105 protein-coding genes, 2 tRNA genes, 1 other RNA gene and 2 pseudogenes (1 of these 110 cut by a window edge) are annotated in these 112945 nt (G+C 70.7%); 51 read left to right on the top strand and 59 right to left on the bottom strand.

Annotated elements, in window-relative coordinates:
* The 3 genes from murJ to DPM19_RS13315 all read right to left on the bottom strand — a co-directional run.
* Positions 1–1388 carry the 5' portion of a murein biosynthesis integral membrane protein MurJ gene (gene murJ, locus DPM19_RS13305; RefSeq protein ID WP_233510120.1) on the bottom strand. 394 nt of this gene lie to the left of the window's left edge, so only the first 1388 of its 1782 coding nucleotides appear in the window; the start codon lies at positions 1386–1388; its stop codon lies beyond the left edge, outside the window.
* Positions 1389–1406: 18 nt separating this feature from the next.
* Positions 1407–3503: a DUF6049 family protein gene (locus tag DPM19_RS13310; RefSeq protein WP_146778851.1), complete on the bottom strand. Its 2097-nt coding sequence runs from the start codon at positions 3501–3503 to the stop codon at positions 1407–1409.
* Positions 3504–3611: 108 nt separating this feature from the next.
* Complete coding sequence (locus DPM19_RS13315; protein WP_111866935.1) at positions 3612–4127, bottom strand: aminoacyl-tRNA deacylase; 516 nt, start codon at positions 4125–4127, stop codon at positions 3612–3614.
* Positions 4128–4370: 243 nt separating this feature from the next.
* Here DPM19_RS13315 and DPM19_RS13320 point away from each other — a divergent pair, with 243 nt between their 5' ends.
* Positions 4371–5819, top strand: coding sequence for a CCA tRNA nucleotidyltransferase (locus DPM19_RS13320; RefSeq protein ID WP_111866937.1), 1449 nt, complete (start codon positions 4371–4373; stop codon positions 5817–5819).
* A gap of 578 nt (positions 5820–6397) precedes the next feature.
* Here the strand turns inward: DPM19_RS13320 and DPM19_RS13325 are convergent.
* Positions 6398–7129 carry an SDR family oxidoreductase gene (locus tag DPM19_RS13325; protein WP_111866940.1) on the bottom strand — a complete coding sequence of 244 codons (732 nt, stop codon included), beginning with the start codon at positions 7127–7129 and terminating at the stop codon, positions 6398–6400.
* Positions 7130–7287: 158 nt separating this feature from the next.
* On the opposite strand from DPM19_RS13325, the gene DPM19_RS13330 reads away from it, so the two are divergent.
* The gene (locus DPM19_RS13330) at positions 7288–7764 is read left to right on the top strand and encodes an RrF2 family transcriptional regulator (RefSeq protein WP_111867485.1); all 477 of its coding nucleotides are present in this window, start codon (positions 7288–7290) and stop codon (positions 7762–7764) included.
* Positions 7765–8047: 283 nt separating this feature from the next.
* On the opposite strand, the gene DPM19_RS13335 is transcribed toward DPM19_RS13330, so the two are convergent.
* Positions 8048–8674 carry a TetR/AcrR family transcriptional regulator gene (locus tag DPM19_RS13335; RefSeq protein WP_111866942.1) on the bottom strand — a complete coding sequence of 209 codons (627 nt, stop codon included), beginning with the start codon at positions 8672–8674 and terminating at the stop codon, positions 8048–8050.
* A 126-nt stretch (positions 8675–8800) separates the two neighbouring features.
* Positions 8801–9418, bottom strand: a complete 618-nt coding sequence (locus DPM19_RS13340) for a class I SAM-dependent methyltransferase (RefSeq protein WP_325050233.1) — start codon at positions 9416–9418, stop codon at positions 8801–8803.
* Positions 9419–9811: 393 nt separating this feature from the next.
* On the opposite strand from DPM19_RS13340, the gene DPM19_RS13345 reads away from it, so the two are divergent.
* Positions 9812–11101 carry an adenosylmethionine--8-amino-7-oxononanoate transaminase gene (locus tag DPM19_RS13345; protein ID WP_111866945.1) on the top strand — a complete coding sequence of 430 codons (1290 nt, stop codon included), beginning with the start codon at positions 9812–9814 and terminating at the stop codon, positions 11099–11101.
* 570 nt (positions 11102–11671) lie between these two features.
* On the opposite strand, the gene DPM19_RS13350 is transcribed toward DPM19_RS13345, so the two are convergent.
* On the bottom strand, positions 11672–11911 hold the full coding sequence (locus tag DPM19_RS13350; RefSeq protein ID WP_111866948.1) for a hypothetical protein: 240 nt from the start codon (positions 11909–11911) through the stop codon (positions 11672–11674).
* Positions 11912–12920: 1009 nt separating this feature from the next.
* Here DPM19_RS13350 and DPM19_RS13355 point away from each other — a divergent pair.
* The 4 genes from DPM19_RS13355 (at position 12921) to DPM19_RS13370 (ending at position 16746) form a co-directional block, all read left to right on the top strand.
* The gene (locus DPM19_RS13355; RefSeq protein ID WP_146778852.1) at positions 12921–14249 is read left to right on the top strand and encodes a hypothetical protein; all 1329 of its coding nucleotides are present in this window, start codon (positions 12921–12923) and stop codon (positions 14247–14249) included.
* A 61-nt stretch (positions 14250–14310) separates the two neighbouring features.
* Positions 14311–14493, top strand: a complete 183-nt coding sequence (locus tag DPM19_RS13360; protein ID WP_111866954.1) for a hypothetical protein — start codon at positions 14311–14313, stop codon at positions 14491–14493.
* Complete coding sequence (locus DPM19_RS13365) at positions 14490–15602, top strand: methyltransferase domain-containing protein (protein WP_233510121.1); 1113 nt, start codon at positions 14490–14492, stop codon at positions 15600–15602. The genes DPM19_RS13360 and DPM19_RS13365 overlap by 4 nt, the downstream gene beginning before the upstream one ends.
* A gap of 10 nt (positions 15603–15612) precedes the next feature.
* Positions 15613–16746, top strand: coding sequence for a methyltransferase domain-containing protein (locus DPM19_RS13370; protein ID WP_233510122.1), 1134 nt, complete (start codon positions 15613–15615; stop codon positions 16744–16746).
* A 64-nt stretch (positions 16747–16810) separates the two neighbouring features.
* Here the strand turns inward: DPM19_RS13370 and DPM19_RS13375 are convergent, their stop codons facing one another.
* Entirely contained in the window at positions 16811–17611 is an 801-nt protein-coding gene (locus DPM19_RS13375) for an SDR family NAD(P)-dependent oxidoreductase (RefSeq protein WP_111866959.1), read from the bottom strand.
* A gap of 92 nt (positions 17612–17703) precedes the next feature.
* Between DPM19_RS13375 and DPM19_RS13380 the strand changes: the two genes are divergently transcribed.
* A complete protein-coding gene (locus tag DPM19_RS13380; protein WP_111866961.1) occupies positions 17704–18363 on the top strand; it encodes a TetR family transcriptional regulator in 660 nt (219 codons plus the stop codon).
* Between the two features lie 341 nt (positions 18364–18704).
* Here DPM19_RS13380 and DPM19_RS13385 read toward each other — a convergent pair whose 3' ends face one another.
* The 6 genes from DPM19_RS13385 to DPM19_RS13410 all read right to left on the bottom strand — a co-directional run bounded on the left by DPM19_RS13385 (position 18705) and on the right by DPM19_RS13410 (position 26243).
* Positions 18705–19985 (bottom strand): MFS transporter, encoded by a 1281-nt coding sequence (locus tag DPM19_RS13385; RefSeq protein WP_111866964.1) that lies wholly within the window; start codon positions 19983–19985, stop codon positions 18705–18707.
* Positions 19986–20245: 260 nt separating this feature from the next.
* Positions 20246–21187, bottom strand: a complete 942-nt coding sequence (locus DPM19_RS13390; RefSeq protein WP_111866966.1) for an ABC transporter permease — start codon at positions 21185–21187, stop codon at positions 20246–20248.
* Between the two features lie 595 nt (positions 21188–21782).
* The gene (locus tag DPM19_RS13395; RefSeq protein WP_111866969.1) at positions 21783–22604 is read right to left on the bottom strand and encodes an ABC transporter permease; all 822 of its coding nucleotides are present in this window, start codon (positions 22602–22604) and stop codon (positions 21783–21785) included.
* Entirely contained in the window at positions 22601–24358 is a 1758-nt protein-coding gene (locus DPM19_RS13400; RefSeq protein WP_111866972.1) for an ABC transporter substrate-binding protein, read from the bottom strand. The genes DPM19_RS13395 and DPM19_RS13400 overlap by 4 nt, the downstream gene beginning before the upstream one ends.
* 149 nt (positions 24359–24507) lie before the next feature.
* Positions 24508–25587, bottom strand: coding sequence for an inositol-3-phosphate synthase (locus DPM19_RS13405; protein ID WP_111866974.1), 1080 nt, complete (start codon positions 25585–25587; stop codon positions 24508–24510).
* A gap of 44 nt (positions 25588–25631) precedes the next feature.
* Entirely contained in the window at positions 25632–26243 is a 612-nt protein-coding gene (locus DPM19_RS13410; RefSeq protein WP_111866976.1) for a PadR family transcriptional regulator, read from the bottom strand.
* Positions 26244–26510: 267 nt separating this feature from the next.
* On the opposite strand from DPM19_RS13410, the pseudogene DPM19_RS35225 reads away from it, so the two are divergent.
* The 4 genes and pseudogenes from DPM19_RS35225 to DPM19_RS13435 form a co-directional block, all read left to right on the top strand.
* Positions 26511–26735, top strand: a pseudogene (locus DPM19_RS35225) (DUF5318 family protein); the annotation flags it as partial.
* 92 nt (positions 26736–26827) lie between these two features.
* The gene (locus DPM19_RS13425; protein ID WP_158566776.1) at positions 26828–29371 is read left to right on the top strand and encodes a transglycosylase domain-containing protein; all 2544 of its coding nucleotides are present in this window, start codon (positions 26828–26830) and stop codon (positions 29369–29371) included.
* A gap of 54 nt (positions 29372–29425) precedes the next feature.
* Positions 29426–30859, top strand: coding sequence for a glycosyltransferase family 87 protein (locus DPM19_RS13430; RefSeq protein ID WP_111866984.1), 1434 nt, complete (start codon positions 29426–29428; stop codon positions 30857–30859).
* On the top strand, positions 30856–32013 hold the full coding sequence (locus tag DPM19_RS13435; protein ID WP_233510123.1) for a hypothetical protein: 1158 nt from the start codon (positions 30856–30858) through the stop codon (positions 32011–32013). The genes DPM19_RS13430 and DPM19_RS13435 overlap by 4 nt, the downstream gene beginning before the upstream one ends.
* Before the next feature lie 14 nt (positions 32014–32027).
* On the opposite strand, the gene DPM19_RS13440 is transcribed toward DPM19_RS13435, so the two are convergent.
* The 3 genes from DPM19_RS13440 to DPM19_RS13450 are packed head-to-tail and all read right to left on the bottom strand — an operon-like array spanning position 32028 to position 33541.
* Positions 32028–32420: a DUF4190 domain-containing protein gene (locus tag DPM19_RS13440; RefSeq protein ID WP_111866987.1), complete on the bottom strand. Its 393-nt coding sequence runs from the start codon at positions 32418–32420 to the stop codon at positions 32028–32030.
* A gap of 53 nt (positions 32421–32473) precedes the next feature.
* Positions 32474–33244: a deoxyribonuclease IV gene (locus tag DPM19_RS13445; protein ID WP_111866990.1), complete on the bottom strand. Its 771-nt coding sequence runs from the start codon at positions 33242–33244 to the stop codon at positions 32474–32476.
* 9 nt (positions 33245–33253) lie between these two features.
* Positions 33254–33541 (bottom strand): hypothetical protein, encoded by a 288-nt coding sequence (locus tag DPM19_RS13450; protein WP_111866992.1) that lies wholly within the window; start codon positions 33539–33541, stop codon positions 33254–33256.
* 154 nt (positions 33542–33695) lie between these two features.
* On the opposite strand from DPM19_RS13450, the gene DPM19_RS35700 reads away from it, so the two are divergent.
* From DPM19_RS35700 to DPM19_RS13480, 6 genes are all read left to right on the top strand, one after another.
* Positions 33696–33863, top strand: coding sequence for a hypothetical protein (locus tag DPM19_RS35700; RefSeq protein WP_199485063.1), 168 nt, complete (start codon positions 33696–33698; stop codon positions 33861–33863).
* 118 nt (positions 33864–33981) lie between these two features.
* Positions 33982–34272 (top strand): 30S ribosomal protein S6, encoded by a 291-nt coding sequence (gene rpsF / locus DPM19_RS13460; RefSeq protein ID WP_111866998.1) that lies wholly within the window; start codon positions 33982–33984, stop codon positions 34270–34272.
* A gap of 46 nt (positions 34273–34318) precedes the next feature.
* On the top strand, positions 34319–34870 hold the full coding sequence (locus DPM19_RS13465; protein ID WP_111867000.1) for a single-stranded DNA-binding protein: 552 nt from the start codon (positions 34319–34321) through the stop codon (positions 34868–34870).
* Positions 34871–34924: 54 nt separating this feature from the next.
* Complete coding sequence (gene rpsR, locus DPM19_RS13470; RefSeq protein ID WP_111867003.1) at positions 34925–35161, top strand: 30S ribosomal protein S18; 237 nt, start codon at positions 34925–34927, stop codon at positions 35159–35161.
* 17 nt (positions 35162–35178) lie between these two features.
* The gene (gene rplI / locus DPM19_RS13475) at positions 35179–35625 is read left to right on the top strand and encodes a 50S ribosomal protein L9 (RefSeq protein WP_111867005.1); all 447 of its coding nucleotides are present in this window, start codon (positions 35179–35181) and stop codon (positions 35623–35625) included.
* Between the two features lie 230 nt (positions 35626–35855).
* Entirely contained in the window at positions 35856–36599 is a 744-nt protein-coding gene (locus tag DPM19_RS13480) for a peptidoglycan recognition protein family protein (RefSeq protein WP_111867008.1), read from the top strand.
* 64 nt (positions 36600–36663) lie between these two features.
* On the opposite strand, the gene DPM19_RS13485 is transcribed toward DPM19_RS13480, so the two are convergent.
* Both DPM19_RS13485 and DPM19_RS13490 read right to left on the bottom strand, forming a co-directional pair.
* Positions 36664–36852, bottom strand: coding sequence for a hypothetical protein (locus tag DPM19_RS13485; RefSeq protein ID WP_111867011.1), 189 nt, complete (start codon positions 36850–36852; stop codon positions 36664–36666).
* 119 nt (positions 36853–36971) lie between these two features.
* The gene (locus tag DPM19_RS13490; RefSeq protein WP_111867014.1) at positions 36972–38315 is read right to left on the bottom strand and encodes an MATE family efflux transporter; all 1344 of its coding nucleotides are present in this window, start codon (positions 38313–38315) and stop codon (positions 36972–36974) included.
* A 353-nt stretch (positions 38316–38668) separates the two neighbouring features.
* Between DPM19_RS13490 and dnaB the strand changes: the two genes are divergently transcribed.
* Both dnaB and DPM19_RS13500 read left to right on the top strand, forming a co-directional pair.
* On the top strand, positions 38669–40024 hold the full coding sequence (dnaB, locus tag DPM19_RS13495; RefSeq protein ID WP_267900877.1) for a replicative DNA helicase: 1356 nt from the start codon (positions 38669–38671) through the stop codon (positions 40022–40024).
* A gap of 150 nt (positions 40025–40174) precedes the next feature.
* Positions 40175–41374 (top strand): cytochrome P450 family protein, encoded by a 1200-nt coding sequence (locus DPM19_RS13500; protein ID WP_111867019.1) that lies wholly within the window; start codon positions 40175–40177, stop codon positions 41372–41374.
* Positions 41375–41434: 60 nt separating this feature from the next.
* Here the strand turns inward: DPM19_RS13500 and DPM19_RS13505 are convergent, their stop codons facing one another.
* The 3 genes from DPM19_RS13505 to DPM19_RS13515 form a co-directional block, all read right to left on the bottom strand.
* Positions 41435–42277 (bottom strand): poly(ethylene terephthalate) hydrolase family protein, encoded by an 843-nt coding sequence (locus tag DPM19_RS13505; RefSeq protein WP_111867022.1) that lies wholly within the window; start codon positions 42275–42277, stop codon positions 41435–41437.
* Positions 42278–42463: 186 nt separating this feature from the next.
* Positions 42464–43558 carry a hypothetical protein gene (locus DPM19_RS13510; RefSeq protein ID WP_111867025.1) on the bottom strand — a complete coding sequence of 365 codons (1095 nt, stop codon included), beginning with the start codon at positions 43556–43558 and terminating at the stop codon, positions 42464–42466.
* Between the two features lie 91 nt (positions 43559–43649).
* The gene (locus tag DPM19_RS13515) at positions 43650–44213 is read right to left on the bottom strand and encodes a helix-turn-helix domain-containing protein (RefSeq protein WP_111867492.1); all 564 of its coding nucleotides are present in this window, start codon (positions 44211–44213) and stop codon (positions 43650–43652) included.
* 74 nt (positions 44214–44287) lie between these two features.
* Between DPM19_RS13515 and DPM19_RS13520 the strand changes: the two genes are divergently transcribed.
* Positions 44288–45142 (top strand): EamA family transporter, encoded by an 855-nt coding sequence (locus DPM19_RS13520; protein WP_111867027.1) that lies wholly within the window; start codon positions 44288–44290, stop codon positions 45140–45142.
* Here the strand turns inward: DPM19_RS13520 and DPM19_RS13525 are convergent.
* From DPM19_RS13525 to upp, 7 genes and pseudogenes are all read right to left on the bottom strand, one after another.
* Positions 45129–46355 (bottom strand): CynX/NimT family MFS transporter, encoded by a 1227-nt coding sequence (locus DPM19_RS13525; RefSeq protein WP_111867029.1) that lies wholly within the window; start codon positions 46353–46355, stop codon positions 45129–45131. The genes DPM19_RS13520 and DPM19_RS13525 overlap by 14 nt on opposite strands.
* 64 nt (positions 46356–46419) lie before the next feature.
* The gene (locus DPM19_RS13530; protein WP_111867032.1) at positions 46420–47082 is read right to left on the bottom strand and encodes a FadR/GntR family transcriptional regulator; all 663 of its coding nucleotides are present in this window, start codon (positions 47080–47082) and stop codon (positions 46420–46422) included.
* 488 nt (positions 47083–47570) lie between these two features.
* Positions 47571–48911, bottom strand: a complete 1341-nt coding sequence (locus DPM19_RS13535; protein ID WP_111867034.1) for a helix-turn-helix domain-containing protein — start codon at positions 48909–48911, stop codon at positions 47571–47573.
* A 404-nt stretch (positions 48912–49315) separates the two neighbouring features.
* Positions 49316–49813, bottom strand: a pseudogene (locus tag DPM19_RS13540) (PH domain-containing protein); the annotation flags it as partial.
* Positions 49810–49983 (bottom strand): hypothetical protein, encoded by a 174-nt coding sequence (locus DPM19_RS35230; protein WP_158566777.1) that lies wholly within the window; start codon positions 49981–49983, stop codon positions 49810–49812. The pseudogene DPM19_RS13540 and the gene DPM19_RS35230, both read right to left, overlap by 4 nt.
* 71 nt (positions 49984–50054) lie before the next feature.
* A complete protein-coding gene (locus tag DPM19_RS13545) occupies positions 50055–50297 on the bottom strand; it encodes a three-helix bundle dimerization domain-containing protein (RefSeq protein ID WP_111867037.1) in 243 nt (80 codons plus the stop codon).
* 194 nt (positions 50298–50491) lie between these two features.
* Complete coding sequence (upp, locus tag DPM19_RS13550) at positions 50492–51127, bottom strand: uracil phosphoribosyltransferase (protein ID WP_111867040.1); 636 nt, start codon at positions 51125–51127, stop codon at positions 50492–50494.
* A 68-nt stretch (positions 51128–51195) separates the two neighbouring features.
* On the opposite strand from upp, the gene DPM19_RS35705 reads away from it, so the two are divergent.
* The 5 genes from DPM19_RS35705 (at position 51196) to DPM19_RS13570 (ending at position 53022) form a co-directional block, all read left to right on the top strand.
* Positions 51196–51372 carry a hypothetical protein gene (locus DPM19_RS35705; RefSeq protein ID WP_199485064.1) on the top strand — a complete coding sequence of 59 codons (177 nt, stop codon included), beginning with the start codon at positions 51196–51198 and terminating at the stop codon, positions 51370–51372.
* A 149-nt stretch (positions 51373–51521) separates the two neighbouring features.
* A complete protein-coding gene (locus DPM19_RS13555) occupies positions 51522–52007 on the top strand; it encodes a tRNA adenosine deaminase-associated protein (RefSeq protein WP_199485065.1) in 486 nt (161 codons plus the stop codon).
* The gene (locus tag DPM19_RS13560) at positions 52004–52447 is read left to right on the top strand and encodes a hypothetical protein (protein WP_233510124.1); all 444 of its coding nucleotides are present in this window, start codon (positions 52004–52006) and stop codon (positions 52445–52447) included. The genes DPM19_RS13555 and DPM19_RS13560 overlap by 4 nt, the downstream gene beginning before the upstream one ends.
* A gap of 10 nt (positions 52448–52457) precedes the next feature.
* Positions 52458–52925 carry a tRNA adenosine(34) deaminase TadA gene (gene tadA, locus DPM19_RS13565; protein WP_233510125.1) on the top strand — a complete coding sequence of 156 codons (468 nt, stop codon included), beginning with the start codon at positions 52458–52460 and terminating at the stop codon, positions 52923–52925.
* A gap of 10 nt (positions 52926–52935) precedes the next feature.
* Positions 52936–53022: transfer RNA gene (locus DPM19_RS13570), tRNA-Ser, on the top strand.
* Between the two features lie 352 nt (positions 53023–53374).
* On the opposite strand, the gene DPM19_RS13575 is transcribed toward DPM19_RS13570, so the two are convergent.
* Positions 53375–53686 carry a type II toxin-antitoxin system VapB family antitoxin gene (locus DPM19_RS13575; protein WP_111867048.1) on the bottom strand — a complete coding sequence of 104 codons (312 nt, stop codon included), beginning with the start codon at positions 53684–53686 and terminating at the stop codon, positions 53375–53377.
* Positions 53687–54192: 506 nt separating this feature from the next.
* Between DPM19_RS13575 and DPM19_RS13580 the strand changes: the two genes are divergently transcribed.
* The 4 genes from DPM19_RS13580 to DPM19_RS35710 all read left to right on the top strand — a co-directional run bounded on the left by DPM19_RS13580 (position 54193) and on the right by DPM19_RS35710 (position 56502).
* Positions 54193–55014, top strand: coding sequence for a helix-turn-helix domain-containing protein (locus DPM19_RS13580; RefSeq protein ID WP_233510152.1), 822 nt, complete (start codon positions 54193–54195; stop codon positions 55012–55014).
* A 265-nt stretch (positions 55015–55279) separates the two neighbouring features.
* Positions 55280–55744: an SRPBCC family protein gene (locus DPM19_RS13585; protein WP_111867499.1), complete on the top strand. Its 465-nt coding sequence runs from the start codon at positions 55280–55282 to the stop codon at positions 55742–55744.
* Positions 55745–55834: 90 nt separating this feature from the next.
* Complete coding sequence (locus DPM19_RS13590; protein WP_111867502.1) at positions 55835–56092, top strand: CopG family transcriptional regulator; 258 nt, start codon at positions 55835–55837, stop codon at positions 56090–56092.
* A gap of 32 nt (positions 56093–56124) precedes the next feature.
* Complete coding sequence (locus tag DPM19_RS35710; protein WP_325050228.1) at positions 56125–56502, top strand: PIN domain-containing protein; 378 nt, start codon at positions 56125–56127, stop codon at positions 56500–56502.
* A 113-nt stretch (positions 56503–56615) separates the two neighbouring features.
* Here the strand turns inward: DPM19_RS35710 and DPM19_RS13605 are convergent, their stop codons facing one another.
* Both DPM19_RS13605 and DPM19_RS35235 read right to left on the bottom strand, forming a co-directional pair.
* Positions 56616–57617: a toll/interleukin-1 receptor domain-containing protein gene (locus tag DPM19_RS13605; protein ID WP_111867059.1), complete on the bottom strand. Its 1002-nt coding sequence runs from the start codon at positions 57615–57617 to the stop codon at positions 56616–56618.
* On the bottom strand, positions 57614–58252 hold the full coding sequence (locus DPM19_RS35235) for a toll/interleukin-1 receptor domain-containing protein (RefSeq protein WP_158566778.1): 639 nt from the start codon (positions 58250–58252) through the stop codon (positions 57614–57616). Before DPM19_RS35235 ends, DPM19_RS13605 begins: the two co-directional genes overlap by 4 nt.
* An 831-nt stretch (positions 58253–59083) precedes the next feature.
* Here DPM19_RS35235 and fxsT point away from each other — a divergent pair.
* Complete coding sequence (fxsT, locus tag DPM19_RS13615) at positions 59084–63013, top strand: FxSxx-COOH system tetratricopeptide repeat protein (RefSeq protein WP_111867065.1); 3930 nt, start codon at positions 59084–59086, stop codon at positions 63011–63013.
* Positions 63014–63036: 23 nt separating this feature from the next.
* A complete protein-coding gene (locus DPM19_RS13620) occupies positions 63037–64068 on the top strand; it encodes a hypothetical protein (RefSeq protein ID WP_146778854.1) in 1032 nt (343 codons plus the stop codon).
* A 9-nt stretch (positions 64069–64077) separates the two neighbouring features.
* Here the strand turns inward: DPM19_RS13620 and DPM19_RS13625 are convergent, their stop codons facing one another.
* The 4 genes from DPM19_RS13625 to DPM19_RS13640 form a co-directional block, all read right to left on the bottom strand.
* Positions 64078–65334, bottom strand: coding sequence for an HEXXH motif domain-containing protein (locus tag DPM19_RS13625; protein WP_158566779.1), 1257 nt, complete (start codon positions 65332–65334; stop codon positions 64078–64080).
* Positions 65335–65366: 32 nt separating this feature from the next.
* Complete coding sequence (locus tag DPM19_RS13630) at positions 65367–66524, bottom strand: FxsB family cyclophane-forming radical SAM/SPASM peptide maturase (protein WP_111867073.1); 1158 nt, start codon at positions 66522–66524, stop codon at positions 65367–65369.
* Positions 66525–66710: 186 nt separating this feature from the next.
* Positions 66711–67691: a hypothetical protein gene (locus DPM19_RS13635; protein ID WP_111867076.1), complete on the bottom strand. Its 981-nt coding sequence runs from the start codon at positions 67689–67691 to the stop codon at positions 66711–66713.
* 65 nt (positions 67692–67756) lie between these two features.
* Positions 67757–68425: a toll/interleukin-1 receptor domain-containing protein gene (locus DPM19_RS13640; RefSeq protein ID WP_158566780.1), complete on the bottom strand. Its 669-nt coding sequence runs from the start codon at positions 68423–68425 to the stop codon at positions 67757–67759.
* 656 nt (positions 68426–69081) lie between these two features.
* On the opposite strand from DPM19_RS13640, the gene DPM19_RS13645 reads away from it, so the two are divergent.
* The 4 genes from DPM19_RS13645 to DPM19_RS13660 all read left to right on the top strand — a co-directional run bounded on the left by DPM19_RS13645 (position 69082) and on the right by DPM19_RS13660 (position 76268).
* Complete coding sequence (locus DPM19_RS13645; protein ID WP_111867080.1) at positions 69082–70125, top strand: hypothetical protein; 1044 nt, start codon at positions 69082–69084, stop codon at positions 70123–70125.
* On the top strand, positions 70122–71255 hold the full coding sequence (locus DPM19_RS13650; RefSeq protein WP_111867083.1) for a hypothetical protein: 1134 nt from the start codon (positions 70122–70124) through the stop codon (positions 71253–71255). Before DPM19_RS13645 ends, DPM19_RS13650 begins: the two co-directional genes overlap by 4 nt.
* A gap of 44 nt (positions 71256–71299) precedes the next feature.
* The gene (locus DPM19_RS35240) at positions 71300–71476 is read left to right on the top strand and encodes a hypothetical protein (protein ID WP_158566781.1); all 177 of its coding nucleotides are present in this window, start codon (positions 71300–71302) and stop codon (positions 71474–71476) included.
* 220 nt (positions 71477–71696) lie between these two features.
* Entirely contained in the window at positions 71697–76268 is a 4572-nt protein-coding gene (locus tag DPM19_RS13660; protein WP_146778855.1) for an AAA domain-containing protein, read from the top strand.
* Positions 76269–76278: 10 nt separating this feature from the next.
* Here the strand turns inward: DPM19_RS13660 and DPM19_RS13665 are convergent, their stop codons facing one another.
* From DPM19_RS13665 to DPM19_RS13710, 10 genes are all read right to left on the bottom strand, one after another.
* Positions 76279–76800, bottom strand: coding sequence for a PIN domain-containing protein (locus tag DPM19_RS13665; RefSeq protein ID WP_111867091.1), 522 nt, complete (start codon positions 76798–76800; stop codon positions 76279–76281).
* Positions 76797–77114 carry a hypothetical protein gene (locus DPM19_RS13670; RefSeq protein WP_111867094.1) on the bottom strand — a complete coding sequence of 106 codons (318 nt, stop codon included), beginning with the start codon at positions 77112–77114 and terminating at the stop codon, positions 76797–76799. The genes DPM19_RS13665 and DPM19_RS13670 overlap by 4 nt, the downstream gene beginning before the upstream one ends.
* Positions 77115–77228: 114 nt before the next feature.
* Positions 77229–78980: an ABC transporter ATP-binding protein gene (locus DPM19_RS13675; RefSeq protein ID WP_199485067.1), complete on the bottom strand. Its 1752-nt coding sequence runs from the start codon at positions 78978–78980 to the stop codon at positions 77229–77231.
* The gene (locus DPM19_RS13680; RefSeq protein WP_199485068.1) at positions 78977–80737 is read right to left on the bottom strand and encodes an ABC transporter transmembrane domain-containing protein; all 1761 of its coding nucleotides are present in this window, start codon (positions 80735–80737) and stop codon (positions 78977–78979) included. Before DPM19_RS13680 ends, DPM19_RS13675 begins: the two co-directional genes overlap by 4 nt.
* Positions 80734–81930 (bottom strand): alpha/beta hydrolase, encoded by a 1197-nt coding sequence (locus DPM19_RS13685; RefSeq protein ID WP_111867096.1) that lies wholly within the window; start codon positions 81928–81930, stop codon positions 80734–80736. The genes DPM19_RS13680 and DPM19_RS13685 overlap by 4 nt, the downstream gene beginning before the upstream one ends.
* On the bottom strand, positions 81923–82777 hold the full coding sequence (locus DPM19_RS13690) for an ABC transporter ATP-binding protein (protein WP_111867099.1): 855 nt from the start codon (positions 82775–82777) through the stop codon (positions 81923–81925). Before DPM19_RS13690 ends, DPM19_RS13685 begins: the two co-directional genes overlap by 8 nt.
* Positions 82774–83832: a FecCD family ABC transporter permease gene (locus tag DPM19_RS13695; protein WP_199485069.1), complete on the bottom strand. Its 1059-nt coding sequence runs from the start codon at positions 83830–83832 to the stop codon at positions 82774–82776. Before DPM19_RS13695 ends, DPM19_RS13690 begins: the two co-directional genes overlap by 4 nt.
* Positions 83829–84872 (bottom strand): FecCD family ABC transporter permease, encoded by a 1044-nt coding sequence (locus DPM19_RS13700; RefSeq protein WP_233510127.1) that lies wholly within the window; start codon positions 84870–84872, stop codon positions 83829–83831. The genes DPM19_RS13695 and DPM19_RS13700 overlap by 4 nt, the downstream gene beginning before the upstream one ends.
* On the bottom strand, positions 84869–85855 hold the full coding sequence (locus DPM19_RS13705) for an ABC transporter substrate-binding protein (RefSeq protein WP_199485070.1): 987 nt from the start codon (positions 85853–85855) through the stop codon (positions 84869–84871). The genes DPM19_RS13700 and DPM19_RS13705 overlap by 4 nt, the downstream gene beginning before the upstream one ends.
* A gap of 35 nt (positions 85856–85890) precedes the next feature.
* Complete coding sequence (locus tag DPM19_RS13710) at positions 85891–87756, bottom strand: siderophore-interacting protein (protein WP_111867102.1); 1866 nt, start codon at positions 87754–87756, stop codon at positions 85891–85893.
* Positions 87757–87884: 128 nt separating this feature from the next.
* Here DPM19_RS13710 and DPM19_RS13715 point away from each other — a divergent pair, with 128 nt between their 5' ends.
* On the top strand, positions 87885–89540 hold the full coding sequence (locus tag DPM19_RS13715) for an AraC family transcriptional regulator (protein WP_199485071.1): 1656 nt from the start codon (positions 87885–87887) through the stop codon (positions 89538–89540).
* Between the two features lie 72 nt (positions 89541–89612).
* Here the strand turns inward: DPM19_RS13715 and DPM19_RS13720 are convergent.
* Together DPM19_RS13720 and DPM19_RS13725 are read right to left on the bottom strand one after the other, a co-directional pair.
* Positions 89613–89697: transfer RNA gene (locus tag DPM19_RS13720), tRNA-Ser, on the bottom strand.
* Positions 89698–89707: 10 nt separating this feature from the next.
* The gene (locus tag DPM19_RS13725; RefSeq protein ID WP_111867105.1) at positions 89708–90031 is read right to left on the bottom strand and encodes a DUF952 domain-containing protein; all 324 of its coding nucleotides are present in this window, start codon (positions 90029–90031) and stop codon (positions 89708–89710) included.
* A 50-nt stretch (positions 90032–90081) separates the two neighbouring features.
* Here DPM19_RS13725 and ffs point away from each other — a divergent pair.
* The 9 genes from ffs to DPM19_RS13770 all read left to right on the top strand — a co-directional run bounded on the left by ffs (position 90082) and on the right by DPM19_RS13770 (position 97805).
* Positions 90082–90177: signal recognition particle sRNA small type (gene ffs / locus DPM19_RS13730), an RNA gene on the top strand.
* 22 nt (positions 90178–90199) lie between these two features.
* On the top strand, positions 90200–92236 hold the full coding sequence (locus DPM19_RS13735; protein ID WP_111867107.1) for a DNA polymerase III subunit gamma and tau: 2037 nt from the start codon (positions 90200–90202) through the stop codon (positions 92234–92236).
* Between the two features lie 84 nt (positions 92237–92320).
* Positions 92321–92683 (top strand): YbaB/EbfC family nucleoid-associated protein, encoded by a 363-nt coding sequence (locus DPM19_RS13740; protein ID WP_111867110.1) that lies wholly within the window; start codon positions 92321–92323, stop codon positions 92681–92683.
* Positions 92684–92708: 25 nt separating this feature from the next.
* Positions 92709–93308, top strand: coding sequence for a recombination mediator RecR (gene recR / locus DPM19_RS13745; RefSeq protein WP_111867113.1), 600 nt, complete (start codon positions 92709–92711; stop codon positions 93306–93308).
* The gene (locus DPM19_RS13750) at positions 93301–93849 is read left to right on the top strand and encodes a DUF5063 domain-containing protein (RefSeq protein ID WP_111867115.1); all 549 of its coding nucleotides are present in this window, start codon (positions 93301–93303) and stop codon (positions 93847–93849) included. Before recR ends, DPM19_RS13750 begins: the two co-directional genes overlap by 8 nt.
* A 120-nt stretch (positions 93850–93969) precedes the next feature.
* Positions 93970–95238 carry an aspartate kinase gene (locus tag DPM19_RS13755; protein ID WP_111867118.1) on the top strand — a complete coding sequence of 423 codons (1269 nt, stop codon included), beginning with the start codon at positions 93970–93972 and terminating at the stop codon, positions 95236–95238.
* A 130-nt stretch (positions 95239–95368) separates the two neighbouring features.
* Positions 95369–96427, top strand: a complete 1059-nt coding sequence (locus DPM19_RS13760) for an aspartate-semialdehyde dehydrogenase (RefSeq protein WP_111867121.1) — start codon at positions 95369–95371, stop codon at positions 96425–96427.
* Positions 96427–97056 (top strand): LysE family translocator, encoded by a 630-nt coding sequence (locus DPM19_RS13765; protein WP_111867123.1) that lies wholly within the window; start codon positions 96427–96429, stop codon positions 97054–97056. The genes DPM19_RS13760 and DPM19_RS13765 overlap by 1 nt, the downstream gene beginning before the upstream one ends.
* 80 nt (positions 97057–97136) lie before the next feature.
* Positions 97137–97805, top strand: coding sequence for a TetR/AcrR family transcriptional regulator (locus DPM19_RS13770; protein WP_111867126.1), 669 nt, complete (start codon positions 97137–97139; stop codon positions 97803–97805).
* An 80-nt stretch (positions 97806–97885) separates the two neighbouring features.
* Here DPM19_RS13770 and DPM19_RS13775 read toward each other — a convergent pair whose 3' ends face one another.
* The 4 genes from DPM19_RS13775 to DPM19_RS13790 form a co-directional block, all read right to left on the bottom strand.
* A complete protein-coding gene (locus DPM19_RS13775; protein ID WP_111867129.1) occupies positions 97886–98518 on the bottom strand; it encodes an NAD(P)-dependent oxidoreductase in 633 nt (210 codons plus the stop codon).
* Between the two features lie 72 nt (positions 98519–98590).
* On the bottom strand, positions 98591–100354 hold the full coding sequence (locus DPM19_RS13780; RefSeq protein ID WP_111867131.1) for a S9 family peptidase: 1764 nt from the start codon (positions 100352–100354) through the stop codon (positions 98591–98593).
* Positions 100355–100410: 56 nt separating this feature from the next.
* Entirely contained in the window at positions 100411–101541 is a 1131-nt protein-coding gene (locus DPM19_RS13785) for a hypothetical protein (RefSeq protein ID WP_111867134.1), read from the bottom strand.
* A gap of 130 nt (positions 101542–101671) precedes the next feature.
* A complete protein-coding gene (locus DPM19_RS13790; RefSeq protein WP_111867137.1) occupies positions 101672–102805 on the bottom strand; it encodes a hypothetical protein in 1134 nt (377 codons plus the stop codon).
* A 322-nt stretch (positions 102806–103127) separates the two neighbouring features.
* Here DPM19_RS13790 and DPM19_RS13795 point away from each other — a divergent pair, with 322 nt between their 5' ends.
* Complete coding sequence (locus DPM19_RS13795; RefSeq protein WP_111867141.1) at positions 103128–103349, top strand: hypothetical protein; 222 nt, start codon at positions 103128–103130, stop codon at positions 103347–103349.
* A 7-nt stretch (positions 103350–103356) separates the two neighbouring features.
* On the opposite strand, the gene DPM19_RS13800 is transcribed toward DPM19_RS13795, so the two are convergent.
* The 3 genes from DPM19_RS13800 to DPM19_RS13810 all read right to left on the bottom strand — a co-directional run bounded on the left by DPM19_RS13800 (position 103357) and on the right by DPM19_RS13810 (position 105360).
* Complete coding sequence (locus DPM19_RS13800; RefSeq protein WP_111867142.1) at positions 103357–103938, bottom strand: hypothetical protein; 582 nt, start codon at positions 103936–103938, stop codon at positions 103357–103359.
* A gap of 59 nt (positions 103939–103997) precedes the next feature.
* Positions 103998–104660, bottom strand: a complete 663-nt coding sequence (locus DPM19_RS13805) for an SDR family oxidoreductase (RefSeq protein ID WP_111867143.1) — start codon at positions 104658–104660, stop codon at positions 103998–104000.
* A gap of 235 nt (positions 104661–104895) precedes the next feature.
* Positions 104896–105360, bottom strand: a complete 465-nt coding sequence (locus DPM19_RS13810; protein WP_199485072.1) for a MarR family winged helix-turn-helix transcriptional regulator — start codon at positions 105358–105360, stop codon at positions 104896–104898.
* Between the two features lie 92 nt (positions 105361–105452).
* On the opposite strand from DPM19_RS13810, the gene DPM19_RS13815 reads away from it, so the two are divergent.
* Positions 105453–105917 (top strand): DUF2269 family protein, encoded by a 465-nt coding sequence (locus DPM19_RS13815; protein ID WP_111867145.1) that lies wholly within the window; start codon positions 105453–105455, stop codon positions 105915–105917.
* Positions 105918–106153: 236 nt separating this feature from the next.
* Here the strand turns inward: DPM19_RS13815 and DPM19_RS13820 are convergent, their stop codons facing one another.
* Both DPM19_RS13820 and DPM19_RS13825 read right to left on the bottom strand, forming a co-directional pair.
* Positions 106154–106348, bottom strand: coding sequence for a DUF397 domain-containing protein (locus DPM19_RS13820; RefSeq protein ID WP_111867146.1), 195 nt, complete (start codon positions 106346–106348; stop codon positions 106154–106156).
* A complete protein-coding gene (locus DPM19_RS13825; RefSeq protein ID WP_111867148.1) occupies positions 106345–107163 on the bottom strand; it encodes a helix-turn-helix domain-containing protein in 819 nt (272 codons plus the stop codon). Before DPM19_RS13825 ends, DPM19_RS13820 begins: the two co-directional genes overlap by 4 nt.
* 220 nt (positions 107164–107383) lie before the next feature.
* On the opposite strand from DPM19_RS13825, the gene DPM19_RS13830 reads away from it, so the two are divergent.
* The 3 genes from DPM19_RS13830 (at position 107384) to DPM19_RS34830 (ending at position 108491) form a co-directional block, all read left to right on the top strand.
* On the top strand, positions 107384–107911 hold the full coding sequence (locus DPM19_RS13830; RefSeq protein ID WP_146778856.1) for an ATP-binding protein: 528 nt from the start codon (positions 107384–107386) through the stop codon (positions 107909–107911).
* Between the two features lie 3 nt (positions 107912–107914).
* Entirely contained in the window at positions 107915–108154 is a 240-nt protein-coding gene (locus DPM19_RS13835; protein WP_111867155.1) for a helix-turn-helix domain-containing protein, read from the top strand.
* A 76-nt stretch (positions 108155–108230) separates the two neighbouring features.
* Positions 108231–108491, top strand: coding sequence for a MerR family transcriptional regulator (locus tag DPM19_RS34830; RefSeq protein WP_146778857.1), 261 nt, complete (start codon positions 108231–108233; stop codon positions 108489–108491).
* A 395-nt stretch (positions 108492–108886) separates the two neighbouring features.
* Here the strand turns inward: DPM19_RS34830 and DPM19_RS13840 are convergent, their stop codons facing one another.
* Positions 108887–111745: a helix-turn-helix transcriptional regulator gene (locus DPM19_RS13840; RefSeq protein WP_158566782.1), complete on the bottom strand. Its 2859-nt coding sequence runs from the start codon at positions 111743–111745 to the stop codon at positions 108887–108889.
* A gap of 149 nt (positions 111746–111894) precedes the next feature.
* Entirely contained in the window at positions 111895–112467 is a 573-nt protein-coding gene (locus DPM19_RS13845) for an ATP-binding protein (protein ID WP_111867160.1), read from the bottom strand.
* Between the last annotated feature and the right edge of the window lie 478 nt (positions 112468–112945).

Here is a 112945-nt window from a genome sequence, read left to right on the forward strand (position 1 = left end):
GTGGACACCGTGACGATCGCCACCAGCGCGGGGGTGCGGGTGTCGCTGTGCGCGTAGAAGACCCGGAGCATGAGCTGGTACGCCGAGAACGGCACCAGCGCGATGGCGAACATCCGCATCACGTCGCCGATCACCAGCGCGTCGGGACGGGTCGTCTGGCCGTGCGCGAACAGCGCGGTCGCGATGTCCGGCGCGAGCACGAACATCAGCGCGGCGGCCGGCAGGATGACGACGGTGGCCAGCCGCAGCCCGGCGGAGAAGTCGTCCCGGACCAGCGACCGCTTGCCCTCGGCGGCGTGCTCGCTCATCCGGGGCAGCAGCGCGGTGATCACGGTGACGCCGATGATCGCGTACGGCAGCTGGAAGAGCTGGTAGGCGTTGAAGTAGGGGGTGTAGCCGACGTTGCCGACACCTTCCAGCCGGCCCTGGACGCCCACGGCGTTGAGCAGGTTGGTGGTGACCGCGAAGCCGGCCTGGGTGATCACGACGTAGGCCAGCGTCCAGATCGCCATCCCGCCGATCTGTCCCAGCTCGCCGCGGCGGAAGTCGAACCGGGGCCGCCACCGGAACCCGGAGCCGCGCAGCGACGGCCACAGCGCCAGGGTCTGGACGGCGATGCCGCCGATGGTGCCGGTGGCCAGCAGCGCCACCTCGGTGCCGGTGATGGACTCGGGGGTGACCTTCCCGGTGGTGACCAGCAGGAAGGTCACGCCGGTGACGCAGATCACGATGTTGTTGAGCACCGGCGCCCACATCGGCGCGACGAACCGCTGCCGGGTGTTGAGGATCGCCCCGGCGAACGCGCTCACCCCGAGGAAGAAGATCTGGACGGCGAACAGCCGCGCGAAGAGCACCGCGAGATCGCGCTGCTCGCCCTGGAAGTCGCTGCCGTAGATGTTGATCAGCAGTGGGGCCAGCAGGGCGGCCACGGCGGCCATCACGGCGAGCCCGGTCAGCGCCAGGGTGAACAGCCGCTGCTCGTACTGCCGGCCGTAGACCGGGTCGCGCTCCCTGGCGCGGACCAGCAGCGGCACCACCACCGCGGTCAGGATCCCGCCGAGCAGCAGGTCGTAGACGATGAACGGGATCGTGTTGGCGGTGTTGTACGCGTCACCCAGCGCGGCGGTGCCGAGGGCGGCCACCAGGATGACGCTGCGCAGGAAGCCGGTGATCCGGGAGGCGAGCGTGCCGACGGCCATCATCGCGCCCGACCGCAGCAGGCTCGACGCCCGCCCGCCGGACGGTGCCTGGGGATGTTTTTCGCCCTCGGCCGGGCCGGGCCCGCGCGGGGCGACCGGCTCCGCGCCGGCCGGCCGGCCCTGTGTCCCGGACCCCTGCGGGGACGGGTCAGTCGACCCCTGCTCCGCTCCGGTCGGCTGACTCGTCAACGGACCACTCCTCCGCTCTCAGTCCTCCGCGCCGGCCTCCGGCCCGGCGGATTGCGCCGCGACCCGCCGCCTGGCCCGCACCGCGCGGGTGCCGACGCCGACGAAGAGTACGGCAAGAGCGCCGCCGGTGATGAGGAGGGCATCTCGTCCATAGCCTGTCGTACGCACCGTGATGGACGCGGGCGTTCCCAGCTTTCTGCCCTGGGGCGTCAGCAGTTCCAGGTCGACGGGGGCGTTCACGTTGCCGGACGCCTGGACGACGATACGGACCGTGTCCTTCTCCCCGGGGCGCAGCGTGCGGATCGTCTGGTAGTCGCCGATCTTGAGGCCGGGGTTCCGCGAGGTGACCCTGAGCCGGACCTTGGCGGTCTGGTCGATCAGGTCGTTGGCGACCGTGATCAGCAGGTGCCCGGACTTGCCCGCGACGGTGTAGCGGGTGGTGGTGACCAGGCGGATGTTCTCGATCTCGTCGTCCAGCTCCGTCGCGAGCTGCTGCCGGGCGGTGCGGGCGCTGCCCGGCCGGCCGCGCCAGGCGGCGGACTCGATGCGCAGCATGGCCTGCTCGTGGGAGTTCACCGGCGGTTGCAGCGCGGTGGAGAACAGCCGGGCGCGCGAGGCGAGCGCCCGCACCTCCCGCAGGTAGGTCGCGCCGAGCTCGTAGTTCTCGTAGACGGGGTGGTAGCCGATGAAGGTCCGTGGCTGCTGCTTGGCCCTGACGATCTGGTCGAGCGGCACCTCGGTGAGCCAGTCGGCCTGGGCGGTGTACTCCAGCAGCTGGCGGGCGAAGGCCGGGTCGGGGTTCCAGCCGCGGTTCGGTACGACCACCAGGGTGCGGGCGGTGGGAACCTCCGCGGTGATCATGGCGGTCTCGGCCAGGAAGCGCTGGGCGGTGAGCGTGGCGGCCCCCGGCGAGCGGCTGTCGGCACTGACGATCTTGCTCAGGGTCGAGTCGTAGGCGATCGTCGTGCGGTTCTTGTCGTCGGCGTGCAGGGCCGTCGTGGCGGACGGGGTGAAGATCCGGCTCGGCGGGATCAGCACGTCGCTGGTCATCAGGAACGTCTGCCGCCCGTAGCGGGCCATCAGGTCCAGGGTGCGCTGGTCGGCGGCGCCCTGCGGGGGCCAGGCGACGGACATCGCCGGCTGGCGGTTCATCAGGTCCTTGTCGGCGGCCACTCCGGAGTGCCGGTAGCCGACCCCGAGGTGCCCGCCCAGGCCGTTGCGGGCCAGCGCCACCGCGTCCGGGTCGGCGTAGGGCAGCGTGAAGTAGGGGTCGGTGGCGCTGGCGGTGCGCAGCTCGTTCAACCAGTGCTTGGCGGTGTCGCTGGCCGGCCTGCGGGCCGGGTCGGCGGTGGCCGACTTCCTGAGCGAGTAGCCGTCGGTCATGGCGCGGACGTCGTCGAGCAGTGCGGGGTCGATCGCCCAGGTGATCGGGGTGTCCGTGGTCTTGGCGGCGTCCACCAGCCCGCCGAGCCGCCCCGTCAGCCGCAGGTCCCGTTCCAGCCGGTCGTCGAAGAACACCGAGTCGTGGGACCGGTGCTGGCGGTCGATCAGCGGCCAGACCCAGGCGATCTTGGTTGGCTGGAAGGTCTTCTGGGCGGGCACGAAGTTCAGAAACGTGGTCTGGCTGGCGATCACCTGCTGGGAGCCGTTCAGCACGTCCACCGCGACGGGGTAGACGCCGAACTGCGCCATGCCCAGCGCGCGCGCACTGGTGGCGATCTTCCACGGGTACTCGGAGTTCAGTGCGAACACCGACGCCACCGGCTGCAACGCGGTCACGCGGGGCAGCGGCAGCCCGCTGCCCTGGTTGTGCTGGACGAGCTCGTACCGGCTGTTCAGCGGCTGGGCCCGGTAGCGCAGCCGGACCGACAGCCCGGCGATGTTCTGCCCGGTCAGGTTGGCGACGGACCCGGACAGCTCCACCCGGGACCGGCCGCCGGTCGGCCGGGTCAGCGGGCTGATCTTGTTGAGGGTGAGCTGGATCTGGGCGCGGGCGGCGTGGGCCCGGGGCTTGGCCACCTCAGCCGCCTTGGGTGCCGCGGCCAGGGCGGGCCCCACGGGCAGGCAGAACAGCACCGCGGCCAGTGCGGCGACCCGCCGAGCGGCGGGCCTCACGACGAACGCGCCAATGCCGCCCGTGGGCGGGGGGCGCCGGATCCCCGGGTCACGGCCTCGATCGTAGTCCCGCCGCCAGGGCGGTCAGACCGTACTTGCCCAAGATCGTCACCTCCGTCCTGCGTGGAGGGCGTCCGCCGGTCCGATCGGTTCGGCTCGGCTCAGCGTGTACAGGTCGATGGTCCGGATGCCCAGCGCGGTGCAGCTCTCCCCGGTGGCGGTGTAGACGACCTCGTCGAAGTGCAGGTCGTCGAGGACCCGGCCGTCGATGAAGACCGGCACGTCGCGCGGCAGCAGCAGCGGGCAGACGAGTTCGGCCGCGTACTCGGTGGCCGCGTTGACGAGGTGCGCGGGAGCGGGCCGGAGCGCCCGGACGCCGAGCGCGCGGCGCACCGGGTCGAGGTCCGGCGCGGGGCCCGCCACGGCGGAGATCACGGCGGCCAGCCGGCCGCGGTCGCCGGCGCGGTCGCCGGTATGGAGCTTGGTCGTCAGGCATCGGCGCGGAGCCAGGCCCAGGGCTGCGGGCAGTTCCTCGGCGGTGGAGATCGTCCGGGAGAGCCGCACGATCTCGTGCCGGGTTCCGCGTTCGATGAGCATGCGGTGGATGGCAAGAGCGTCCTTCATTGAACTGCCTCCGTCCTGACGAGGCCCGTCCTGCGGCGCCATATGGGTCACATCCACATACCCCCAGAAAGCCGTTGCTCCCGGCCGGGGTGGGCTGCATCATTCAGGTCGGCGCTACCGTTGGTGCCGCGAGTGGGTTCCGCATCGGGGCCACGCCTCCCGGTCTCGTCCTCGAGTGTCCAGAACGTAACCCGGAGATCGCACCCTGTACAGCCCGCTTTCGCCAGCCACAGCCAAGGAATCATGCCCGTGTCCAGCGACCTGTCACCGCAGCAGCGCCAGGCCATCACCGAGTTGCTCCGCCGCGTCATCCCGCCCGCCGTCGACGAGCTCGGCCACCGGTTCGCCAAGGCCGGCCACGAACTGGCGCTGGTGGGCGGCCCGGTACGGGACGCGCTGCTGAGCCGGCCCGGCAAGGACGTCGACCTCACCACCGACGCCCACCCGGACAAGATCCTGGAGCTGGTGGACGGCTGGGCCGACGCCATCTGGACGATCGGCATCGAGTTCGGCACGGTCGGCCTGCGCAAGGGCGACCTGCAGCTGGAGATCACCACCTACCGCAGCGAGTCCTACGACCCCAAGTCGCGCAAGCCCGAGGTGACGTACGGCACCTCGCTCCGCGACGACCTGGGCCGGCGCGACTTCGCGGTCAACGCGATGGCCGCCCGGCTGCCCGGCCCGGAGTTCGTCGACCCGTTCGGCGGGCTGGCCGACCTGCGCGACAAGCGGCTGCGCACCCCCGGGCGGCCTGAGGACTCCTTCAGCGACGACCCGCTGCGGATGCTGCGCGCGGCCCGGTTCGCCTCCCAGCTCGGGTTCACGGTCGCGCCCGAGGTGGTGGCCGCGATGCGGGACATGGCCGGGCGCATCGACATCGTGTCGGCCGAGCGGATCCGCGACGAGCTGTCCAAGCTGGTCTGCGGCCGGTACCCCCGCGCGGGGCTGGCCCTGCTGGTCGAGACCGGGCTGGCCGAGTACGTTCTGCCCGAGCTGCCCAAGCTGCGGCTGGAGATCGACGAGCACCACCGGCACAAGGACGTCTACGACCACTCGCTGATCGTGCTGGAGCAGGCGATCGCCCAGGAGGAGGACGGCCCCGACCTGGTGCTGCGGCTGGCCGCGCTGCTGCACGACATCGGCAAGCCGAAGACCCGCTCGTTCGAGCCGGGCGGCCGGGTCACCTTCCACCACCACGAGGTGGTCGGGGCGAAGATGACCAAGTCCCGGCTGATGGCGCTGCGCTACCCCAAGGACGTGGTGGCGGACGTGTCCCGGCTGGTCGAGCTGCACCTGCGGTTCCACGGCTACGGCACCGGCGAGTGGACGGACGCCGCGGTGCGCCGGTACGTCCGCGACGGCGGCCACCTGCTCGGCCGGTTGCACAAGCTGACCCGTGCCGACTGCACCACCCGCAACAAGCGCAAGGCCGAGCGGCTGCGCCGTACCTACGATGACCTGGAGCGGCGGATCGCCCGGCTGGCCGAGGAGGAGGAACTGGCCAAGATCCGTCCCGAGCTGGACGGCAACGCGATCCAGCGCGTCCTCGGTATCCCGCCCGGCCCGCTGGTCGGCAAGGCCTACCGCTTCCTGCTCGACCTGCGGCTGGACCGCGGCCCCATCGGCGAGGAGGCCGCCACCGAGGCCCTCCTGTCCTGGGCCCGCGCCCAGGGCCTGGAACCGCCCGCCTAGGGCCTGTCTCAAAGCAAGGTCAGGAGCCTTGCTACGGCACCAGCGACAACCGCGTCCCCGCTGCCCGCGTGATCCTTCAGTATCTGGGGCGCTATGGCGCCCTCAAAGCTGAAGGATCACCAGGTCAAGGGGCCTGGCCCGCTGATCCTTCAGGGTTCGGGGCGCTGGAGCGCACCGGATGCCGAAGGATCACGCCGGTAACGGCCCGAGGGGCTAGCGCGGCCGTTACCGGTATCCGTGGTGAGGCTTTCGACCCACTTTGAAACAGGCCTTAGCGCGGTGACCGTGGGCGTTCACTGGGCCGGCTCGACCGGCGTGGCCGCGGTACGTGACCTGCGGCGAGTGGAGCGGCGGGCCGGGGCCGGCTCGATCGCGCCGATGCGGTCCTCTCCAGCGCGGGAGTCCGGGTTTTCGCCCGAGCGGGATGCGGTCTTCTCAGTGGCCGAGACCGTGCTCAGGCGATGAGCCGGTGCGGCGTTCACCGCGGGATGGTTGCATCGCCCCGGCTCTCGCCGTCCGGCCGGCCCGGGAGCATGCTCGCGTGGTGCGGCCGGCCGGACGGCGGTTCGGCCGGGGGTCTACTTCAGCCAGTCGGCGTAGCGGGTGGGGGCGATGCGGGCGCCGCTTTTCGCGGTGAGGACGTCGCCGGGGACGGCGGCGAACATGCCGGCGGTGTCGTCGGTGGTCACCGAGCGCTTGTCGTCCTTGGCGGCGAGGGTGATGCGGCCCAACTCGTCCAGCGGGTACGTGTCGGGGCCGCCGAGGTCGAGGATGCCGCCCAGGGGCGGTCCGGCCGCGACGTCGGCGACGGTGGCGGCGACGTTCGCCGCGGCGACCGGCTGGATGGGGGTGCGGGGCAGGCGGACGGTGTCGTCGTCGGCGGTCCAGGACAGGACGGCGTCGATGAACTCCATGAACTGGGTGGCGCGGACGATGGAGTAGGGGATGGGGCCGGCCTTGAGGATGTCCTCCTGGAGGGTCTTGGCGCGGTAGTAGTCGAGCGCGGGGACCTGGTCGACGCCGACGATCGACAGGATGACGAAGTGCCCGACGTCCGCCTGCCGGGCCGCGGCCAGGAGGTTGTCCATCGAGGTCTGGAAGAAGGGGATGGAGGCGTCGTCGAAGGTCGGGGAGTTGGTCAGGTTGACGACCACGTCGGCGCCGGCCAGCGCCGTGTCCAGGCCGTGGCCGGTGATGATGTCGACTCCGGTGGACAGCGAGTGCGGTACCGCTTCGTGCCCGGCCGCGTTCAGGTTCTGGACGACCTGTGAACCGATCAGCCCGGTTCCGCCGATGATCGCGAACTTCATGGCAGGTTCTGCCCCTTCCTCGGTGATCTCTGGCCGGTTGCCGGGCTTCCCGTGGTTCACACGCTTCGCCCGACAACTCGGACATCTGTTGTCCGAAACAGTACTCGGACACTTTATGTCCGAGTCGGTGGGGTGTGGACTAGGGTGAAGAAGTGAAGATGTCCGGCGGAGTCGAGTGGGCTCTGCACTGCTGCGTCGTGCTCACCTCGGTGACGGAACCGGTGCCGGCCGCGCGGCTGGCACAGCTGCACGCCGTCTCGCCCAGCTATCTGGCCAAGCAGCTCCAGGCCCTCTCGCGGGCCGGGCTGGTCCGATCGGTCCAGGGCAACGCGGGCGGATACGTCCTCACCCGCTCCCCCGAACTGATCACGGTGCTCGACGTCGTCGAGGCCGTCGACGGGCCCGGCCCGGCCTTCTCCTGCACCGAGATCCGGCAGCGCGGCCCGATGGCCGCCCCGCCGCAGTCCTGCACCGTGCCCTGCGCCATCAGCCGCGCCATGGCCGGAGCCGAGGCCACCTGGCGGGACGCCCTGCGCTCCGTCTCCGTGGCCGACCTGGCCCGCGACGTCGAGTCCGACTACGGCTCCGGCACGCTGGCCGGCATCAGCGCCTGGCTGGGCACGGGCGGAAGGTGAGCGCGGCCGTGCCGCAACCGCCGGAGGCACGGTCTGGCCGTACCCGCACCTGGCGTCGATCGCCTGGCGCGATGCCCGGCGACCTGCACCGGGCATCGCGCCAAGGCGTGTTTCGACGTGGGCAGGGTGCTGGTGGTCCTGGCCGCCTCGTGCGGGATCCGGCCGCGCTGGTGGGGCATGTGTAGGTGATCGTTGAGGATGGACGGGGCTGCAGCCCCGTCCATCCTCAACGATCACGCTGGCAGGGGGTGGGCACGGGCGCAGCCGTACTTTGAGACAGGCCTTAGCGGGGAGCGATGCCGTTCAGGACCGCCGTGACGAGGTCGTCGGTGCGTTGCGCCGAGACCTGTTCGGGGTGGTGTTCGCGGGAGGCGCCGTGGATCAGCAGGGTGAGGACCGTCTCGTGGCAGACACCGACGATCATCTCGGCGGCGGCCTCCACCCGGGCGTCGGGCGCCAGGCGGCCCAGGTCCCGCTCGGCGCGCAGGTAGTGGACGAGGCGGTCGCGCCAGTCGTCGCCGGAGCCGTCCGCCCGGGTGAAGGAGGCCAGGAGGCCGGGGCTGGCGAGGGCCCCCGCGAGCGCCGGGAAGATCGCGCGGTGCAGGGCCGTCCCGTAGCGGATGTACGCGCGCAGGTTGGCCGCGAGATCACCGGAGCCCGGTTCGGGCAGCGTGCCCAGTTCGCGCTCGACGGCTCGCACGTGGGCGCGCAGCGCGTGCGCCAGCAACTCCTCCTTGTCGGCGAAGTGGTTGTAGAGCACGCCGTCGGCGACGCCGGCCTCCCGGGCGATCGCGCGTACGGTGAGGCCGGCCGTGCCGTGCTCGGCCAGCATGCGCTCGGCCGTGGCGATCAGGTGCTCGCGCAGGCTGCGGTCGTCGCCGCGCAGGACCGCGGCCTTCCTGGGGGACATCACGCACATCGTAGTTAGTGGCGCCGCCGGGCACGCGCCTTCGGCCGGTCCGCCGGTCGGCCGCGAGGGCCGATCCGCCGCCCGTGCGGTGGGCGGATCCGTCCGTGCGATGGGTGGATCGGCCCGTCAGGCGCCGCGGGCCGCGGTGACCAGCCAGGCCGTGCCCCGGGTGCGGACGCCGTCGGGGTGCTCGAACCGGCGTACCGCGCTCCCGAGGGCGGCCACGGCTTTGGCGGCGGTGTCCGGGTCCACCAGGCCGAGGTGGTACCTGACCGGGCCCCAGGCCGAGAGGAACGCGGTCGCGTCGGCGGCGTCCCGGCCCCAGCGCTGGTCGGCCTCGACGCGGGTGCAGGTGACGTTCCCGAAGCCGGCGTCGCCGAGCACCCGGCGGACGCGGGCGGGATCGGCGAACGAGGTCGGGCCGGTGCCGTCGGGTCCGGTGGGCGTGGGCAGGTGCTCGGCCGTCGCCGCGAGGATCTCGCCCAGGTCGGTGCCGGCGAGTTCCGCCAGGCAGACGAAGGCGAGCCGGCCATCGGGACGCAGTGCCCGCGCGACGTTGCCGAACGCGGCCACCGGGTCGGCGTAGAACATCACCCCGAACCGGCTCACGGCGACGTCGAAACCGGCGGCCGGGAGGGGGTGCACCTGGACGTCCCCCTGCTCGAACTCCGCGTTGGGGACACCCTCCTCCGCGGCGCGGGCGCGGGCCCGGGCCAGCATCGGTGCGGAGAGGTCGATCCCCAGCGCGCCGCGTGCCCGCCGGGCTGGCCAGCAGGGTGGTCTGCCCGCTCCCGCAGCCGAGGTCCAGGACGCGGTCGCCCGGCCCGATCGCGGCCGCGTCCAGCAGGAGGTCGTTGAAGCCGCCGTTCACCGCGTCGTAGCGCTCGTGGTGGTCGGCCCAGTGCTGCCCCTCGTAGCCGTTCCAGGCCGTCGCCTGCTCCTCGTTCACGATCCGCATCGCCGCCTCCTCGGTATGAACATTCGTTCATGAACAACGTTCATACTGGTTCGGAGTGGGTGTCCGCGTCAAGAGCCGGTTCCGGTCAGGGCCGGCGGGCGAAACCTTGTGGGGTCCGGCAAGACCGCCCCGGGCCGCGGTGACATAGCCTCGCGTCGGGCGAGGCGAAGGGGGAGTTCGTGACACCGGAGGAGATCGAGCGGCTGCGGGAGTTCGACCGGGAGCACGTCTGGCACCCCTACGGGCCGATGCCGGGCACGGTGCCCGCCGAGCCGGTGGTGTCCGCGTCCGGGGTGCGGCTGACCCTCGCCGACGGGCGGGAACTGGTGGACGGCATGTCGTCGTGGTGGGCGGCGATCCACGGCTACCGGCACCCCGTCCTGGACGCCGCGATCACCGACCAGCTCGGCCGGATGGCGCACGTGATGTTCGGCGGGCTGACCCACCCGCCCGCGGTGCGGCTGGCCGAACTGCTGCTCCAGATCACCCCCGCCCCGCTGACCAAGGTGTTCTTCGCCGACTCCGGCTCCGTCGCCGTCGAGGTGGCGATCAAGATGGCGCTGCAGTACTGGCGCTCCCAGGGCGAGGACGGCCGGAACCGGCTGTTCACCGTGCGCGGCGGCTACCACGGCGACACCTTCGGCGACATGGCCGTCTGCGACCCGGTGAACGGCATGCACCACCTGTTCGCGGACGTGCTGCCCCGGCACGTGTTCGCCCCGCCCCCGCCGCCCGGCCACGACACCCCGCCCGATCCGGCCTACCTCGCCGAACTGCGCACCCTGGTCGCCCGGCACGCCCACGAACTGGCGGCCATCATCGTCGAGCCGGTGGTGCAGGGCGCGGGCGGGATGCGCTTCTACTCCCCCGGCTACCTGCGGGCGCTGCGCGACCTGGCCGACGAGCACGGGCTGCTGCTGATCGCCGACGAGATCGCCACCGGTTTCGGCCGGTCCGGCGAGCTGTTCGGCTGCGACCACGCCCGGGTGGTGCCCGACATCATGTGCGTCGGCAAGGCGATGACCGGCGGCTACCTCACGATGGCCGCCACCCTGTGCACCGACCGGGTGGCCGAGGGGATCAGCCGGGGCGAGGCTGCCGCCCTGATGCACGGCCCGACGTACATGGCCAACCCGCTGGCCGCCTCCGCCGCGATCGCCTCGATCGAACTGCTGCTGTCGCGCGACTGGCGGGCCGAGGTCGCCGGCATCTCCCGGCGGCTGTCGGCCGGGCTGGCCCCCGCCCGCGACCTGCCCGGGGTGGCGGACGTCCGGGTGCTCGGCGCGATCGGCGTGATCCAGACCGCCGGGCCGGTGGACGTCCAGGCCGTCCAGAAGGTCCTCATGGACCACGGCGTCTGGCTGCGCCCGTTCCGTGACCTGATCTACACGATGCCTCCTTACATCTGCACCCCCGAGGACATCGACCAGATCACCACCGCCATGCGCGCCGCCGCCGCATCGCTCTGACAGTAACCGCGGCTCGCTCGCCGCACCCAACAATCCACAGCCTGTGGAAAAGTCTGCGCCGACCTTCCCGGGGAGCCGCCGTCCCGGCGGAAGCCGGGCTGCGCCCGGTTCGCCCGGCGGTCAGGGAGGCATGTTCCATGCCCGGCGGTGGCGCCTAAGGCCTGTCTCAAAGTGAGGCCGACAGCCCCTGGCGGTACCACCGACGCCCGTCTCCGGCCCCTTGCTCGCGTGATCGTTGAGGATGGGTGGGGCTGGGGCCCCACCCATCCTCAACGATCACCGGCGCAGGCGCTTGTGCCAGGTGGCGGGCGGCCGGGTCCTGCGCGAGCGAGCCAGGATCATCGGCACTCGATCCACTTCGAAACACGCCTTGAGGCCTGTTACGTAGGTGATCGTTGAGGGTGGATGGGACTCCTGCCCCACCCACCCTCAACGATCATGCTGGCAGCGGGTGGGCGTAGCCGTTGCCGGTGCTGCGGTGGGCTGCTGAACCCGCTTCTGGACAGGCGCGCGGCTGCGCATCGGATCCGCACCATCGCCGACCGTGGGCCATGCGGGACGGTGGCCCTGTCATGACCAGGCCACCCCCTGGTCGGTGACTTCGGCCGCCGCGAGGGTCCGCCCGTACACGTAGCGGGGCCCGGCCAGGGACAGGAACGCGCCGCGGATCCGGCCGCGCGCCCCGGGCCGCGCCCCGGCCAGGGCCTCGGCCAGCCGGGCACGGGCCCGGCTCTCGTCGTCGGTGACGCCGGCGGCGCCGTGGTCGTCCCCCAGGGACACGTCCCACGCGTACAGGCGATGCGCCGTCATCGAGCCTCCCTCGCCACGAAGCCGCCGAACAGCCACCCCGCCAGCGCCCGCCACCGTGGTGCCTTCGGCCGTCGACGGTGGTACGGCCCGGAGGGCGCGCTGGGTCGGGAGACCGGGCCAGGACGAGCAGATCGGCCGGATTCGTCGGGCGCGGCCGGACGCGGGGCGGCGGAGCGGGGAGCCGCACCAGGGTGGGCGGCTGGGGCGGAGTCGTGTCGATCGGCTTTGTGGGACACAGCCGGGCGCGGGGCGGTGGAGTGGGAAGGCGTGCTGGGACGAGTGGCTGGGGTGGAGCTGCGGGACGCGGTCGAGCGTGCGGGTGTGGCGGGGCGGGAAGCCGTACCCGGGCGATCGGGCCGGGCGAGGGCACGAGACGCGGTCGAGCGGGATGTGCGGGCCGGTGCGGGTGCCCAGCCGATCCATCGCCCGTCCGGGCCGGTGATCACGGGCGGGGGTTTCGGGTGCCGTGCCGGAGGATCGGCCCGCCCGGTCCGGGGCGCGCGGCCGTGTCCTGCCGCGCCGTCGCCCACGCGGGGTGGCGGGACGCGGCCCGGCGCCGGTCGGGTGGCGGCGTCCAGCAGGCGGGCCAGTTCGGCCGGGTCAGCCGCCTCGATCAGTCCGGCCGGGTCGGACGCCTTGATCAGCCCCGCCGGGGCCAGCGCCCACCACTTTCCGGTGTACTCCCCGAACCACACGCACGCGCCGGGGAACCGGCGGCGCAGTTCGGCGAGGCCGCGATCGGGGTCGATGTCGGCCGCCGTCCACGGGACGGCCGTCCGCGGCGTCGTGCTGTCGGCTACTTTGCTCATGGGTCGGAGGTCCTGTTCCGATCAAGGCCCCGGGTCCCCGGTGTTGGCGCACCGGCCGGGGCCGCCTCATTTCCTGCGTCGATTACGGAAAGTCAAGTGGCGTCACCCCCCGCATGTCACCCTGGTAAGCGCGGGTGAGCGCGGAAACGCAGCTTTTCCGCGCTTTTCCGCGGGGCGGCTCGGCGAAGGGACTTCCGGCGATGACCGACGAAGCGAAAAACCAGGTCGGAGCGCATTTGCGTGACCGGCGGCTGACCCGTGGCCTGACGGTGGAGGACCTGGCGCGGCTTTTCCGCGAGGTCGCCTCCGAACCCGTCCGGCGCTCCCTGCCCGGGCTCAAGGACATCGAGCGCAGCATCCGCGGCCATGAGTCCGGCGACCACGCACCGGGCCCGCGCTACCGCCCGCTGTACGCCCGGGCGTTCGGCACGACCGAGACCGAACTGTTCGGCGACGGCAATCGAGCCCTGGCGCCCCTATGCGCAGGCACCCCGGCGGTTAGCGTGGAGGGAACGGGCACCACGGGCGATGGAGACGACATGGAACGTCGGCGACTGTTACAACTGGCCGCTCTGGGTGTGGGTGCCGGTGCGCTCGGCTCCTCCGGGGAACCGGTGCGCCAGCTTCTCGACCGGGCCCTGGCCCGCGTCTCCCATGACATGGAGGACTGGGGAGTCGTCTGCGCCGATCATCTGCATGCGATCAGGACGCGTCCGGCCGCCCAGGCCGGTGACGACCTCCTGCTGGACCTGCTCGCCGTCCGCCGGCGACTCGACCTACCGGATGCTGAGGACGTCACCGAACTACAGCGGGCCACGGCCGCGCTGGCCACCCTCTACGCCAACGTGCTCACCCGGCTGGGTGACCACGGGTCGGCTCTGCGCTGGTGGTGCACGGCCCGGCGGGCGGCCGACGCCTCAGGTGATCTCGACCTGCGCCTGCTGGTCCGCGGCTCGGAAGCCGGGTTCGGCCTCTACGGCCAGCGCGATCCGGAGACGGTCCTGTACCTCACTGAGCGGGCGGAGCGGATCGCGGGGAGCAGGCCCTCCGTCGGGCTGGCCAAGATCCTGAGCACCCGGGCGAAGGCGCTCAGCGTGCTCGGCAGGCATGACGCGGCGAAGCAGACGCTACGGATCCTGGTGGACGTTCTGCCGGACGGTGCGCCCAACGACCTGATGCCTGCCTACTGGACCGAAGACCAGTACGACTTCGCCGAAAGCTGGGTCTACTCGGGCGTGGGCGACGAGGCCAGAGCGGGCGCGGCCCGGGAACGGGTACTCGCCCGCGCCGGCGACTACCAGTACGACGCCAACGTGCGACTGCACGAAGCCCTCTGCACGGTGGTCAACGGTGGTGTCGCCGGTGGAATGAGCCAGGCGGCGACCGTTGTGGACGCGTTGCCCGCGTCTTCCCAGAGCGCGATGATCACTGAGATGGGAAAGATCATCCTTCAAGCGGTCCCCGCCGATGACCGCCGACGCCCTGAGGTCACCGAGTTCCGCACTCTCCTGACGGCCACCGTCACCTGACCGGTCCCGCACATTCCCTTGACAGGGATCGGCCGGTGACGAAAGCTCACCGTGACGATTCGTGTACGCCGCGCACCACGAGCAGGTCGGCGACGGCGGGCGAAGAGACGACCTGACCCACACGAGGAGCGGCGGTATGGGCAAGCACGAGGGGCAGCCGAAGGACAAGCCCTACGAGCCCGATCCTTCCCGGGCGGATGACAAGGACAAGCAGGGCTCCGGGAAGGGAAGCCGCGGTAAGTGAACGCCGAGGCCGACCGGATCGACGCGCTCGCCGACCGGCTGGACGTGCCGCCGCCCTGGCGGGCTGCCATGCATGCGGTCCCCCGGCATCTGTTCGTGCCGCCGGTGGCGTGGGTCGATCCCTATGACGGGCCGGCTTACCTCGTCGACCGTGATCATGATCAGCAGCGGTGGATGGACGCGGCCTATGCCAATGCCGCGATCATCGTCCAGAAGGACGACGGGGCGACGCCCCTGGCCGAGGAGGGGCGCTACACCTCCTCCCTGTCCTCACCCGATGTGGTCTTCGCGTTCCTGGACCTGCTCGATCCGTACGAGGCCGACGAGATCCTGGAGATCGGCACCGGCACGGGATGGACGGCCGGCCTGTTGGCGCATCGGGTGGGTGAGCAGAACGTGATCAGCATTGAGGTCGATGCGGCGCTCGCCGAACAGGCCGCCGTCACCCTGGCGAACGCGGGTGTCATCCCGAAACTGGTCACCGGGGACGGCGCTGAGATCCGGCCGGAGGGCGGTCCGTTCGATCGGGTGCACGTCACGTGCGGAGTGGCCACCGTCCCGTACGGCTGGGTGGAACAGATCCGGCCGGGCGGGGTCATCGTGTTCCCCTGGATGTCCGGGTGGGAGCCGGGCCACAAGGCCAGGCTGACCGTCATGCCTGATGGAAGGGCCGTCGGCAGGTTCGCCCACGGCGGGTGCGGCTACATGATGCTGCGCTCGCAACGCCCTGCGAACACGGATGAGCCACCGGGTGATCCCCGGGAGTCCGCGACGATGACCGATCCCCGCCGGCTCTGCCGCGATTCTTACGCCGCGGACGTCGCCATCGCAGGGCAGTGCCCGGACGTCAGGTCAGCGCCCAAACACCACGATGACGGGACGTTCGAGCTGTATCTCCATGCCGGTGACTCGGCGGCGCAGGTCATCTACTCGCCGCTCTACAAGGCGTCCACCGTCCGCCAGTACGGCTCCCGGAACCTGTGGGATGAGGTGGAGGCCGCCTTCTTCCGCTGGGTCTCCTGGGGGGAGCCGGGCCGTGACCGGTTCGGCATGACCGTCGCCCCTGAAGGACAGCAGATCTGGCTCGACTCCCCGAACAATGTCCTTTGAGGGGCGGCAAGTGAAGGAGATCGGTGAGCGTATCGACGAGCTGGCCGACCTGCTCACCGCGTCGGGGCACCTGACCGACCCGAGATGGCGCGAGGCGTTGCATGCGGTGCCCCGGCACCTGTTCGCCCCGCCGGTGGCATGGGTCGGTTCGGCGGACGGGCCGGACCGGCGGGTGGACCGGGCCGACGACGAGGTCGCGTGGCTGGACGCGGTGTACTCCGACACCCCGATCGTCACCCAGCTCGATGACGGGAACACCCCGCTGGAGAAGGGCGGCGACAACTACACCTCGTCGCTCTCCGCGCCGGGCATCGTCATCGTCTTCCTCGAACTGCTCCAGGTCTGGCGGTACCACCGGGTGCTGGAGATCGGCACGGGCACCGGCTGGACCGCCGCGCTGCTGTCGGCTCGCGTCGGTGCGGAGAACGTCACCACGATCGAGGTGGACGAGCAGGTGTCGGCGCAGGCGGCCGGCAATCTCCGGAAGTCCGGGTACCGGCCCGCGCTGATCTGCGCGGACGGCGCACGGGGCCGGCCGGAGGCGGCACCTTACGACCGGGTCCACGTGACCTGCGGGGTGCGGGAGGTGCCGTACCAGTGGGTGGAGCAGACCCGGCCGGGTGGCCGGGTGGTGTTCCCGTGGATGCCGGGTTTCGCCTTCGGGCATCAGGCATGCCTCACGGTGACCGGCTCCGGCGAGGCCGTCGGCCGGTTCCCCGGCAACGCCGGGTACATGATGTTGCGCTCCCAGCGTTTCGACCGCTACGCACCACCCGCCGAAGGCGGCGAGAAGGAGAGCACCACGAGGCTGGATCCGCGCACGGTTGCGTGGGACTCCTACGGCTGCGACGTGGCCATTGCGGGGATGCTGCCCGGGGTGACCTCGGTGGAGGAGGAGACCGGCGACGGGTCCTTCCGGCTGCACCTGCGCGACCCCGGCGGCTCGTGGGCGGTCGTCCACCACGAGCGGGACCGGGACGAGTACCCGGTGCGGCAGGCCGGGGAGCGCGGCCTGTGGGACGAGACCGAGGCCGCCTACCTGCGCTGGGTCTCCTGGGGCCGCCCGGACCGCGACCGGTTCGGCCTGACCGTGACGTCCGAGGGGCAGCGGGTCTGGCTCGACTCCCCGAGCAACGTCCTCTGACGCTCGCGGCCGGTGGCCGGCCCCCGGAGGAAGGCGGAGGCCGACCACGTTCCGCGGCGGGTGGTCAGTGGACGCCGCGGACGATGCCGCCGTCCACCCGTAGCGTGCTGCCGGTGACGTAGTCGGCGAGCGGGCCGCTGAGGTAGAGGACCGCGGCGGCGATCTCCTCGGGCCGGCCCAGCCGGCCGATGTCGTTGGGCGCCATCTCCTCGATCGCTTTGCGCTCGATGTCCTCCCATGTCTCGCCCCAGCCGCGGGCCGGGGCGAGGCCGGTGAGGAGCCGCTGGACGCTGTCGACCAGGATCGCGCCGGGGGCGACCGTGTTGGAAGTGATCCCGGTGCCCTTCAGCTGGCGGGCCAGCGAGACCGTGAGGTTGTGGCGGGCGGCCAGGGTGGCGTTGTAGTGGGGCAGGTCGGCGCTCGGCTGCACGCTGAGCCCGCCGCCGATCTGGATGACGCGCCCCCAGCCGCGTTCGCGCATCCGGGGGACCACCCGCAGGATCATGCGGACGCCGGAGATGACGTTGACCTCGTAGGTCTGCCGCCAGTCCTCGGCGGTGGCCTCGTGCCACGAGCGGTGGGGGTAGGAGCCGGCGTTGTTGACCAGGATGTCGATCGGCCCCCCGGCCAGCGCCGCCTCGGCCACGGCGTCGGCGCCGGCGTCGGTGGCCAGGTCGCCGAGAGCGACGTGGGCGCTGCCGCCGGCCGCCCGGATGCCGGCGGCGACGGCCTCGGTGCGGGCGCGGTCGCGGCCGTGGACGACGACGTCGGCTCCCTCGGCGGCCAGCGCCCTGGCGATGGCCTCGCCGAGGCCGGAGCTGGAGCCGGTGACCAGCGCGCGCTTACCCGTCAGTTGAAGATCCATTGTTTCCTCGCATCGCGGTTCGGTTGCCGAGCCGCATCGGATGACTCGATGTCTACAGTTGTAGACCTAGTTCAGAGTATACGCTTGTAGACATGGTTGACACCCCCGCGCCGCACACCTCTCCTGACCGGCCGGAACCCGAGGACCGCGCCCCGGGCAGGCGCCGGCGCGACGCCGCCGCCACCCGGCAGGCCATCCTGGACGCGGCGGTCACCGCCTTCACCCGGTACGGCTACGACGGCGTGGGAGTACGCGACATCGCCCAGCGCGCGGGCGTGACCGCGATGCTCATCAACCGCTACTTCGGCTCGAAGGAAGGACTGTTTGCGGAGGCGGCCGACGCGGCCTTCGCACCGCGCTCGGTGATCACGGGCACGGGCGCGGAACTGGCCGGCGAGACCGCGCGGACGCTGGCGGCACGGACCGCGCCGGAGGCGGAGGAACTCGGGCCGTTCCTGCTCATGCTGCGGTCCGCGGCCAACCCCGCCGCCGCGAAGATCATGCGCGAGGCGATCGGACGGCACCCCGGACGGCACCTCACCGAGGAACTGCCCGGTGCCGGCGCCGGCGCCCGGGCGGAACTGATACTCGCCGTCCAGGCGGGGGTGTGGCTGATGCGCAGCATCCTGGGCACGACGGCACTGGCCGAGGAGGACCCGGCGGAACTCGCCCGCCGGATCGAATCGCTCTTCCAGGTGCTGGTGACACCCGAGACCGACGCCCCGCCCGCGGGCGGGCGCGGTGTGGAGTGACGGGCGGATCCCGGCGGAACTCCGTCCGGATGGTCCTGGCCGGGCCGGCCGTTGGCGGGCTCGATCACGACCCCGCGCCTCCCGGCAACCAGCGCCGCTACAAGTTCGGCCTGGGCGGATCGTTGGACTTTGCCTCCGTCATGGCGTCGGTCACACCGTGCTTCTTCGGTGGCACTACCGGAGAAGCCCTTTCATGGTTCGTCCGGCCTGCGTGTGGTCCGCTTGTGTTCGCGCGAGTGCGGCGGCGTGCCATCACGCCCTGCCGCCGAACATGAACGATCACAACCGGCCGATTCGCGACGTTCCAACCCGCTTGCGAAGATCAGAGTTGAAGTACGAGCTCAGACGGAGGACGGGGTGCGGCGGCGGGACAGCGTTCGGTAGGCGGCGGCCGTGAGGGCGTAGGCGACGACGACCGCCAGCAGGACCGGGTAGGAACGGCCCGAAACAGGGACCGTCGCGGCGGCGGCAGCGGCGGCGGCCACGAAGGTGGCGTTGAAGAGCATGTCGTAGGCGGAGAAGACCCGGCCCCGGTAGGCGTCCGCCACCGACTCCTGGAGGATCGTGTCGACGCAGAGCTTCACGCCCTGCGAGACGACGCCCAGCCCGAAGGCCCCGGCCAGCCAGAGCGGCTCGGCGAACGGCGGGCCGAAGACCAGCAGTACCACCGAGCCGGAGAGCAGCAGCGCGGTGATCCACGTCTCCTTGGCGATCCGCCGCACCACCGGCGGGGTGATCACCGCGCCCACGAAGAACCCGGCCCCGGACACCCCGAGCGCGGTGGCGAACCCGGCCAGCCCGGCCTCGGCGTCGGTGGTGAAGTGGTTGCGGAACAGCAGCAACGTCATGATCAGCGTGATGCCGTACAGGAACCGGTGCACCGAGATCACGCCCAGCGCCAGCGCGGCGGGCGGGCGTTCCCGCAGGTGCCGGAGGCCGTCGAGCAGGCCGTGCAGCACGTTTCCCAGCGCCTCGCGGGTCCGCCGTGGCGCCTCGTCCAGGTCCGGGCCCAGGCCGCGGCGGTCGAGGGTGGCCGCCACCACCGCGGTGAGCAGCCAGATCCCGGCGGCGCAGAGCAGGATCGCGGCGGTGTCGCCCGACCCGGCGCCCAGCAGGCGGCGCAGCCCGTACCCGATCCCGGCCCCGACGAAGGTGATGATGGTTCCGGAGGTGACCGACAGCGCGTTGGCCAGCACCAACTGCTCGCGGGTCACCACGTGCGGCAGCGCCGCCGACAGCGCCGACAGGAAGAACCGGTTGATCCCCAGCACCAGCAGCGCGGCCAGGTAGAAGGGTGCGCCGTCCTGCCCGGCGGCCAGCAGCGCCGCCACCCCGACCGTGCAGGCGGCCCGCAGCAGCGGCGCCACCAGCAGGATCTGCCGCCGCGACCAGCGGTCGATGAACACCCCGACGAACGGCCCGAGCACCGAGTACGGCAGCAGCAGCGTGGCGAACGCGGCCGCCGCCGCGGTGGCGGAGGTCTGCCGCTCGGGCGAGAAGAACACGTACCCGGCCAGGGCCACCTGGAAGACGCCGTCGGTGAGCTGCGAGACGAGCCGGGTCGCGTACAGCCGGCGGAAGTCCCGCCCGCGCAGCACGGTACGGAGATCGGCGCCTTTCACGGATGCAGCCTAGTGCGATGTCCGACAATGCCCCCGCGCTCGCCCCACCATGATCCTTCAGCATCCGAGGCGCTATGGCGCACCGAACGGTGAAGGATCATCGCTGCACACGCTCTCACCAGGTGATCCTTCAGCATCCGAGGCGCCATAACGCACCGGATGCTGAAGGATCAGCGGGCGTCCGCCCCCTGGAACGTGATCCTCCAGCATCCGGTGGGCTACGGCGCACCGGAAGCTGGAGGATCAGCGGGTCGGGCCGGTCAGGTGAGGCGGACGCGGGGGTCGAGGGCCGCGTAGCCCAGGTCGGTGAGCAGGCCGGTGAGCACCACGCACAGTGCGGTGAGCAGCACCGCGCCGACCACCACCGGCGCGTCCCCCAGCGTGACCGACCGGACCACGAGCTGCCCGACCCCCTGCAATCCGAACACCTGCTCGACCACTACGGCCCCGCCGAGCAGGGCGCCCACGTCCACCCCGAGCTGGCTGACCAGCGGGGTCAGTGCCGCCCGCAGCCCGTGCCGGTAGACCACCCGGCGCTCGGTCACCCCCAGGGCCCGCGCGGTCCGGACGTAGTCGTCGCCGAGGACGTCGAGCAGCCCGCCCCGGGTCAGCCGGGTGTAGGCGGCGAGCTGGAGCAGGGCCAGCGTGAACCAGGGCAGGGCCATCCGCCGCCACAGGTCGCCCTCGAACGGCGGGCCGGGCTCGAACAGCCGGACGCCGACCTCGCCGAGCCCGGTGAACAGCGCGAACAGCAGCAGCAGGCCGAGCAGGAACGGCGGCATGGACAGGGCGAGCAGCACCAGGAAGGTGATCGGGCGGTCCAGCGCGGGCCGCACCGCGGACAGCACGCCCAGCAGCACCCCGCCGGCCAGCCACAGGACCGCCCCGCCGAGCACCAGCACCAGCGTGGTGGGCAGCCCGGCGCCGATCAGCTCCGTCACCGGCGCGCCGCTGACGTAGGAGTGGCCGAGGTCGCCGCGCAGCAGCCGGCCGGCGAACCGGGCGTACTGCTCCACCAGCGGCCGGTCCAGCCCCAGGTTGCGCCGGATCAGCGCCAGCGTCTCGGGGTCGGCCCGCGGCCCGGCCAGCGCCCGCGCCGGATCGGCCGCGACGACATGCACCAGCAGGAACACCGCCCCGGACACCAGCCAGAGCACCAGCGCCCCGAACGCCAGCCGCCGCACCAGCAGCGCCGCGCTCACCGGGCGCCCCGGTTCGGGGCGTCGCCGGGCAGCAGTCCTCCGGGGGGGAGCAACAGCGTCCTGGACGCCGGTCGCCGGGCCGGTAGCGCTGCGCTCACCGGCCGGTCCGGTTCGGGGTGTTGCCGGGCAGCGGCCCGCTGGGGGCGGGCACCAGCGCTCCGAATGTCGGCCGCCGCGCTCATCGGGCGATCTGGTTCGGCGTCGCCGGGCACCAGCGTCCTGGGCGCCGGTCGCCGGGCCGGTAGCGCTGCGCTCACCGGCCGGTCCGGTTCGGGGTGTTGCCGGGCAGCGGCCCGCTGGGGGCGGGCACCAGCGCTCCGAATGTCGGCCGCCGCGCTCATCGGGCGATCTGGTTCGGCGTCGCCGGGCACCAGCGTCCTGGGCGCCGGTCGCCGGGCCGGTAGCGCTGCGCTCACCGGCCGGTCCGGTTCGGGGTGTTGCCGGGCAGCGGCCCGCTGGGGGCGGGCACCAGCGCTCCGAATGTCGGCCGCCGCGCTCACCGGGCGACCCGGTTCGGGGCGTCGCCGGGCAGTAGCCCGCCCGGGGCGAGCACCAGCGTCTCGAACACCGGCTGCCGGGCCGGCAGCGCCGCCGCTCACCGGCCGGTCCGGTTCAGGGCGTCGCCGAGCAGGTTGCAGGCGACGGTGGTGGCCAGCAGTAGCCCGCCGGGGACGAGTACCAGCCACCACGCCGACCGGTAGTGCTCCTGGGCGCCGCCGAGCATGGTCCCCCAGCTCGGCGTGCCGGGGTCGACGCCCGCGCCGAGGAACGACAGCGTCGCCTCGAACCCGATCGCGGCCGGCAGCAGCAGCGAGGCCAGGATGATCACCGGGGCCGTCAGGTGCGGCAGGATCTCCCGGGTCATCAGCCGCCACGGCCCGGCGCCCAGCGCCCGGGCGGCCAGCACGAACTCGCGTTCCCGCAGTGACAGCGTCTGGCCGCGGACCGTCCGGGCCACCGCGGCGAACGAGAAGAAACCGATCACCGCGATGGTCGTGCCCAGGTGCGCGCCGAGCGTGGTGGCCAGCGCGATCGCCACCAGCACGTACGGGAACGACAGCACCACGTCCAGCAGCCGGGCCAGCAGCAGGTCGACGAGCCCGCCGAAGAACCCCGACACCAGCCCGACCGCCACCCCGGCCGCGGTGGCCAGCACGGTGGCGGAGAACCCGACCAGCAGCGACACCCGCGCCCCGTACGCCGCCCGGACCAGCACGTCCCGGCCGAGGTCGTCGGTGCCCAGCCAGAACTCCGCGTTCGGCGGGACGGGCTGCCCGGCCGGGTCGAGCCCGGTGCGCGGGAACGTCTCGTGGTAGGCGTGGCCGGTCCAGTGCGCCCAGGCGGGCGCCAGCAGCCCGAACAGGGCCACGCCCGCCAGCAGGCCGAGGCAGGCCAGGGCCGTCCGGTCCGGTCTCATCGGCCGCCGGCCAGCCAGATCAGGGTGTAGTCGTAGGACATGGCGACCGGCAGGAACCGGGCGTTCCGCACCCGCCGGGAACGGTAGATCGTGTACGAGCGGTCGAGCAGCGGCACGATCGCGGCGTCCTCCATGATCAGCCGGTCGGTCTGGTGCCAGAGCCGGGCCCGCTCGGCCGGGTCGGTGGCCGCCAGCGCCTTGTCGATCAGCCCGTTGACCTGCGGGTTGTCGTAGCCGCCGAAGTTGAGCGAGTTGTGGCCGTAGTCACGGCCGTCGAACAGCGGCTGGATGATCGAACGGCCGTTGTCGCCGTACCAGTCGGGGGTCCAGCCGGGTGCGGCGATGTCCCAGGCGCCCGCCCGCGCCCGCTCGGGGACGGCGAGCGTCCGCCCGTAGAAGTCGCCGTTGGTGTCGGCGGCCAGCCGGGCGTCGATGCCGCAGCCCCGCAGGTTCTCCTTGATCGACTCGGCGACCCGGCGGTGGTTGCCGTTGGTGCGGTACGGGAACCGCAGGGTCAGCCCGCCCGGGTACCCGGCGCCGGCCAGCAGCGCCCGGCACTTCGCCGGATCGCCCGCGTCGCCCGGCGTCGGGTAGAGGTCGTAGTGGACGTGCCCGGCGTTGCCCGGGGGGATGATCGTGTGCAGTGGGCGGGCCACCTCGGGCCCGCCGTAGATCTTCACCAGCGCGGTGCGGTCGATCGCGTACTGGATCGCCCGCCGCACCTCCGGCCGGCCGAGCGACCCCTTGTTGTTCGGGCTCAGCGTGTTGAACACCAGGTACGGGCTGCTGCTCGGCGTCCGCCGGATCGCGAAGCCCGGATCGCGCCGCAGCCGGGGGAGCGCCGGGGTGGGGACGGGCTGGTCCCAGGCGAGGTCGGCGGCGCCCTGTTCGAGCTGCTGCTGCACCGTGTGGGCGGAGTCCTGGCCCAGCGTGATCTGGATCTTCGCGACGTGCCGCTCGCGCAGCGGGTCGGTCTCGGGCCGCCAGGCCGGGTTGTGGCCCAGCAGGTACGACCGGCCGGGGTTGTAGGCGGAGATCCGGTAGGGGCCGTTGGAGACGGTGTTGCGCCGGAACTCCAGGCTGTCGGGCACGTACGTGTCGTACTCGCGCGGCGCGGCGGCGGCGTACCCCAGGGCCAGCAGGTTGAGCAGGTCGCCCGCCGGCCGCACCAGCCGCACCACCAGCGTGCGGTCGTCGGGGGCGGCGAGGCCGGGCAGCGGGGTGCGGTTCTGGTAGCCGGCGATGGCCGCGGCGTCGGTCGCGTCGACCCCGGCGAAGCCCCGGCAGTACTCGGCCATGCCCTGCACGGTGGAGATGTAGTAGCCCTTGCCGCTGGACGGCGCGGCCGGGTTGCACAGCCGTTTCAGCCCGCGGACGAAGTCGCCGGCGACGACCTCGCGGGGCGGCGAGGTGTCCCACCGCACCCCGGGGCGCAACCTGATGCGGTACGTCTTCCCGTCGGGGCTGACGTCGCCGTTCCCCCGGCTCGGCAGCCGTTCCGCCACGTCGGGGTGCAGGGCCACGCTCGTGGCGAAGTCGTTGGACGCCCGGGTGCCGAATAACGTCCGCGCGTAGGTGCGGTTCAGCGCGTACGAGCCGACGCTGGCCGCCGCGGCGGTGTCGAGCCGCTCCAGGTCGGAGGAACCGATGACCCGCAGCACGCCCCCCTCGCGCCGGCCGGCCTGGGCACCGTCGCCACAGCCCGCCATCGCCACTCCGAGCGCCACCAGGCCGCAACCGAACCCGCGTCTCATCGACCCCTCCTGTCACCTGAAGTGCAAGAGTAAAACCGGAGAGTGACGAGAGCTCGCTCCATGCACGATTTCGTTCTGGATGTGTCGAAGCGGCGGGACGCGAAAGCGCCCGGCCGAACCGGCCGGGCGCTTTCGCGGAGGGTACGCGGTTACCGCTCGATCTGACCGCGGATGAACTGCTCCACGGCCTCGCGGGCCTCGTCGTCGTTGTACTGCTCGGGCGGCGACTTCATGAAGTAGGAGCTCGCCGACAGGAGCGGGCCGCCGATGCCGCGGTCCTTGGCGATCTTCGCCGCGCGGACCGCGTCGATGATGACGCCGGCCGAGTTGGGCGAGTCCCAGACCTCCAGCTTGTACTCCAGGTTCAGCGGGACGTCACCGAAGGACTTGCCCTCCAGCCGGACGTACGCCCACTTGCGGTCGTCCAGCCACGGCACGTGGTCGGACGGGCCGATGTGCACGTCGCCCTTGGCCATCTCGCGCGGGATCTGGGAGGTGACCGACTGGGTCTTGGAGATCTTCTTGGACTGGAGCCGGCTGCGCTCCAGCATGTTCATGAAGTCCATGTTGCCGCCGAAGTTGAGCTGGTAGGTGCGCTGCAGCTCGACCCCGCGGTCCTCGAACAGCTTCGTCATCACACGGTGCGTGATGGTGGCGCCGACCTGCGACTTGATGTCGTCGCCGACGATCGGCACGCCGGCGTCCTCGAACTTCTTCGCCCACTCGGGGTCGGTGGCGATGAAGACCGGGAGGGCGTTGACGAACGCCACGCCCGCGTCGATGGCGCACTGGGCGTAGAAGCGGTCGGCCTCCTCCGAACCCACCGGCAGGTAGGACACCAGGACGTCGACCTCGGCGTCCTTGAGCGCCTGGACCACGTCGACGGGCTGCGCGCTCGACTCCTCGACCATCAGGCGGTAGTACTCGCCGAGGCCGTCGAAGGTGTGGCCCCGCTGGACGGTGACGCCGGTCGGCGGCACGTCGCAGATCTTGATGGTGTTGTTCTCGCTGGCGACGATGGCCTCGGACAGGTCCATGCCGACCTTCTTCGCGTCCACGTCGAAGGCGGCGACGAACTCCACGTCCCGGACGTGGTAGTCGCCGAACTGGACGTGCATGAGCCCCGGCACCTTGCTCGCAGGGTCAGCGTCCTTGTAGTACTCGACGCCCTGGACGAGCGAAGCGGCGCAGTTACCCACACCGACGATGGCTACGCGCACCGAACCCATCGGGCTGCTCCTTCTCTGTTGCGAGGGTGACACCCGGCCGCGCTTCAACGCGGGGTGTCGTCAGGATTGTCTGGGGATTTTTCAGAGGTTTGAGCTTGTTCCGCCCGTTCGCGGCCGATCAGCTCGTTGAGCCAGCGGACCTCGCGTTCGACGGACTCGAGCCCGTGGTTCTGTAGCTCGAGGGTGTAGCTGTCGACCCGTTCCCGGGTCCGCGCCAGCGCGGCGCGTACGTTCTCCAGCCGCTCCTCCAGCCGGCTGCGCCGGCCCTCGAGGATGCGCAGCCGCACGTCGGCCCGGGTTTGCGAGAAGAGGGCGAAGTGCACCCCGAACCCCTCGTCCTCCCAGGCCGCCGGGCCCGCCTCGGTGAGCAGCCGCTGCAGCCGCTCCTTGCCCTCGGCGGTGAGCTTGTAGACGATCTTCGACCGGCGGCTCTGCAGCGGCAGCGCCCCGTTCGGCTCCTCGGGCCGATCCTCGACGATCAGCCCCTCGGTCAGGAGCTGCTTGAGGCACGGGTAGAGGGACCCGTACGAGAACGCGCGGAACATGCCGAGCTGGGTGTTGAGCCGCTTGCGCAGCTCGTACCCGTGCAGCGGGGCCTCGTGCAGCAGGCCGAGCACGGCGAGCTCCAGCACGCCCGCGCCCTTCTTGCCGCCCATGGTTCCTCCGCCGGTCGTTCGCTCGCTCCAGATGTATCGCGCTAATGTATCGGCTCGATACATCGCAAAGATACGTAGTGTTACGCAACTTTGCAAGCGTGACGTAAGTTGACGATCGTTCTTGTAAGGCACATGAGGCAGGCGAGTACCATGGCGTGTCGATGGACAAAGGCGTCCCATCGTCCGTGGTAGGAGCCGTCCCCCGAGCGGCCCCGCCCCGGCCGGTGCGCCGGGCTCAGCGCCGAGCCCGCCGAGCGGACGCGTGAATATGGCGAATTCGGGGTCTTAGCGGTCGAAGTGTGTCAGAGTTGCGGCTGGAACCACTTGACGGTGTCAGACGTCCTCGGTCACGGACACGACCGCCTCGCAGCCAGCGGGGGAGAGACCCGGACGAGTCCCAGACGCTGCACGGCGGTCTCCCCGCTCACTCGCCTGCGCAGTACTGTCGGACGACGGACCAACGCCGTACCCCAGTTGAACGAGGTCGCGTGAGTTACCCAAGCCAGAACGGACCCCAGGGACCGGGCGGGCCCCCCAGACGCCCGCGCCCGCCCCGGGGATCCGGCGTGCCCAGTGGATCTGCGATGCCCGGTCAGCCCGGAGGACGTGTGCCCGGCCGGCCCGGCGGCCCCGGAGGCCCCCGCGGCGCGGGCGGCCCCGGCCTCCCCCCCGGCGGGCCCGGCGGGCACCGCGGCGCACCGCGCGGCGGCGTCCCCGGCGGCCGCGGCCCCGGTGTGCCCGGCAGGCGTGGCCCGGGCGGGCCCGGCGGCCCAGGGGGTCCCGGCGGTCCGGGTAGGCGTGGTCCGGGCGGGCCGGGCGGCCCCGGTGGGCCCGGTGGCCCCGGCGGGCGGCGCAGGCTCGACGACGAGGATCCGGAGAAGACCGGCTGGCGGAAGTACGTCCCCAACTGGAAGATCGTCGTCGGGGTCCTCGGCCTCGGCCTGATCAGCGTGTTCGCCCTGGTCGGCGTCGCCTACGCGCAGACCCCGGTGCCCGACAAGCCGACGGTCAAGGGCGTCCAGGACCAGGCGTCGATCTTCTACTACGCCGACGGCAAGCGGGAGATCGGCCGGATCGGCATGCGGCGCGAGATCGTCGACATCTCGAAGATCCCGCCGTACGCGCAGGACGCCGTGCTCGCCGCGGAGAACCGCAGCTTCCGCACCGACCCCGGCTTCTCGCCCAAGGCCATCACCCGGGCGGCGTGGAACAACATGACCGGCGGCGCCAAGCAGGGTGGCTCGACCATCACCCAGCAGCTCGCCAAGAACTACTACTCCGACATCAACAACCGCACGATGAAGCGGAAGTTCCAGGAGCTGTTCATCTCCGTCAAGCTCGAGGACGAGATGGACAAGAGCCAGATCCTGGAGCTGTACCTCAACACGATCTACTACGGCCGGAACACCTACGGCATCCAGGCCGCGGCGCGCGAGTACTTCGGGGTCACCGACATCTCGAAGATCAAGAAGGACCAGGCCGCGCTGCTGGCCGGCATCATCCAGAACCCCAACCGCGACCCGGGCGACCCGAAGAACCTGGCGTGGGCCACCGAGCGCTACCAGTACGTCCTCAACGGCCTGGTCACCATGGGCAAGATGACCGAGACCGAGGCCGCCCAGTACAAGCAGCAGCTCCCCAAGCTCAGGAAGCGCAGCGCCGACAACGTCTACGCCGGCCAGAAGGGCTACATGCTCCGCCGCGCGGTGCTGGAGCTGGAGCGCCAGGGCATCACGGAGCAGGACATCTCCACCATGGGCCTGCGCGTCCACACCACCTTCAACGCCGAGATGATGGTCGCGGCGAAGAACGCGGTCGAGAAGACCATCCCCGCGCTCAACCCGCAGAAGATCACCAAGAAGATCGAGTTCGGTCTGGTGGCGGTCGAGCCCGGCACCGGCAAGGTGCGCGCCATCTACGGCGGGCGCGACTACCTCAAGGACCAGTTCGACAACGTCTGGGCTTCCCAGGTGCAGTCCGGTTCGACCTTCAAGCCCTACGTGCTCGCCACCGCCCTCAAGGAGGGGCACAGCCTCAGATCGCTCACCGACGGCGGCACCCCCCGCTACTTCCTCGGTCCCGAGGCCAAGACCTCGCCACCGGGCTTCAAGGTGCGCAACGGCGGTAACTACGGCGTGGTCGACCTCGTCAAGGCGACCCAGATGTCGATCAACACCTCCTACGTGCAGACGGCCCTCCAGGTCGGCCTGCCGGACGTGATCAAGACGGCCGGCTCGCTGGGCGTCGCCGAGGACCAGCTCGAACCCGACAAGGACAAGGCCGGTCTGGCCCTGGGCCAGTCGAGCATCCGCCCGGTCGAGCAGGCGGCGGGCTACGCCGGGTTCGCGGCGGGCGGCCGGTACTACCAGCCCCGGGTGCTGGAGAAGGTGCTCAAGAGCGACAACAAGACCCGCTACAAGACGCTCAAGTACACCAACCGCGCGGCCCTGTCGCCCGACATCGCCGCCGACGTGACCTACGCGCTGCAGTCGGTCGTCAAGCCCGGCGGCACCGGCGCCGCCGCGGCGCTGGCCGACGGCCGCCCCGTCGCCGGCAAGACCGGTACCACCAACGACAACGTGGCGAGCTGGTTCTCCGGCTACGTACCGCAGCTGTCCGCCACGGTCAGCATGTGGAACGTCGATCGGAAGACGATGTTCGTGCCCGGCTACGGCGCGGTGACCGGTGGTGCGGTGCCCGCCCGGATCTGGAAGGCGTTCATGGACCCCGCCACGCGGGGCATGGAGGTCAAGCAGTTCCCGCCGCCCGCCAACGTCGGCCAGCAGACCAAGTGGGTCACCCCCAAGCCCACCCCGACGCCGTCCGCCTCGCAGACCCCCAACTGCCGGCCGAACCGGCCCGACTGGGCGCAGCCGCCCGAGTGCCGTGACGAGCCGCGCCCGGGCGACGACAACCAGAACAAGCCGTGCGAGCGGCCCAACCAGCAGGACTGCAACCCGAACCTGCCGCCGACGGACCCCGACGCGCTGGAGCAGTGGTGCCGGTTCCGGCCGTTCCACCAGGCCTGCCGGGACGAGGAGAGCCCGGGCCCGGGCGAGCCACCACGCCCCAACAACCGAACCAATACAGTCCAGACATATGACTATGGGCGCCTCGACGACGACTGACGGCCCCGACGTGTCGCATCGACCCGCCCGGACGAAGGTCTAGTCTGACGACCCATGTCACAGCAGTCACCGGAAGCGAAAGTCCTGGAAGAGCCCGGTCCCCGCCGCACCGCGTCACCGTGGTCGGCGGGGCTGGTGGCGTCGCTGTCGGGAGCGACCCTGCTGGTCGGCCTGCTCGGCTTCCTGCAGAAGCTGCCCTGCCAGAACGCCCGGTTCGACTTCGTCAGGACGGTCACCCACGGCTGCTACACCGACATCTACCCGCTGTACTACGGGCGGGAGCTGAACCAGGGCAAGATCCCGTACTTCGACCGGCTGGCCGACCCGATGGGGTACGTGGAGTACCCCGTGCTGAGCGGCTGGTTCATGCAAGGCGTGGCCTGGCTGATCCGCCCGTTCGGCGCCGACGACGGGGGTCTGGCGTTCTACCTGGTCACCGTGCTGATCCTGGCGCTGCTCGCCGTCCCGGCGGTGCTGGCGACGGTCTACACGGCCGGGCGGCACGGCCGCCGGGCCGGGCTGATGGTCGCGCTCTCCCCCGGCCTGCTGCTGGCCGCGTACATCAACTGGGACCTGCTCGCCGTCGCGCTGACCGCGCTGGCGCTGGCCGCCTGGTCGCGCCGCCGCCCGGCACTCGCCGGGGCGCTGCTGGGCCTGGCGATCGCGGCCAAGTTCTACCCGGTGGTCCTCCTCGGCCCGTTCCTGCTGCTGTGCGTCCGCGCCGGGCAGTGGCGGGCGCTGGGCCGGCTGCTGGGCGGCACCGCCGCCACCTGGCTGCTCATCAACCTGCCGGTGATGCTCTTCGCCTGGACCGGCTGGGGCCGGTTCTACGAGTTCAGCAAGGAACGCGGCGTCGACTGGGGCTCGGTCTTCTTCTACCTGATGAACCACGGGATGCCGTCGGTGGCGGACGTCGACCGGCTCAACCTGATCGGCCAGGGCTCGTTCGCGCTGCTCTGCCTCCTGATCGCGGTGCTGGCGCTGGCCGCCCCGCGCCGCCCCCGGCTGCCGCAACTGCTGTTCCTGGTGCTGGCCGCCTTCATGCTGACCAACAAGGTCTGGTCGCCGCAGTACGTGCTGTGGCTGCTGCCGCTGGCCGTCCTGGCCCGCCCCAAACTGCCCGCCTTCCTGGTCTGGCAGGCCGGTGAGGTCATCTACTTCTTCGGCATCTGGTGGTACCTGCTGTCGGTCACCCAGCAGGTCGACGGCGCCGACCTCGGGACGACGCTGTCGGCACTGCGCTCGTTCGACGTGCCGGACGACGGGATCAGCGTCGACGTCTACCACCTGGCGCTGTTCGCCCGCTTCCTCACCGTGCTGCTGCTGGTGACCCTGGTGGTCGTCGACATCCTGCGGCCCGCCGGCGACCTCGTCCGCGCCGACGGCACCGACGACCCGGCCGGCGGGGTCCTCGACGAGGCGCCCGACCGGTGGAGCCTGGGCCGGCTGCGCGCCCGCCGGCCCCGCCCCGCCGCGGTCACCGGATGAGACCTCCCGTCCGGGACCGCCTCGCCCTGGCGGTCCGGCCGGTGGTGCGCCGGGCCCGGCGGCTCTCCGCCGCCGACCGCTCCGCCCTGGAGCTCTGGCTGCTGACCAGGATGGGGGTGGCCGTCGTCGCGACGGCGGCCGCGGCGGTGCTCGTCCGCGGCAACCTCCAGGAACCCTTCCTCGACCGGTGGACGCAGTGGGACGTCGACCTGCTGATCGAGATCGCCCGGTTCGGCTACGAGGGCGACCCCAGCGAGGGGCCCGACCCGGGGCTGCCCGCGTTCTTCCCCGGCTTCCCGTTGCTGCTGCGCGCCGTGCACGTGGTGGTGCCCGACTGGCGGATCGCGGCGCTGCTGATCAGCCTGGTGGCCGGCGCGGTGGCGATGGTCGCGCTGGCCCGGCTGGGCGACCACGAGGGCCCGCCCGGCACCGGGGTCCGGGCGGTGGCCGCGCTGCTGCTCAGCCCGATGGCGGTGTTCCTGTTCGCCGGTTACAGCGAGGCCCTGTTCCTGGCCTGCGCGCTGCCCGCCTGGCTGCTGGCCCGGCAGGGCCGCTGGGAACTCGCGGCGCTGTGCGGGCTGGCCGCCGGGCTGGTGCGCATCACCGGACTGTTCCTGGCCGTCGCCCTGGTCGTCCTGTTCCTCACCCGGCGGCCGATCGCCTGGCGCAAGCTCCCCCACCTGGCGGTGCCGTTCCTCGGCCCGGCCGGTTACCTGGCCTACCAGTGGTGGCGGACCGGCGACATGCGCGCCTGGCAGACCGCCCAGGAACGCGGCTGGGGACGCTCGCTGGTCCCGCCCTGGGAGTCGTTCCAGACCACGTGGCACTCGGCGTTCGGCCTCGACAACGACTTCACCGTCGCCTTCCGGGTGGAACTGGTGGCCGCGGCCATCGGGGTGCTGCTCACCGGCTGGCTGCTGGCCCGCCGCCGCTGGGCCGAGTCGACCTATCTGGGGCTGCAACTGGCGGCCCTGCTCGGCTCGGCCTTCTACCTGTCCATCGGCCGCGCCACCCTGCTGTGGTGGCCGCTCTGGCTGGCGATCGGAGTGCTGGGCGTCCGACGGCCCAGAACGTACCTGGCACTGCTGGCCCTGTCGGTGCCGCTCCTGGTGCTCCAGGTGGTGACCTTCACCTCGGGCGGCTGGACGGGCTGAGCGCTCGGCAGCCCTCAGTAGCCCGAGGTCGAGGTGGTGCCGGCGCTGAGACCGATGGCGGCCAGCAGCCCGAACCAGAACAGCCAGAACAGCAGCCACCCCGCGGTGACCAGCCAGCCGGTGATGATCGCGGCGATGGCCATGCCGCCGCCCTCTTCACCCGTGCGCTTGATCTGGGAGTGCGCGATGTGCCCGAAGATGATCGCCAGCGGCGAGGTCAGCCCGCAGAACAGCAGCCCGACCAGCCCCATGATCAGCCCGATGGTCGCCATGTTGTTGGTCGGCCGGGCGTAGACGGGCCCGGGCACGGGGACGGGCGCCGGGGCCGGGTGGTAATGGTGGTGGTGCTGGGCGTAGGGATCCGCATAGGGGTCGGAGTCGTACGGCCCGTAAGGGGGCTGCGCCATGGGCTTTCCGATCGTTCGGCCGGGCGTTTCTCAGGGGGTATGACGCCGGCTTCTCAACCCAGGTTCCCCCGCAGCCAGGCGATGTCGTCGGCCTGGCCGTCCGAGGGGGTCTCCACCACCACGGGTGCGCCCGCGGCGCGGACCACCCCCAGGATCAGTTCCCGGTCGATGTGCCCGGAGCCGAGGTTGGCGTGCCGGTCGGCGCCCGACCCGAACGCGTCGCGGCTGTCGTTGCAGTGCACCAGGTCGATCCGGCCGGTGATGGCCTTGATGCGGTCGACGGCGTCGATCAGTTCCTCGCCGGCCGCGTGGGCATGGCAGGTGTCCAGGCAGAACCCCAGGTTCCGGTCGACGTCGGAGACCTCCGACAGCGTCTCCCAGAGCCGGGCGATGCGGTCGAACCGGCGGGCCATCGCGTTGTCGCCGCCCGCGGTGTTCTCGATGTAGACGGGGATCGGGCAGTCGAGGCGCTCGAAGACCTTGCGCCAGTTCTCGAAGCCGACCTCGGGGTCGTCGTTCTTCAGCACGTGCCCGCCGTGCACGATCAGCGCCTTGGCGCCGATCGACGCGGCGGCCTCCAGTTGCTGGGCGAGGATCTTGCGGCTGGGGATGCGGACCCGGTTGTTGGACGTCGCCACGTTGATCACGTAGGGGGCGTGGACGTACACGTCCACCCCGGCCTCGGCCACCGCCGCGGCCTCCGCCGGGATGACGGGCTGCTTCCAGCCCTGCGGGTCACCGAGGAAGAACTGGACCACCTCCGCCTCGCGGGCGCGGGCGGCGCCGAGCGGATCGGTCTGGTCGACGTGGGCTCCGATGCGCATGCGTCGAGATTACGGGACGAAGCCGCCGTTGCTCAGCGCGAAGGCGAATCCGACGAACGCGGCCACCAGCCCGATGACGTTGAAGAACCGCTCGCCGGTGGTGTCGGACACCATCTGGGAGTACAGCGCCAGCGGCATCCCGATCAGCCCGGCGACGGCGCCGAGGAGGTGCGTCGCCGGGATGACGCCGAGCACCAGGGCGACCATGCCGACGCACAGCGTGGTGACGGAGAGCGGGTCTTGGAGCGGATGCCGCCTGCCGTCGGTGTCGAGCATGCGCCTGAGCAGCTGAGTCATTGCGATATCCCCCGATCTATCCCCGATCCGTCTGGTGCGGTGCTTCCCGGTGACGCCACCCTCAACCACCCCTGCCTGCCGGGGAATGTCGGCGCCCGCCGCTAGTGTTTCGAACATGGCTTCGAAATCTGGCGCCATGCGGAAGGTGGGCGAGATGAGAACGAGTGAGCTCGAGACCATCGGCGATGCCGAGCTCGTCGAGGAGCTCTCGGTGCTGACGACACAGACGGCGCGGATGCGCGCCCGGATGTCCGACATCATCGAAGAGCTCGACCGTCGGCGGAATCACACAACGAACTCGCATGTCGTCAAGTCTTGGTAGCCTGTTGCGGTCGCGCGGCCCCCTGTCAACCGATGACGGCGGGCGCGCCGAGACGCACAAGCCCTCCTGCCACGGAGAGACCGTGGCCGCACCAGTCCAGAGGAGGTAGGGACACAGCATGCGTCGTTACGAAGTCATGGTGATCCTCGATCCCGCACTCGAGGAGCGCGCCATCACCCCGTCGCTCGACCAGTTCCTGACGGTCGTGAAGGGCGACGGCGGCAGTGTCGAGAAGGTCGACGTCTGGGGCCGCCGGCGCCTGGCGTACGACATCCAGAAGAAGAGCGAAGGCATCTACGCGGTCGTCGATCTCACGGCTGAGCCCGCCACGGTCAAGGAACTCGACCGGCAGCTCAACCTGAGCGAGTCCGTGCTGCGTACGAAGGTCATCCGTCCCGAGGTCCACTGAGCCCGAGCACATCCCGGGCCGAAGACAGTAAGCCGGAGCGAGCCCCATGGCAGGCGACACCCAGATCACTCTCGTCGGCAACCTCGTCGAGGACCCCAACCTGCGCTTCACGAGCAGCGGCCAGGCGGTGGCGAGCTTCCGCATGGCCTCCACGCCGCGGCACTTCGATCGCCAGGCCGGGGAATGGAAGGACGGCGAAGCCCTCTTCCTGACCTGCAACGTCTGGCGGCAGGCGGCCGAGAACGTGGCCGAGAGCCTGCAGCGCGGTATGCGGGTGATCGTCCAGGGGCGTCTCAAGCAGCGGTCGTACGAGACCCGCGAGGGTGAGAAGCGCACCGTGTACGAGGTCGAGGTCGACGAGGTCGGCCCGTCGCTCCGCAGCGCCACCGCCAAGGTCAACAAGACCCAGCGGCAGGGCGGGGGCGGCGGCGGTGGCTTCGGCGGCGGAGACGGCGGCGGCTACTCCGGAGGCGGCGGCGGGGGGCGCGGCGGCTACGGCGGCGGCCCGTCCGGCGGCGGTTCCGGCGGGGGCGCCCCGGCCGACGACCCCTGGGCCACCGGTGGCGGCGGCGGATTCTCCGACGACCCGCCCTTCTAATTTCCCACTGACCATTCCCGCTCAGGCGGGGCTCTCGCACAGAGGAGCACCACGATGGCCAAGCCGGCTGCACGCAAGCCGAAGAAGAAGGTCTGCCTGTTCTGTCAGGAAAAGATCTCCTACGTCGACTACAAGGACACCCCGCTGCTGCGGAAGTTCATCTCCGACCGCGGCAAGATCCGTGCGCGCCGGGTGACGGGCAACTGCACCCAGCACCAGCGCGACGTCGCGACCGCGATCAAGAACGCCCGTGAGGTGGCCCTGCTGCCCTACACGAGCACCGCGCGCTGAGAGAGGGGAAGGACATCATGAAGCTCATCCTCACTCAGCAGGTCTCCGGGCTCGGCGAGCCGGGCGACGTGATCGAGGTCAAGGACGGCTACGGCCGCAACTACCTCGTTCCCCGGGGGTTCGCGATCCAGTGGACCCGCGGCGCCGAGAAGCAGATCGAGTCCATCAAGAAGGCCCGGGCCGCGCGTGAGATCGCGACCCTGGAGCAGGCCCAGGAGGTCGCGGGCCGGCTCAAGTCGCTCAAGGTGACGCTGCGCACCCGCGCGGGTGACAGCGGTCGCCTGTTCGGCTCGGTCACCGCCGCCGACATCGCCGGTGCGGTGCAGGGCGCGGGCGGCCCCGACCTCGACAAGCGTCGTATCGAGGTCGGCAACCCGATCAAGACGATCGGTTCGCACCGGGTCTCGGTGCGGCTGCACCCCGAGGTCAGCGCCACCATCGACCTCAACGTGCTCGCCTCCTAGGCGACGCATTCAGCGCCGAAACGGCCGGGCCCCACGGGGCCCGGCCGTTTCGCGTTTGCTGGGCCACGGAAATCCCAGGCAGTGACCCTCTTCAAGCAGGTCATGCTGGCCGCCCGGCCGTTTCGCGTGCGCCGGGCCACGGAAATCCCTGCGATGAAACGCCCGCGGGTCGTTGGCGTTCCGTACCTTCAACACTACGGTCCGTAACTGACCGTAGTGGAGGGGGATCCATGATCACCGACAGGGGAAGCGGGCTGACCCGGCGGGCGCTGCTCGGCGGGACGCTGGGCGCGGGGCTGAGCACGGCCGTCCTTCCCGGGCCGCGGGCGCGGGCGGCGAGCAGGCCGCTCGCCTGGCCCAGGGTGCACGCCCGGTACGAATGGCGGGCGACGGGCCCGCGCGCCCGGCCGCAGGTCCTCGACGAGTGCCCGGACCGGATCGTCGTCCATCACACCGCGACGGCCAACAGCGAGGACTACTCGGTGGAACACGCCTACGCCCTGTCCCGGTCGATCCAGCGGTTCCACATGCGCAAGCAGGGTTGGGACGACATCGGCGAGCACCTCACCATCAGCCGGGGCGGGTACGTGATGGAGGGCCGCCAGCGCAGCCTCGCGGCCATCTTGACCCGCCGGCACGTGGTGGGGGCGCACACCCGCAGCCACAACCACCACACGGTCGGCATCGAGACCGAGGGCACCTACATGCGGGCGGCGGTGCCCGACCCGTTGTGGTCCTCGCTGGTCGTCACCTGCGCCTGGCTCTGCACCGTGTACGGGCTGGACCCGGAACGGGCCATCGCCGGGCACCGTGACTTCAACGCCACCAACTGTCCGGGTGACGTGCTCTACGACCTGCTGCCCGAACTGCGCCGGGCCGTCGCCGCCCGGATGCCGGTGCCGCCGCTGGAGCCCTACCCGCCGATCGAGGCCCCGGAGCCCGACCTGCCCGAGGAGCCGGACCCCGAGGAGTGACACCGGGAGGAGGCACGCGTCCCCGCCCGGCTCCGGCGGGGCGGGGACGTGAGCGGGAGGAATGTCAGCACTCGGGCGGGGAGTAGCGGGTGCGGCGGCGGGCGATCTCGGGATCGATGCCCTCCACCAGGGACCAGATGCCGGCGACGCGTTCCACCAGCGTCTCCGGAGACAGCCCGACCAGACCGTCGGCCGCCAGGTCGTCGATCGCCTGGGTCAGCCGGGCCAGCCGCTCACCATGAGTGGAACACATGTTCGAATCCTAGCGGAGTCGGGGTAGCATTCGAGCAGAGTTTCGAACATCTCCTTGTGGGGCTCCTGGTGTCTGGCAGCACATGCGACCACGTCTCCGCCGCCGAACACCGGCGGCGGTCAGGCGCGCACGGCCCCCGTGACGAGCCAGGCCGAGCCCCGGGCGCGGCGCCCCAGCGTGACCAGGCGCACGACCATCCACAGCCCGATCGCCAGCCACAGGCCGACCAGCCCACCGCCCACCCCGTGGGCCAGCAGCGCCGCGGGCACGAAGACCCCGGTGCCGAGCAGGGTGGTGACCGCGAGGTAGCGCATGTCCCCGGCGCCGATCAGTACCCCGTCCAGCACGAAGACCACCCCGGCGACGGGTTGGAGCGCCGCGACGACCAGCAGCGTGCCGAGCAGCGCCGAGCGCACCGCGGGGTCCTCGGTGAACAGGCCGGGCAGCCACGGCCGCACGGCCAGCAGGAGCAGCGCGAACAGCACTCCGCCGGCCACGCCCCACTGCACCATCCGCCGGGTGACCCGGCGGGCGCCGGCGGCGTCGCCCGCGCCGAGATACCGGCCGGTGATCGCCTGCCCGGCGATCGCGACGGCGTCGTGCCCCATCGCCAGCAGCGTCCACACCAGGAAGCCCACCTGGTAGGCCGCGATCTGCGCGTCCCCCATCCGGGCGGCCAGCGCGGTCCCGACGATGAGGACGACGCGCAGCGCCAGCGTGCGGACCAGCAGGTGCGCTCCCGCCGTGGCGGCGGCCCGCAGCCCGGCCAGATCCGGTCTGATCAGCGCGTGGTGCCGCCGGGCACCGCGCAGCACCACCGCCACGTACACCGCGGCCCCGGCGTTCTGCGCGATGACCGTGCCCCAGGCCGAGCCGGCGACGCCCCAGCCGAGATGCAGCACGAAGACCACGTTGAGCACCAGGTTGAGGGCGAACGCGCCCGCCGTCACCCACAGCGGGGTGCGGGTGTCCTGCAACCCGCGCAGCACACCGGTGCCGGCGAGGATGACCAGCATGGCCGGCACGCCGAACAGGCTGATCTCCAGATAGGTCTCGGCGTACGGCGTCACCGTGGCCGAGGCGCCGAACAGGTCGATGATCCAAGGGGTGAGCGGGCGGCCCACCGCGATCAGCCCCGCCCCGATGACCAGTGCCAGCCAGAGGCCGTCGACGCCCTGCCTGACCGCCGCGCGCAGGTCGCCCGCCCCGACCTGCCGGGCCACCGCCGCGGTGGTGCCGTACGCGAGGAACACGCAGACGTAGACCAGGGTGGCCAGCGCCTGCCCGGCCACGCCGAGGCCGCCCAGCGGGGCCGTGCCGAGCCGCCCGACGATCGCCGAGTCGGCCAGCAGGAACAGCGGTTCGGCCAGCAGGGCGCCCAGCGCGGGGACCGCCAGGCGCAGGATCTCGCGGTCGTACGGGCTGCGCTCCGGCACCCGTCGCCGCAGGGCGGGGAGGACCATGACGGGGCCCGACGATACCACCGAGTAATGAACGTTCCCAGAGTTCATCCATTACTGAAGATCCACAAGTGCGACCGGTCGAACTTTCTTTCCCGCACAGCCGGTGGACGAAGTCATCGCAGGTCAGCGGGGGTGCGATCCGAGTGCTCACAGCATCGTCCACAGAGTTGTCCACAGGTCGTGCACAACCTGATCGGCGTGTTTGCACAGCCCATCCACAGGTTGTCCACAGGTCGCTTTGCGGTGGGGACGGGACGGCCCAGAGAATGTCAGACCACCCAGGTAGACCTGGGAGCCGAGGCGGTCGTACGCCGGTCCGGACCACCAAGGGCACGCGAAGATTGGGGTGTGCGGTGAGCGTTTCCGAGCTCGGGCCGCACGAGCAGGAGTTCGAGCGCACTCCGCCACACGACATGGTGGCGGAGCAGTGCGTCCTGGGCGGCATGCTGCTCTCCCAGGACGCCATCGCCGAGGTCGTCGAGACGCTGCGGACCGCCGACTTCTACCGGCCGGCCCACCAGACCATCTACGACGCCATCCTCGACCTGTACGGGCGGGGCGAGCCGGCCGACGCCGTCACCATCTCGGCCGAGCTCACCAAGCGCGGCCAGATCGGCCGGGTCGGCGGCGCCCCCTACCTGCACACGCTGATCTCCTCGGTGCCCACCGCGGCCAACGCGGCCTACTACGCCAAGATCGTCCGTGAGCGGGCCGTGCTCCGCAAGCTGGTCGAGGTCGGCACCCGCATCGCCCAGCTCGGCTACGCGGCCGAGGGCGCCGACGCCGACGAGGTCCTCGACCGCGCCCAGGCCGAGGTCCTCGCGATCGCCGAGAACCGCACCGGCGAAGACTACGTCCCGCTCAGCGAGATCATGCCCGGCGCCCTCGACGAGATCGAGGCGATCGGCAGCCGCGGCGGCCAGATGACCGGCGTCCCCACCGGCTTCACCGACCTCGACGCCCTCACCAACGGCCTGCATTCCGGACAAATGGTAATCATCGCGGCAAGGCCGGCAATTGGGAAATCTACGTTGGCCTTGGACTTCGCGCGGACGGCGGCGGTGAAGCACGGGCTGACGTCGGCGTTCTTCAGCCTGGAGATGGGGCGTAACGAGATCACCATGCGGCTGCTGTCGGCCGAGGCCCGGGTGGCGCTGCACGCCATGCGGTCGGGCACGCTGACCGACGAAGACTGGACCCGGTTGGCCCGCCGGATGAGCGAGGTCGCCGACGCGCCGCTGTTCATCGACGACTCGCCCAACATGTCGATGATGGAGATCCGGGCCAAGTGCCGGCGGCTCAAGCAGCAGCACGACCTGCGCCTGGTCATCATCGACTACCTGCAGCTGATGACCTCCGGCAAGCGGGTGGAGAGCCGCCAGGTGGAGGTCTCGGAGTTCTCCCGCTCGCTCAAGCTCCTCGCCAAGGAACTCGGCGTCCCGGTCATCGCGCTCTCCCAGCTCAACCGCGGCCCGGAACAGCGCACCGACAAGAAGCCCATGGTGTCCGATTTGAGGGAGTCCGGAAGTATTGAGCAGGATGCCGACATGGTGATCCTGCTGCACCGGGAGGACGCCTACGAGAAGGAGTCCCCCCGGGCGGGCGAGGCCGACCTGATCGTGGCCAAGCACCGGAACGGGCCGACCGCGACGGTGACAGTCGCCTTCCAGGGGCACTACAGCCGCTTCGTCGACATGGCTCCCGGCTGACCCTGACCAGGGGCGATGCGGGAAGGTCGCAAGGCTGTCCGGTCCCGGCCGGGAATCTCCCCTTGTTGCCGGCATGTCCCCTCAGGACGATGCAAGAGGCCGCCTGCGACGGCCTCCCGTAACGGCCGGCAGGGGCCCGGGAGGTAGCGCATGAGCAGTGCCCCGATGACCCTCGACACCACCGGCCGCGAGCTCTACGCGCAGGCCGATCTGTTACGCGCCGGCGGCCCGGCCGTCCCCGTCCGGCTGCCGGGTGGCCTCACCGCCTGGTCGGTCAGCCGGGGGGACGTCGTCAAGCGGCTTCTCGTCCACCCGGACATCTCCAAGGACGCCCGCAAGAGCTGGCCCGGCTACCGGCCGGGAGCCCATCCCTGGCTGACGGCCTGGGTGGACGTCGTCTCCATGTTCACCTCCGACGGCGAGGACCACCAGCGGCTCAAGAAGCTGGTCGGCGGGGCGTTCACCGCCCGCCGGATCGAGGCGATGCGGCCGGCGGTCGAGGCGATCGTCGCCGACCTGCTCGACGGGCTGGCGGCCGTGCAGCCGGGCCGGCCGGTGGATCTGCGGGCCGCGTTCAGCTACCAGGTGCCCACCCGGGTGATCTGTGACCTGTTCGGTGTCCCCGACGACCAGCGCCCCGAGATGCTCCGCGTCATCGACGCGGTGCTGGACACCGACGTGACCCTGGAGCAGGCGGAGGAGACCCGGTACGGCCTGTTCGCGGCGATGAACGCCCTGCTGGCGGTCAAGCGTGCCCGGCCCGGCGACGACATGACCAGCGTCCTGCTCGCGGCCCGGGAGGAGGGCGGGGACCGGCTCAGCGAGGACGAGCTGGTCAGCACCCTGATCCTCATGATCGGTGCGGGATCGGAGACGGCGGTCTCGCTGATCGACCACGCCGTTCACGCGATGCTGACGCACCCCGACCAGTTCGCCCGGGTGCACGCCGATCCGGCCCGCTGGGACGACGTCATCGAGGAGACCCTGCGGCTGCACTCGCCGGTCATGCATCTCCCGCTGCACTACGCGGCCGCCGACATCGACCTCGGCGAGGGCGTCACCCTGCGGAAGGGCGATCTCCTGCTGGTCGCGTACGGGGCGCACGGCCGCGACCCTGAGATCCACGAGCGGCGGGAGCGGTTCGACATCGACCGCGCCGACAAGCAGCATCTGGCGTTCGGCCACGGCATCCACTACTGCCTGGGCGCCCCGCTGGCCCGGCTGGAGGCGCGGGTGGCGCTGCCGGCCCTGTTCGCCCGGTTCCCGGACCTGCGGTGCGCCGCGGAACCGGAGCGGCGGCCGTCCTTCATCGGGAACGACTTCCTGATGTTCCCCGTGGTCGTCCGCTGAGCCGGCGGGGCGCGGCCCCGGCGGGAGAGGCCCGCCGGGGCCGCGGTCCGGGTGTGCCGGTCAGTTCAGGTTCTTCTGCTCGGTCTCCCAGTCGGGGTCGACGCACAGCCCGCAGGCCGGGCCGGCGAACTGGGCGCGGGAGGTGGTGTCGCCCTTGAGCTGCCACTTCAGCCAGTGCGCGCCGACTCGGCCGTACTCGCCGCCGTTGGGCTGGCCGTAGGTTCCGAAGTGGCCGACGTCCAGGTGGCCCATGAAGGCGGGCAGCGTGGCGGGCAGCCGGCGCCAGTCGTCGATGGCGTTGGCGTAGGCGATGTCGCTGGGGCCGCCGGTGAAGTAGGCGATCGGGGCGCGCAGCCGGGCGAGCTGGGCGTTGTCGGCGTCGCTGAGCATGCCGCTGTTCCAGATCACGGTGGTGTCGATCCGCGCGTCGCTGGAGGCGACCTCGTAGGCTTCGAGCCCGCCGCAGGACTGCCCCATCACGGCGACCTTGGTGGTGTCGATCTTGCCGTAGTACTTGCTGGTCCGGCGGGAGTTCTCGGCGATCGCCCAGTCGATGGCGTCGACGAGCATGTCGGCGTCGGTCGATCCGCTGCCGCCGGGACGGCCGTTGGCGATCACCAGGAAGCCGTGCGACGCGAGTTCCTTGAGGAAGTTCTCGAACCAGGTGCCGTCGGCGCGGCAGGCGCCGTTGCCCCAGGCCACGATGGGCAGGGTGACCCCGGCCGGAATCGTGTTGGGCCGGTAGATCGTGTGGTTGCGCAGCCTGATCGTCGTCTCGTAGTCCGCGATGTAGGGTCCGGTGCCGCCCGGGGCTGCCTGGGCGGTGGTCGGGCTGATCAGCCCGGCCAGTGCGACGGTGACCCCCACGGCCACCGCTCGGCGCATGAGACGCCTGAGCTTCATGATGCTCCTCCTCGATGGGCCCGGTGCGCGGGACCGGGCCGTGTTCGGACCATCACAAAGTGCTGTGACCTGGGTCAATGCTTCGGGTGCAGGACCGGCGATTGTGCCGACGCCGGTGCGCGGCCCCGCCGGATCGGCGAAGTCACCGGCGGGGGCCGCCCGGACGTGGGTGTTCTCCGGGGCGGGTCAGCCGCCGGCCTCGCCGGGCCGGCCGGAGCCGGTGGGGTGCGGCTGGGCGGGGCCGTGCCCGGTGGTCCGGCGGGAGCCGACCATCCAGGTGGTGCCCGCGCGGGCGGTGCCGGCGAGCCAGACGGTGCTGTCGTCCAGGGGTTGTGGGGTGTGGACCCGGGTCCAGCGTGCTCCGTCGAAGTGGGCGAGTTCACCGTGCCCGCCGCCGACCCATATGTCGTGGGGTGACAGCCCGGTGACGGTGTTGGCCGAGCCGATCGGTACCCGGACGCGCTTCCAGCCGCGGCCGTTCCAGTGCAGCACGGTGTCGCCGCCCACCGCCCAGGCGTCGGTGGCCGACAGTGCGAGTACGTCGGTGAGCGGCCGGGCGGTCGGGCAGGGGACGCGGCGCCAGGCGTGCCCGTCGTAGTGGGCGATCAGGGCTCCGCGGGCGCCCCTGCGCGGCCCGTCGAGCGCGCCGACCGCCCAGACGTCGTCGGGTGCGGCGGCGTCGGCGGCGAGCAGGCTGCCCCGGGTGCGGGCGGGGACGAGGGACGGCGGCCGGGCGTCCGCCCAGGTTCCGCCCGACCAGCGCAGGATCACCGGCCCGGCGGAGCCGTTCCCGCCGGGTGCTCCGTGGCCGACCGCCCACGCCTCGGTCTCCGCGGGCAGGACGACGCCGGTGAGCACGAATCCGCGGCCCGGTCCGACGGGCCCAGGATCGGTCCAACCGGCACCGTCCCAGTGTCGGACGAGGGGCGTCTCGGTGCCGGCGAGCCGGTCGTAGCCGCCGCCCACCGCGATGGCGGCGGCCCCGGCGCAGGCCACGCCCTGGAGCCCGGCGCCGATCAGTTCGGGCGGGGCGGGCGTTGCGGTGCCGGGCGTCCAGTCGACACCGTTCCAGTGGATCAGCAGCGGTGCGTTCCGGCGCTGCCCCACCGCCCAGGCGTCGGTGGCGGAGCGGGCGGAGACTCCGTTGAGTATGTACTGCGCGTCGGGGAGGGCGGGCGAGACGGCCCGCCACGGTGCGTCCGGGAAGCCGGCAGGGGCGGTGCCGGAAGTGGAGAGGACCATCGCGGCGCCCGTGATCCGCTGGTTCTGTAGGAGTTCCATCGCGGCGGATCATCACCCCGCTTCAGCGAACATGACTAGCCGGTTCACGTCAGGCTAACGAATCGGTACGAGTCGTACGTTCCCTTTGGGCCTAGGGGTCCATGACTGCCAGTACAAATCGGCATACTTCGGGGCCTTCATTGCAGTATGCGTGCGGCCGGTCACCGTGGAAGGCCGCGGCGGTGCCCGGCTCGACGGTGTACCGGTGCCCGTCCACGGTCAAAGTGAGCGTTCCCGTCTCGACATGGGCGATCTCGCGGGTTCCGGGCAGGTGCGCCTCGCTGGCACGCACCTCCTCCGGCTGCAGTTCCCACCGCCACAGCTCCACCGAAGGGCGCGGGTCGCTGCCCGCCAGCAGGACGCCCGTGCCGCCCGCCGGGCCGCGCCAGAGCGTTACGTGGCGGGCCGGCGGGAACAGCCGCACCGGTGGCTCCTCCTCGACCTGGACGAGGCGGGTCAGCGCTACGCCCAGCGCGTCGGCGATCCGGATGAGCGTGCCGAGGTTGGGGTTGCCGCGGCCCTGTTCCAGCGCGACGAGGACGCCTTTGCTCACGCCGGCCCGCCCGGCGAGCTGGTCCATGCTCCAACCGTGGGCGGCGCGCAGCGATCGGACCGTCCGGGCCACCGCCTCGGCCACCGGATCGGACTCATTCACCGTCATACCGTACCGTCGGTCATTTCATTGAACTATATGGTGCTTTAATATGACCGAGAGGAAGGGGCCGCCCCATGGTGACGATCTTGGCGCTGGGCGCCGCGCTCTCCTACGGCGTCGCCGACTTCCTCGGCGGAGCCGGGGCGCGCAGGATCGGCGCGCTCCGCATGCTGCTGCTCAGCCTGCCGCTGGGGTTGCTCACCCTGCTCCTGGCGGCCCTGGCCGCCGGCGGCGGGGCCACGCCCCAGGGGTTGGCCTGGGGTGCGGCGGCCGGGCTGGCGGGCGGCCTGGGGTTCATCACCTTCTACCGGGCGCTGGCGATCGGACCGATGAGCGTGATCGCGCCGGTCTCCGCGCTGACCTCGGCCGTGCTCCCCGTCGCGGTCGGCACGCTGGACGGCGAGCGGCTGAACGCCGGGGTACTCGCCGGAGTCGTGCTGTGCGTCGTCGCCATCGGGCTGGTCAGCATGGAGGGCCCGGGCGAGGAGGCGTCCCCCCGCGCGGCCGGCGGGTTCGTCATGGCCCTGCTGTCGGGCGCCGGTTTCGGGGTCTTCTTCGTGCTCCTCGAGCGAGCGGGCGACGACACCGGCCTCTGGCCGCTGGTCACCGCCCGCTCGGCCGGCTTCGCGGCGGTCCTGCTGGCCGTGCTCGCCATCCGGCTGGGCGGCCGCCGGCTGGGCGGCGGTCCCGTCACCGGCGGCGTCCTGCTGCTGGCCCTGGGTGCCGGGGTGCTCGACGCCACAGCCAACGCGCTGTACTTCGTCGCGGTGCACGCGGGAATGCTCAGCCTCGCCGCGGTCCTCACCTCGCTCTACCCCGCGGTGACCGTGCTGCTGGCCCGGGTGGTGTTCAGCGAGCGGTTGCGCGCCGTCCAGCGGATCGGCCTGGCCGTGGCGGCCGCCGGAGTCGCCCTGGTCACCGCCGGCTGACGGCGGCGAGGCGCTCCACGGGACCACCCACCAGTTCGCCCGGCCGGCCCGCCCGCCACCCGCACAGCGCCTGCGGCAGCACGAGTACCGCGAGCGCGACGAGCGGGACCTCCCACCCCCCGGTGGCGTCGTGCAGCGCGCCGAAGGTGAACGGCCCGAGCGCGGCCAGCAGGTAGCCGACGCCCTGGGCCAGCCCGGCCAGCCCGGCGGCCGCCAGCGGCGTGGCCGAGCGCAGCGAGATCAGCGTGAACACCAGGGGAAGCGCGCAGCCGGTGCCCACCCCCACGATCACCGACCAGATCCAGCCGGCTCCGGGCGCCAGCAGCATCCCGGCCAGCCCGATGCCCGGCAGCAGGCAGACGAGGACCGCCGGCAGGCGCTGGTCCTGCACGCGCGCCAGCAGCACCGGGACCACTATCCCGGCCGGGATGCCGAGCAGCAGGATGACCGAGAGCATCATCCCGCTGGTGGCCGGGGAGTGCCCGTTGTCCTGCATGATCGCCGGCAGCCAGGTCATGAGCGAGTAGAACATGAGCGACTGCAGCCCCATAAAACCGGTGATCGCCCAGGCCAGCGGGGTGCGCAGGAGCGACCCGCCGGGTACCGTTCTCGCGGCCGCCGGGACGGTGGCTCCGCGCCGCCACCGGACGGCGAGCGGGGCCCAGATCGCGGCGGCGACCAGCGCCGGGACCGCCCACACCCCCGTCGCCAGCCGCCAGGTGCCCAGCTCCGCCAGCGGTACCGCCAGCCCCGTCGCCAGGGCCGCGCCGACCGCCAGCAGCATCATCACCAGCCCGGTGAACAGCCCGATCCGCTGCGGGAAGACGTCCTTGACGACGTAGGGGGCGACGACGTTCCCGACGGCGATGCCGATGCCCGCCAGGGCGGTGCCGGCGAAGAGCGCCGGCACGGTCGGAAGCAGCCGCACCCCGACCCCCACCGCGATCAGCAGCAGCGCCCCGGCGAGTACCGTTTCGGCGCCCAGCCGCCGGGCCAGGCGCGGTGCGATCAGGGCGAACACCCCCAGGCAGAGCACCGGCAGGGTGGCCAGCAGGCCGACCCCGGCGCTCGGCAGGCCGAACTGGCCCTGCACGTCTTCGAGGACCGGGGCGATCGAAGTCAGTGCGGCCCGCAGGTTGAGGCCCAGGAGCACCAGCCCCGCCGCCGTCCAGAACAGGGAGGCAGAACCGGTACGCGCTTGGTCGGAACTCATGAATCGCTTTCGTCGGGCACGACCCGGACGCCGGTGGACGCCGGGAAGAAGAGGAGAACGGGAGTCACGCGTCCGGCGAGGACGGCTCCCGTACCCCCAGGCACGCGAGGGTGGCCTGCGCCGCGGCTTCGCCGTCACCGGCCCGGATCGCCGTGGCGATGTCGGCATGGGCGGCGTCGGCGTGCTCCGGGTCCACCCGCTCGGCGATGCTGGCCCGTAGCGCGGCGCTGAAGTCGTGGTAGAGGTCGATCAGCACGCGGTTGTGCGTCGCCGCCACGATCGCGGCGTGGAAGGCCAGATCGGCCTCGACGTAGGCGTTCTCGTCACCCGCCTCGTGCCGGCGGAGCAGCGCGTCGTCGATGACCGTGACGTCTTCGGGGGTGCGTCGGGCGGCGGCCAGCTTGGCGGCCTCCACCTCCAGCGCGCGGCGCACCTCCAGGATCTCGTGCAACTCCGCGGTGCGCAGCCGCCGCCTGACCGCTCCGGACAGCTCGCTTGTGGCGCGCACATAGGTGCCGTCGCCCTGCCGGCATTCCAGCAGCCCGGCATGGGTGAGGGCGCGGACGGCCTCGCGGACCGTGTTGCGTCCCACCCCCAGGCTGTCGGACAGCACCGGCTCGGCGGGGATCTTTTCGCCCACGGGCCAGGTCCCCGAGGAGATCTCGTTCTTCAACTGCTCGATGACCTGATCGACCAGAGAGGCGCGACGAGCCGTGTGCAGAGTCAAAATGCCCCTTATGGAGTGAGGATCCTAGGGTGAGCCAATCATCCTATGTCTCCATGTTAGGACGCTTTGGCTCCGGGGCATGTTCCCGATCAAGGCTGGGCGCCGGCCACCGGCGCCGCACACCGCCCCGGCCACGCCGGCCGTGACCATCCCCGCACGGCACTCGCTACCCGGGCCGCCCGTCGCCCGGCTCGGCCGTACCGGGCCCCTGCTCCATCCCGTTCGACGAGGCCGTCCGGATCACTCGACCAGCGCGCCGGGCGCAGCCATCCCGAGGCGTGCCGCCTGCACCTGCGCGGACCGCTCCACGAACCCCCTCGGCTCAGACGGCACCGGTGGCGCCTGCACCTCGCTCGTCCGCCGCACGAATCACTCGTCCCGCATGGGCCGCTTCGTGCATTCCTTCGGCACCGGTGGCGCCTGGGCCTCGCTCGTCCGCCCGCGCGGACCACTCGTCCCGCACGGGCCGCTTCGCGTGCTCCTTCGGCTCAGGCGGTGACGTCGCAGGCCGCCCGGCGGGGCCGGGCGGCGGGACGCAGCCCGGCCGCCTCCAGGGCGCGCCGGTACGCCACGGTCGCCCCCGTGCCGTCGCCCGCCGCCTCGTACAGCTCGCCGAGCTCACGGAAGACGTGTGCGGCCGACCGGCTGTCGGCCAGGGCGTCGAGCCGCCCGGCCAGCGAGCGCAGCACGGTCAGCGCCGCCTCCTGGTCGTCCTGTGCCAGCCGGGCCTGGGCCAGCACCAGCCGGGCCTGGATGAACCGCAGGTCGGAGCCGGGGCCCGCCCCGTTCGGCTCGCTCAGCGCGTCCACGGCACCGATCGCCTGTTCGGGTTCGCCCAGCAGCACCAGGGCGCGTGCCGTCTCCAGCGCGCATTCGACGGAGTCCGCTCCGGTCAGCTCGGGGGCGGCCTTGCGCAGCAGGGCCAGGGCCTGCGCGGCGGCGGGGGAGTCGGTGGCGGTGTAGGAGGGAACGCCGCGCAGCAGCGCCCGGGCACCAGCCAGCTGAAGCTGGGCCTCGATGCGGGTGCTGCGCCCCTGGAAGCCCACCGAGATGGCCCGGTCGGCGAAGAAGAACGCGTCGCCCACCGCCCCGTGCAGCAGGGCCTCCTCGCTGGCGCTCTGGTACGCGGCGGCGACGGTGACGGAGTCGGGCTCGTCGTCCTGGAACAGCCGCCGGCCCAGCTCGTGGGCGCGTTCGGAGTCGGAGCGCTCCGTGTAGGCCAGCAGCAGGATCCGGCCGGTCTCGGCGTACTCGGCCCCCATGTGCAGCCCGAACTCCGCCAGCCGGTCGAGCGCGCGCTCGGCCAGCGAGATCGACTGCCCCAGATCGCCGACCGAGTGGTAGCAGCGGGCCAGCGCGATCACCACGGGAAGCCAACTGGTCCGGGTGGGGTCGCGTTCGGCCTGCTCGCGCACGTCCTCGTAGAGCGAGATCGCGGCCTCGGTGCGGTGCAACGCCTCCAGCGACCGGGCCCGGCCCCACCGGGCGCGGCCGATGAGCTCGGCGTCGTCGCTGCGTGCGAGGACGTCGTCGAAGGCGGCCAGCGCGGCCTCCGCATCGTCGATGATCAGGGAGAACCGGGCATGGCGCTCGCGCACCTCCAGATGCGCGCGCTGCTCGGGCTCGATGCCCTCGGCCAGGTACTCGGGGGTACAGCCCAGCCGTTCGGCCAGCAACCTGAGGACCGCCGGCGTGGGGGTGCGCTTACCGGACTCGATCAACGAAATGTAGCTGTCAGAGAGGTCATGGCCGGCGAGTTGCGCCTGCGACAGGCGTCTCGTGAGCCGCAGGTTGCGGACTCGTTCACCGACATTGCCTGGACCCGGCATGTGGACTCACTTAACGAAAGTAATCAGGCTGCAGAGGTGCCGACATGATTGCACGTGATGGGCCGAAGCACATCGTTAGTAACCCAACCAACATGGACAGGGCGGTGTCGCAGGCCATGCTCGTCCGGTTACAGCACGTCCCAGTCGTCGTCGCGGCGGCTCCGTCCCGGATCGGCGCCGTCGGGCCCCTCGTCGGCCCCGCTCTCGCGGGCGCCCACGAGTTCGCCGCGCAGCCGCTCCATCTCGTCACGCAGCTCACGAAGTTCGGTGCGCAGCCGGTCGGCGACCGTCGGGTCGGACTCGGTGTCGAGCCGCCCCTGCATCTCGCGCAGCTCTCCCAGGACTTCGCCCAGCTGGACCTTGACGCCCTCGACCGGGTCGGGCGGGGGCGGCGCCGGCTTCGCCTTGGCCGGAAAGATCATCTCACAGACTTCGACGTACAACTGGTCGGGATACGGGAGGTAGTCGACGGTACGGAATGCCTGGTCCTGACCGGCGGATTCCAGGACGAACTCGCCGTAGCCCAGCAACCGGCCCGCGATCGACCGCTGGTAGCTCATGTCGGTGACCTTGGCCAGCGGCATCATCGCCACGTTACGGGTGATGATGCCGGTGGTAAGGATCATGCGCTGGTTGGTGATGACGAAGTAGTCGACCGACCAGTCGGCGACCTGCCACACGAACCAGGCCAGCAACGCCAGCCAACCCCACCAGATCACGTTCCCGGCGCCCTCGGTCGCGTTGGCGAGGACGCCCGCCAGGATGAGGCCGCCGAGCACCAGCCCCACCGGCAGCATCAGGATGGCCGGGTGTCGCCGGACCGTGATGACCTGGCTCTCGCCCGGAAGGAGGTACTTGTTGACCGATGCCGGGGCGGAGTCGCCAGGGGTGACGAGCCTCATCCGAGCTCACCGACACGTCGGGCCGGCGACCCGCCGGCGAAGGAGAGGGCACCGCCGGTCTGCGCGGCGTCGTCCGGTGAGTTCAGCAGATAAAACGCCACAAAGGCTTCGGCAGCCCATGTGGCGTACTTCTTAGTGGGCACGACTGCCTCCCGGAGCGCGGTGTCCACAGACCCCAGGACAGTTCTACACGAGAGGCTACCCTCGGTAAAGCGACCGGAAGGCGGGTCGCGCCCCAGGGTCAGGGCGAGTGGCCGAGCTTGATCTGCTGCCGCCGCTCCGCGGCGACCATCGCCAGCACCTGGAGGTGCCGGCGAGCGATGCGTTCCACCAGATCAGGAGTGGTCGAACCGATGACGTCCTCGGCACCGTGCCGGGCCGCGGCCACGCAGCGTGACACCGTTTCGGCGGAATGCACCCCCGTGAACTCCGCGATGAGGCGTTCGCCGACCTCGTGGTAACCAGGCAGCTCGTGGTGAGCCATGATGCTCCTCGAACCTCGCTCACGCGCCCCTAGAGGTGTGGACGGGCCGGCCCGCCGAACAAGAGGCGGGGCGGGACCGTCCGCCCCCGCTGGCTCCCCCTTGGCCAGGGCGACGGAGGGGAACGCACGCGTTCCGTGCCCCCCTACTACCCTCCGTGACCAGGCGGTGAACATCCGCCAGAACTAAAGATCGTTCAGACGACGCCGTACAACCGGTCGCCCGCGTCCCCCAGCCCCGGCACGATGAACCCGTGCTCGTTCAGGTGCGAGTCGACCGCCGCGGTGACCACCCTGATCGGCGCCGCGGAATCGAGGGTCTCCTCCAGGAACCGCAGCCCCTCAGGCGCGGCCAGCAGGCACAGCGCGGTCACGTCCCGCGCCCCCCGGTCCAGCAACAACTTGATCGCCGCCGCCAGGGTGCCGCCCGTGGCCAGCATGGGATCGAGGACGTAGCACTGCCGGCCCGACAGGTCGTCCGGCAGGCGGGTCGCGTACGTCTGGGCCTGCAGGGTGCCCTCGTCCCGGATCATGCCGAGGAAGCCGACCTCCGCGGTCGGCAACAGCCGCGTCATGCCGTCGAGCATCCCCAACCCGGCCCGCAGGATGGGCACCACGAGCGGCTTGGGATTGGCGAGCTGCACACCCTGGGCGGGCTCCACCGGCGTCTCCACCGTGGCCGGGGCGACCCGCACGTCCCGGGTGGCCTCATACGCCAGGAGGGTGACCAACTCGTCGGCCAGCCGGCGGAACGTGGGCGAATCGGTGCGCACGTCGCGCAGAGTGGTGAGCTTGTGCGCCACGAGAGGATGGTCCACGGCCAGGGTCTGCATGCCGCTCACCGTAGCGAATCGGGTGAACAGGTGAATACCACGGGACCAGGCCGGGCACCATGGGCTCTATGAGTTCCGACGGCGAGCTGACACCGGAAGAACAGCGCGACCGCCTGCGCAGGCGCGCCGCCTTCCTACGGGAGCTCGCGGAAGCGCGCGAACTGCGCCGGCGGGTCACCCCCTGGCGATCCCGGCGCGAGCAGCTCCACGCCGTGCTGCGACGGCGCACCTTCCGCTCCGGCTGACCCCTCCCCCGGACGTGCTCTTCGTCACCCCGGGCACCCCCACACGCCCGCGAGCTCGTGCGTCCCGCCGCGAGTTTGCCGGTGCGGTGCGCGGGGAGGTGCGGCATCTGCGACCATTCCCAGGCGAGAACCATGCCGATGGGGTGATGATGACCGACCTGAGCGCGACGGACTTCGCCGTCGTGGTGTATCGGGAAGACGAAAGCTGGGAGACCGAGGTGCTCCCAGTCGCGCTGACCGAAGACCTGACGGGACTGATCCATGCGCTGCGCCAGCAGCCCAGCATCGCCGGCACCATCGGACTGGTGTCGGTGGGCGACGACTTCTTCGTAGCGATCAGGCTGCTCGGCGACGAGGAAATGGTCTTCCTGTCGGACGTCACCGCGTCCGTCGACTGGCCGCTCGCCCAGCAAGTCCTCGACTACCTCGACATCCCCGTCCCCGACGACGAGGACCTCGACCAAGTGCTCCCCGTCGGCGACATGTCGATCTTCGCTGATCTGGGGCTGGACGAGATGGAACTCGGCGCGATCTCCGGAGACCTCGACCTCTACCCCGACGAAATGCTCCTCAGCATCGCCGGACGGCTCGGATTCGCCCAACCCTTCGAAAGAGCACTCGACACGCTCGGGTGAACCTGCGCGAGAATAAGAAGGTGTCTAACTTCGCCGCGATCTTCGCCCGTACCGCCGAGGGCTGGCTGGGCGTCGAAGCCGAACTCGCCGACGTGGAAGCCGTCGACGACGTCACCGACCTGATGCGCGAAGCCGCCGTCGAAACCCTCGGCGAACCCGTGCTGCTGCTCGTAGAAGAAAACGAAGACTGGTTCGCCGTGCTCCGACTCGACGGAGACGGCGACCCCCAGGTGTACCTATCCGGCACCGGAGAAGAAGGGCTGGCCACCCTCATCGACCAACTCTCCGCCGGAGAAACCACCACCGACATCCTCTCCGACATGGGCCTAGCCGCCGAAGAACTCGAACACCTCGGCGAACGCGCCCTCCCCGAAGACGCCCTCGCCACCGTCGCCGAACGCGTCGGCTTCGCCGAAGAACTCGACCGCCTCCGCACCTGAACCCCGGCGCATGAACCACACCGCCAAACACGAACCCGCAATGCGGCTCGCCCTCACCCAAGCGCGACAAGCCGCCGACACCGGAGACGTCCCCGTCGGAGCCATCATCACCGACCAGGACGGGCAGATCATCGGCACCGGGCACAACGAACGAGAACACCTCGGCGACCCCACCGCCCACGCCGAAATCCTCGCCCTACGCCGAGCCGCCGCCCACCGCGGCCAATGGCGGCTCACCGGCTGCACCCTCACCGTCACCCTCGAACCCTGCACCATGTGCGCCGGCGCCGCCGTACTCGCCCGCATCGACACCATCGTCTACGGCGCCACCGACCCCAAAGCCGGAGCCATCGGCTCCCTCTGGGACGTCGTCCGCGACCGCCGCCTCAACCACCGCCCCGAAGTCATCGCAGAAGTACTCGCCCCCGAATGCGGAGCCCTACTCACCGAGTTCTTCACCCACCGCAGAGTCGGGTAGGCTCTCCCGCGGTGGAGTCGCCTAGTGGCCGAGGGCGCACGCCTCGAAAGCGTGTGATGGGGCAACTCATCCGTGGGTTCAAATCCCACCTCCACCGCGGTCCCAGGGCTCCCCTGCTCGCAAGCTGTGCTTGCTCGCCGGGGGGCCCTTGTCGTGTTTCCCGGGGGGGCGACCCCCCGGACCCCCCGGTGTGGAGGCCTGGCGGCCTCCACCTGGTGGTGGCTGTTGTGTGTGTGGCTTTCGCTTTTTGTGGGCTTTGGGTGCCTAGGTGTGGTTGGGCTTGTGTGGCTTTTTGGGCTGTGTGTGGCCTTTAGGGCTGTGCTTGGGTGGGGTCTTCTGCGTCTGTTTGGCTCTGTGGCTGGGTTCCCTGGTGGGTTGTTTCCGCTTGTTTTGTGGTGCTTGGTGCTTGGTGCTTGGTGCTTGGTGCTTGGGGCTTGGGGGTTAGGGGGCTAGGGGTGGGGGCGGGGGGTGTCCAGGTTGAGGACTCGGGCGTGTAGGGAGAGGCGTTGGTGGAGGGCGGCGCGTAGGGCTCGGTGGAGGCCGTCTTCCAGGTAGAGGTTGCCTTGCCATTGGACTACGTGGGGGAAGAGGTCGCCGTAGAAGGTGGAGTCCTTGGCCAGGAGGGAGTGGAGGTCCAGTTCGCGCTTGGTGGTGATCAGTTGGTCTAGGCGGACCTGGCGTGGGGGGATTTTGGCCCAGTCGCGGCTGCCCAGGCCGTGGTCGGGATAGGGGCGGCCTTCGCCCACCGACTTGAAGATCACGCTATGAGTCTACGTGGTGAGGGTGGGGGTGGGAGGGGTGCGGGAGGGGATGTGGAGGGGTGGGGGGCGATGGTTGGGAAGCGTTTGTATATATGCATGTGGCAGATTTGTGGGGGTCTGCGCGGTTGGGTTGGTTATTTTGTGTTAGGTGGGTGTATTTGATGTGGGGGAGAGAGTGATTAGGGGGAATGGTGTGTGGGGTGGGTGGCCTGATGTGGTCGATTTCGGGGATCTGTTGAGAGTTTGCTGGAACGGGGCTTCAGGAAGATAGAGTCGTCGCCTGGGCTCGTCTTCCGGGGTTGATGAGTTTGCTCGGACACGGGCGGTAATCGGGTGCGCGGCAGTGTCGCCGGGTTCTTCTATGTTGTCGACCTGCTTAATGCAGCGAGTCGTTTCAGGGAGAAGTGATGATCGCAGAGCGGGCTGCGGGGGCTGCGGGGGCTGGGGGGGCTGCGGGTGGTGGTGCGCCTGGTCATTCCAGGGGTGGGCCAACTGTGGTGCGGGTGATGCTGGGCGGGCAGTTGCGTCGATTGAGGGAGGCGCGGGGCATGAGTCGGGAGGAGGCCGGGCAGGCCATCCGGGTGAGCCGGTCCGAGATCGGGCGGGTGGAGTTGGGGCACGTGCGGGTCGGTCGGCGCGAGGTGTCCGAACTGCTCACCCTGTACGGGATCGACGATGAGCGGGAGCGGGCGTCCGTCCTGGACCTGGTTCGCCAAGGCGGGGTTCCGGGCTGGTGGCACCAGTACGGTGACGTGCTGCCGGACTGGTTCGAGACCTATGTGGGGCTGGAGGAGGCGGCCGACACGATCCGCACCTACGAGGTGCAGTTCGTGCCGGGGCTGCTCCAGCATGAGGACTACGCGCGGGCCGTCGCCCTGCTCATGTTCGCCCAGGAACCCACTGAGAACGTCGATCGCCGGGTTGCGCTCCGGATGGCACGGCAGCGGCTGCTCACCAGGCCGGACGGTCCCCAGCTCCAGTGCGTCGTGGACGAAGCCGCACTCCGGCGGCCACTGGGCGGGCGCCGGGTGCTGCGCGCGCAACTGGAACACCTGATCGAGGTGTGCGCGCTGCCGAACGTCACGCTGCAGATCGTCCCATTCGACGCGGACATCCCCATGGCCGTCGGCTGCCCGTTCACCATCCTGCGGTTCGCCGAACCGGCCCTGCCCGACGTGGTGTACCTGGAGCAGCTCACCAGCGCCCTCTACCTGGACGCCCCTGCCGACGTGGCCGACTACACGCACATCATGGGCAACCTAAAGAAAGCCGCCCACCCTCCCTCGGACACCCGATCAATCTTGCATAACTTCCTCGCGGAGCTGTAACCGCTCACCCGAAAGTGTTCAACACCACGTCGGGTACAACGACCGGACGGCATCACTGATTACCCACACCAGATCCCGACCCGACATCTACCCAACGACCACCAAAAAACCAGAACGCACTTATTGGACACCCACGGCAATCCGCCACAGTCCCCTCTCTGCATCCAGCATTGTGCAGCGAGTGGTTGCTCTCCGGGATGGGGCGTGGAGGCTTGGGTGCGCCCCGGAGAAGCTGCAAGCGACTACTTATGTGAAGATGCTCGGCATGGATATCGAGCGGTTCGAGGTGAGCAGGGACGTCCCCGCGTCGCCGGAACGTGTGTTCGCGCTGCTGTGCAGCCCTCAGGGCCATGTCGCCATCGACAGTTCCGGGATGCTGCAGTCGGCGGAGGGGGAGCCGGTCAGGGCCGTGGGCGACAGCTTCGTCGTCCACATGGACCGCGAAGCCCTCAACGACATGCCCCTGGGCAAGTACGACGTCACCGTCCTCATCACCAAGTACGAGCAGGACCGGCTCCTCGAATGGACCATCCGGGGCCGGATCCGCCCCCAGATCAAGCACCTCTACGGCTACCGTCTCGAACCCGTCGAGGCCGGCACCAGGGTCGTCTCCTACTACGACTGGAGCGAGATCGACGAGGCGTACCGGGACAAGGGCATCTTCCCGGTCATCTCCGAAACCGCCCTGCGCGCCACACTCGGCATCCTGGACCGCACGCTCGCGACCTGAGCGGCACGGCTGCCCACGACCTCAACCCGGATAGACGCCTGTTCGGTGATGGGCGCCGCTTCTGGTGGCATTCAAAGTAGGATGATGGGCATGAATGAGCCTACGCAGAAGTATTCCGTCACGCTTCCCCGGGACATCGCCGAAGCCGCCCGGGCGCGGGGCGGTCCGTCCGGGCTGTCGTCGTATGTCGCGGCAGCGGTGGCACGCCAGCTCGAGCGAGACGATCTTCGCGAGCTCGTTGGAGTGGCAGAGGCCGAACACGGCCCGATCACCGACGAGGAGATCCAGGCCAGGCGCGATGCGCTGGTGCGGGCACGGGAGCAGCAGGGCGGGTCGAGTGCGGCGTGAACCGCCCGGTCGCCACTCCCGCGGGGACATTGGTGCTGGACAGTGAGGGACTTGCGAAAGCGGTACTACGTGACCGTGAGGTGACCGGCTGGCTCGCCCTGGCCCTTGCCGACGACCTCCGGGTGATCACAAGCGCGGCGACCCTGGTCGAGGTGATCCATCCACGGATCAATCGGCCCGCGCTGGAATGGACCCTGTCGCGCATGGTGATCGCCCCGGTCACCGCTGAGATCGCCAGACACGCCGCCGGTCTCCTCGCCGACGCTGGCCTGCATGGACACAAGTACGCCATCGACGCGATGCTCTCGGCCACGGCGCTCGCCGCTCCCGGTCCCGTCACCGTTCTCACCTCCGACCCCGATGACATCGCCAACCTCTGCGGTCGAAGTGCCACCATCATCAAGATCTAAAGAGCTGATGGCGTCGTCTGCCCGCGCACATCACCGCTACGGCGTCCGCAAGATGGAGCACCGGCTGGCCTCCCCCGCCCTCCGCGGACCACAAGACCCCCGAGGGAAAAGGATCATTCCCACGAATTGATGATCTTTTCTGTCTGGGCCAGGATGGCGGCCATGGCGGGTTCGTGGCCGATCAGGTCACCAAGGTCGTTGATTGAGCCACGAAAGAAGTGCTCGTTCCGGGTGCGGTCGAAGTAGTCGACGAGGCCCCATAGTCTCGCCCCCGGGTAGCGGCTGTCAGGCAGGCCGATGAGGCCGGGCGAGATGTGCCGTTCCTTTCGCCGCTGCACCGCCTGCTTCCACGTCTCGAAGAAATCGCTTTCTGATAGCTGCGTCAGGCCCGCCAGAAGCCGCACGAGTTCCTGGTTCAGATCCTCATTCGACACGGTCGAGCCGCCTCCCGTGCTCGTCCGTGCGGTCGTGGCAGGGGTGGCGGGGCGGGAGGGGCCAGTCGGTGCGGGAGGGGTGGCCGTGGCGGGGTCGCCGAACGCGGGAGGGACCGCGGCGGCCTCCCTCCAGTCGATCGGCGGTAGCGCGAGGCGCGCCGCCACGGCGATCTGTTTGGCGAGGTCGAGGCAGAGTGCGGCGTACACCTCGGGATAGAGGGCCTGGAGTTCGATGATCGGACGCCGGCTCAGATCGGACCCTGGTGTCGCGGGACTGAAGAACTGGCTGCGACTGATCACGCTGGGCAGCGTGCTGTGGATCTGCTCCCAGCGGACGGGGATGATGGCCGGGATCCCGGGGGGTCCGTGCGGGGCGGAGCGGTGGATACGGTCGTTGAACACGCCCCATTCCCTTCCGCACCATCCGCTGGTCAGGTAGCTCTCGCTGACCAGTGCCACCATGCATCCCGCCGTCGCGGTGTTGTGGAGGAGCGTGTACTCCCAGTCGTGGCCAGGGGGGATGTTCCGCTGGTCGAGGAAGCCCGGTTCACCGACTCCTCGCCCCATTTCCGAGCGCACCCAGTTCGACACGTCCTCGTGGAACCGTGCCACCTGCTTCTCGTTGCGGTTTCTGGCGTAGCTGGTGAAGAACACGAAGGGGGCGGGATTCGCCGGGCTCATGGGGCCACCTCCTGCGCGGCGGATCCTAATTCCTGTAGCAGCCGGCCGAGAGCGCTTCTGCGGAGCCGGTAGAGAGAGATCGTTGTTGCGGCGAGTGCCTCCGGAAGCTCGTCGCCGTCGTCGATCCTCACCTTGATCAGGCGAGGGGCTCCCTCGGAGCGGGGCGCCCCGGCATCACGCAGAATCGCCGTTATCTCCTCCAGGGAGCCGGGCGGGAGGGCCGGCGGCGACAGATAGTCCCGGGAGAGGAGGGCGACGACGCGTTCGCCGCTCGCCCAAGCCCTGCCGAGCGCCTCGCGGAGCGGCTCGGCCGCCCCCACGTTCCATTTCACGAGCCGGGCCGGGAGACCGTGTCTCATCAGTAACTCGGCGATCCATTCCGCCCGGGGAAGGTCGGCCCCGACGTAGCTGATGGCGATGGTTTCCGTTGACCCGTGCGATGGCTCGGACGTTCTCGTGGAGCGGGCCGGCACCGCTTCGAGGTCCGGTGCCGCCCCGAACGCGGGCCGGACGGCTCCGGCCCGCTCCGGGTCCGCCGGGCTCGGCGCCTCGCCGGCGCCGGTGAGCACCTCGGAGGCAACGGCTTTCAGGACGCCGTGGTACCCGCCCTGCCCCGACGTGATCTGCCGCAGCATCAGATGCTGCACCCCGAGGGAGCGGTAGGGCTCCGCGCCGAACGAACTCCAGAACCGTGGCATGGGCTCGATGGATCGGGGAACGACCGAGGTGAGATGTCGCCATCTCACCGGGATGAGAGAACGAAAGCCCCGAGGTGATTCACGCGTCCGCTGGGAGAAAATCGCCCAGTCACTCCCGCACCGGTGATCCGCGAAGTAGCGATCAGAAATAAGAGCGATCATCGTTGGGGTGGACGCGACGGCCGAGAGCCTGTCTCCTGCCTGCCCGACCCACCGCCCTGTGGCGGGCCTGCCCGTCCTGGCGTGGAGCTCACGCTCTAAATCCTGTTGGAACCGGCGCACCCAGGGTGTGTCTTCTCCGGTCGCACTGCTGGTCAAGAAGTACAACCCCGAGCCACCTCGCAAAGGTCTTCCGACGGAGAGCGTGGTGGGGGTGGATGAGGGCCGTCGGGACGAACCTGTTCCACCGCCTGAAGGCTCATCGTAGACGGTGAAACTCCTCAGGGTATCCATCTGCGCGCCAAGGGCCCCTTCCCTAGCGGTATGACCAGAGTTCCCGACCGGGTGAGTGGCATCGCCGTTAAGATTTTCACGCGGTATATCGTATGGTATGGAGGCTGCGTTATAGATCATCCTTGATGTGGATGCCCGAAACGCCGTTATGTGTCCCGTGACCGATTGGCCGGATGTGGACAAAATTCCCGGGGTATTCCTAGTGGCGTAAGGCCCTTTGACTTTCCGTTCGTGCGATTAGAGTGCTAATTCGGGGTCATCAGAGCGTTGTAGGTCTTCACCAGATCGTCACATGTAGAGCGGAGAGTCCGTTTGATGAGAGGGGACATCGTTCACAAGATCGTGGGTTTCCGCGGTTACCAGTCCGGACTGGGCGTGTCCAAAGGGCTCGCGAACATCGCCTGGATCCTCGGCAGCCACGGCCGCCGGGTGCTCATCGTCGACTGGACGGACCACCAGGGATCTCCGACGCTGCTGCGCCACCTGGGCCCCTACATGGACGTCCGTCCCGACTCCGGGCTCCGGCAACTCGCCGAGCAGTACGAGCGCTCCTGGCTCCCCGGTAGCGGGGACCACGACGGCTGGGAGGCCCCCGCGATCCCGTTTGCCGACCAGGCGGTGGTCTTGAAGATGAACTTCGACTGGCGGGATCCGGCTCTCCCGCCCCCTGTGGAGTTCCTCGCCCGCGGCGACCGGGTACCGGACAACGGTGGTGGCGACGAGCCTTTCACCTGGGAACGCTTCCTCTCGGAGCCGGTGCGGGCCGACTTCATCAAGGACATGGGCGCGAGCCTGCGCAACGCCGATTTCGATCACATTCTGATCGACACCGACCAGGGCTCGCCCGACCTCGCCGACGCGGCCCTGGAACTTCTCGACGTCCTCGTCTACTACTTCCCCGGGACGGAGGACGGGCTCCGGCCCAGCCGCGCCAAGCTGGACGAGCTCGTCGCACGAGCGGGGGCCGATCTGCGCGTCCTGCCGGTGAGCGGGCGCGTGGACGCCCGCGACCCACGCGATCAGTCCCTCATGCGCAGGCGGATCAGAGCCGCCTACGAGGGACTGCCCGTGGGCGATCCGGCGTCGCGTGACCGGTACTGGAACGGGACCGAGGTGCCCGCCTGGCCCACCTACGGCAGGGCCGAGACCATGGCCGCGGTCGCCGAGGACCCGCGGCATCTCTACGCGATGATCAAGCCCTACGAGAACATCACGGCCGCGGTGCTGGGCGAGGAGGAGTTCCGCGTCATACCGCTGGAGGAACACGCCCGGGAAGAGGAACTCCACCGCGTGCAGCGGAGCCTCCGGAACCAGCGCCCCCGGGTGGGGCTGCTGAGCGCGCCATGCGACGTGGTCTGGCGGGAGTGGATCGGCGCGGTGCTCCACGGGCTCGGCGTCGAGACGTCGGTGGAGGTCGTCGGCGACGGGGAGAGCCCGGACGTTCTCCGGTTCTCCGAAGACCCCAGCCCGCTGCTCGTGGTCATGTCATCCGGTTTCGAGGGGACACCGGAGAGCAATCTCGCCGGCGCGCTCTGGCATGTCACGGCGGATCCAGGGGCGTCCGCCCCGTCCCGTGACGTCGTGGGCGCCAAGGTGAGCGAGCTCTCCGAAGGCGCCGTGCTGCCCTCCCACGTGATCGACCTGCTCTTCCTTCCCGAGGCGGGAGCCCGCCAGGAACTCGGCCGCCGCTTCGGCGACCTCGGGCAGGAGAGCCCGGCGGGCCGCCTGTCCGTGCGCTACCCCGCGCGGTATCCGGCGCTCGACAGCCTGCCCGCCCAGGACCGCGAGTTCGTCGGGCGGAACGAGATCATCGCGCGGCTGCGCGAGCAACTCCCCGCCTCGGGACGGAACGGGCGTCCGATGGCGCTGGTCGCTCCCGGCGGCCTGGGCAAGTCCGCGATCGCGCTGGAGTACGCCTGGCGTTACCGCAGCCAGTTCGACATCGTCTGGTGGATCGAGGCCCGTAACGCGGGATCGGCCCGTGAGGAGCTGGAACGGCTGGCCGGTGGCTTCCTCGGTGGCGAGCAGGCGGAGGACGCCGTCCACGTGATGCTCCGCAAGCTCCAGAGAGGCGAGGTTCCGGAGGCCATCCAGAACACCCGTTCGGACGGGAGCGGCGCCGACAACACCCCCGAAACCCTGCGCTGGCTGCTCGTCTACAACGACGCGCCCAAGGACGACAGCCTCCTCGACCTGCTCGCGGTGCCGGGGCCCGGCGGGCAGGTCCTGGTGACGTCACGGGACGAGCAGTGGGCGGAGCGGGCCGACGTCATCAGGGTCGAGCACCTGCCGGGAGCGGACGCCAGCGAACTGCTCGCACGGAGGGCGAAGGGCAACAACATCCTGAAGCCCGTCGCCACCGATCTCAGCGACGCTGTCAGGAACGAGCCGCTGCCGATCCAGTACCTCAAGGGTTACATGGATGTCGGCCCGAGCCAGATCACCTACCGGGGCTCGACGGACCTGGCGATCCAACTGCTGAAGCGCCTGGAGGCCGGGGAGGACACCTCGCCTCCGCTCGCCCGGGTCCTCGACATGGTGCTCCCCGACCTGGCGAGGGTGTCCCCGGGGGCGGACCTGTTGCTGCACTGCTCGGTGTTCCTGGCCGCCCGGGGCGCCAACCAGGAACTGCTCGGTTCACGGGCGATGGTCGAGGCCATCGCCGAGGCCGACGAGACGGTCAGGTCCGGGGACCGGACCTTCGGTGAACTGCTCGGCCTGCTGAGCAAGTACCGGCTCGCCCGGATCGATCAGCGCACGGGACGCCTGTCGGTTCACCAGAAGACCTGCCGGGCGGTCATCGACCGGCTGTCCGAGGAGCGGAGGGAGAGCCTGCGCGAGCGGATTCAGCAGCTGGTCGCCGCCTTCGCGCCGCCGGACCACGAGATCGACGATCCGCGCCACGACGGCGTCTACCGGGAGGTCGCCCTGCACCTCGAACCGGCCGGGATGTTAAGTCGTGAGACGTCCTCCTGGGGCACGGAGATCCGCAGGGCGATCGTCAACACCCTGAGGTTCCACTACAGGCAGAACCAGTTGACGGAGGTGGAACGGGTCGCTCCTGCTCTGATAGAGCAGTGGGCCGCCCGGTTCGGAAAAGACGACCCGCTCCTGCTCCGGCTCCGGGTGCAGTGGGCCAACGTGCTACGGGCCAGGAGCCGCTACGAAGAGTGCATGCGGATCGACCAGGACGTCCTGCAACGTCAGACGAACCTGCTCCCGCTGAACCATCCGCACGTGCTGAAGACCCAGGGCAGTCTCGCCGCGGACTACCGGGGCAGAGGCGACTTCCTTCTCGCCAAGGGCAACGACGCGAACATCCACACCACGATGCGGATCGCCCTCGGCGACGAGCACCTTGACACGCTGGGAGCCGCGAACAACCTCGCGCTGGACCTGGTGCTGACGGGCGACATCAACGGCGCCCTCACCTTCAACCAGGAGATCTACCGCATCCTGCAAGGAGTGTTCGGTGACCTGCACCCTCGCACGATCAGGGCCGTCACCAGCCTCGGGATCCGGTACGGACAGCTCGGCCAGTACGAGGTGTCCCGGGAACTGCTGGAGATGGCCAGGCAGCGGCGGGTCACGACGAGAAGCATGGACGGCCCGGACGGGTTCAAGCTGCTGAACGCGCTGTCGATCTCGCTCCGGGGGCTAGGGCACTCTGATGCGGCCGCCCTTGCGCGGACCGCCTACCAGGGAATCGACGCGATCTACGGGCCGGACAACCTGTACACGCTGACCTCCGCGGTCAGTCTCGCGGCGGCGCTCCACGCCGAAGGATCCAGCGGCGAAGCCCTGGATCTCGCGCGCAAGTACGTGGACGGTATGGAGAGTCTTCTCCCGCCGGTGCACCCTTTCATCTCGCTGTGCCGCGCGAATCTTGCCGTCTACGCCCGCGCGGTCGGCTCGGGGGACCTGGCCCTGGAGGCGGCCGAGACCGCCTACCAGGGGTTGGCGGACAGCTCGTCTCTGGGCAGGACACATCCGTTCACGCTCATCGTCGGCCTCGGGCTGGCCAACTCCCTCATCACGGACTCCGCGCGACGTCATGAGGCGGAAGCGCTCGATTCCGCGGCCGCCGAGGCGCTGGGCAGCCTGCTCCGCGGGCGCCCGCAGGACGGCGAGCACCCCCACGCCGCCGTGGCCAGAAGGAACCTCGACCACACTCGCAGCCTCCTCGCCGGGCGCGAGAGCGACGAAACGCGTGGGGAAATCGAGCTGGACCTGCCGGGGATCTGACCCAAACTACCCACGGAGTGAGCATGACCGATTTCCACACACCCGGACCGGAGGGTCTTCCAGCGGGTTTCTACCAGCGCACTTTCGGGAGAACCCTGCGTTCCTGGCGGGAGTCCGGCGAAATCTCGCAGAGCGAGAGTTCGCGGGAGCTGTGTCGCAAGGTCGTCCTCTCGCGCAAGGTCCATTTCCTCGCCTATTTCGTGGACGGTTCGTGCGCCTACTGCTGCGACGTACTGACCGCCGAGCAGCGCTACGGCGACCAGATGATCGACAGCCAGGAGGCGGCGGAACTCCGGCGCGCGCAGCTCCTGACGAACGGCCAGGAGTTGAACTTCGTGGTCGGCCGCCTGGATCACGCCCTGCGCCCGCTGCGGTCGGGACGCCTCATCCGCGCCGTGTTCGAGGTCCAGGAGGGTGCGCTGTTCTACTACTCGACCGTCGAGGACGAGTACCTCGTCGGCGCGAGACTGGACCGCACCGGCGTCGAGGACGCCGACCGGGCGATGGCGGAACTGAGTGAGCGGCTGCGTATCGACAGCGGCTGGGGAGGGGCCATCAACTACGGCTCCTATGCCGACGAGTTCTCGCTCGGTCACATCTCGATGACCGCGGAGGAGCCCCGGTACAACCGGCAGTTCGCCCCGCATGCCGACAGAGCACTCATGGAGCGGTGCCTCCTCGCACTGGACCGCCGTGACCTGCACTATTTCGCTTACTTCGAAGGCCCTGACCTGATTTTCGCCGGGGACATCTTCGACAACGAATTCCTTGCACAGTTCTTCACCCGTGTCACCCCCGCCTCCCGTCGCCTCCGCTACCTCCAGATCGGGCGCCTGCTGTACACGGTCATCGCCCAGCTGAGCCCGCACCTGGGCGTGTCACTCGGCGGTGGCCTGTACCGAACGGTCCTCGACGTCGAGGCGGGCGCGCTCTACTACCTGCGGATCAGCGACACCCGCTCCGTCATCGGGGTGACCCTGGACCAGTCGAGCGTGGCGGCGGCCGACCAGCAGGTGGAGAAGCTGGCCGGCCTGCTGCGCGGCGCCGAGGGGTGAGGGCGGCCGTCACGGGGCGTGGTTCCGCCGCCACCGGGTGAGGTGGAGCCGTGACTCCTCGGCGGCGAGCGCACCGGCCTCGGGGGGAACCGGTTCGGCCGACCACTCCCCGAGCGTTCGCGCGACCTCCTCGACGAACACCCTGCCGAGCGGATGGAGCCCGGCACCGTTCAGGGCGTCCGCACAGGCCCGCCGGGTGTCCTCGCGCCACCGCGCGAAGGAGGCGTGGGCCCGCAGGGACTCCGGCCGGCACTCGCGCCGGCGGCGCCAGAAGTCCGTCAGGCTGAGATGCGCGTAGATGCCCTGGATCAGCCCGTGGAGAGGGCGGGGATCTTCCCGCCACGGCGCGTAGTAGAGGTCGGTGTGATCGTCACGGACCAGTGCGGCGACGTCGAGGAGCGCCGAGAGCTTCACATGCTGGGTCTCGTGCACGAGGGCGGCGGCGAGCGTGACCGGGTCGCTCATGCGCGACCAGCCGATGCATCCGAAGAGCTCCGGCGACGAGGCGCTCCGCCAGCCCTGCCGGGGCGGAGCGAGGGGCACCAGCACCCGCACCCATGCCTGGATCTCCTCCGCACGCTCGCGGTGGTCGCGCCGCAGGACCGACCACGCCGCGCCGAGGCTCCGGCGCCAGGCGGCGAAGGCGTCCTCGGTGAGGCGCTCCTTGACCGGCAGCGCGGGGAACCGGCTCGGGTGCAGGTCGTCGAGCACGGGGTGCCAGCCGCTGCCGTCCCCGGGCAGCGACAGCCTCCGGACCGGCTGCCACACGCCGTCCGGTTCCGTGAGGTCCTCGGGCAGGTCGATCGCGCGATCCGCCCAGGTGATCCGGGCGATCCCGCCGGAGGCCCGCACCACCACCGGCTCGGTGGTCCGCCCCGGCAGCCGCACGGCGCCGAGCGAGGGCAGGTGGAGCAGGTCACCGCCCGGGGCGATGTCCAGCGTGAAGTCCACGCGCGCCCGCAGGGCGGCCGCGGCGGCGACCGCGGCGATGTGCCGCACGGGTGTGCGCGGCCCGCCTGCGCGGACGCTCTTCAGCGTGTGCCAGAGCCACGCCCCGACCGCCGGGTAGTCGAGGACCCGGGCGACGGCTCGCGCGTCGGCGCGCTCGGCCGCGAGCAGGAGCGCGTAACCGGCGCCGGTGACCCGGTCGGCCGGGGTGCTCACCTGGATCAAGCCGCGCAGCAGCAGCTTCCGCTTGCTGTGCTGCGCCGCTGTGAGCAGCCTGACGGCCTCCGGGCCGGCCCGTCCCCGCGCCAGTTCGAGCACGACCGGCTCGGGGACCTGGTGGTAGCGGACGTCTATGGCGCTGCCCTCATTCCGGCCAGCCCCGCCACGACCTCCGCCTGCACGTGGCGGATCAGCCGCGACAGGTCGCCACAGTAGACGGACGGGTTGACGAATCCCGATCCGGCCGCGTACCGGTGGGCCAGGGAACCGCCGCCGCAGACCCGCAGGAGCGGGCAGCCGAGGCACTCGGTGGACCTGCGCTCCATGTCCCTGACGTGGGCCGACGCGGTGACCGCCGAGAACGTGTGGGAGAACACGTGCCGCCCGGTGGCCGCCGCCCCCGGATAGGTCGACTTGAGCGTGTCGGACAGCTCGATGGCGCCGTTGGTCTCGATCACCAGGACGCCGGGCGGTGCCGTCCCGACCAGTGAACTGCGCGTCGCGCCGCCCAGCAGGAGATGCACCAGCTCCTGGAAGAGCCGCACCTTCGTTTCCCGGCGGGGCGCGGAGAACCAGCGGTCGAAGACCGCGATGAGCCAGCCCGCGTACACCGACGCGGAACGGTCGGGAGGCCGGCCCGGCGGTGGGGCCGACCAGTTCCCGTGGGGCAGCAGGAAATCGACTGCGGGCGGCCGGTGGTCGAGGAGCGCCTCGTAGGTCTCGACCGGGTCGTTGCGCGGGTCGATCGTGCACAGGATCCCGGCGTACAGGTGCGGACGTTCCCGCAGGAGCGCGAGGGCCGCCGTGACCTCGCCGTGACTGCCCCTACCGTCGCGGAACCGCCGGTGCCGGTCGTGGGCGGCCGGGGTGCCGTCGAGGCTCACGGCGACCTTGATGTCATGCCGGTCGAAGGTTTCGAGGGCCGCGGCGGTCAGCCGCACACCGTTGGTCTGCACCACGGTCCCGACCCGGCCCCGACCGTCCGGGGCGGGGCCGGCGACCCTCGCCACCTCGGTACGAACGGTGTCGGAGATCGAGGCCAGGCGTTCCGGCCCGGCCAACAACGGCTCGCCTCCGTGCAGGATGAGGCGCACCAGGAGGAGGTCGTGATCCCGGACGTGCTCGGCGATGCGCCGGGCGATGGCCACGACCACGGCGTCGCCGATGGCTCGGGGCTGGTTTCGCCACCCCTGGTCGGCCATGGTGTACACGTAGCAGTGGTCACAGGCCAGATCACACCGGCTGTGCACCTTGACAACGAATTCGGTCGGTATTGCTGATTCGATCATCCGGTACCGCGCATTCGCCGCTTTGGCCGTGCGAGAACTGGGAAAGCCGCGAACACGTACGTCGGGAAATCTGCGCACGACTTCGCGTCAGGATACCCCCGCGCTTACCACCGGTCTGTGAAATTTGCACCAAAGACACAGCGGGTGCCCGGGCCGGACACACCGAAAAGACGCTGGCCGGCTCGATTATTCACCGATGAGGTCGGCGAGCCTTTCAAAGAGGATTTTGGCATTGTCCGCAGCGGGGTCTTGGGCTAGTTCCCGAAGGGCTTCTCCCGCCTTGCGGAGACGGCGCTGGTCTTTGCACGCCATGATCAGGCCCCTTCGCCGTACGGCGGGGTAGGGGTTCGTCTGCCAGGGCATGGTGCGCCTTCCGAAGATGCGCTCCGAGAGCTGGGTCTGGGCTTGCGGATCATCGAGGATGGGCAGTTTGTCCAGCGTCTGGGCGAGGTCGTCTTCGACCCGCTGGGGCTCGCCGTCGCTGACCCGGGGTTTCGGCACCAGATCCGCGACGGCCGGGACGGGGACGGCCGGGCCGCCGGATTCCGCCCCGAGCCGTAGGAGCCTGGCGCAGATGTGCGGGTCCATGGGGCCGTCGGCGATGATCCGGCCCACTTCGGTCAGCGGCGCGGGACGGTGGGCCAGCAGGGCTGCGATCTCTTTCGCCTGCTGGGGGTTGATCAGCGGGGCGACCTGGGAAAGGAGGAGCAGCGACTCGTTCTCCTTGAGAGCGCCCAGCACGATCTTCCCCGTGTTCTGGCCGTCCCTGTCTCCGGCGTCCCCGGCGTCCCCGGCGTCCTTGGGGACGAGAATGACATGGGCCTCGGACGAGGGAAGGTGCTCGTTGAAATCCGCGAAGCGCGACCGGCCTTCGAAGACGAACAGCCAGCCTCGCGAGGGTACGGGCCGGAGACCTGCCCGGGCGACCTCCTGGCCGATCCGTGCGCACTCCGCCGCCAGGTCGGCTCCGGCGGGGAACCACCAGATGACGTCGTAGCGGAGCGCGAACCGGTGCGTGTACTCCAGGGCGAGTTCGGTGCGGCCGGCCCGGGCCAGGCCCGGTTCGGCGATGATCGCCGCCGGCCCGTCCGTGACCATTTCGCTGAGGGCGTCGAGTTCGTCATCGCGCCCGCTGAAGAGGGGGTTGCGGCTCGGGCGCCGGCACACCGGTGGCTCTTCGAAGGGGAGTCGTGGCGGGCGGCTCAGGGGGCGGCCGCTGAAGGTGTGGTGTGTCATCGCACGGCTTCGAGGAGTCTCTCGATCGTTTGCTGGTCTTCGGGGTCGAGCCGGATGGAGGTTCTCTCCAGGGTCTCGGGGAGGTGGGCCGACCCGGCGATCCGCACTTTGACGATGCCCGCGGTGGCCCCGGGCACGTCCGCGAGGGCGGTCTCGATGTTCTCGCCCTCCTTGGTGTCGAGTGTCCGCGTGGGGGCGGTGAGGTACTGGTCGGAGAGCACCGCGATGACGCGTTTCCTGCCGTGCCCGGCGCGGGCGATGGCCTGCGACAGCGGCTCGCCCGCTCCGACCCGCCATCTGATCAGGGAGACCTCGTGGTTCGCCGGTTCGCTCTGGAGGAGGTGTGAGATCCATTCCGCCCAGGGCTGGTCGGCACCGACATAGCTGATCGCGACCTTCCGTGCTCCTTTGCTCCCTGGTTCGCTCTTGATGCCGGTGGGCGGGGTGGTGGGCACCTGTCCGGTAGGACGACGAAGCGGTTGCTCCTCGGGAATCGGGGAGAGCGCGGGAAGCGGCTGGGCGATCGCGGCGGAGACGAGTTCCGCCGTCCGCCTGACGGTGGCGTAGTAGCCGCCCGGTCCCTCGTTCACCTGCCTGCGCATGAGGTGGAAGATGCCGCTGTCGGCGTAGGGGAGGTCGTCGAAGGCCGTCCAGGGGGCGGGCATGGGGTGGAATGCGGGCGGAAGGGTGGGAACGGGGGTTTTCCAGCGCAGCGGTATGAGCGGAACGCCTGTGCCGGAGTGGGATGTCATGCGGCTGTTGAACAGCGACCAGTCGTGTTGACAGAGCGGGTCGGAAAGGTAGCTCTCGGAGATCAGGGCGACCATCGCGGGAACGGAAGCCACTGTCGCGGTCCGTTCGCCGGTGGTGATGCGCCTTCCGAAGATGTGGGACCCACGGAGGGTGCGAAGCACCATTTCAAGATCGTCATGAAAACGGCGAACCCAGTCGGTGTCCTCGCCCGCTGCACTGCTGGTGAAAAAGCAAGGTTCCATACCGCCTCACAATGTTCGCGGCGTGATACCTCAGTGTCGCGCCTGCGGCACTGGCTGGAGGCGCTCCTTACGCGACCATCCTATAAGACCAGCTTTGCTGCTGGTCGCTGCGATAAGTCGCTTTGCCTGCGGCGATTTCCCACACGCCCCGGTCGGGGATTTTGGATGCCCGAAATCGGTGATCCCTTTTTGAATCGATCCAAGATCTTTTCATGGCATTGTTGTGGGAACTTGGATATCCTCTTTCTGCCTTGGCCGGTGTGGCACCGGAGCGCGGCCTTCCGATCACGGGTCTCTCGGCCGCTCGTACCAGGGGAAGGAGCCGGATGGCCGAGGATCCCAGCGCCGCTTTCTCCGTCGGCCAGGACCGTCCAGCGGTGAAAGAGACTCGCTATGGCTGGTTGGGCCCGCAATACGACACGATCCGGCGTCAGTGTGATGTGACCCTCGGGAAAGGAGCATTGCACTACATCTCTTACAGCGTCGACGGCTACTGCTATTTCGCCACCGACATCCTTGAGGCCGACCGTCGGCTGGGCGGGCTGGAAGTGCCGGATGCCACGGCCGAGGCGCTCAGGCGGCACCTCCTGCGCACCTCCCGGCACCTGCGTTTCGTCATCGGGAGGTTAGACCACGCCATGCGGCCGCAGTGCGCCGGAAAGCTCCTGCGCGCGGCGTTCGACTCGGGTCACGGCGCGCTCCACTACTGCTCCGTCGCCGATGACGACTATCTCGTGGGAGCCTGCCTCGCCGAGAAACTCGCCGCCGAGGCGGGGCCCGTCCTCGGCGCGCTCGCGGAAGCAGCACGACTTGTCCAGGGGTACTCCGGAGCGGCCACCAGCACGGTCACCGGGGAGGAACTCGCCCGTGCCGGCGGCAGCGTCCCGGACGTCAGGCGCTTCGTCCGGCGGTGGATCGGTTCGCTGGACGAGGACATCGCCGACCAGGCCGAGAACGTCCTCGACCCCCATGACGTCCACCATGTGGCGCTGTTTCGGGGAAGCGAGCCGTTGCTGGCGTCGGATCTCTTCGCCCACCCACGGATGGGAAGGTTCCTCACCCGTATCGACGCGCCGTCCAAACGCCGGCACCTCGCGCAGTTCGCCGGCCTCGCCCACGCCGTCGTGCGGCAGCTCGAGTTCGACCTCGCCCCGGCTCTCGGCAGCGACCTGGTGCGCACGGTGCTGGAGGCCGAGGCGGGAGCCTTCTATCACCTGCGAGTCAACGACGAGGCCGTGCTCGTGGGGCTCACGCTCGATCAGGCGAGCGTCGCGGCGGCCGGAGAACGCCTCACCGACCTCGCGAAACTCCTGCGGTTCCGGTTTCCGGGAGGACGCGTTCCCGCCCGGCCGGAATGGGAACGGCCATGACCGAGCGGCTGTGGGGCGTCCCACCATTCGTGCTGGGCTGCGGCTTCGCACTGCTCGGCTACCTGCTGTCACTCGCCGTCGGGGCCGAGGGCCTCGCCGGAACCGGCTTCTACCTGGAGGCGGCCGGCCTGCTGCTCGCAGTCGGCCTGTACGCGAGCACCTCGGCCATCGACCTCGCCGAAACACGCGAGCACCTGCGGACGGTCCTGCTCGTCGTGACCGTCGGAGTCGTTTTCAAGGCGGTCTTCATCGCGGGCGTGATGTTGCTGTTTTTCCGTGACCCCCGCTACCTCGTGCTGGGCATCGCGGTCGCGCAGATCGACCCCCTCTCCGTGGCCGCCCTGCAGAAGAGCTCGCTGATGTCGGCGAGGGCGAAGTCGCTGCTGTTCGCGTGGGCCTCGTTCGATGACCCGATGACGGTTCTGCTGACCTTCTACTTCTCCTCCCTCGCCCTGAGCTGGTCGGGCGAGGAAAGCGGCCTGCCGACGGCGGGGGGTGACGGGCTCGGCTCGTTCGCCGCCGGGATCTCGGCGAACCTGGCGTTCGCCGTGCTGGCCGGAGCGTTGTGGTGGTTCCTGGTCCACCGGCGCGCGGCGGACCGGAAGAGCACCCTGCCGGTCTGGCCGTTCGCGGTCGCCCTGCTCGGCTTCGTGTTCCTCGCCGGGCACTTCTACCTGATGCTCGGCCTCGCTTTGATCGGCCTGTTCTGGCGGCCCGCGATCGGGGATCTCGTCGACCGTCTCGTCTTCTGGTGTTTCCTGCTGTCGGCGTTCGCCCTGGGATTGCTGCTCGTGGAGGGGGTCGACCTGCTCAAGGGGGTCGTCCTCGGCGTGGCGGCGTTCGCCGGGCAGGCCATCGTCAGCCTGGTGATGCCGGGCCGGGGTCTGTCGCGCGGAGACCGCGTCTTCCTTGCGATCGGCCAGCAGAACGGCATCACCGCCATCATTTTGGCGCTGACCCTACGCCCCGACTTCGAGGAGGCGGTGGCGATCATCGGCCCGGCGATCCTGGTCGTGAACCTTCTCCACTACGTGACCAACCGATGGTGGACCCGGAGGATGGTCGCGGTCGCCGGGAAACCGGACATGGCGGGCGCGGGCGAAGAGGTCCCAGGACGTGAACGGACATGATCTGTACTGGTAAAGCGGGCCTGAGGGGTCGTTAAATGCGGGAAATGAATTCGGCGTACCCGGATCTGCTGATAGATCTACGCGACATCACACTCGAAGATTTCGAGAACCTGGACGAGTCGTGTCTGGCTCACGCGCTGCGGCGCCTGTTCAGTTCTCTGGACGCCGACCGGCCCACCTCCGCGTCGTTCCTGTCGGTGATCGTCGACGACCTTCCCTGAGTTGCGAGATCGCTGATCCTTCACCTCGGCGGTCTCATCACGCCCCGTTCGCCACCACCGGCGGGCCGGCGCCTTCATGGATCTGCTACCGCTGAGGGTCCGGCCCTTTTCGGAGCGAGAGTTTCGGATTCGGTGCGGTGTCGGGATTGTTAGGTGGTTGGTCAGCAACTGTCAGTGGCGGATGAGACGATGAGAGTTCCGCTGTGGCTGGGGAGTGCGCGTGGTAACCGATTCCGTGACCCGTGAGCGCGTTGAGCACCTGTTCGATTACCTGAGTGCGCTGGCGCAGGAGGTCTACGCGAAGCCGGTCCGGCACATCGGGGAGCATGATCTGGCGTGTGCGCCCGACGAGGTGCCGGCGCATCAGGCGGTGCGGGTCGGGGCGGCGGCCGGGGACGCGTGGTTGCGGGTGGCGAAGACATCGAAGCCGATCCCGCCCGCGATGCCGCCAGAGCTGAAACGGCACTGCGCCGGGGTGATCCTCGGGGACCCGCATCGGCGTCCGGTCGAGCCCGCGGATCTCGCGGTGCGGGTGGGGCCGCCGACGGAGGAGGAACCCGATCCGGTGAGGCCGGTCCGGGTGGCGTTCGCGCGGTGGGTGGACGACGTGTGGGAACCCTGGGCGGAGCTCGCCCGGACGGCGGTGGCCGCCCGCACGCTGTACGAGTCGCTGTTCCAGCTGCGGCAGCGGGTCCGCGCCGATGAGGCCACGCACGAGCTGGTGTGGGGGCACGGAATCCTCGGCTGGAACTTCGGCGAGCAGCGGATCTGCCATCCGATGGTCGTCAGCCGCGTGAAGGTCGTCTTTGACGAGGAGAACGGGGAGCTGTCCGTCACGCCCGAGGGGCTGCCGGAGCTCGAACTCGACTGCCTTCAGGGCCTGGGTGTGCCCAACCTGGGGGAACTCCTCCAGGTGCAGAACGACCTGCGGGCCGAGGGATTCGACCCGTGGGACGCACGGGCGGACGTTGTCTACCGCAAGATCATCGCGCCGTTGGGGCTCGACACCGACGTCCGGCGGACGGACGAGCTGCCGCCGGTGGGCGCCTCGCCCGAGATGAGCGTGACGTGGCGGCTGTTCGTGCGGAAACGACGCGTCATGTTCCTGCGGTTCTTCGACCAGTTGAAGAACGCCCTCGGCAACGAGGACGGGCTGCCCGCGCCCGTCGTCGCGCTCGCCGCGGGGGAGGGCGCGGCCCGCGGCGTCCACGGCGAGGCCGAGGAGCGGGCATGGGCCCCGGTCGCCGAGCAACTGCTGATGCCGCTGCCCGCCAATGCCGAGCAGGAGCAGATCGCCAGGAAGCTCGCAAGGCACAGCGGGGTGACGGTCCAGGGTCCGCCCGGCACCGGCAAGAGCCACACCATCGCCAACCTCGTCTCCCACCTCGTCGCGCACGGCAAACGTGTCCTGGTGACGGCCCACAAGGACCAGGCCCTGGCCGTGCTCCGCGACAAGATCCCCGCCGAGCTGCGCGACCTGTCGCTCGCCGTCCTCGGCTCCTCCTCCGCCGACATGACGGCCCTCCAGCGTTCCGTCCAGGCCATCACCGAAGCCGCCGACAACGTCGACGAGCACAAGGAGTCGGCCGCCACCGAGCGGCTGCGGGGGCGGCTGGACGAGATCGAGGCCGAGGTCCTGCGGCTCCGCAAGCGGCTGCGGCTCGCCCTCGAACGCGAACAGGACGTCCTCGAACTGAACGGGCGGCAGCGGCGGGCGGCGGAACTCGCCGAGTGGCTGGCCGACAACGACGGCGAGCTCAACCGGATCCCCGACCGGCTCCCCCTCGGTGCGGCGAGCCCGCTGACCTCCGGGGAGCTCGGTGAGCTGTACTCCCTCGCCGGCCGGATCGACGCCGCCGACGCCGCCGCCTGCGCGTCCGACCTGCCGCCCACGCACACGCTGCCGAGCGGCGCCGACCTTGCGCGCGAACTGGAGGAGCTGCGCCGGATCGCCGGGATTCTCCGCGGTTACGACGACTACGTCGCCGATCCGTCCCGGCTCGACACGATCACCGGCGAGGCCCTCGAAGAACTCGCCACCCACCTGAGCTCCACCGCCCGCTGGATCGAGCCCCTCGAACAGGACTGGCTCGCGCGCCTGCGCTCCCAGATCGTCCAGGACACCCACTGGATGCAGCTGTGGGCGGGCCACACCGCCCGGCTGCGGGCGGATGCCCGCATGGCCGCCGACCTGCGGGCCCGGTTGTCGGGCTGCCGGGTGGAACTGCCGCCCGGCCGCTCGCCGCGCGAGATCATCGCCCTGCTCCAGCAGGCGCTCCAGCGGTTCCGCGAGGGCCGGAAGGTCTCAGGCCTGACCCAGCGGAACCTCGCCCAGTTCCTGGGCCAGACCTCCATCGACGGCGAACGTCCCACCGAGGTCGAGGACATCGAGAAGATGATCGCCTGGGTGGAGCTCGGCCGGCTCCGTGCCGCCTTCACCCGCCTGTGGCAGGACGAACTCGTCGTGGCGCTCGCCGCGCCGCCCGTCCCGGAGGGCGTTCCCGCCCCCGAGACCTGGATCGACGCCCGCTGCCAGGAGATCGAGTCGGCCCTCTCCTGGGAGAGCCGGTTCTGGCCCGACCTTCGAACGCGGATCGGCGGGGTCGTCTCGCTCGGCATGGTCCCGGTCCGGCCGAGCTCCGCCGACCTGCACCGGCTCGCCGAAGTGCTCGGTGCCCTCCGCGCCCGGGCGCGTCAGCGGCAGCTCGAGGACGGCCGGGCGCGGTTCCGGCAGAACGTCGCCGAGGCCAGGCAGCGGCCTGGCGCGAGCCTGCTCTGGGGTGAACTCCTCACCGCCTACGACGAGCACGACACCGCCCGCTGGGACACCGCGCTCGCCACCTCGGCCCGGCTGGCCATGCTCCGCCCGCAGGTCGAGCGCATGAACGAGCTGACCCGGCGGCTCACCGCCGTGACGCCGCTCTGGACGCGGAAGATCCTTGAGTTGAGGGGCGACCCGTCGGTCTGCGGCGACCCCGGCGATCTTCCGCGGCTGTGGGAATGGCGGCAGTCCGAGACCTGGTTGCGCGACATCATCAACGCCGACGACCTCGCCGAGGTGCAGCGCAGGCTCGACACCGCCCAAGAGGAACAGCGCCGGGTCACCCTGGAACTGACGCGGCGGTCGGCCTGGCTGGCGATGAAGCGCAATCTCGGCCACACCCAGCGGCAGGCCCTCGTCGGCTGGCTCCAGACCCTCCGCAAGATCGGCAAGGGTACGGGACGGGGCGCGGCCAAATGGCGGGCCGAGGCCCAGAAGCTGATGCCCCAGGCGATGGGTGCGGTCCCCGTGTGGATCATGCCGTACTACCGGGTCGCCGAGTCCTTCGACCCAACCGTCGCGCCGCTGTTCGACGTCGTCATCGTCGATGAGAGCAGCCAGTGCGACGTGTTCGCGCTCGGGCTGCTCGGGCTCGGCCGCAAGGTCGTGGTCGTCGGCGACGACAAGCAGATCAGCCCGTCCGCGGTCGGCGTCCGGCAGGAACGGGTGGACGAGCTGATCCGCACCCACCTGCCGTCCTTCCCCAACGCCCTCCTGCTCGACCTGGGATCCAGCCTCTACGACGCGTCCGCCCGGCTGTTCCCCGGTGTCGTCCGGCTCCGCGAGCACTTCCGCTGCCTGCCCCGCATCATCGAGTTCTCCTCACAGCACTACTACGGCGGCGAGATCCAGGCCCTGCGCGAGGAGGCCCCGGGGAAACTGCCGGGCTCGGCGGTCGAGGCCGTCCACGTGCCCGACGGGGTCCGCCGCGTCACCGGCTTCGGCGACATCAACGAGGCCGAGGCCGCCGCCCTCGTCGACAAGGTCGTGCAGTGCTGCGCCGATCCCGCCTACGACGGCCGCACCATGGGCGTCATCTCCCTGCTGGGCAGGAGCCGCCAGGCCCAGTGGATCGATCAGGCCCTGCTCGCCAAGCTCGGCCCCGAGGCCTACGAGCAGCGGCGGCTGCGGTGCGGCGACTCCTACAGCTTCCAGGGCGACGAACGCGACATCGTCTTCATCACCACCGTCATCGACTCCGGCGGCCACGCCTTCACCGGCAAGACCTACGAGCAGCGCGTCAACGTCGCCGCCAGCCGCGCCCGCGACCAGATGTGGATCTTCCACAGCGTCACCGCCGACCGGCTCAACCCCGACGACCAGCGCGGTCGGCTCATCCGCTACGCCACCGACGGCCAGCGCTCCGCCGACCTCACCAAGGACCTCGAAGACCGCTGCGACTCCGACTTCGAACGCCGCGTCCTGCGCATGCTCCTGGCCCGCGACTACCTCGTCACCCCCCAGCACCCCGTCGGCAACCTCCGCATCGACCTCGTCGTGCGCGGCAACGGCCGCCGCCTCGCCATCGAATGCGACGGCGACAAGTTCCACGGCCCCGACCAGTGGGAGGACGACCTCCGCCGGCAGAGCGTCCTCGAACGTATGGGCTGGCGCTTCTGGCGCGTCCGCGGCAGCGTCTTCTACCGCGACCCGGCCTCCGCCATGGACTCCCTCTGGCCACTCCTCACCAGCATGGGCATCACCCCCGGTCCCGAGCCGGAACCCGATACGCCCGACCTCCCCGAAATGCCCATTCCCGTTCCCGCGGTGCTCACCGAACCGGCCCCGACCGCCACGCCTGCTCCGGCGCAGGAACCCGCGGCCTCTTCCAGCCGCAACGACCCAGATCTCGAACGCGTCCGCGAGTGGGCCCGCCGAACGGGCCGCTACGTCAACCCGAACGGCAGGGTGGCCCCGTCGATCATCGCTGACTACAACTGGGAGCACCCGGAAACCCCCTACCCCTACTGAGGCCCTGCGACTAGCGCTGCTGTTGCCCTGGCCGTCTGTGGGCGTCGCCGATGGCGGCGAATCTCGTCGGATCGAGGATCAGCGTGCTGCGCCAGGGGTTCATGTGCAGCAGATCGCTGTCGTTGCTGACGATGATCAGGGCACCGACCTCTACGGCGAGGTCGAGGATCATGTTGTCCTCGTAGTCAGGGCAGTCGTGGACGCTGCGCGGCACGTCCCGCAGGAAGGCTCCCCCGGAGCGTTCGGCGATGGTGGTGAGCGTGTCCAGGTAGCCGTCGATGCGGTCGGTGGACCATTTGAAGAGATCGGTCAGGGTCCATTCGATGTTGCTGAAGACGTGTTCGGAGATCCAGAGCGAGTACTCGCGTGCGTCGTTGGCCAGACCGATGCAGTCGGCCGCGGCGTTGGTGGTTTTGGGTGGCAGGACCGGCCAGTGAGTGAAGGCCGATCCCCCGCCTCCTTTGATCACCGCGTCGATGTAGACGTTGACGTCAAAGACCACAGGTGTCGGCACGGGGGTTGTGAGGCTCACAAGCCCCGCCTGTTCTTACGGTTCGCCTTCTGCCAGGCGATCACGTCTTGGATGTCGGTGACTCCGGCGGCTTCGGCCTGTTTGGTCCCGTATGCCTGGAACTCCTGGAGATCCTCGGCGATCATGATCGAGGTCATGACATGGATGGCTTGGCGCAGAAACTCCGACCGGTTCCCATCGCCGAACCGTGCGACCAGGGCATCAAGGGCTTCACGGTCACGGTCGAGGACGGTGAACCCCAGCGTCGGTGTCGTGGACTTGCGGGGCGGCTTCTCGCGGGAGGGGTTCTTCTCCTTGGCTTCCGTCGTGCTCATGCTTCCTTTGTACCCGTACTCTGGCACGTCTGCAACAAGTTGCAGGCGTCTGATCCGTACCTGTGACGACAAGCTCCGCGGACTGCGGCGAATCCTGGCCTGGCCGTGCTGTTGTCACTGAGCGGCCTCCCAGGCCGTCCACAACCCGGCGTACACACCACCGGCATCAACCAGCTCTCCGTGGGTGCCGGTCTCGATGATCCGGCCGTGCTCCATCACCATGATCCGGTCGCAGGTCGCTGCCTGGGAGAGGCGGTGCGCGACCACGACTGCGGTGCGCCCGGCGAGGACGGCATCAGCAGCGCGGTCGAGCTGTCCGGCGTAGGTGGAGCCGGCCTCGGCGGTCGCTTCGTCGAGGATCACCAGATCAGCGTCGGTGAGCAGCAGGCGGGCGAGGGCGAGCTGCTGCGCCTGCGCGTCGGTGAGCGGGTGCCCGCCGACACCCAGCGGGGTGTCCAACCGGTCGGGGAGAACATCGAGGATCGATGCGGCACCGGTGGCTTCCAGCGCTGCATGGAGGTCGCGTTCGGTGGCCCCGGGGGCGGCGAGGGTGAGGTTGTCGCGCAGGGTGCCTGCGAAGACATGGACCTCCTGGGTGATCATCGCGGTACGGCTGGGGCGAGTCACCCTCCCGGCCTCAGGCAGTTGGGTGCCGGCGACCACGCCGGCGAGCGTGGTCTTGCCTGCCCCGGACACGCCGACGACGGCCACGTGCTGACCGGACGGGATGTCGAGGGTGATGCCGTCGAGCACCCGTGGCCCCTCGCCGTAACGGAACGAGACCTCGTCGAGCCGTACGGCGGTGCTCGTGGTCTGCGCCGGGACGTCCGACGAGCTGAACGGAATCGTGACGACCCCGATCATGCGGCTCAGCGATGCGAGGGCGGACTGGAGGGTGTCGATGACCAGCAGTAGCTGGTTGACCGGTCCGAGCAGGCGTAGCACGAGCAGCATGGCGGTGGTGGCGCCGCCGACGGTCGATGCGTTGTGGTCGATGAGGACGAAGCCGACGACGAGTACGGCGGCCAGGCTCAGGCACTCCCCGAGGTTGAGCCGGGCATTGAGCATGCTCAGCACGGTGCGTGCGCGTAGCGACTGCCTCGCGACGCGCCAGGAGTCCGTCATCACAGCCCGGTGTCGTTGCTCGGCGAGCCCGAAGCCGAGCATGGTGGCGTAGCCGCGCTGGGACTCGAGGATCTGCTGGGCACGCGCGCTCATCGCCGTGCGCTCGGCGCGGTAGACCCCTGGTCCGATGCGCAGGTACCACCGCACGGCCAGCACGTAGACCGGCAGCACGACGGCGAAGGCGGCCGCGTAGGGACGTTCCAGTGCCGCGAGCCCGCCCAGCGACACGACGATGGTGAAGGCAGTGACGGTGAGCACCGGGATCACGGCGGGGGCGGCGTCGGCGACCGCGGTGACGTCGTCGCTGGATCGCGAGATCAGGTCTCCGGTGCCGGCGCGCTCGACGAGGTGCTGTGGGAGCGCCATCGCGTGGCCCACGAGCTGTTCGCGCAGCGCGGCGAGGATGGAGTGGTAGACGCGGGTGGCGAGCACGATCGTCAGCGCGGTGCCCGCAGCACCGAGGACCGCCGAGAGCGCCATGACGACCGTGACCGTCAGCACTGTGGCAAGGTCCGCGGTGCCGGCCTGCACGCGGTCGACGAGGAATCCGATCGCCCCGGGAACGATCAGGTCGACGCCGGTGCTGACGAGCCCCAGCACCCCGGTCGCGGCGAGCCGGAGCCGGTACCCGTGGCTGAGCCGCCACACCTCCCTGACCGTCTCGCGGCCGCTCGCGACCGGCAGCCCGGACTGCCCGGCATCGGAAGCCGCGGTCCCGGGCACGGCGGAGGTGCCGCTCACCGCGCCGTCCTTGCGGGCGCGGGTACGTCGTCAGGCAACTCGACGACGCGGTCGCAGGCAGCGAGCAGCGCCGGGGTCGAGGCGATCAGCAGCGTCGAGCGGCCTGCCCGGACACCGCGCAGCCGGCCTGCGATCGTGTGCTCGGTGACCGAGTCGACCGCGGTGGTCGGGTCGTGCAGCACGAGCACCGGCGCGTCGCTCGCCAGGGCGCGGGCGAGCGCGACCCGCTGGCGTTGGCCGCCCGAGAGCCGGTTGCCGCCCTCGCCGACCGGGACGTCGAGGTCGGCTGCGAAGTCGTCGCAGGCGGCGGCTCGCACCGCGGCGTCCACCCGCTCGGGCGGGCCCGCGATCACGGCGACGTTGTCGCGGAGGGTGCCGCTGAACAGCGTGGCGCGGTGCGGCGCGACGGTGACCCGGGAGCGGTACTCGACCGGGGACAGCTCCCGTGCCGCGATCCCGTCGAGCCGCGCCTCGACCCCTCCCTCGGCCTGCGGGTCCAGCAGCGCCTCGACGACACGGGCGGCGGTCCGGTCGTCGGCGCGCACGCCCACGAGCTCGCCGGGCTCGACCCGGATCGTCACGCCGGGCCCGGAGATGCTCGGCACGACCACGTCCAGCTCCGGCAGCGCGGTGACCTCCCGCCGGGTCGCGTCATCGGGCCCGGCCGTCGACGTGGCGTTGTTCCGCAGCACGTCGAGGACACGCGCGGACGAGGCGCGGGCGCCGGCGAGGTTGGGGATGGACGTGCTCGCGATCGCCTGGATCTGGGGCAGCAGTGCCTGGGCGAGGCCGACGGCGGTGATCAGCCCGCCGATGCTGAGCTGTCCGTCCACGGCGAACCAGCCCGCCAGCCCCATCACCGCGGCGACGAACGTGCCGCTGACCACGCCCGAGCCCGCAAGGAACTTCCCCAGCAGGCCCGCGTTGCGCCTGGCGCCGACCAGGGTCTCCTGGCTTGCCCGCCGGTACCGGCCGATCGCCTCGGCCTCGGCACGCACCCCCTTGATCACCCGGTAGCCGGCGACCAGGTCCGTGGCCTGTCCGACCGTGGAGGACAGCAGCTCCTGGTACTCGCGGGTGTCCCGGGAGAGCCGCTCGCTGAGCACGCCCATCGACCAGACCGCGACAGGCGCCCCGAACAGCACCACGAGTCCGAGCAGCCAGTGCGTCGCCAGCAGCGATGCCGCGATGAATCCGATGGCCGTGATCCTCGAGACCGGGATGATCGTCAGGATCACCGCGTTGGACAGGCGCGCGACGTCGTTCGTCATCACCGAGACCACGCTGCCGTCCAGCGCACGGGCGGTACCGCCGACCGGGTGCAGCACGCCCGTGGAGAGGGTGCCGCGGAGCCGGTGCTGCAGTACCTGCACCGCATAGGCGGTCAGCCGCAGCGAGAGCCTCGCCGCCGACGTCAGCGCGACGTAGAGGGCCACCAGCACGCCGAGCCACAGGACCAGCTGTCCCTCGTCCCCGGTCGCCAGGGCCCGGTCGATCGCGAGCCCCATCACCACCGGGACCGCGGACTCGCCCACCTGCCACACGATCGCCAGCAGCATCGCGGGAACGCTGACCCGCCGCACCGAGAAGATCACGCGCAGCAGGAACCGGCCCGGGGTGATCCCCGGCCCGGACTCGAACGGTCGAGCACCGGGCGGCTCGGCGGGAGCGAGCAGGAGCACCGGCAGCCAGCGGGTCAGCGGTCCTCGCCCCAGTCCTGCGGCGTCGGCGCCCGAGAAACGCGAGGAGTTCTTCACGCCTGGCTCCGGTTCCTGCTCCTGAGCGGGAAGCACCAGAGCAGGGCATCGGCGAAGATTCCTCGCCACCATGCGTAGTCGTGCCCGCCGGCGAACTCTCTGTAGCGGGTGTCGTAGCCCTTCCCGGTGAGCACGTGGTCCAACCAGCGACTGTGGGTGTTCGAGCTCTCCAGCTCACCAACGTCGTGGAAGATGCGGATCGGTGCCGTTTCTGCGGCCAGGTAGTCGGCGATCAGTGTCGGTACGGGGGTGCGGCGCAGCAGCTCACCCGATCCGGTGCCCCACGTGAGGTCAGGGTGGTACCCGCACGACGGGGACTGGAGGATGGCGTTGCCGAACGTCGTCGGGTGGTGGAGCGCCGTCCAGCCGGCGCACAGACCGCCGAAGCTCTCGCCGGCCAGCGCGACGTCACCGGGGTCCCGCGAGAGCGGATAGCGGCGGTGGAGCCATGGCAGCAGTTCCTGGACCAGCATCTGGGAGAACGCCGGGTTGCAGAGCAGCTCTTTGTCGCGCTGCGGTGCGGGCTGACCGACGAGGACCACCACGCAGGGTCGGACCAGTCCCGCCTGGACCAGGGCGTCACGAACGCTCGGCGCGCTGTGGTCCGGCGTCCCGTCCAGGTGGATCACGAAGGGCAGTGCGCTCTCGGCTGAGAACTCTCCCGGCGGCATCGAGACCCAGATGCGGCGTTCGTCTCCCAGGAACTCGCTCGCCAGCACGGCGGTTTCCACTGCCGGGGCCGGCCGCGCTTCGGCCTGATCGAGCCAGGGCAACGGCACCGCGTCGGGCAGCACTGCCACCGAGGCCCCGGAGAACCGCTCCACCGAGCACTCCGAGAACCTCGGTGGCGGGTTGAACGGGTCCGGAACCTGTTCGCCCCCACCCCTCGGCCCACGTCGTGCGAACACGTACGAGAAGCGCAGATCGGAACGCATCCGCAGGGTAAGAACGCAGAACGGCGTCCCCGCCACCGAGGCGAACTCCGTGTCGATCGGGTTGAAGCCGATCCTGGGGCCGATCACCACCGAGAGGGTGACCGTTGTGTCGTCTCCGGGCTCGTCGACGAACGTCGCCTCCACCTCGTCCGCGGAGACCCGCTCGACAAGCGGTGCACCCGTCTCCTCGAGATGTCGTCTGAACCTTGCCGGGCTCCACTCACCGGTCGACAGCTTCTCGACAGACGGATCAGCCATTTCTCGCGCTCTCCACGTCGGCGTTGTCAGCGGACCTCTGTCGGGTTCGTTCGCGGCCGAGCGGCACCACCTGGGGGCTGCCGGCCACCGGATCGGGCAGCACCAGGCAGCGCAGACCGAACACCTCCTCGACCAGCTCGGCCGTGACGACCTCGTCCGGAGTGCCCTCGGCGACCACGGCGCCGTCCTTCATGGCGATCAGGTGGGTGCCGTAGCGGGCGGCGTGGTTCAGGTCGTGCAGGACGGCGACCAGGGTGTGGCCGACGTGGTGCAGGTCGGTGAACAGCTCCATCAGCTCGATCTGGTGGGTGATGTCGAGGAAGGTGGTCGGTTCATCGAGCAGCATGATGCCGGTGTGCTGCGCGAGCGCCATCGCCACCCACACCCGCTGGCGCTGCCCGCCCGACAGCTCGTCCACCAGGCGCCCGGACAGGTCGGTGACCGAGGTCTGGTGCATCGCCCTGAGCACGGCCTGCTCGTCGTCCTCGGTCCACTGCCGGATGAACCCCTGGTGGGGGTACCGTCCCCGGGCCACCAGGTCGGCGACGGTGATCCCGTCCGGGGCGATCGAGGTCTGCGGCAGCAGTCCGACCCGCCGCGCCACCTCTTTGGTCTTGTAGGAGTTGATGTCGGCACCGTCGAGGACGACCTGCCCGGCCGACGGCTTCAGCAGTCGGGACAGGCCGCGCAGCAGGGTGGACTTGCCGCACGCGTTCGGGCCGACGATGACCGTGAACGACTCGTCGGGGATCGCCACCGAGAGGTGCTCGGAGATGATCCGCTTGTCGTAGCCGATCGTCGCCGACTCCACCCGGAGGCGCGCGGTGTCGGGCGGGGTTGCGCTCATAGGCGTCTCCTGGCTTCGGTGAACAGCAGGTATCCGAGGTAGCCGCCGCCGAGCATGACGGTGATGATGCCGACCGGCAGCGGGGTGGGGGCGACGTGCTGGGCGAGGTAGTCCGACGCCAGGCATAGCAGCGCGCCGACGAAGGCCGCGGGGGCCAGGGTGATCCCGGCGGTGCGGGCGAGTCGGCGTCCGATCTGCGGGGCGACCAGGGAGATGAACGCGATCGGCCCCGACGCGGCCGTGACCGTCGCCGCCAGCGCCACTCCCACCAGGACCAGGCCGAGGCGTGCGGGCGAGACCCGTACCCCTTGCGAGGCGGCCGCGTCGTCACCCAGCTCCATCTGCCGCATCGGCCGGCTCAACATCCCGGCCGGCAGCAGGAGTACGGCGATGCAGGCGCCGCCGATGACGACCTGGTCCCAGGACACGCCGTTGAGTGACCCGGCACCCCACGCGGCCGCGGACATCGCCTGGTCCAGGTCGGCCTTGAGGATCAGCCAGGTGTTGAGCGACGTGAGCATCGCCGAGACGCCGATGCCGACGACGATCAGCCGGAACCCCTGCACCCCTCGCCGGTAGGCGAGCACGTACACGGCCACGGCGGTGGCCATCCCGCCCAGCAACGCCCCGCTGACCAGCTGCACGTAGGTGCCGTTGATGACCAGGATCACGATCAGCGCGCCGGTATGGGAGCCCTGGGAGAACCCGATGATGCCGGGGTCGGCGAGAGGGTTGCGCAGCAGTGACTGGAAGATCGCCCCGCTCACCCCCAGAGCCGCGCCGAACACCAGCGCCGCGGCCACCCGGGGCAGCCGCCACTCGACCACGATGTCGTGGACGATGCCGGTCTCCCGGCCGGTCAGTGCGGAGAGCACCTGCCCGGGGCTCAGCGAGTACGAGCCGGTCATCAGCGCGAGCACCGCCGTACCGGCGACCACGACCGCGAGCACCGCGCAGACGACGACCGAGCGCCACTGGAGCCGTACCGCGATCCGCCGGCGCCGCAGCACCAGCACCCGCCGCCCGAAGTCCACCCGCGGAATGTGCGTGCTCATAGTCCGCTCGCCCTCTTCCGCCGCGCCAGCGCGACGAGAGCGGGAGCGCCGACGAAGGCGGTGACGACGCCCACGGGGATCTCGACAGGTCTCATCACGATGCGGCCGAGGACGTCGGAGGCCAGCAGCAGGCTCGGGGCGAGGAGGATGCTGTAGACGAAGATCCAGCGTTGGTGCGGGCCGACGATCCAGCGGGCCACGTGCGGCACCATGAGTCCGACGAATCCGATGGGTCCGGCGATCGCGGTGGCGCCACCGGCGAGGAGGGTGAGCGCGATCACCGCAAGCACACGGGTGCGTACCAACCGGACCCCTTGGGCGACCGCCAGCTCGTCACCCAGAGCCAGGGCGTTGAGCGGGCCCGACACCGCGAAGGCCAGGATGAGCGCCACCGCGAAGAACGGCAGGATCGGCCACATGACCTCGAGCGGGCGACCCACGATCGACCCGGCGTTCCAGTACCGCATCGCGTCGAAGGCGTCCGGGTCGGTCAACTGGAGCGCCTCCCTGGCGCCGCCGAGCACGGAGCCGATGCAGACCCCGGCGAGCACCATGACGACCGGCGAGGAGCCCTGCCGGGTCGACCCGAGGGCGAGCACCAGGAGCGTGACGATCAGTGCCCCCGCGAACGCGAACCACATGTAGCCCCGGGCGTCGTGGATGCCGAGCAAGCCCACGGCGACCGTCACCGCGAAGGACGCACCGGCATGGACGCCGAGGATGCCCGGATCGGCCAGGGGATTGCGGGTGAGCGCCTGGATCAACGCGCCCGACAAACCGAGTGCGACGCCGACGACCAGACCCACGATCGTGCGCGGCAGCCGGAAGTCGCGGATCGCGAACTGGTCGATGCCGGCCGAGGAGTGGAACAGCGCGTCCCACACCACTGACGGCGAGATCGCCGTCGACCCGATCATGACGCTCAGCACCAGCAGGACCACCAGCACCACCAGCGCGACGACCAGGCCGAGCAGACGGCGACGCGGTCCGGGCACCGGCTCGGTGCCCGGACCGTCCTGCCGCAGGGCGAGGGTTGTCACTTCTTGGCTGGGAGGGTCGCCAGCGCTCTGTCGAGCGAGTCCAGGTACCGGAGGACGGGCCCGTAGGAGTTGTTGCCGGGGCAGAAGACTCCCAGCGCCCGACCGGAGCTCACGGCGGGCAGCGCCTTCCAGGTGTTGGTCTTGACCACCGGCACGAAGGGCTCGGTCGGCTGGCCCTCGGCGTTGACGGGGTAGGTGATCACGTCGTATTTGGACAGCTCACCGATCTGCTCGAACGGCAGGGCCTCGTAGGCCAGGGGGTCCTTGCCCTCGGCCGCCTCGGGGAGGTCCAGACCGACGTCGTCCCGGGCGATCTCGGAGCAACCGATGTCCGCGATGTAGAACGTTCCAGGATCGCTCGAGTCTCCGCGGGAGACGTCGACGAACGAGGTGTCGTCGATGATCTTGCGGTAGGTCTTCTGAATCTTGGCGACCTTTTCCTTGAACTCCGCCTTCTGCCGGCTGAGCGCATTCGTGACGTTGCCGGCCGCCGCGATCGCGTCAGCGAAGGCCTTCCACTCGGTGTCGAGCCCCCAGAACACGGTCGGGGCGATTGTCTCGAGTCGCTTGCCGACCTTGTCCCAGTCATTCGAGTGGAACTGGACCAGGATGAGGTCCGGCTTGAGGCCGGCGAGCTTCTCGAGGTCCACCTCACCGCCGCTGCTGCCGACGATCTCGGCTGCCTTGTACACGGACTTCTGTTCCTCCGGCAGCACGTCGATGTCGGAGTCGGACACCTCGGTGACGCCCACCGGCTTGCCACCCAGGTCGATGAAGGGGAGGCTGGTGTTGCCGATCGTGACGATCCGCCGGGGGGCGACGGGAACCTCGATGGTGCCGTTCTCGGCCTTGACGCTGCGGGTCTTGGCGGCCTTGTCGCCGGTGTCGCCGCCGTCACCGCCGCAGGCGGTGAGGACGAGCGACGCGCTCATCAGCGCGGCGGCAAGGGCTGCGCCGCGCCGCATCAGGGGCGAGTTACTCATGGGTGTTCTCTTCTTTCTCTTTCCGGGTGAAGGGTTCAGCCGGCGGTGGGGCGGAGGAGCTCGTGGACGGTGGTGCCCAGGCCGACGGTGTGCGCCGACCCGCGCGTGAGGCCGGCCCGGGCGATGACGGCGTCCAGCTCCGCTGCGGTGCGCAGGCCGGAGCCGTGGCAGACCAGACCGATCAGGTCTTCCTCGCCGTCGTGCTCGTCGAGGTCGTCGGTGTCGAAGACCTCCTCGACCAGCAGCACCCGTCCGCCGGGGACGAGGTTCTCGGCTGCCCGGCGTAGCGCGTGAGCAGCGTCGGCGTCGGGCAGGGTCTTGAAGGCGCGGCTGATGAGCACGGCGTCGGCTGCTGGGCTGGGCTCGAAGACGGACTGCTCCAGCACGCTGACCCGTGTGCGTTGCCGCTCGTCGGGAATCGTGGCGGGCAGGTCGCGGCGCAGCCAGTCGGCCTGGGCGGGCAGGGCGCAGATCGTCACGCGCAGGCTCTCGTGGGCTGCGACGTACTCACGGGCGTGGGCCCCGGCACCACCGGAGTGGATCACCAGGTGCCGGACTCCGGCGAGCAGGTCGGACGTGGCGATCGGTTCGGCCAGCGCGGGCTGGAACTTCGCCAGGCGCTCCAGGTGGCGGTCCTCGTAGTCCTGCTCGGCTCGCACGTCGGCAAAGGTCTGGCCGGTGACCGAGGCGTAGGCGGGCCGGCCGGTGCGGACCGACTCCGTGAGGCCGTGGATCCCGAGCATCTCGCGACCGACCACCCCGGCGGAGTGGAGCCGGTCGGCGATGAACTCGAGAGTGAGGACATCGCCGACCGGCGTCAGGGCGTAGTGACACGGTTCTGTCTCGGTCACCACGTCCAGGGCGTGCAGGTAACGCAGCAGCTTGCCCAGAGCGCGCTCGTCGGCACCGGCCTTGGCGGCCAGCTCGGTCACGCTGGTCACGCCGCGGGAGAGTAGATCGGGAACGCCCAGCTCGACGGCGGTGCGGATCGCGATCGGCGCGACAAGCTCGGTCAGGTCGTGGAGCTTCTGGAACGGGGTGACCGTCCTCTCCGGGTCGGGCACCGCCCCGTCGGTCTCCAGGGCGACGACCTCGGAGCGACGCCAGTAGCCGGCGAAGTCGATGTCCTCCTTGGGCACGCCACGGTCCTCGACCAGGTGCCGGCGGATGTCCCGGACGGCCGTGTGCTCGCCGGCCAGCCACGCGAACGCTTGGCCCGGCCACCACTCCGCACTGCGGACGGCCTCGGTGAGCAGCGACACGGTCCCGGCCGTCACGCCGGGGCGGACCAGCCACGTGACGTCCACCCCGGGTAGTTCGCGCAGCTCCTGGCGGTGGGCGTCCTCGGCGATCTCGATGAACACCTGCGCCCGGGCGTCGGACGGGAGTTCGTCGAGCAGGCGGCTGATTGCGGGGAGCGCGGTGTCGTCGCCTGCCACGAGCAACCAGTCGGCGCCGGCCGGGAACGCCTTGGACGTGCTCGGGCCGCTGAGGTGGATCCGGTCACCCGGCCGGGCGCGATAGGCCCACGTCGTTCCCGCGCCCACCCCGTGCTTGACGAAGTCCACGTCCAGCTCGCCGGCCTCGGGGTCCCACCGGCGAACCGTGTAGGCCCGCGACAGCGGTCGAGGATTCTTGGGCACGATCAACTTGGCCTCGCCCTGGACCGGGAGCACCGGATCACGCTGGCCTGGGTACGGGAAGTAGAGCCCGAGGTCGTCGTCGAAGCCCGAGGACTTGAAGGCCGGCCGCGCGAAGCCGTCCGCAGTGGTGAACGCACGCAACTGTTCGCCGCTCAGCGTGACCCGCCGCATCCCCGGGGTGATGTCGACGGTCCGGACCACCTCGACCTCACGCAGGGTCGGCGGGTGCACGGTGAGCCGGCGCGAGGTCTTGGGCATGCGGGGAACTCAACTTTCCGGTCGCTTCGAGGCCAGGAGCCGCGCGCCGGCATCGGGAGGGCACGCGCTGGTAAGGTTAGGCAAACCTCACCTACAATAGTGTGCGCAAACTGCCGTATGGTTAGGACGTGGTGGTGGCCTCGTCGTTCGCCGCGGGCGCCAGCGACCCGCCGCCGATTCCGGGCGCGCGGTTGGGTCCGGCCGATGCGCCCGTTCGACCGCTGCTGCTCTGGGTTCGCGCCGGCACGGCGCACGTGCGCCTCGACGGCAGGCCGGCGCTCCACCTCAAGGCCGGCGAAGGCGCCTGGATTCCCGCAGACGGCTGGGCAGAGCGGGCGATCACCACGGAGCCGGGCACCGTCGCCTTCCCGCTGTGGCCCCACGCCGGCGTCGGCGCTCGGGGGTTGTCGGAACTGACGCGGTTCGACGTTCCCAGCGGCTGGCAGGACTGGTTGATCCAGCTCTTCAACCTGCAGGTCACTCCGTTCAGCGGCCGCGGGTACTCCCCCGAGGCGATCGAGGAGCTTCTTCGGCGTCCTGGCTCGCGCTCGCCGGCGCCCGTCGAGGTTGAGCGAAATCCGAGCTCAGCGGGATTCGCCTCGCCGGCGATGCCGCGAGCCCGCGGCGCCAGAGCAGCCGCCGAGGAACTGGTTCGCGACCCCGCGCTCGACCTCACGGTCGAACAATGGGCGTCGCGGGTGCTCTCCAGCGCGCGCACCCTCCGCCGTGACTTCCTCGCCGACACAGGGCTCACGTTCGAGCAGTGGCGGCTGCTCTGCCGACTCGGCGCCGCCGTGGAGTTCCTCGCCGCCGGTTACGACGTGGACCAGGTGGCCGCTCGAGTGGGCTTCGCCAGCCGCAACGGCCTCACCCGGGCCTTCAAGGGACGGTTCGGACTGACCCCCCACGAGTTCAGGCGGCAGCTTTCCGCCCGACCTGGCGCCGGTGGGCTGACGCAACGGGCAGCGGCCGCACGGCAGACCGACGACCTGATCCGGATGATGCGCAAGACGGACACTCCCGCTGCGCCTGAGATGCTGCCCGCAGCCAGCACGCCGTCGCACACCAACGACATCCACGTCCTCAGCTGGATGTATCGAGGCAGCGGGTACCTGGACATCGGCGACCAACGCTACGAGCGGGAGCGAGGGGTGGCGACCTGGATCCCCGCAGGAATGGAGCATGTCACCGGCCTCCGCGAGAACTCCGTCTCCCTGCCGCTGGGCAACGCGAGTACCGGCGACCTCCAACTGACAGTGCCGCTGCAGGTGCGGTTCTCGCCCGCGTGGGACGACTACTTGATGTTCTGCTCGATCAGCGCCCGGTCCGGACTGCGTCCCGACGACCACAACCCCCGCCACATCCTCGACCTGTTCACGGAACAGGTCGCCGCGCAGCGAGCGCTGTCGGTGCCGATGCCCACCGATCCGCGCGCGCGTGCTGTCGCAATGGAGTGCTTGCGTCGTATCGGCGAGCCTGGCGGGACGCACGATGTCGATGTCCGCGCTGAGATCCACCGTGCCTTCCGCGACGAGACAGGTATGACACTGGGTCGCTGGCGCTATGCCACCCGCATGCGCATCGCTCGCGACCTGCTCGCCGGGGGAGCCCCGCCCAGCGCCGTCGCGCGCCGGATCGGGTACGCCCACCTACCCACGTTCAGCGCCGCCTTCTCCCGCTTCCACGGACTGTCTCCGCGCGACTACCAGCAGCGCGAGTCCGAGCGGAACCAGGGCCGTCCCCGCGCAGGCGAGGGGACGGCGGAGGGTGCCAGTTGCAGGTGAATGCCAACGGGAACTGCAACCGGACAGCAGCGCGGCCGGTACTCGGGTGAGTACCGGCCGTGTATTACAAGGCGGAGGATGCGAGATTCGAACTCGCGAGGCGTTGCCACCAACACGCTTTCCAAGCGTGCGCCCTAGGCCACTAGGCGAATCCTCCGCCCCAGAGCCTACCGGGTTCCGGGTGGTACCAGGACATCGATGACTGCACTCGGTGGGATCGGGCCGTAGACGTGCGGGAAGATCTCGCCGTCGGCGGGCTCGTGCCGGACCGGGACGTCCAGCAGATCGGTGTCGATCACCAGCAGGATGAGGTCCGTGACGCCGGCGTAGAAGCGGTCCAGCACCGCACCGACCTGTTGCAGGTCGGCCGAGCAGTGGATGAAGCCCTCCTCGTCGAGGGTGCGTCCTCTGGTGGACACGGTGTAGGGGACACCGGCGGTGCGGGCCGCCTCCCAGGCCGTCCGCTCGGCGATGTGGAAGATCTCCGTCATGGTTGGAGCGTACGGTCCGGGGGCGGTGGGGGGATGCCCTAGACTCGGGGGCAGACCCCTCGCGCGGCGTCATCCTGTGAACCTCCCCAGGGCCGGAAGGCAGCAAGGATAAGCAGGCTCTGGCGGGTGCGCGGGGGGTCCTTTGGTTTCTGACGAGGACGGACCCCGATGAGTCTGGCTCTGTACCGCAAGTACCGGCCAGCCACGTTCGCCGAGCTCAAGGGGCAGGAACACGTCGCCGAACCCCTCCAGCAGGCGTTGCGCAACGGCCGGATCAATCACGCATACCTGTTCAGCGGGCCGCGGGGGTGCGGGAAGACCTCCAGCGCCCGCATCCTGGCCCGGTCGCTGAACTGCGAGCTGGGCCCGACACCCGAACCGTGCGGCAAGTGCGACTCGTGTGTCGCGCTCGGCCCGTCGGGGTCCGGACACATCGACGTGATCGAGATCGACGCGGCGTCGCACGGTGGGGTGGACGACGCCCGGGACCTGCGAGAGCGTGCCTTTTTCGCGCCGGTTTCGGCGCGTTTCAAGGTGTACATCATCGACGAGGCGCACATGGTGTCCCGGGAGGGCTTCAACGCGCTGCTGAAGCTCGTCGAGGAGCCGCCGCCGCACCTGAAGTTCGTCTTCGCCACCACCGAGCCGGAGAAGGTCATCGGGACGATCCGGTCCCGGACCCACCACTACCCGTTCCGGCTGGTGCCGCCGGGGGTGCTCCGCGAGCTCGTGGAGGAGATCCTGGGGGCCGAGAACGTCCCGTACGAGCCCGCGGCGTTGCCGCTGGTGGTGCGGGCCGGTGCGGGCTCGGCGCGGGACACCCTGTCGATCCTCGACCAGTTGCTGGCCGGGGCGGACGACGCCGGCATCACCTACGCGCGGGCCGTCTCGCTGTTGGGCTACACCGACGCCGCGCTGCTGGACGAGGTCGTCGACGCCTTCGCCGCCCGCGATGGTGCGGCGGTGTTCGCGTCCATCGACCGGGTGGTGGAGGGCGGGCAGGACCCTCGCCGGTTCGCGGGCGACCTGCTCACCCGGCTGCGGGATCTGGTGATCCTGGCGAACGTTCCGGAGGCCGCGTCGTCGGGGCTGCTGGACGCGCCGCCGGACGAGATGGAGGCGCTGCGCCGCCAGGCGACCGCGATGGGCCCCGGTGATCTGGCGCGGGCCGCCGACCTGCTGCACGGCGGGTTGACGGAGATGCGCGGGGCGACGTCGCCGCGGCTGCTGCTGGAGCTGATCTGCGCCAGGATCCTGTTGCCGGGGGCGTACGAGGACGAGGCGTCGCTGTACGCCCGGCTGGACCGGCTGGAGCGTCGGGCGGCGGCGGGCCCCGCAGTCCCGCAGGGCGGGCCGTCGCTGCCGCCGGAGCGGCCCCGGCCGGCCGTCGCCGAGGAGCGGCGGCCGGTGGCGGAGGCCCGCCCTCGCCCGGTGCGGGATCCGGAGCCCGAGCCGGCCCGGAACGAGGAGCCGGTACGTCCTCGACCCCAAGCTCCCCAACCCCCGCCCGCCCAGGGGGGCGACCCCACTTCCAGTGTCCAGCGCACACCCGCCTGGCCGGAAGTGGAACGCCGCCCTGTGGACAACCCGCCACCCCAGGCCCAACCCCCCCGCCCCCAGCCGGCGGCGACCGAAGGGCTGGACGCGGAGACGCTGCGGCGCAACTGGCCGGACATCCTGGAAGACGTCAAGAGCAGGCAACGCGTCGCCTGGATGGTCCTGATGGAAGGCGTCCAGGTCACCTCCCTGGAAGGCAACCTCCTCACCCTGGCCTTCGACAACGAAGGCAAACGCAAGGGCTTCACCAGCGGCGGCCGCGACGCCGTGGTACGCGAAGTGATCAAAAGCAGGTGGGGCGTCGAACTCCGCATCGACACCGTGCCCGCCGGCTCGGCACCCCCCGCCGGCAGGACCCCGCCCCGCCCGGCACCGCAACCCCCGCCGGCCCGCCCGCCGCAACCCGCCGCCCGCCCGAGCGCCGCCCCGCCGCAACGCCCGGAACGACCGGCCGAACAACCCGCCCCGCCCCGCCCGCCCGACGACCTGCCACCGCCCCCGGACGCCCCCACCCCGATCGACGAGAGCGACGAGGTGGACCCGCCGGGATACGCGGACGCCAACGGATCCGAAGCCGAGATCAGCGGCATGGCGTTGATCCAGCGAGAGCTCGGCGGCCAGATCATCCGGGAGATCGACAACTCCTGAGGCGGGAGGGGCCGTGGAAGCCACGTACCGCTATCCGACCGAAACCCGTAGTCTCGGGACTACAGACGTCCGAAGGAGAACACCGTGGAACCCGGCGGCCAGCTGAACTTCCAGGAACTGCTCGAACAGGCGCAGCGCATGTTCTCCGCCCAGCAGGAACTCGCCGAGGCCGAGGTGCGGGGCACCGCCGGCGGCGGCCTGGTCGAAGTCACCGTCAACGGCCAGGGCGCGGTGACGGGCCTCGTCATCGACCCGAAGGCCATCGACCCCAGCGACCCGGCGGACACCGCCGAGACGCTGGCCGACCTGGTCCTGGCGGCGATCCAGAACGCCGCTCGGGCGGCCGAGGAACTGCAGCAGGAGAAGATGGGCCCGCTGATGGGCGGGCTCGGCCAGGGCGGCCTGCCCGGTATGCCACCGGGGATGCCGGGCCTGCCCGGCATGTGAGCGCAGCAGCGAGAGGAGGGGTCCGTTGTACGAGGGGGTCGTTCAGAACCTCATCGACGAGCTGGGCAGGCTGCCCGGCGTCGGCCCGAAGAGCGCGCAGCGGATCGCCTTCCACCTGCTCGCCGCCGACCCGGCCGACGTTGAACGGCTCGGCAAGGCGCTCAAGGAGGTCAAGGACAAGGTCCGCTTCTGCCGGACGTGCGGCAACGTCGCCGAGGAGGAGGAGTGCCGCATCTGCCGGGACGCCCGCCGCGACCCGCACGTCATCTGCGTCGTCGAGGAGTCCAAGGACGTCGTCGCCATCGAGAAGACGCGCGAGTTCCGCGGCCGCTACCACGTGCTCGGCGGCGCGATCAGCCCGATCGAGGGTGTCGGCCCGGAGGACCTCCGCATCCGTGAACTCATGCAGCGGCTGGCCGACGGCGAGGTCACCGAGCTGATCCTCGCCACCGACCCCAATCTGGAGGGCGAGGCCACCGCGACCTACCTCGCCCGGCTGGTCAAACCCATGGACATAACCGTCACCCGGTTGGCGAGTGGACTGCCGGTGGGTGGGGACCTTGAGTACGCCGACGAGGTCACACTCGGCCGCGCTTTCGAAGGACGGAGACTCCTGGATGTCTAACTTCAACACGCCCGACGACTGGAACGCGCTTGCCGAGCGGGTGGCCCGCCACGTGCGGAACTACCTGAGTGGCCTGGAGGCCATGTCCCGCGGTGAGGGCGGCAGACAGACCGTCCCCCTGCTCCTGCTGGAGGTGTCCCAGGTCATCCTGGCCGGCGCCCAGCTCGGTGCGAGCGCGGACGTGATCCTCCCCGACAACTGGGAGCCGGAGATCGGCGAGGACCCCGACCTCGACACCGTCCGGCAGGGTCTGGCCGAGCACCTGGGCGGGTTGGACGAGTACGTCGAGGTCTTCGACCCCTACAAGGACACCGAGCCGACGGCGTACCGCCTCTCGGACGACCTGGTCGACGTGGCCAGCGACCTCGTCCACGGGCTGCGCCACTACGAGAAGGCCCGGCCGCTGGAGGCCCTGTGGTGGTGGCAGTACAGCTACTTCAACCACTGGGGCAACCACGCCGGCGCCGCGCTGCGCGCCCTGCACGCGGTGGTCGCCGGCGCCCGGCTCGACGTGGTCACCGAACCGGTCGCGATGTCGTAGCGGAACCCGGAACAGGACATCGTCTCAGTCCGTGGGATAAACCGCTCGTAGTTCACCGTGCCGACCTCGGTAGACTCGGCGCTCGGTACGCCTGACCCCGACTTCGAGGAGCGCCCACCCGTGGCCCTTGTCGTGCAGAAGTACGGTGGCTCATCCGTCGCCGACGCCGAGGGCGTCAAGCGGGTCGCCCAGCGCATCGTCGCGACGAAGAAGGCCGGCAACGACGTCGTCGTCGTGGTCTCCGCCATGGGCGACACGACGGACGAGCTGATCGACCTGGCCGAGCAGGTCAGCCCGCTGCCGCCCGGCCGTGAGCTGGACATGCTGCTCACGGCGGGCGAGCGCATCTCCATGGCGCTGCTGGCCATGGCCATCGCCAACCTGGGGCACGAGGCGCGTTCCTTCACCGGCTCCCAGGCCGGCGTGATCACCGACGGTTCCCACGGCAAGGCCCGGATCATCGACGTCACCCCGGGACGCATCCGCAGCGCCCTCGACGAGGGGGCGATCGCGATCGTCGCCGGCTTCCAGGGTGTCTCGCAGAACTCCAAGGACATCACCACCCTCGGCCGGGGCGGTTCCGACACCACGGCGGTGGCCCTGGCCGCCGCCCTCAGCGCGGACGTCTGCGAGATCTACACCGACGTCGACGGGGTGTTCACGGCCGACCCGCGCATCGTGCCAACCGCGCGCCAGATCCCGCGCATCTCCTACGAGGAGATGCTGGAGATGGCCGCCTGCGGGGCCAAGATCCTGCACCTGCGCTGCGTGGAGTACGCGCGGCGCTACGCCATCCCGATCCACGTGCGTTCCTCGTTCAGCCAGCGCGAGGGCACGCGGGTGATCGAGAGCATCGAGGGGACCGACATGGAGCAAGCGATCATCTCCGGTGTGGCGCACGACCGGAGCGAAGCCAAGATCACCGTGGTCGGGGTGCCCGACAAGGTCGGCGAGGCGGCCACGATCTTCACGGTTCTCGCGGACGCCGAGATCAACCTGGACATGATCGTGCAGAACGTCTCGGCCGCCTCCACCGGGCGCACCGACATCTCCTTCACCCTCCCGGCCACCGACGGGCAGACCGCCATGTCGGCGCTGAACAAGGTGAAGGAGCGCATCGGCTTCGAGTCGCTGCGCTACGACGACCGGATCGGCAAGGTCTCCCTGATCGGCGCGGGCATGCGCTCGCACCCGGGCGTCACCGCCAAGTTCTTCTCGGCGATCGCCGAGGCCGGGGTCAACATCGAGATGATCTCCACCTCGGAGATCCGGATCTCGGTCGTGGTCGACGGCGACGACGTGGACGCGGCGGTCGCCTCCGCGCACCGCGCGTTCGACCTCGACGCCGAGCAGGTCGAGGCCGTGGTCTACGGCGGCACCGGCCGCTGACCGGCGATGCAGTCCGTCCGCAGGGGGAGACGCCGGCCACCGGGTGGTGCGCCGGCCCGCCGGCGGACGTGCGGTCCGCCCGCGCGGGCGGGCGCCGCCCGGTCGCGGCACAACGAGAGAGCGAAGTGAGATGAGCAAGAAGCCCACCCTGGCCGTGGTCGGCGCCACCGGCGCCGTCGGCACCGTGATGCTCGACATCCTGTCCACCCGCGAAGACGTCTACGGCGAGATCCGGCTGGTGGCCTCGCCCCGCTCGGCCGGTAAGAAGCTGACGGTGCGCGGCGAGGAGGTCGAGGTCGTCGCGCTGGCGCCGGAGGTCTTCGACGGCGTCGACGTGGCGATGTTCGACGTCCCGGACGCGGTGTCCGCGGAGTGGGCGCCGGTCGCCGCCGCCCGGGGTGCGGTCGCGGTCGACAACTCCGGTGCGTTCCGGATGGACCCGGACGTGCCGCTGGTGGTGCCCGAGGTGAACGGCGAGCAGGCCCGCAACCGGCCGAAGGGCATCATCTCCAACCCCAACTGCACCACCCTGTCGATGATCGTCGCGGTTGGGGCGCTGCACCGCCGGTACGGGCTGCGCGAACTGGTCGTGGCGTCCTACCAGGCGGCCTCCGGGGCCGGCCAGGAGGGCATCGACGCGCTGTACGACCAGCTCGAGCGGGTCGGCGGCAACCGCGAGCTGGGCAACCGGGCCGGCGACGTCCGGGCCGCGGTCGGCGACGGGCTGGGCCCGTTCCCGGCGCCGCTGGCGATGAACGTGGTGCCCTGGGCGGGTTCGCTGAAGGACGGCGGCTGGAGCTCGGAGGAACTCAAGGTCCGCAACGAGTCCCGCAAGATCCTCGGCCTGCCCGACCTGCGGGTCTCGGCGACGTGCGTCCGTGTCCCGGTGGTGACCACCCACTCCCTGGCCGTGCACGCGGTGTTCGAGCGCGAGACCGACCAGCGGGAGGCGCAGGCGCTGCTGGCCGGCGCGGCCGGCGTGGTCCTGGTCGACAACCCCGAGCTGCACGAGTTCCCGACCCCCGCCGACGTGGTCGGCACCGACCCCACCTGGGTCGGCCGGGTGCGCCGCTCGCTGGACGACGCCCGGGGCCTCGACCTCTTCCTGTGCGGCGACAACCTCCGCAAGGGCGCCGCCCTCAACACGGCCCAGATCGCCGAACTCGTCGCGGCCGAGTTCACCGGCTGATGGTCGACGGGGTCCAGCTGCTGGCGTTCGCGGGAGTCTTCCAGCTCGGCGTGATGGCGCCCGGCCCGGACTTCGCGGTGATGGTGCGGAACTCGGCGCTGTCCGGGCGGACCGTGGGGATGGCGACCGCGTTCGGGATCGCCTCCGGGGTGTTCGTGTGGGCGATGGCCGCGGCGCTGGGCGTCGCTGCCCTACTGGCGGCATCGGCGACCGCCTACACGGTGGTCAAGCTGGTGGGCGCCGGTTACCTGCTCTACCTGGGGGCGCGGGCCGTGCTGGCGGCGGTGCGCGGCGGCGGCCCGGCCCCGCGGGCGGATGAGCCGGAGCGGGGCCGGACCCTGTGGGCCGGCTTCCGGCAGGGGCTGCTGTGCAACGCGCTCAACCCCAAGGCAGCGGTCTTCTTCGTGGCGCTGATGCCGCAGTTCCTGCCGGCGTCCTCGGGCCTCGCGGACGTCCTGCTGCTGTCGCTGGTCGCGGTGGCGCTCGCCGCCCTGTGGTTCGTCCTGGTGGCCAATGTGGTGGGGGCGCTGCGCCGGTTCTTCGCCCGGCCCGCGGTACGGCGGCGCCTCGACGCGATCACCGGTTTCCTGCTGGTCGGCCTGGGCCTGAAACTCGTCGTGGACCGCTGACCGGACGCCCGTCCGGGGTACCGGCCGTCCGCCACGGGATCAGGCGGGCCCGGGGCTGCCGCACCGCCTAGGGTGGCTGTGTGACGGAGCCGAGGGGCGGGCGGTCGGAGCAGACGCGAGCGGTGATCGTTGATACGGCGCTGCGGCTGTTCCGGGAGCGAGGGTACGAGGCGACGACGATGCGGGCGATCGCCAAGGAGGCCGGGGTCTCGGTCGGCAACGCCTACTACTACTTCGGCTCCAAGGAAGAGCTGATCCAGGCGTACTACGACGAGTTGCAGGAGGCGCACAACGCCGCCTGCCGGGCGGTGCTCGACCGGGAGCGCGCGTTCGCGCCGCGGCTGCTGGGCGTGCTGCGCGCCCGGGTCGACACGATGGTGCCCTACCACCAGTTCGCCGGGAAGTTCTTCAAGTTCGCCGCCGAGCCGACCAGCCCGCTCAACCCGTTCAGCGCCGAATCCGGCCCGGCCCGGCAGTCGGCGCTGGCGGTCTACCGGGAACTGGTCGAGGGCTCCGACCTCAAGATCGAACCCGAGTTCCGGAAGGAACTGCCCGAACTGCTCTGGCTGTACTCGATGGGCATCGTCCTGTACTGGGTGCACGACAGCTCGCCGGGCTGCGCCAAGACCTACCTGCTGGTCGAGCGGACGGTGCCGCTGGTCGACCGCATGGTGTCGATGTCCCGCCTGCCCGGCTTCCGGTCCGTGGCCCGGGAACTCGTCGGCGTCATCCGCGACGTGCGCGCCTGAGACCCGGCGAGAACCGGCCCGTGCCGGGACGGACCGCCTGCGCGTCCGGAGCCCCGTGCGGCCGGTTCTCGCGGGGCCGGTCAGCCGATCGAGACGACCGTCCGTGCCGAGGCCGGATTCTCCAGGAGGTTCAGCATGCAGTCGGCGACGTCGGCGCGGGACACCCTGGCCCGGCCGCCGACGTTGCGGTCCACGGCGGTCCGGTACTGGCCGGTGCAGGGTTTCCCGGTCAGCCGGGGCGGGCGGACGATCGTCCAGTCCAGGTCGGTGGCGCGGAGCGCGTCCTCCATTTTCCGGGTGTCGGCGAAGGGGTGCCGCAGCACGAGGCCGAGGAGCGGTTTCAGGACCCAGCGGACGAGCGGGGGGTCGCCGGGGCCAGGGTAGGCGCCGCTCGCGCTGACCACGATCAGCCGGTGCACGCCGTGGGACCGCATGGCCGCGATCGCGGCGGTCGTGGCGTCGGAGCAGATTGAGGTGGGGCCGAGGTCGTGCGGGCCGAGCACGGAGAGCACCGCGTCCCGGCCCGCCACGAGCGGGCCGAGGGAGTCCGCCGTCAGGGCGGCGGCGACGGCCACCCCCAGCCGGGGGTGGGAGTCCACGGTGAGCCGCGCCGGGTCCCGGACGACGGCGGTGACGGTGTGGTCGCGTTCCAGGGCCTGGAGCACCAGCGGGGTGCCGGTGCGCCCGGTCGCCCCCAAGATCGTAATCTTCACGACATGTCACCCTTCGTCGATGAGTGATAACTCATTGTAGAAAGGTGGGGTTCGCCGGGCAGCGCCGGCCGGTCAGTCCATGCCGAGGTGCCGTCGGGCGAAGTCGATCTCGGCGGCCATCTGGGTGATGCGCTCCTCCACGACCAGGGAACCGTGGCCGGCGTCGTAGCGGTAGACCTCGTACGGCTTGCCGAGCTCGGCCAGCCGGGCCAGGTAGTTGTCGATCTGCCGGATCGGGCAGCGCGGGTCGTTCTCGCCGGCCAGGACCAGCACGGGCGCCTTGACCCGCTCGACATAGGTGATCGGCGACGACTCGCGGTACCGGTCGGGCACCTCCGCGGGCGACCCGCCGAACAGCGACCGGTCGAACGCCTGGAGCGCCTCCATCTCGTCCTCGTAGGCGGCCACGTAGTCGGCGACCGGCACCGCGGCCACCCCGACCGTCCAGTCACCGGGCCGGGTGCCGAGCCCGAGCAGGCTGAGGAAACCGCCCCAGGAGCCGCCGGTGAGCACCAGCCGCGCCGGGTCGGCCAGCCCCGCGGCCACCACGTGGTCGCGGACGGCCGTGATGTCCTCGATCTCGGTCAGCCCGACCCGGCCCTCGATGGCGTCGCGCCAGTGCGACCCGTAGCCGGTGGAGCCCCGGTAGTTGACCCGGACCACCGCGAAGCCATGGTCGACCCAGGCCGCCACGACGGGCGAGAAGGAGTCGTCGTCCTGCGCGGTCGGGCCGCCGTGGACGTCGAAGACGGTGGGGTACGGGCCGTCCCCGGCGGGCCGGGACACCAGCGCGTGGATCCGGCCGCCGGGGCCGTCCACCCACAGGTCCTCGACCGGCACCGACGGCGGCGCGACCGGGCCGGGCGGGGTCAGCACCACGGCACCGGAGGTGGAGCGGATCACCGGCGGGGAGGCCGCGTCGGACCAGGAGTACTCGATGGTCCCGTCGGGCCGGGCGGTGGCCCCGCCGAGCACCCCGCGCGGGGTGTCGACCCGGGTCAGCGCGCCGGTGGCCAGGTCGTGGCGGTACAGCTGGTCCCGGGCCTCGTGCGAGTGGGAGATCAGCAGCGCGGTGGCGTCGGGGTACCAGTCGGCGCCGACCTCGCCGGGCAGATCGAGGACGATCTCCTGCTCGGTGCCGGCGACCGGGTCCCAGACCAGCAGCTCGGGACGGCCGCGCCGCTCGTGGCTCACCAGCAACCGGGAGTCGCCGGCCACCGGGGCGAAACCGAGGCCGTCGAGGCCCTTGCCCGAGCCGTCCCACAGGTCGGCGACCGGGGAACCGTCCGGCCGTACCACGCGCAGCGCCAGGTGCCGGCTGTCGCCGTGCTCGCTGTGGTTGATCGCGAGCAGGGTCTCGTCCCGGGACAGGCCGACCAGGTGCGCGTCCTCGGCGTGCTCGTACACCGTCGCGGGCGCGGCGCCGGGCGGGCACAGGTGGATCGAGGTGCCGTGCTCGCCGCTGCGCCCGACCACCGCCAGCCCGCTGCCGCCGACGGCCAGCCCGGCCGGGTAGGAGGGGGCGAGCGCGGGGACGGCGGGCTCGTCGGCGCCGCCCTCGAACGGCTGGCGCATCCAGACGCCGAACTCGTCGCCGTCGGTGTCGGCGAACCACCAGATCGACCGGCCCGAACGTTCGACACCGCCCATCCAGGTGCCGTTGGGTCGGTCGGTGACCTGCCGCCGGGTGTCGGTGGTGCGGTCCCAGGCGTAGATCTCCCAGGTACCGGTGACGTTCGACCGGTACACGCAGCGGTGCGGTGCGTCGTCCGCCCAGCCGGGCAGGCTCACCCGGGCCGCCCGGAACCGGGCCTTCCAGCGCTCGTCGTCGACCATGGTCCAAGTATCGCGGAGCGGCGGGGCCGCTCCGTCCGGAACGGCCCCGCCGGAGGTCAGCGGACGAGCCTGAAGATCGCCCCGGTGTTGTGGACGACTGGGTCGACTGCCTGCAGCAGGCCCACGCCGTAGACCTGCCGGGTGCCGGGGACCAGGGCCAGGTCGTAGAGGGCCGGTACCGTTCCCGCCGGTGTGGTGACCGCGGCGGTGGTCCAGACGCCGCCTCCCGAGCGATGCCTGATCACCTGTGGTTCCTCGGGTCCCGGGCGGGCGGCGAACCAGAAGCCACGCCGCCCGTCCGGGGTGATCTTGTCGATGGCGCCCGCCCCGGGGACGTCCACCCGCCGCCACCGAGTCCCGTTCCAGCGGATCAGCACCGGTTGCTGGGTGGAGACCTCGTTCTCGGTGCGGCTCACGGTGCCGGTGACCCACACGTCCTGGGCGGAGCGGGCCACGATTCCGCTGAGGAAGACGCTCTGGGAGGTGCCGGTTGCGTCGCTGTAGGGGATGTCGGGTGGCAACACGTCCCCGGTCGGTACCTCCTGCCAGGAGGTGCCGTCGTAGTGGACGACGGTCCTGGTGTCGCCCGAGGCGCCACGGGCGATGCCCCAGATGTCGGTCGGTGACACGTCGCTCGCCTTAATGATCGCGAAGGGCGTCTCCATCTTCGTCCAGGTGGCGCCGTCGTAGTGCCAGGTGCCGGCACCCCAGTCCCGGCCGTGGGCGCCGAAGACCCACACGTCCGACGGGCCGAGCACGGTGATCCCGGTGACGTCACCGACCTCCCAGCGGCCGGCGACGTTCCACTGCGCGCCGTCCCACCGCAGGGCGTAGGAGGGGCCGCCCTCCTCCCCGCCGATCGCCCACACGTCGGTCGGGGACAGCGCGTCGCCCGCGGTGAGCACGCCCGTCAGGCCGGTCGGGGTGGCCACCCTGCGCCAGGCCGAGCCGTTCCAGCGGAGGCTGAGCGGGCGGCTCCGGTAGTCCTGCTGGGGCCTGGTGCCGGTGAGCGCCCAGACGTCGCGCCGGGTCACCGGGACGACGCCGTAGATCACCTGGCGGTCCACCTGGTGGACGACCTCCCAGGTGAGGGCGTCGGCCGAGGCGGAAGGGGCCAGGGCGCCCACCGAGGCGAGGCCGATCGCCACGGCGACGGCGCCGCGGCTCAGCTGCCGGGTCAGGATCATGGATCTCCTTCGGGGAGGGAACCGCAAGAAGATGATCTTGCCGACCCAATGAAGCACACGGGTCGGACATCCCGGCCGCCCGTACCCGCCCGGCGACGGGGCCGCCCCGTCCGGGGGCGGCCCTGCCGGATCAGCGGACGAGGCCGAAGACCGCCCCGTCGGAGGATCCCTGGTCGGCCGGGCGCAGTTCGCCCGAGCCGACGGCCTGCCGGGTGCCGGGGATCAGGGCCAGGTCGGAGAAGGACGGGGTCAGACCCGCCGGCACGGTGACCGTGGCGGTGCTCCAGACGCCGCCAGCCGACCGGTGCTTGATCGTCTCGGGTCCCTCCGCCGGGCGGGAGAGGAACCAGAAGCCGCGCCCGCCGTCAGGGGTGATCTCGCCGAGCGCGCCCGTCTCCGGGGCGCCCACCCGCCGCCACCGCGTTCCGTTCCAGCGGATCAGTACCGGTTGCTCGACGAAAGTCTCGTTCTCCAGGCGGTTGACGGTACCGCTGACCCACACGTCCTGGGCGGAGCGGGCCACGATGCCGGTGAGGAAGACGCTCTGGTAGGTCCCGGCCTCTTCGTCGAAGGGGATCTCGGGGGGCAGCGCGTTCCCGGTCGGGATCTCCCGCCAGGCGGTGCCGTCGTAGTGCGCGACGGTGCGGGAGTCGCCCGTGGCGCCGCGGGCGATGCCCCAGATGTCGTTCGCGGACACCTTGCTCGCCCTGCGGACCGAGAAGGGTGTCTCGACCTGCGTCCAGGTGGTGCCGTCGTAGTGCCAGGTGCCCGCGCCGGCGCTGCCACCGGATGCGCCGAAGACCCACACGTTCGTCGGGCTGATCGCGGTGACGCCGGTGAGCTGGCCGCTCTCCCAGCGCCGGGCGACGTTCCACCGGGTGCCGTCCCAGCGCAGGGCGTAGGACTCGCCGTCGTCCTCGCCTCCGATGGCCCACACGTCGGTCGGGGACGGCGCGTCGCCCGCGGTGAGCACGCCCGTCAGCCCGGCCGGCGTGGGCACTTCGCGCCAGGCCGAGCCGTCCCAGCGGTGGGTGACCGGGTGGCTCAGGTTCGGTCGGGCGGGGTCGCTGCCGGCCAGCGCCCAGATGTCGCGCCGGTTCACCGGGAGGACGGCGTTGATCCGGTCGTACTCGGATTGGTCGAAGGTCTGGACGACCCGCCAGGTGAGTGGGGCGGCCGAGGCGGGCAGGGCCGAGGTGCCCACCACGGTCAGGCCGATCGCCACGGCGGCGATGCCGTGGCCGAGGCGCCGGGTCAGGATCATGGATCTCCTTTGCAGGTGAATCGGGCCGTATCGAAAAGGCGGTACTGCCTGATCAATAAAGCAGAGGAGCGTGACGATTTAGCGTTTTGTCCTTATATGGCCAGATAGGGGGACCGGGGGCTCACTGGAACTGCCGACCCGTTCGGGGTGCGAAGCGGCGTCCGGCCGCCCGGCCCGGGCGGTCCGCCCGCCGCGGCGCTCTGCAACGCGTGCCGACGTGGTCACCGAACGAAGTTCCGGATCCGTTCCGGGCTCGCCGGCGTCTCATTCACCGTTGGCGGGAACGGCCGGGGGCCGCCCGATGATCCAGAGTGGGGAACCGATGTCCAAAGCTCGTTTCGCGGCGTTCGCCGTCGTCGTCACCGTGGCCGGGGCGGGGCTGACCGCGTGCGGGGGCGACCGCTGGTGCGAGTTCGACGCCACCGACACCAAGGTCGCCGACAGCTACTGCAAGGCGGGCACTCCGGGGTACGAGTGGGAGCCCGACTCCGACGGCAAGACGAAGGTGAAGAAAAAGAAGAAGTCCTCCAGCAAGCGCCACTAGGCACCTGTCAGCCGCCCAGGTCCTCCCGGCTCCGGTCCAGGCCGAGCCGGGCGGCACGGCGGGCGGGGCCCGGCCCCAGCATCCTGAGGACGATGCCGGGCGGGTTGTCCGAGACGTAGTCGAGGTCGGCGGACACCGTCGAGAGGCCGCACACCTTCGCCACCAGGCGGTCGACCCGGTAGATGTTCAAAGCGGAGACCACCAGCGTCACCGGCAGGAAAATCACGTAGGCGAGCAGCAGGCCGAGGAGGAACGGCAGGCCCCGGCCCAGCAGGCTCACCAGCACGTGCAAAGTGCCAATGGCGGCAAGCACCCCGAAGACGGCCGTCTGCAGCACGATGCCCTTCCTCAGCGCGATCATGGCTGCCACGTAGGCCAGTTCCGCCTCCTGGACCGGCGGCGGGAGGTCATCGAACCTCGGGTCGATCCATACCTTGGATCGCCGACCCGAGAAGAAGACCATCACGCCTTCGGGCTGCCATGACGGCACCGACCGGTACTTGATCTTCGGGGGGCGAACTCCGAACCTCGCCGCCATGTCGGCCATCCGGGCGTCGTGCGGGCGGGTGACCGAGAGATCGTCGGGCACGGCCGACCTCCTGCCGTGGGGGGAGACGACCGGATCATGGCACGGCGTGCCCGCCGCCGTCACCCCTGCCGCAGCGCGCGGACGGCGTCGGGGACGGGGGTGTCGCCGGCCACGAGTTCCAGGGTCCGGCGGGTGGCGGCGTCGGAGGACAGGATCTCGGCGATGACCAGGGCGACGTCGTCCCGGCTGATCGGGCCGCGCGGCACCGGGGGTTCGGCGAGGGTGACCCGGCCGGTGCCCGGGTCGTCGGTGAGCATGCCCGGGCGGATGATCGTCCAGTTCAGGTCGCGGGCGCGCAGGTCCTCCTCGGCCCGGGTCTTGGCGTTGATGTAGGCGGCCCAGGCCTCGCCCCGGGTGGCCGAGGGGGCCCGGCCGGCGCCCATCGAGGAGATCTGCACGTAGGTCGGGACGTCCGCCTGCTCGGCCGCGTCGGCCAGCAACTGGGCGGCGGCGCGGTCGACGGTGTCCTTGCGGGCGATCCCGCTGCCCGGGCCGGCTCCGGCGGCGAACACCACGGCGTCCGCCCCGATCAGGTACGCGGCGACCTCGTCCGTGCCGGCCTGCTCCAGGTCGCACAGCACGCCGCGGGCGCCGAGGGCGTCGATGTCGGGGACGTGGTCGGGGTTGCGGACCAGGCCGACCGTTTCGTCCCCGCGCTTGGCCAGCAGTTCCGCCAGGCGCAGCGCGATCTTTCCATGGCCGCCCGCGATCACGATCTTCATGAGGTCATCCTTCCTGCCGCCGACCGTACGCGCTGATGAATGCCCGCTCCGGCCCGCCGGGAACACCACCGGGCCGGGGACGCGCCGGGCCCGAGGTCTCCGCACGTTCGAATGGGGTTTCCTCGTGTCCGGTCGCGCCGGGCCCCAGGTGCCTGCCGGTTCACCGTTGCCGTCACGGCTCGCTCGCGCCCGGGTGCGCCGGGCGGGGTCTCCTCGCGTTCGGGCGGGGTGGGGCTCAGCCGCCCGGTTTCTCCGGTTCCGGGGCGAGGGCGCTGTCCGCCATGCGCATGAGCATGGGGGCGAACTCCCGCTGCCGGTCGGGTGGCAGCGCGCCCATGAGCAGGGCGTCGACGTCGGCGATCCGCTGCCGGAAGTCCCGCAGGACGGCATGGCCGTGGGGGGTGACGCGGAGTTCCGCCGTGCGTCCCCGGCCCGCAGGGGAGTCGCGCTCGACGGCGCCCAGCTCCTCGAGCTGGCGGACGGTGGCCTGCATGCTCTGCGCGGTGACCCCGGCGCGGCGGCCCAGTTCGCTGTAGCTGATGCCGGGGACGCGGACGAGGTGCCCCAGCGCGCTCAGGTGCCGCAGCGACAGGCCCTGGCCGGCGAGGGAGTCGTCGATCCGCTCCCGCAGGGACCGGCCGAGCAGGATCAGCAGCATCGTCGGGCTCATCATCACCGACATGAGCTCCTCGTCCTCCATGGCGCCCTCCCCTCTGGGCCCTAAGTCTGCCGCGTGCTAGCCTCGGCATAGTTTAAGTTAGACTGAAACTCGACCGGATAGAGGACGCCCCCATGTCCAAACTCCTGCTCAGCCTGCACGTGCTCGCCGCCGTGCTCTTCATCGGTCCCGTCACGGTCGCGGCGAGCATGTTCCCCGCCCGGGCCCGCGCGGCCCTCGCCGCGGACGCCGACCGCCCCGCGGCCGTCGCCTCGGTCCGGATGCTGTACCGGATCACCCGCGTCTACGCGATCATGGGCCTCACGGTCCCCGCGCTGGGCTTCTTCACCGCCCAGTCCATGGGCGTCCTCGGCGACCCCTGGCTGCTCGTCTCGATCGCCCTCACCGCCGTCGCCGTCGGCGTCCTGCTGCTGGTCGTCCTCCCCCGCCAGGAAGGCGTGCTGGAAGCCCTCGACGGCACCGGCCCCGACCCGGCCACGCTGTCCCGCCTGGCCATGTTCACCGGGATGTACTCCCTGCTGTGGACGGTGGTCGTCGTCCTCATGGTCGTCCGCCCCGGCTCCACCACCGGCGCCTGACCCGACCACCCGCCCACCTGACAGCGCCCCACCAGCAGCGCCACCCACACACTCACAGATCCTTCAGCATCAGAGGCGCTGTAGCACACCGGATCCTGAAGGATCAGCAAGCCAAGGCCCTGGCCCGGCTGATCCTTCAGCATTCAGGGCGCCATAGCGCACCGAAGGCTGAAGGATCAATGAGCGGAGGCCTGGGCTTTCCTACCTGCGCCAGTGTGCTCAGGGCCCCTCATTGCCTATCGAGCCTTTTCGTCGCTCCTGATGCGGTTTAGGAGTGTGTGGAAGGTGTTGGGGGTGAGGGTGAGGTGTCCGGCGTTGGGGTTTTTGGAGTCTCTGATGCCGATGGTGCCGTTGAGGTTGGCCACTTCGACGCAGTTTCCTTGCTGGGTGCCGCTGCGGGTGCTCTTGCGCCAGTGAGCGGATTCGCTCATGTGGTGTCCTCCATGAATTTTCTGATCAGTGCCCGGGAGGGTTCTTCCGGCAGGGCCTTGGCGTTGATCCGGTGGTAGCGGATGGCGAACCGCCGGACCTCTGAGGGGGATGAGACGAGGCGTCCGCCCTCGGGTGATTCGGTGTAGGCCACGTCGCCGAACTGGTCGCCGGAGAGGAGTTCGAAGCTGCCGTCCAGGCCAGGGTACGCTCCGGTTTCCCATGTGCGCGGGATGACCTGGATCGTCACTCTAGTGCGCTCGGACAGTTCCAGGAGCCGCGCGAGTTGTCCGCGCATGATCTCGGGGGAGCCGATGGGCCATTCCAGCACGGTCTGGCTGAGCAGGACCGACATGAACGGCTGGGGTTCTTGGTCCAGGAGCTGTTGGCGGGCCATGCGTTCGCGGATCAGGTCTTCGGCGTTGGGGGCATCGCCGGTGATGAACAGGGCGCGTGCGTAGTCCTCGGTCTGGAGCAGGCCCGGGATGGTCTGCGCCTCGAAGATCTTGAGGAACTGGGCGCGTTGTTCGAGGTCCACATATTGGGCGAACCACTGCGGATCATGGCCGAGAGCGGCGTACCAGACCAGCATGGAGAACAGCCCGTCCATGTCCCACGCACGGTCCAGGGCTTTGGCCTGTGTCCCGTCCAGTCGCGTTTCACCGATCTCGATGCGAGAGACGGTCGCCTTGCTGCAACTCATGATTCGGCCTACGGCCTCGCCGGAGAGCCCGCGCTTTTGCCGGTAAAGACGCAGGTAGAAGGCGGTTAAGTTCCACAGATTGCTCTTGGGATCCGGTGACGGGTTGGTTGCCATGGGTGAGATTCCTTGTCTCGCGTTGTCTCATATCTGGCCGGGACAAGAGACAACCTAGCTCGTGGCGGGCCACGATTCAGGCTCCTTCGCAGACCGAAGGCAGAGATGACGGTCCTGGTAGCGCTAGATCACGGGTTCACCGCTGTGACTCCTGAGACGGCGCCTCGGCCAAGAGGGGCAACTGATGGTGCAGGCATCCCGTTTGGTGGAGTATGCGGAGTTGGCCGCGACGAAGAGCGCTCCGGGGTGGGCGCGGCGGCTGGCGGTGGAGACGCTGACCGGGTGGGGGCTGCCCGGCGCGTGCGAAGTGGCGCAACTGGTGGTCAGTGAACTGGTCACTAACAGCGTGAACGCGCTGGAGAAGGCCGCGCAGCAGATCGCGCCGGAGGTTCCGGTGGTGCGGTTCCGGTTGTCGGCCGGACTCGGGCGGGGCGGGCCGGTGGTGACGGTGGAGGCATGGGATCAGATCCCGTTCCCGCCGGTACGGCGCTCACCTGGAGCCGGAGAGGAAAGCGGGCGGGGGCTGTTCCTGGTAGAGGCCGTCGCGGAGAACTGGGGCTGGTACTGGCCCGACCGGCAGGTGAGCCGGGACATGGAGTGGTGCCCCGCTGAGCCGGGGCGGATCACGCAGAACACGGCCGTGTTCGGGAAGGTGACCTGGGCAGTGGTGGCGGGCGGGGACGAAGACGGGAGACCCGTCGGCCACGGCACCGGAACCAACAGCGCCGGAACCAGACGCCAGGCGTAACCCATGCCTCCCACACCCACGGCGACCCCCGACGGAACACGCATCCGGGAACTACGCGAAGGCATGGGCCTGAGCACCGCCGACCTAGCCCGCAAGCTCCGCCGTCACGTGACCACGATCCAGAACGCCGAACGCGGTAGGCCGGTCTCGCTGACCATCATCGGCCAACTGTCACGGGCTTTGGGGGCACGACCCGACGAACTCATCGCCAACCCGCCCGCACGGAAACAGGCTGACCCCTGAAGGCAAGGCTCCCCCGAGGGTGCGGTAGGGAGATCAACATAGACAGAAAGGCACAAAAGATGCTCATTGAGGAGCCGTGGGTTCCGCCGTTGCGGTTGGTGGTGCCGGTGCGGGCCGAGGAGGGCAACTGCCGTTCGTCCGGACCCTCGGCGGCCACCGCCGCTACCCCCGCAAGGAGGTGGAACTTCTTCTGGGGCCCGCGCGGGCCTGCGCTCCCTCGCCGCCGCCCTGCGGCACCGAATCAGCCGGTGTCGGTTCGGTCACCCTCCGGGCGGTCCCCGAAAACGTGGCCGTGGCCCGCCGCCTCACCGTCGCCCTGATCGAGGACCTCGCCTAGGCATCCGGCTGGTGGACGGACGACGAGGGCCGCCTGCACACCTGGTTCGAACTCGACTGATCCCGGCCGTGCCATCGAGCCAGATGATCTAGGAACCCCGAGTGCACACGCAACACGCGGGTCGCTCCCAAGGACAACCGATCCCGCTACAGGACAATTCGCCCGCAGGGGGAGGCGACGTCCCCTCACGGCCCGTTACTCTCCAGCTCAAGAACCGCAGCACCGGCCCACCCGGGGCAGCACCGGCCATCCGGGCCGGTGAGGATCGCAACGTATTGGGCAAGCCAGCGCCGCATGCGGGGCTGGCTTGCCCGGGGCACGTTCTCGGGGTCGTTGGTCGTGCTTCCCGGAGTGGGTGGATGTTCCCGGTCCTGGGTGGCGGTGCCGGGTTCGGGTCAGTGGGTGTCTGTCGTGTGGTGTTCGGTGGCGAGGCGGGCGAGTTCGACGCGGGAGGCGATGCCGAGTTTGCGGAAGACCTGGCGTAGGTGGAACTTGACGGTGTGGGCGGAGACGAACATCTGGTCGGCGATCTGGGGGTTGGTCAGCCCCTGGGCGACGAGTGCGGTGACCTTGAGCTCGGTGTCGGTGAGGCTGTCCCAGCCGGTGTCGGGGCGTTCGGTGCTGGTCGAGTGCGGGTGGCGGACGCCCAGGTCGCGGAGTCGGGCGCGGGCGCGGGTCGCGTCCCGGAGTGCTCCGGTCTGCCGGTAGCCGTCCAGGGCCTGTTCCAGGGCGCTGATCGCGGCGGTGCGGTCGGTGTCCTGGCGTGCCAGCAGGGAGCCCAGGTCCTCGGCGGCGGAGGCGCGGCTCCATGCGCTCAGGTGGTTGGTGGCGGCGCAGGCCAGGGCCTCGCTGTCGCCGTGCAGGATGCCGTGGGCGTGGGTCGCGGCGGCGGCCAGCGAGCGGAACTCCGGGTTGGTGGCGGCCAGTTCCCCGGCGGTGGTGGTGATGGCTTCGGCGGCGGAGCGGTGGCCGGTGGCGAGTGCGGTGCGGGTCAGCCAGGGCGCGGCGTTGGGTTCGGTGATGAGCAGCCAGCGGCGCCGTACCGGGTCGGTGTAGAAGACGTGGGTGGACTCCAGCGCCTTGCCGAGGTCGCCGTGGGCTTCGGCGACCGTCGCCATGGCCCAGGTGCTCCACAGGCTCCCGTACATCATGCCCTGCGTCTCCCGGTACAGGGAATCGTGCCGTTCGGCCTGCCGGGCGGCGGTGTCCAGGTCGCCGCGGCGCATGGCGACGATGGCGAGCACGGTGATTCCCAGCAGGGTGTAGGTGTGCATGCCGAGCTCGTCGGCCATGGCCAGTCCGGCCTGGGCCTCGGCGGCGGCGTCGTCGAGGCGGCTGGCGGCGAGCCGCAGCCGGGCGCGGAACAGGGCGGGGCTGGGGGCGTGCACGGTGTGGCCCAGCGCGGTGATCTCGTCCTCGGTGGCCCGCAGGACGGTTTCGGCCTCGTCGAGTTGCCGGAGGTTGGTGAGCAGGGCGCCCAGGTGCAGCGCCGGGTGTGCGTGCTGGGCCCGGATCGGCCCGGACGCCGCGGCGCGTACCGCCATGCGGTTGTGGGCGATCGCTTCGGCGGCCTTCCCCTCCGTCCATCTGATGTGGGCGAGTAGCAGGTAGGCCCCGGTCAGGGCGGCCTGGCTGTGATCTTGGGGGGCGGCTACGACGGCCTCGGCCCGGGCTTGCCCGCGGGTGTGGTCGAAGGCGAAGAACACTGACCGGAACAGTACGTACTGGGCTAGGTCGCGTATTTCGTCGGAGATGTTTTTCTCGGCGAGGGCTTGTTCGGCTTCGGTGATGGCGTCGGCGGGTCGGCCGGCCAGCATGAGGGCGTAGGCCAGTTCGTAGCGCAGCCGGGCGGCCTGCTCGGGGCGCAGGGTCTGGGCGAGCGCGGTGCGGGCGAGTTCGGCCGCCTCGGCCAGCCGCCCGCCGGCGGTCAGGGCGTACACGGCCGTCACCGACCGGTCGAAGCGTTCGAGGTCGGTGGGGGCGGTGAGTTCCACCGCTCGTGCGGCCAGGTCGGCGGCGGTCTGCGGCGAGGTCGGCAGGACTTCCTGCACCGCCTGGTCCAGGGCGGCCAGGGCGGCGGTGTCCCCGGGGCGGACGTAGCGCATCAGGTGGCCGGCGGCGGGGATGGCCGAACCGCCCCGGGCGAGCAGCATCTCGCCGGCCCGCCGGTGCAGAGCCATGCGCGTCGGCTGGGAGAGGGCCCCGGCGACCGTTCGCCACATCAGGTGGTGCCGGAAGGTGAGCAGGTCTCCATTGGGTACCACGACCCCCGTCGCCTGCGCGTTCTCCAGTTCGGGCAGCAGGGCGCTGGCGGGTTCGCTGAGCATGTCGGCCAGGTCGTCCACGGGGAAGGAGCGGCCGAGGATGGCGGCGACCTCCAGGACGTGCCGGGTGCGCGGGGACAGTTTGTCCAGCCGCCTGCGGACGACCGTCTGCACCCGCTGCGGGACCTGGTGGGAGGTCAACCGGGCCCGGCCGTCCGCTATCTCGACCGCGCCTTCGTCCAGCAACCCCTCGAACAGTTCCACGAGTATGTACGGGGCTCCGCCGGCCTCGTCGGCCAGGGTGAGCAGATCCGGTCCGGGCTCGGCGCCGAGGACATCGGTGGCGATTTCGGCTCGCGCCGCGGCGTCCAGCGGTTGCAGCGCGATCCGGGTGGCGCCCTCGGCCTCCAGGAAGTCGAACAGCCGCTCCGCGTCGCCCGGGTCGTCGCCGGTGGTGCGCGACAAGGTCCATACCAGCGGGTAGGAGGCCAGTTCGGGGACCAGCGACCGCAACGCCAGCAACGCGGTGGGGTCGGCCCAGTGCAGGTCGTCCAGCACGACCAGCATCGGGCCGCGCGCGACCCGCTCCTCCAGCCGCGACCGCAACCGCTCCATCAGCCACAGGCGCACGTCGGCGATGTCCGGATAGGGTGCGACCTGCGCTGTTTGCGGGGTTTGGGGTGGCTCTCCCACTGCCGTCATCAGCGGTTCCATCGGCCGTAGCCGGCTGGACTCGTCGGCCGCGCCCTGGAGGAGCATGAAACCGTGCTCGGCGGCGGAGTCCACCGCCTCGGCCAGCAGGCGGCTCTTCCCCACCCCTGACCGTCCCTCGACCAGCAGCACCCCGCCCCGGTCGCCCTCGACGGCGGCGTGCAACAGATCGGCGATGGTGCGCGACTCGCGATCCCGGCCACGCCAGCCGGGCCGTGACGGCCGCCCGGGGCCGGTGCCCGAGGCGACCGGCGGACCCGCCGCGGTCTGGTGGAACACCGGGTCACCCCTGCTGCGATCGGTCTCCTTCGCAGTCCGGCCGGGCCCCGGCCGGTCGGTTTCCTGGTCGTTGGTGATCGGCCGACCGGTCCTCGGCCATACGTAGCCCACTACCGCACCCGCTTTCGCGTCCTGCGTTCCCGGCTCGTTCAGGTCGTGGCGGCACACGTCCGGCGTCCCGCTTCGGGCAGCCCGGCGACGGGCAACAGGAGCACGAACCGCGCGCCGCCCATGGCCGACTCAGCCACCCGCAGCATGCCGGAGTGCGCCCGGGCGATGTCCCGGACGGCTGCCAGGCCGTCCACGTCTTCGGGCCCGCCGGTGTTCGTTCCACCCGGTCGGGCGGAACGCCGGAAGGTTCGCCCCCGGTCGGTCCCGACCATCCCGTCCCCGTCGTCCTCGACCACCAGTTCGGCGCAGCGCCCGTTCCGGCGCACCTCGATCTGGAACACCTGGTCGGCATGCCGCTGCGCATGGTCCACCAGGTCGGCCAACACCCGGACGAGCTGGGTGGGAGCGGCGTCGACCAGCACCCCCGGCTCCAACCGGAGGCTGATCGGAACGCGGCTCACCCGCCGCACGACCTCGGCGCGGACCATCGTCGCCAGGTCCACCTGCCACGGCCCCCGGCGGGCACCGGCGGTGATCCGGCTCGTCCGCACGGTGCCGCCGGCACCCGGTGGGGAGGCTGCTTCGTCAGGCGAAGCGATACGGGGCTCCATGGCAGGACCCTCTCTTCCGAGCGGACTCCACCCCGCCGGTCGCGCGGGGATCTGGAGATGACATCTGCAAGCTCACTCGACGATCCCCACCCGCACACCAGCCACCTGGCTAGGTGTGTGCGCATTTGCCGCGCCACGAGAACGGCCGGCGTCTTCCGGACGCGGGCGACCTCCTCGCCGACCGGGACGCGGCGGTGCGCCGCCACCACGTCCACAGCCCCACCGCCGGCACCGGGACCGCCAGCACCGTTCATGCGCCGGACGGACGGCTCCGGCCCGCCGCGGCGGAGCGGGCGGGAAGGAGCGGCCCCCGGCATGGTCGGTGACAGGGCCGATCCACGGCTCGGTGATGAATCTCTGGAAATGGGACGGCCCGGGCGCGGCGGGGTGGCGGCCGCGGCCGGGCCGGGTCTTTGCAGGTGTGGGGCCGGCCGACAGGAGTGGGATCGGCCGGCCCCACGGGCCGGGGAGAAGGGAG

The organism is Actinomadura craniellae (assembly GCF_003289645.1).
Lineage (GTDB): Bacteria > Actinomycetota > Actinomycetes > Streptosporangiales > Streptosporangiaceae > Actinomadura_D > Actinomadura_D craniellae.

Bases quoted from the DNA above. Each gene is read 5' to 3' on its own strand.
- DPM19_RS13315 (WP_111866935.1), bottom strand. From the start codon at position 4,127: ATGAAGGACGCTCTTGCCATCCACCGCATGCTCATCGAACGCGGAACC.
- DPM19_RS13320 (WP_111866937.1), top strand. From the start codon at position 4,371: ATGCCCGTGTCCAGCGACCTGTCACCGCAGCAGCGCCAGGCCATCACC.
- DPM19_RS13325 (WP_111866940.1), bottom strand. From the start codon at position 7,129: ATGAAGTTCGCGATCATCGGCGGAACCGGGCTGATCGGTTCACAGGTC.
- DPM19_RS13330 (WP_111867485.1), top strand. From the start codon at position 7,288: ATGTCCGGCGGAGTCGAGTGGGCTCTGCACTGCTGCGTCGTGCTCACC.
- DPM19_RS13335 (WP_111866942.1), bottom strand. From the start codon at position 8,674: ATGTCCCCCAGGAAGGCCGCGGTCCTGCGCGGCGACGACCGCAGCCTG.
- DPM19_RS13350 (WP_111866948.1), bottom strand. From the start codon at position 11,911: ATGACGGCGCATCGCCTGTACGCGTGGGACGTGTCCCTGGGGGACGAC.
- DPM19_RS13355 (WP_146778852.1), top strand. From the start codon at position 12,921: ATGACCGACGAAGCGAAAAACCAGGTCGGAGCGCATTTGCGTGACCGG.
- DPM19_RS13375 (WP_111866959.1), bottom strand. From the start codon at position 17,611: ATGGATCTTCAACTGACGGGTAAGCGCGCGCTGGTCACCGGCTCCAGC.
- DPM19_RS13380 (WP_111866961.1), top strand. From the start codon at position 17,704: ATGGTTGACACCCCCGCGCCGCACACCTCTCCTGACCGGCCGGAACCC.
- DPM19_RS13395 (WP_111866969.1), bottom strand. From the start codon at position 22,604: ATGAGACCGGACCGGACGGCCCTGGCCTGCCTCGGCCTGCTGGCGGGC.
- DPM19_RS13400 (WP_111866972.1), bottom strand. From the start codon at position 24,358: ATGAGACGCGGGTTCGGTTGCGGCCTGGTGGCGCTCGGAGTGGCGATG.
- DPM19_RS13405 (WP_111866974.1), bottom strand. From the start codon at position 25,587: ATGGGTTCGGTGCGCGTAGCCATCGTCGGTGTGGGTAACTGCGCCGCT.
- DPM19_RS13410 (WP_111866976.1), bottom strand. From the start codon at position 26,243: ATGGGCGGCAAGAAGGGCGCGGGCGTGCTGGAGCTCGCCGTGCTCGGC.
- DPM19_RS13425 (WP_158566776.1), top strand. From the start codon at position 26,828: ATGCCCGGTCAGCCCGGAGGACGTGTGCCCGGCCGGCCCGGCGGCCCC.
- DPM19_RS13430 (WP_111866984.1), top strand. From the start codon at position 29,426: ATGTCACAGCAGTCACCGGAAGCGAAAGTCCTGGAAGAGCCCGGTCCC.
- DPM19_RS13435 (WP_233510123.1), top strand. From the start codon at position 30,856: ATGAGACCTCCCGTCCGGGACCGCCTCGCCCTGGCGGTCCGGCCGGTG.
- DPM19_RS13440 (WP_111866987.1), bottom strand. From the start codon at position 32,420: ATGGCGCAGCCCCCTTACGGGCCGTACGACTCCGACCCCTATGCGGAT.
- DPM19_RS13445 (WP_111866990.1), bottom strand. From the start codon at position 33,244: ATGCGCATCGGAGCCCACGTCGACCAGACCGATCCGCTCGGCGCCGCC.
- DPM19_RS13450 (WP_111866992.1), bottom strand. From the start codon at position 33,541: ATGACTCAGCTGCTCAGGCGCATGCTCGACACCGACGGCAGGCGGCAT.
- DPM19_RS35700 (WP_199485063.1), top strand. From the start codon at position 33,696: ATGAGAACGAGTGAGCTCGAGACCATCGGCGATGCCGAGCTCGTCGAG.
- rpsF (WP_111866998.1), top strand. From the start codon at position 33,982: ATGCGTCGTTACGAAGTCATGGTGATCCTCGATCCCGCACTCGAGGAG.
- DPM19_RS13465 (WP_111867000.1), top strand. From the start codon at position 34,319: ATGGCAGGCGACACCCAGATCACTCTCGTCGGCAACCTCGTCGAGGAC.
- rpsR (WP_111867003.1), top strand. From the start codon at position 34,925: ATGGCCAAGCCGGCTGCACGCAAGCCGAAGAAGAAGGTCTGCCTGTTC.
- rplI (WP_111867005.1), top strand. From the start codon at position 35,179: ATGAAGCTCATCCTCACTCAGCAGGTCTCCGGGCTCGGCGAGCCGGGC.
- DPM19_RS13480 (WP_111867008.1), top strand. From the start codon at position 35,856: ATGATCACCGACAGGGGAAGCGGGCTGACCCGGCGGGCGCTGCTCGGC.
- DPM19_RS13485 (WP_111867011.1), bottom strand. From the start codon at position 36,852: ATGTGTTCCACTCATGGTGAGCGGCTGGCCCGGCTGACCCAGGCGATC.
- DPM19_RS13490 (WP_111867014.1), bottom strand. From the start codon at position 38,315: ATGGTCCTCCCCGCCCTGCGGCGACGGGTGCCGGAGCGCAGCCCGTAC.
- DPM19_RS13500 (WP_111867019.1), top strand. From the start codon at position 40,175: ATGAGCAGTGCCCCGATGACCCTCGACACCACCGGCCGCGAGCTCTAC.
- DPM19_RS13505 (WP_111867022.1), bottom strand. From the start codon at position 42,277: ATGAAGCTCAGGCGTCTCATGCGCCGAGCGGTGGCCGTGGGGGTCACC.
- DPM19_RS13510 (WP_111867025.1), bottom strand. From the start codon at position 43,558: ATGGAACTCCTACAGAACCAGCGGATCACGGGCGCCGCGATGGTCCTC.
- DPM19_RS13520 (WP_111867027.1), top strand. From the start codon at position 44,288: ATGGTGACGATCTTGGCGCTGGGCGCCGCGCTCTCCTACGGCGTCGCC.
- DPM19_RS13525 (WP_111867029.1), bottom strand. From the start codon at position 46,355: ATGAGTTCCGACCAAGCGCGTACCGGTTCTGCCTCCCTGTTCTGGACG.
- DPM19_RS13535 (WP_111867034.1), bottom strand. From the start codon at position 48,911: ATGCCGGGTCCAGGCAATGTCGGTGAACGAGTCCGCAACCTGCGGCTC.
- DPM19_RS13545 (WP_111867037.1), bottom strand. From the start codon at position 50,297: ATGGCTCACCACGAGCTGCCTGGTTACCACGAGGTCGGCGAACGCCTC.
- upp (WP_111867040.1), bottom strand. From the start codon at position 51,127: ATGCAGACCCTGGCCGTGGACCATCCTCTCGTGGCGCACAAGCTCACC.
- DPM19_RS35705 (WP_199485064.1), top strand. From the start codon at position 51,196: ATGAGTTCCGACGGCGAGCTGACACCGGAAGAACAGCGCGACCGCCTG.
- DPM19_RS13555 (WP_199485065.1), top strand. From the start codon at position 51,522: ATGACCGACCTGAGCGCGACGGACTTCGCCGTCGTGGTGTATCGGGAA.
- tadA (WP_233510125.1), top strand. From the start codon at position 52,458: ATGAACCACACCGCCAAACACGAACCCGCAATGCGGCTCGCCCTCACC.
- DPM19_RS13580 (WP_233510152.1), top strand. From the start codon at position 54,193: ATGCTGGGCGGGCAGTTGCGTCGATTGAGGGAGGCGCGGGGCATGAGT.
- DPM19_RS13585 (WP_111867499.1), top strand. From the start codon at position 55,280: ATGGATATCGAGCGGTTCGAGGTGAGCAGGGACGTCCCCGCGTCGCCG.
- DPM19_RS13590 (WP_111867502.1), top strand. From the start codon at position 55,835: ATGAATGAGCCTACGCAGAAGTATTCCGTCACGCTTCCCCGGGACATC.
- DPM19_RS13605 (WP_111867059.1), bottom strand. From the start codon at position 57,617: ATGAGCCCGGCGAATCCCGCCCCCTTCGTGTTCTTCACCAGCTACGCC.
- DPM19_RS35235 (WP_158566778.1), bottom strand. From the start codon at position 58,252: ATGCTGCGGCAGATCACGTCGGGGCAGGGCGGGTACCACGGCGTCCTG.
- fxsT (WP_111867065.1), top strand. From the start codon at position 59,084: ATGAGAGGGGACATCGTTCACAAGATCGTGGGTTTCCGCGGTTACCAG.
- DPM19_RS13620 (WP_146778854.1), top strand. From the start codon at position 63,037: ATGACCGATTTCCACACACCCGGACCGGAGGGTCTTCCAGCGGGTTTC.
- DPM19_RS13630 (WP_111867073.1), bottom strand. From the start codon at position 66,524: ATGATCGAATCAGCAATACCGACCGAATTCGTTGTCAAGGTGCACAGC.
- DPM19_RS13640 (WP_158566780.1), bottom strand. From the start codon at position 68,425: ATGCCCGCCCCCTGGACGGCCTTCGACGACCTCCCCTACGCCGACAGC.
- DPM19_RS13645 (WP_111867080.1), top strand. From the start codon at position 69,082: ATGGCCGAGGATCCCAGCGCCGCTTTCTCCGTCGGCCAGGACCGTCCA.
- DPM19_RS13650 (WP_111867083.1), top strand. From the start codon at position 70,122: ATGACCGAGCGGCTGTGGGGCGTCCCACCATTCGTGCTGGGCTGCGGC.
- DPM19_RS35240 (WP_158566781.1), top strand. From the start codon at position 71,300: ATGAATTCGGCGTACCCGGATCTGCTGATAGATCTACGCGACATCACA.
- DPM19_RS13670 (WP_111867094.1), bottom strand. From the start codon at position 77,114: ATGAGCACGACGGAAGCCAAGGAGAAGAACCCCTCCCGCGAGAAGCCG.
- DPM19_RS13685 (WP_111867096.1), bottom strand. From the start codon at position 81,930: ATGGCTGATCCGTCTGTCGAGAAGCTGTCGACCGGTGAGTGGAGCCCG.
- DPM19_RS13690 (WP_111867099.1), bottom strand. From the start codon at position 82,777: ATGAGCGCAACCCCGCCCGACACCGCGCGCCTCCGGGTGGAGTCGGCG.
- DPM19_RS13695 (WP_199485069.1), bottom strand. From the start codon at position 83,832: ATGAGCACGCACATTCCGCGGGTGGACTTCGGGCGGCGGGTGCTGGTG.
- DPM19_RS13705 (WP_199485070.1), bottom strand. From the start codon at position 85,855: ATGAGTAACTCGCCCCTGATGCGGCGCGGCGCAGCCCTTGCCGCCGCG.
- DPM19_RS13710 (WP_111867102.1), bottom strand. From the start codon at position 87,756: ATGCCCAAGACCTCGCGCCGGCTCACCGTGCACCCGCCGACCCTGCGT.
- DPM19_RS13725 (WP_111867105.1), bottom strand. From the start codon at position 90,031: ATGACGGAGATCTTCCACATCGCCGAGCGGACGGCCTGGGAGGCGGCC.
- DPM19_RS13735 (WP_111867107.1), top strand. From the start codon at position 90,200: ATGAGTCTGGCTCTGTACCGCAAGTACCGGCCAGCCACGTTCGCCGAG.
- DPM19_RS13750 (WP_111867115.1), top strand. From the start codon at position 93,301: ATGTCTAACTTCAACACGCCCGACGACTGGAACGCGCTTGCCGAGCGG.
- DPM19_RS13760 (WP_111867121.1), top strand. From the start codon at position 95,369: ATGAGCAAGAAGCCCACCCTGGCCGTGGTCGGCGCCACCGGCGCCGTC.
- DPM19_RS13765 (WP_111867123.1), top strand. From the start codon at position 96,427: ATGGTCGACGGGGTCCAGCTGCTGGCGTTCGCGGGAGTCTTCCAGCTC.
- DPM19_RS13780 (WP_111867131.1), bottom strand. From the start codon at position 100,354: ATGGTCGACGACGAGCGCTGGAAGGCCCGGTTCCGGGCGGCCCGGGTG.
- DPM19_RS13785 (WP_111867134.1), bottom strand. From the start codon at position 101,541: ATGATCCTGACCCGGCAGCTGAGCCGCGGCGCCGTCGCCGTGGCGATC.
- DPM19_RS13790 (WP_111867137.1), bottom strand. From the start codon at position 102,805: ATGATCCTGACCCGGCGCCTCGGCCACGGCATCGCCGCCGTGGCGATC.
- DPM19_RS13795 (WP_111867141.1), top strand. From the start codon at position 103,128: ATGTCCAAAGCTCGTTTCGCGGCGTTCGCCGTCGTCGTCACCGTGGCC.
- DPM19_RS13805 (WP_111867143.1), bottom strand. From the start codon at position 104,660: ATGAAGATCGTGATCGCGGGCGGCCATGGAAAGATCGCGCTGCGCCTG.
- DPM19_RS13810 (WP_199485072.1), bottom strand. From the start codon at position 105,360: ATGGAGGACGAGGAGCTCATGTCGGTGATGATGAGCCCGACGATGCTG.
- DPM19_RS13815 (WP_111867145.1), top strand. From the start codon at position 105,453: ATGTCCAAACTCCTGCTCAGCCTGCACGTGCTCGCCGCCGTGCTCTTC.
- DPM19_RS13820 (WP_111867146.1), bottom strand. From the start codon at position 106,348: ATGAGCGAATCCGCTCACTGGCGCAAGAGCACCCGCAGCGGCACCCAG.
- DPM19_RS13825 (WP_111867148.1), bottom strand. From the start codon at position 107,163: ATGGCAACCAACCCGTCACCGGATCCCAAGAGCAATCTGTGGAACTTA.
- DPM19_RS13835 (WP_111867155.1), top strand. From the start codon at position 107,915: ATGCCTCCCACACCCACGGCGACCCCCGACGGAACACGCATCCGGGAA.
- DPM19_RS13845 (WP_111867160.1), bottom strand. From the start codon at position 112,467: ATGGAGCCCCGTATCGCTTCGCCTGACGAAGCAGCCTCCCCACCGGGT.